The 111767-nt window shown below is 69.8% G+C and carries 114 protein-coding genes and 2 pseudogenes (1 of these 116 running past the window's edge); 55 read left to right on the top strand and 61 right to left on the bottom strand.

What is annotated here, in order from left to right; genetic code table 11:
* Window positions 1-151 precede the first annotated feature (151 nt).
* Window positions 152-532 (bottom strand): VOC family protein, encoded by a 381-nt coding sequence (locus VTA80_RS19830; protein ID WP_407342793.1) that lies wholly within the window; start codon window positions 530-532, stop codon window positions 152-154.
* A 310-nt stretch (window positions 533-842) separates the two neighbouring features.
* On the opposite strand from VTA80_RS19830, the gene VTA80_RS19825 reads away from it, so the two are divergent.
* From VTA80_RS19825 to VTA80_RS19805, 5 genes are all read left to right on the top strand, one after another.
* Window positions 843-2252: a TetR/AcrR family transcriptional regulator gene (locus VTA80_RS19825; RefSeq protein ID WP_407342792.1), complete on the top strand. Its 1410-nt coding sequence runs from the start codon at window positions 843-845 to the stop codon at window positions 2250-2252.
* A gap of 55 nt (window positions 2253-2307) precedes the next feature.
* Window positions 2308-3078 carry an ABC transporter ATP-binding protein gene (locus tag VTA80_RS19820; protein ID WP_407342791.1) on the top strand — a complete coding sequence of 257 codons (771 nt, stop codon included), beginning with the start codon at window positions 2308-2310 and terminating at the stop codon, window positions 3076-3078.
* Window positions 3078-3851 carry an ABC transporter permease gene (locus VTA80_RS19815; RefSeq protein WP_407342790.1) on the top strand — a complete coding sequence of 258 codons (774 nt, stop codon included), beginning with the start codon at window positions 3078-3080 and terminating at the stop codon, window positions 3849-3851. The genes VTA80_RS19820 and VTA80_RS19815 overlap by 1 nt, the downstream gene beginning before the upstream one ends.
* A 217-nt stretch (window positions 3852-4068) precedes the next feature.
* Window positions 4069-4443, top strand: coding sequence for a YciI family protein (locus VTA80_RS19810; RefSeq protein ID WP_407342789.1), 375 nt, complete (start codon window positions 4069-4071; stop codon window positions 4441-4443).
* Between the two features lie 10 nt (window positions 4444-4453).
* A complete protein-coding gene (locus tag VTA80_RS19805; RefSeq protein ID WP_407342788.1) occupies window positions 4454-5704 on the top strand; it encodes an RNA polymerase sigma factor in 1251 nt (416 codons plus the stop codon).
* A gap of 67 nt (window positions 5705-5771) precedes the next feature.
* On the opposite strand, the gene VTA80_RS19800 is transcribed toward VTA80_RS19805, so the two are convergent.
* Together VTA80_RS19800 and VTA80_RS19795 are read right to left on the bottom strand one after the other, a co-directional pair.
* Window positions 5772-6491: a haloacid dehalogenase type II gene (locus VTA80_RS19800; RefSeq protein WP_407342787.1), complete on the bottom strand. Its 720-nt coding sequence runs from the start codon at window positions 6489-6491 to the stop codon at window positions 5772-5774.
* A gap of 52 nt (window positions 6492-6543) precedes the next feature.
* On the bottom strand, window positions 6544-7065 hold the full coding sequence (locus VTA80_RS19795; protein WP_407342786.1) for a MarR family winged helix-turn-helix transcriptional regulator: 522 nt from the start codon (window positions 7063-7065) through the stop codon (window positions 6544-6546).
* Window positions 7066-7117: 52 nt separating this feature from the next.
* Here VTA80_RS19795 and VTA80_RS19790 point away from each other — a divergent pair, with 52 nt between their 5' ends.
* Window positions 7118-8947: a chloride channel protein gene (locus VTA80_RS19790; protein WP_407342785.1), complete on the top strand. Its 1830-nt coding sequence runs from the start codon at window positions 7118-7120 to the stop codon at window positions 8945-8947.
* Between the two features lie 25 nt (window positions 8948-8972).
* On the opposite strand, the gene VTA80_RS19785 is transcribed toward VTA80_RS19790, so the two are convergent.
* The 4 genes from VTA80_RS19785 to VTA80_RS19770 are packed head-to-tail and all read right to left on the bottom strand — an operon-like array spanning window position 8973 to window position 12371.
* The gene (locus tag VTA80_RS19785) at window positions 8973-10082 is read right to left on the bottom strand and encodes a sensor histidine kinase (protein WP_407342784.1); all 1110 of its coding nucleotides are present in this window, start codon (window positions 10080-10082) and stop codon (window positions 8973-8975) included.
* Entirely contained in the window at window positions 10079-10759 is a 681-nt protein-coding gene (locus VTA80_RS19780) for a response regulator transcription factor (RefSeq protein ID WP_407342783.1), read from the bottom strand. Before VTA80_RS19780 ends, VTA80_RS19785 begins: the two co-directional genes overlap by 4 nt.
* Window positions 10760-10761: 2 nt before the next feature.
* Window positions 10762-11202 (bottom strand): hypothetical protein, encoded by a 441-nt coding sequence (locus tag VTA80_RS19775; RefSeq protein WP_407342782.1) that lies wholly within the window; start codon window positions 11200-11202, stop codon window positions 10762-10764.
* Window positions 11199-12371 carry a molybdopterin-dependent oxidoreductase gene (locus VTA80_RS19770; RefSeq protein ID WP_407342781.1) on the bottom strand — a complete coding sequence of 391 codons (1173 nt, stop codon included), beginning with the start codon at window positions 12369-12371 and terminating at the stop codon, window positions 11199-11201. Before VTA80_RS19770 ends, VTA80_RS19775 begins: the two co-directional genes overlap by 4 nt.
* A 136-nt stretch (window positions 12372-12507) precedes the next feature.
* On the opposite strand from VTA80_RS19770, the gene VTA80_RS19765 reads away from it, so the two are divergent.
* On the top strand, window positions 12508-13083 hold the full coding sequence (locus VTA80_RS19765; RefSeq protein WP_407342780.1) for a hypothetical protein: 576 nt from the start codon (window positions 12508-12510) through the stop codon (window positions 13081-13083).
* Here the strand turns inward: VTA80_RS19765 and VTA80_RS19760 are convergent.
* Window positions 13014-13676: a DUF2064 domain-containing protein gene (locus VTA80_RS19760; protein ID WP_407342779.1), complete on the bottom strand. Its 663-nt coding sequence runs from the start codon at window positions 13674-13676 to the stop codon at window positions 13014-13016. The genes VTA80_RS19765 and VTA80_RS19760 overlap by 70 nt on opposite strands.
* Complete coding sequence (locus VTA80_RS19755; protein WP_407342778.1) at window positions 13673-14332, bottom strand: glycosyltransferase family 2 protein; 660 nt, start codon at window positions 14330-14332, stop codon at window positions 13673-13675. The genes VTA80_RS19760 and VTA80_RS19755 overlap by 4 nt, the downstream gene beginning before the upstream one ends.
* 113 nt (window positions 14333-14445) lie before the next feature.
* Here VTA80_RS19755 and VTA80_RS19750 point away from each other — a divergent pair, with 113 nt between their 5' ends.
* Window positions 14446-15765: a hypothetical protein gene (locus VTA80_RS19750; RefSeq protein WP_407342777.1), complete on the top strand. Its 1320-nt coding sequence runs from the start codon at window positions 14446-14448 to the stop codon at window positions 15763-15765.
* A gap of 33 nt (window positions 15766-15798) precedes the next feature.
* Here VTA80_RS19750 and VTA80_RS19745 read toward each other — a convergent pair whose 3' ends face one another.
* The 3 genes from VTA80_RS19745 to VTA80_RS19735 form a co-directional block, all read right to left on the bottom strand.
* Window positions 15799-16845 carry an NAD-dependent epimerase/dehydratase family protein gene (locus VTA80_RS19745; protein ID WP_407342776.1) on the bottom strand — a complete coding sequence of 349 codons (1047 nt, stop codon included), beginning with the start codon at window positions 16843-16845 and terminating at the stop codon, window positions 15799-15801.
* Window positions 16842-17639 carry an S-methyl-5'-thioadenosine phosphorylase gene (locus VTA80_RS19740; RefSeq protein ID WP_407342775.1) on the bottom strand — a complete coding sequence of 266 codons (798 nt, stop codon included), beginning with the start codon at window positions 17637-17639 and terminating at the stop codon, window positions 16842-16844. Before VTA80_RS19740 ends, VTA80_RS19745 begins: the two co-directional genes overlap by 4 nt.
* Before the next feature lie 186 nt (window positions 17640-17825).
* Entirely contained in the window at window positions 17826-18587 is a 762-nt protein-coding gene (locus tag VTA80_RS19735) for a DUF427 domain-containing protein (RefSeq protein WP_407342774.1), read from the bottom strand.
* A 211-nt stretch (window positions 18588-18798) separates the two neighbouring features.
* On the opposite strand from VTA80_RS19735, the gene VTA80_RS19730 reads away from it, so the two are divergent.
* The 3 genes and pseudogenes from VTA80_RS19730 to VTA80_RS19720 all read left to right on the top strand — a co-directional run.
* Window positions 18799-20736, top strand: a complete 1938-nt coding sequence (locus VTA80_RS19730) for a thiamine pyrophosphate-binding protein (RefSeq protein WP_407342773.1) — start codon at window positions 18799-18801, stop codon at window positions 20734-20736.
* Between the two features lie 229 nt (window positions 20737-20965).
* A complete protein-coding gene (locus VTA80_RS19725) occupies window positions 20966-22333 on the top strand; it encodes an ISL3 family transposase (RefSeq protein ID WP_407341623.1) in 1368 nt (455 codons plus the stop codon).
* Window positions 22334-22345: 12 nt separating this feature from the next.
* Window positions 22346-22972, top strand: a pseudogene (locus tag VTA80_RS19720) (flavodoxin family protein); the annotation flags it as partial.
* A 109-nt stretch (window positions 22973-23081) separates the two neighbouring features.
* On the opposite strand, the gene VTA80_RS19715 reads toward VTA80_RS19720, so the two are convergent.
* Complete coding sequence (locus VTA80_RS19715) at window positions 23082-23741, bottom strand: TetR/AcrR family transcriptional regulator (RefSeq protein ID WP_407342772.1); 660 nt, start codon at window positions 23739-23741, stop codon at window positions 23082-23084.
* Between the two features lie 295 nt (window positions 23742-24036).
* On the opposite strand from VTA80_RS19715, the gene VTA80_RS19710 reads away from it, so the two are divergent.
* On the top strand, window positions 24037-25125 hold the full coding sequence (locus VTA80_RS19710; protein ID WP_407342771.1) for a lactonase family protein: 1089 nt from the start codon (window positions 24037-24039) through the stop codon (window positions 25123-25125).
* An 88-nt stretch (window positions 25126-25213) separates the two neighbouring features.
* On the opposite strand, the gene VTA80_RS19705 is transcribed toward VTA80_RS19710, so the two are convergent.
* The 4 genes and pseudogenes from VTA80_RS19705 to VTA80_RS19690 form a co-directional block, all read right to left on the bottom strand.
* Window positions 25214-25552 (bottom strand): hypothetical protein, encoded by a 339-nt coding sequence (locus VTA80_RS19705; RefSeq protein ID WP_407342770.1) that lies wholly within the window; start codon window positions 25550-25552, stop codon window positions 25214-25216.
* The gene (locus tag VTA80_RS19700) at window positions 25549-25791 is read right to left on the bottom strand and encodes a hypothetical protein (RefSeq protein WP_407342769.1); all 243 of its coding nucleotides are present in this window, start codon (window positions 25789-25791) and stop codon (window positions 25549-25551) included. The genes VTA80_RS19705 and VTA80_RS19700 overlap by 4 nt, the downstream gene beginning before the upstream one ends.
* Window positions 25792-25997: 206 nt before the next feature.
* A pseudogene (locus VTA80_RS19695) lies at window positions 25998-26417 on the bottom strand (FAD-dependent oxidoreductase); the annotation flags it as partial.
* On the bottom strand, window positions 26417-26569 hold the full coding sequence (locus VTA80_RS19690; protein WP_407342768.1) for an FAD-dependent oxidoreductase: 153 nt from the start codon (window positions 26567-26569) through the stop codon (window positions 26417-26419). The pseudogene VTA80_RS19695 and the gene VTA80_RS19690, both read right to left, overlap by 1 nt.
* Window positions 26570-26677: 108 nt before the next feature.
* On the opposite strand from VTA80_RS19690, the gene VTA80_RS19685 reads away from it, so the two are divergent.
* On the top strand, window positions 26678-27319 hold the full coding sequence (locus VTA80_RS19685) for a DNA-3-methyladenine glycosylase family protein (RefSeq protein ID WP_407342767.1): 642 nt from the start codon (window positions 26678-26680) through the stop codon (window positions 27317-27319).
* Window positions 27320-27345: 26 nt separating this feature from the next.
* On the opposite strand, the gene VTA80_RS19680 is transcribed toward VTA80_RS19685, so the two are convergent.
* The 3 genes from VTA80_RS19680 to VTA80_RS19670 are packed head-to-tail and all read right to left on the bottom strand — an operon-like array spanning window position 27346 to window position 28953.
* Window positions 27346-27630 (bottom strand): DUF6510 family protein, encoded by a 285-nt coding sequence (locus VTA80_RS19680; protein WP_407342766.1) that lies wholly within the window; start codon window positions 27628-27630, stop codon window positions 27346-27348.
* Entirely contained in the window at window positions 27620-28342 is a 723-nt protein-coding gene (locus VTA80_RS19675) for a ferredoxin reductase (RefSeq protein WP_407342765.1), read from the bottom strand. Before VTA80_RS19675 ends, VTA80_RS19680 begins: the two co-directional genes overlap by 11 nt.
* Before the next feature lie 11 nt (window positions 28343-28353).
* Window positions 28354-28953: a sulfite oxidase-like oxidoreductase gene (locus VTA80_RS19670; protein WP_407342764.1), complete on the bottom strand. Its 600-nt coding sequence runs from the start codon at window positions 28951-28953 to the stop codon at window positions 28354-28356.
* Window positions 28954-29183: 230 nt separating this feature from the next.
* On the opposite strand from VTA80_RS19670, the gene VTA80_RS19665 reads away from it, so the two are divergent.
* The 7 genes from VTA80_RS19665 to VTA80_RS19635 all read left to right on the top strand — a co-directional run bounded on the left by VTA80_RS19665 (window position 29184) and on the right by VTA80_RS19635 (window position 34546).
* Window positions 29184-30071: an alpha/beta fold hydrolase gene (locus VTA80_RS19665; protein WP_407342763.1), complete on the top strand. Its 888-nt coding sequence runs from the start codon at window positions 29184-29186 to the stop codon at window positions 30069-30071.
* A complete protein-coding gene (locus tag VTA80_RS19660) occupies window positions 30068-30604 on the top strand; it encodes an NADPH-dependent FMN reductase (RefSeq protein ID WP_407342762.1) in 537 nt (178 codons plus the stop codon). The genes VTA80_RS19665 and VTA80_RS19660 overlap by 4 nt, the downstream gene beginning before the upstream one ends.
* Entirely contained in the window at window positions 30597-32381 is a 1785-nt protein-coding gene (locus tag VTA80_RS19655) for an MOSC domain-containing protein (protein WP_407342761.1), read from the top strand. Before VTA80_RS19660 ends, VTA80_RS19655 begins: the two co-directional genes overlap by 8 nt.
* A gap of 127 nt (window positions 32382-32508) precedes the next feature.
* The gene (locus VTA80_RS19650; protein ID WP_407342760.1) at window positions 32509-33132 is read left to right on the top strand and encodes an RNA polymerase sigma factor; all 624 of its coding nucleotides are present in this window, start codon (window positions 32509-32511) and stop codon (window positions 33130-33132) included.
* On the top strand, window positions 33129-33368 hold the full coding sequence (locus tag VTA80_RS19645) for a hypothetical protein (protein WP_407342759.1): 240 nt from the start codon (window positions 33129-33131) through the stop codon (window positions 33366-33368). The genes VTA80_RS19650 and VTA80_RS19645 overlap by 4 nt, the downstream gene beginning before the upstream one ends.
* Window positions 33369-33396: 28 nt before the next feature.
* A complete protein-coding gene (locus tag VTA80_RS19640; protein ID WP_407342758.1) occupies window positions 33397-33678 on the top strand; it encodes a hypothetical protein in 282 nt (93 codons plus the stop codon).
* A gap of 127 nt (window positions 33679-33805) precedes the next feature.
* On the top strand, window positions 33806-34546 hold the full coding sequence (locus VTA80_RS19635; RefSeq protein ID WP_407342757.1) for an MOSC domain-containing protein: 741 nt from the start codon (window positions 33806-33808) through the stop codon (window positions 34544-34546).
* A gap of 133 nt (window positions 34547-34679) precedes the next feature.
* Here VTA80_RS19635 and VTA80_RS19630 read toward each other — a convergent pair whose 3' ends face one another.
* Window positions 34680-35699, bottom strand: coding sequence for a helix-turn-helix transcriptional regulator (locus VTA80_RS19630; RefSeq protein ID WP_407342756.1), 1020 nt, complete (start codon window positions 35697-35699; stop codon window positions 34680-34682).
* 62 nt (window positions 35700-35761) lie between these two features.
* On the opposite strand from VTA80_RS19630, the gene VTA80_RS19625 reads away from it, so the two are divergent.
* A complete protein-coding gene (locus tag VTA80_RS19625; protein ID WP_407342755.1) occupies window positions 35762-37285 on the top strand; it encodes an MFS transporter in 1524 nt (507 codons plus the stop codon).
* Window positions 37282-39543 (top strand): ATP-binding cassette domain-containing protein, encoded by a 2262-nt coding sequence (locus tag VTA80_RS19620; protein ID WP_407342754.1) that lies wholly within the window; start codon window positions 37282-37284, stop codon window positions 39541-39543. The genes VTA80_RS19625 and VTA80_RS19620 overlap by 4 nt, the downstream gene beginning before the upstream one ends.
* A 109-nt stretch (window positions 39544-39652) precedes the next feature.
* On the opposite strand, the gene VTA80_RS19615 is transcribed toward VTA80_RS19620, so the two are convergent.
* The 7 genes from VTA80_RS19615 to VTA80_RS19585 form a co-directional block, all read right to left on the bottom strand.
* A complete protein-coding gene (locus VTA80_RS19615) occupies window positions 39653-41017 on the bottom strand; it encodes an RNA polymerase sigma factor (RefSeq protein WP_407342753.1) in 1365 nt (454 codons plus the stop codon).
* Window positions 41007-41369 carry a YciI family protein gene (locus VTA80_RS19610; RefSeq protein WP_407342752.1) on the bottom strand — a complete coding sequence of 121 codons (363 nt, stop codon included), beginning with the start codon at window positions 41367-41369 and terminating at the stop codon, window positions 41007-41009. Before VTA80_RS19610 ends, VTA80_RS19615 begins: the two co-directional genes overlap by 11 nt.
* 29 nt (window positions 41370-41398) lie before the next feature.
* Window positions 41399-41911 carry an SRPBCC family protein gene (locus VTA80_RS19605; protein ID WP_407342751.1) on the bottom strand — a complete coding sequence of 171 codons (513 nt, stop codon included), beginning with the start codon at window positions 41909-41911 and terminating at the stop codon, window positions 41399-41401.
* Between the two features lie 942 nt (window positions 41912-42853).
* Entirely contained in the window at window positions 42854-43009 is a 156-nt protein-coding gene (locus VTA80_RS19600; RefSeq protein WP_407342750.1) for a hypothetical protein, read from the bottom strand.
* Window positions 43010-43520: 511 nt separating this feature from the next.
* Window positions 43521-43772 carry a DUF4242 domain-containing protein gene (locus VTA80_RS19595; protein WP_407342749.1) on the bottom strand — a complete coding sequence of 84 codons (252 nt, stop codon included), beginning with the start codon at window positions 43770-43772 and terminating at the stop codon, window positions 43521-43523.
* A gap of 192 nt (window positions 43773-43964) precedes the next feature.
* On the bottom strand, window positions 43965-46574 hold the full coding sequence (locus VTA80_RS19590; protein ID WP_407342748.1) for an ATP-binding protein: 2610 nt from the start codon (window positions 46572-46574) through the stop codon (window positions 43965-43967).
* A 305-nt stretch (window positions 46575-46879) separates the two neighbouring features.
* Window positions 46880-48079 carry a phosphotransferase family protein gene (locus VTA80_RS19585; RefSeq protein WP_407342747.1) on the bottom strand — a complete coding sequence of 400 codons (1200 nt, stop codon included), beginning with the start codon at window positions 48077-48079 and terminating at the stop codon, window positions 46880-46882.
* Between the two features lie 788 nt (window positions 48080-48867).
* On the opposite strand from VTA80_RS19585, the gene VTA80_RS19580 reads away from it, so the two are divergent.
* On the top strand, window positions 48868-50760 hold the full coding sequence (locus VTA80_RS19580; RefSeq protein ID WP_407342746.1) for an alkyl/aryl-sulfatase: 1893 nt from the start codon (window positions 48868-48870) through the stop codon (window positions 50758-50760).
* Between the two features lie 150 nt (window positions 50761-50910).
* Here VTA80_RS19580 and VTA80_RS19575 read toward each other — a convergent pair whose 3' ends face one another.
* The 4 genes from VTA80_RS19575 to VTA80_RS19560 form a co-directional block, all read right to left on the bottom strand.
* Window positions 50911-52737: a right-handed parallel beta-helix repeat-containing protein gene (locus tag VTA80_RS19575; RefSeq protein ID WP_407342745.1), complete on the bottom strand. Its 1827-nt coding sequence runs from the start codon at window positions 52735-52737 to the stop codon at window positions 50911-50913.
* 227 nt (window positions 52738-52964) lie between these two features.
* Window positions 52965-53876 carry a carbohydrate ABC transporter permease gene (locus tag VTA80_RS19570; protein ID WP_407342744.1) on the bottom strand — a complete coding sequence of 304 codons (912 nt, stop codon included), beginning with the start codon at window positions 53874-53876 and terminating at the stop codon, window positions 52965-52967.
* Window positions 53873-54772 carry a carbohydrate ABC transporter permease gene (locus VTA80_RS19565; RefSeq protein WP_407342743.1) on the bottom strand — a complete coding sequence of 300 codons (900 nt, stop codon included), beginning with the start codon at window positions 54770-54772 and terminating at the stop codon, window positions 53873-53875. Before VTA80_RS19565 ends, VTA80_RS19570 begins: the two co-directional genes overlap by 4 nt.
* Window positions 54769-56088 (bottom strand): extracellular solute-binding protein, encoded by a 1320-nt coding sequence (locus tag VTA80_RS19560; protein WP_407342742.1) that lies wholly within the window; start codon window positions 56086-56088, stop codon window positions 54769-54771. The genes VTA80_RS19565 and VTA80_RS19560 overlap by 4 nt, the downstream gene beginning before the upstream one ends.
* A gap of 136 nt (window positions 56089-56224) precedes the next feature.
* On the opposite strand from VTA80_RS19560, the gene VTA80_RS19555 reads away from it, so the two are divergent.
* Entirely contained in the window at window positions 56225-57241 is a 1017-nt protein-coding gene (locus VTA80_RS19555) for a LacI family DNA-binding transcriptional regulator (RefSeq protein ID WP_407342741.1), read from the top strand.
* 349 nt (window positions 57242-57590) lie between these two features.
* The gene (locus VTA80_RS19550; RefSeq protein WP_407342740.1) at window positions 57591-58988 is read left to right on the top strand and encodes an alanine--tRNA ligase-related protein; all 1398 of its coding nucleotides are present in this window, start codon (window positions 57591-57593) and stop codon (window positions 58986-58988) included.
* A 43-nt stretch (window positions 58989-59031) separates the two neighbouring features.
* Here the strand turns inward: VTA80_RS19550 and VTA80_RS19545 are convergent, their stop codons facing one another.
* The gene (locus VTA80_RS19545; protein WP_407342739.1) at window positions 59032-60633 is read right to left on the bottom strand and encodes a bifunctional aspartate transaminase/aspartate 4-decarboxylase; all 1602 of its coding nucleotides are present in this window, start codon (window positions 60631-60633) and stop codon (window positions 59032-59034) included.
* A gap of 161 nt (window positions 60634-60794) precedes the next feature.
* The gene (locus VTA80_RS19540) at window positions 60795-61508 is read right to left on the bottom strand and encodes a CPBP family intramembrane glutamic endopeptidase (RefSeq protein ID WP_407342738.1); all 714 of its coding nucleotides are present in this window, start codon (window positions 61506-61508) and stop codon (window positions 60795-60797) included.
* 732 nt (window positions 61509-62240) lie between these two features.
* Here VTA80_RS19540 and VTA80_RS19535 point away from each other — a divergent pair.
* Window positions 62241-62555, top strand: a complete 315-nt coding sequence (locus VTA80_RS19535) for a YbjQ family protein (RefSeq protein WP_407342737.1) — start codon at window positions 62241-62243, stop codon at window positions 62553-62555.
* Window positions 62556-62644: 89 nt separating this feature from the next.
* Here the strand turns inward: VTA80_RS19535 and VTA80_RS19530 are convergent, their stop codons facing one another.
* The gene (locus VTA80_RS19530; RefSeq protein ID WP_407345821.1) at window positions 62645-63754 is read right to left on the bottom strand and encodes a glycosyltransferase; all 1110 of its coding nucleotides are present in this window, start codon (window positions 63752-63754) and stop codon (window positions 62645-62647) included.
* Window positions 63755-63847: 93 nt separating this feature from the next.
* A complete protein-coding gene (locus VTA80_RS19525) occupies window positions 63848-64237 on the bottom strand; it encodes a winged helix-turn-helix transcriptional regulator (protein WP_407342736.1) in 390 nt (129 codons plus the stop codon).
* 95 nt (window positions 64238-64332) lie between these two features.
* Between VTA80_RS19525 and VTA80_RS19520 the strand changes: the two genes are divergently transcribed.
* A complete protein-coding gene (locus VTA80_RS19520) occupies window positions 64333-64971 on the top strand; it encodes an NAD(P)-dependent oxidoreductase (RefSeq protein ID WP_407342735.1) in 639 nt (212 codons plus the stop codon).
* Between the two features lie 14 nt (window positions 64972-64985).
* Here the strand turns inward: VTA80_RS19520 and VTA80_RS19515 are convergent, their stop codons facing one another.
* Complete coding sequence (locus VTA80_RS19515; RefSeq protein ID WP_407342734.1) at window positions 64986-65750, bottom strand: alpha/beta fold hydrolase; 765 nt, start codon at window positions 65748-65750, stop codon at window positions 64986-64988.
* Between the two features lie 209 nt (window positions 65751-65959).
* Here VTA80_RS19515 and VTA80_RS19510 point away from each other — a divergent pair, with 209 nt between their 5' ends.
* Window positions 65960-67594, top strand: a complete 1635-nt coding sequence (locus VTA80_RS19510; RefSeq protein ID WP_407342733.1) for a cyclic nucleotide-binding domain-containing protein — start codon at window positions 65960-65962, stop codon at window positions 67592-67594.
* 19 nt (window positions 67595-67613) lie between these two features.
* On the opposite strand, the gene VTA80_RS19505 is transcribed toward VTA80_RS19510, so the two are convergent.
* Complete coding sequence (locus VTA80_RS19505) at window positions 67614-67745, bottom strand: hypothetical protein (protein ID WP_407342732.1); 132 nt, start codon at window positions 67743-67745, stop codon at window positions 67614-67616.
* Between the two features lie 303 nt (window positions 67746-68048).
* On the opposite strand from VTA80_RS19505, the gene VTA80_RS19500 reads away from it, so the two are divergent.
* From VTA80_RS19500 to VTA80_RS19465, 8 genes are all read left to right on the top strand, one after another.
* A complete protein-coding gene (locus VTA80_RS19500) occupies window positions 68049-68231 on the top strand; it encodes a hypothetical protein (RefSeq protein ID WP_407342731.1) in 183 nt (60 codons plus the stop codon).
* On the top strand, window positions 68231-68788 hold the full coding sequence (locus tag VTA80_RS19495; protein WP_407342730.1) for a TlpA family protein disulfide reductase: 558 nt from the start codon (window positions 68231-68233) through the stop codon (window positions 68786-68788). The genes VTA80_RS19500 and VTA80_RS19495 overlap by 1 nt, the downstream gene beginning before the upstream one ends.
* Window positions 68781-69266, top strand: a complete 486-nt coding sequence (locus VTA80_RS19490) for a DUF4395 domain-containing protein (protein WP_407342729.1) — start codon at window positions 68781-68783, stop codon at window positions 69264-69266. Before VTA80_RS19495 ends, VTA80_RS19490 begins: the two co-directional genes overlap by 8 nt.
* Before the next feature lie 185 nt (window positions 69267-69451).
* Entirely contained in the window at window positions 69452-70102 is a 651-nt protein-coding gene (locus VTA80_RS19485) for a rhodanese-like domain-containing protein (protein WP_407342728.1), read from the top strand.
* A 393-nt stretch (window positions 70103-70495) separates the two neighbouring features.
* Window positions 70496-71089: a hypothetical protein gene (locus VTA80_RS19480; RefSeq protein ID WP_407342727.1), complete on the top strand. Its 594-nt coding sequence runs from the start codon at window positions 70496-70498 to the stop codon at window positions 71087-71089.
* A gap of 54 nt (window positions 71090-71143) precedes the next feature.
* Complete coding sequence (locus tag VTA80_RS19475; protein WP_407342726.1) at window positions 71144-72223, top strand: amidoligase family protein; 1080 nt, start codon at window positions 71144-71146, stop codon at window positions 72221-72223.
* On the top strand, window positions 72220-72861 hold the full coding sequence (locus tag VTA80_RS19470) for a SigE family RNA polymerase sigma factor (RefSeq protein WP_407342725.1): 642 nt from the start codon (window positions 72220-72222) through the stop codon (window positions 72859-72861). Before VTA80_RS19475 ends, VTA80_RS19470 begins: the two co-directional genes overlap by 4 nt.
* Window positions 72858-73682 carry a hypothetical protein gene (locus VTA80_RS19465; RefSeq protein ID WP_407342724.1) on the top strand — a complete coding sequence of 275 codons (825 nt, stop codon included), beginning with the start codon at window positions 72858-72860 and terminating at the stop codon, window positions 73680-73682. Before VTA80_RS19470 ends, VTA80_RS19465 begins: the two co-directional genes overlap by 4 nt.
* 38 nt (window positions 73683-73720) lie before the next feature.
* Here the strand turns inward: VTA80_RS19465 and VTA80_RS19460 are convergent, their stop codons facing one another.
* Complete coding sequence (locus VTA80_RS19460) at window positions 73721-74590, bottom strand: LLM class F420-dependent oxidoreductase (RefSeq protein WP_407342723.1); 870 nt, start codon at window positions 74588-74590, stop codon at window positions 73721-73723.
* 43 nt (window positions 74591-74633) lie between these two features.
* The gene (locus tag VTA80_RS19455) at window positions 74634-75269 is read right to left on the bottom strand and encodes a hypothetical protein (RefSeq protein ID WP_407342722.1); all 636 of its coding nucleotides are present in this window, start codon (window positions 75267-75269) and stop codon (window positions 74634-74636) included.
* A gap of 201 nt (window positions 75270-75470) precedes the next feature.
* Between VTA80_RS19455 and VTA80_RS19450 the strand changes: the two genes are divergently transcribed.
* Window positions 75471-76448, top strand: a complete 978-nt coding sequence (locus VTA80_RS19450; RefSeq protein WP_407342721.1) for an SPFH domain-containing protein — start codon at window positions 75471-75473, stop codon at window positions 76446-76448.
* An 8-nt stretch (window positions 76449-76456) separates the two neighbouring features.
* Here VTA80_RS19450 and VTA80_RS19445 read toward each other — a convergent pair whose 3' ends face one another.
* Window positions 76457-78604, bottom strand: coding sequence for a DEAD/DEAH box helicase (locus VTA80_RS19445; RefSeq protein WP_407342720.1), 2148 nt, complete (start codon window positions 78602-78604; stop codon window positions 76457-76459).
* Between the two features lie 445 nt (window positions 78605-79049).
* On the opposite strand from VTA80_RS19445, the gene VTA80_RS19440 reads away from it, so the two are divergent.
* Entirely contained in the window at window positions 79050-79502 is a 453-nt protein-coding gene (locus VTA80_RS19440) for a YkvA family protein (protein ID WP_407342719.1), read from the top strand.
* On the opposite strand, the gene VTA80_RS19435 is transcribed toward VTA80_RS19440, so the two are convergent.
* Genes VTA80_RS19435 through VTA80_RS19425 form a run of 3 tightly spaced genes read right to left on the bottom strand, consistent with a single transcriptional unit; the run spans window position 79481 to window position 81344 of the window.
* Window positions 79481-80464: a hypothetical protein gene (locus VTA80_RS19435; RefSeq protein ID WP_407342718.1), complete on the bottom strand. Its 984-nt coding sequence runs from the start codon at window positions 80462-80464 to the stop codon at window positions 79481-79483. The genes VTA80_RS19440 and VTA80_RS19435 overlap by 22 nt on opposite strands.
* Window positions 80464-81177, bottom strand: coding sequence for a cytochrome b N-terminal domain-containing protein (locus tag VTA80_RS19430; protein WP_407342717.1), 714 nt, complete (start codon window positions 81175-81177; stop codon window positions 80464-80466). Before VTA80_RS19430 ends, VTA80_RS19435 begins: the two co-directional genes overlap by 1 nt.
* Window positions 81174-81344: a hypothetical protein gene (locus VTA80_RS19425; RefSeq protein WP_407342716.1), complete on the bottom strand. Its 171-nt coding sequence runs from the start codon at window positions 81342-81344 to the stop codon at window positions 81174-81176. The genes VTA80_RS19430 and VTA80_RS19425 overlap by 4 nt, the downstream gene beginning before the upstream one ends.
* Here VTA80_RS19425 and VTA80_RS19420 point away from each other — a divergent pair.
* Window positions 81343-81684 carry a hypothetical protein gene (locus tag VTA80_RS19420; protein ID WP_407342715.1) on the top strand — a complete coding sequence of 114 codons (342 nt, stop codon included), beginning with the start codon at window positions 81343-81345 and terminating at the stop codon, window positions 81682-81684. The genes VTA80_RS19425 and VTA80_RS19420 overlap by 2 nt on opposite strands.
* Here the strand turns inward: VTA80_RS19420 and VTA80_RS19415 are convergent.
* The gene (locus VTA80_RS19415) at window positions 81655-82962 is read right to left on the bottom strand and encodes a hypothetical protein (protein ID WP_407342714.1); all 1308 of its coding nucleotides are present in this window, start codon (window positions 82960-82962) and stop codon (window positions 81655-81657) included. The two genes, VTA80_RS19420 and VTA80_RS19415, sit on opposite strands and share 30 nt — an antisense overlap.
* 167 nt (window positions 82963-83129) lie before the next feature.
* The gene (locus tag VTA80_RS19410; protein ID WP_407342713.1) at window positions 83130-84614 is read right to left on the bottom strand and encodes a hypothetical protein; all 1485 of its coding nucleotides are present in this window, start codon (window positions 84612-84614) and stop codon (window positions 83130-83132) included.
* Between the two features lie 356 nt (window positions 84615-84970).
* Here VTA80_RS19410 and VTA80_RS19405 point away from each other — a divergent pair, with 356 nt between their 5' ends.
* From VTA80_RS19405 to VTA80_RS19370, 8 genes are all read left to right on the top strand, one after another.
* Entirely contained in the window at window positions 84971-85666 is a 696-nt protein-coding gene (locus tag VTA80_RS19405) for a phosphotransferase (protein WP_407342712.1), read from the top strand.
* Window positions 85603-85857 (top strand): hypothetical protein, encoded by a 255-nt coding sequence (locus tag VTA80_RS19400; RefSeq protein ID WP_407342711.1) that lies wholly within the window; start codon window positions 85603-85605, stop codon window positions 85855-85857. The genes VTA80_RS19405 and VTA80_RS19400 overlap by 64 nt, the downstream gene beginning before the upstream one ends.
* Window positions 85858-86016: 159 nt before the next feature.
* Complete coding sequence (locus VTA80_RS19395) at window positions 86017-86676, top strand: GAP family protein (protein WP_407342710.1); 660 nt, start codon at window positions 86017-86019, stop codon at window positions 86674-86676.
* A gap of 87 nt (window positions 86677-86763) precedes the next feature.
* Entirely contained in the window at window positions 86764-87837 is a 1074-nt protein-coding gene (locus VTA80_RS19390) for a LacI family DNA-binding transcriptional regulator (protein ID WP_407342709.1), read from the top strand.
* Window positions 87838-87937: 100 nt separating this feature from the next.
* Window positions 87938-88750, top strand: coding sequence for an aldo/keto reductase (locus VTA80_RS19385; protein WP_407342708.1), 813 nt, complete (start codon window positions 87938-87940; stop codon window positions 88748-88750).
* Between the two features lie 53 nt (window positions 88751-88803).
* Window positions 88804-89472, top strand: a complete 669-nt coding sequence (locus VTA80_RS19380; protein WP_407342707.1) for a GPP34 family phosphoprotein — start codon at window positions 88804-88806, stop codon at window positions 89470-89472.
* 73 nt (window positions 89473-89545) lie between these two features.
* Window positions 89546-91591 carry a potassium transporter Kup gene (locus VTA80_RS19375; protein ID WP_407342706.1) on the top strand — a complete coding sequence of 682 codons (2046 nt, stop codon included), beginning with the start codon at window positions 89546-89548 and terminating at the stop codon, window positions 91589-91591.
* Window positions 91584-92015, top strand: a complete 432-nt coding sequence (locus tag VTA80_RS19370; RefSeq protein ID WP_407342705.1) for an MmcQ/YjbR family DNA-binding protein — start codon at window positions 91584-91586, stop codon at window positions 92013-92015. The genes VTA80_RS19375 and VTA80_RS19370 overlap by 8 nt, the downstream gene beginning before the upstream one ends.
* A 21-nt stretch (window positions 92016-92036) precedes the next feature.
* Here VTA80_RS19370 and VTA80_RS19365 read toward each other — a convergent pair whose 3' ends face one another.
* Complete coding sequence (locus VTA80_RS19365; RefSeq protein WP_407342704.1) at window positions 92037-92579, bottom strand: hypothetical protein; 543 nt, start codon at window positions 92577-92579, stop codon at window positions 92037-92039.
* A 160-nt stretch (window positions 92580-92739) separates the two neighbouring features.
* Here VTA80_RS19365 and VTA80_RS19360 point away from each other — a divergent pair, with 160 nt between their 5' ends.
* Both VTA80_RS19360 and VTA80_RS19355 read left to right on the top strand, forming a co-directional pair.
* On the top strand, window positions 92740-93105 hold the full coding sequence (locus VTA80_RS19360; RefSeq protein ID WP_407345820.1) for a VOC family protein: 366 nt from the start codon (window positions 92740-92742) through the stop codon (window positions 93103-93105).
* A gap of 130 nt (window positions 93106-93235) precedes the next feature.
* The gene (locus tag VTA80_RS19355; RefSeq protein WP_407342703.1) at window positions 93236-93883 is read left to right on the top strand and encodes a DUF4389 domain-containing protein; all 648 of its coding nucleotides are present in this window, start codon (window positions 93236-93238) and stop codon (window positions 93881-93883) included.
* Between the two features lie 37 nt (window positions 93884-93920).
* Here the strand turns inward: VTA80_RS19355 and VTA80_RS19350 are convergent, their stop codons facing one another.
* The 5 genes from VTA80_RS19350 to VTA80_RS19330 form a co-directional block, all read right to left on the bottom strand.
* Window positions 93921-95528 (bottom strand): aspartate:alanine exchanger family transporter, encoded by a 1608-nt coding sequence (locus VTA80_RS19350; protein ID WP_407342702.1) that lies wholly within the window; start codon window positions 95526-95528, stop codon window positions 93921-93923.
* Window positions 95529-95588: 60 nt separating this feature from the next.
* Window positions 95589-95750, bottom strand: coding sequence for a hypothetical protein (locus VTA80_RS19345; RefSeq protein ID WP_407342701.1), 162 nt, complete (start codon window positions 95748-95750; stop codon window positions 95589-95591).
* 187 nt (window positions 95751-95937) lie between these two features.
* Window positions 95938-96393 (bottom strand): hypothetical protein, encoded by a 456-nt coding sequence (locus tag VTA80_RS19340; protein ID WP_407342700.1) that lies wholly within the window; start codon window positions 96391-96393, stop codon window positions 95938-95940.
* Window positions 96394-96518: 125 nt separating this feature from the next.
* On the bottom strand, window positions 96519-97238 hold the full coding sequence (locus VTA80_RS19335) for a class I SAM-dependent methyltransferase (protein WP_407342699.1): 720 nt from the start codon (window positions 97236-97238) through the stop codon (window positions 96519-96521).
* A 42-nt stretch (window positions 97239-97280) separates the two neighbouring features.
* On the bottom strand, window positions 97281-98960 hold the full coding sequence (locus VTA80_RS19330; protein WP_407342698.1) for a bifunctional 3'-5' exonuclease/DNA polymerase: 1680 nt from the start codon (window positions 98958-98960) through the stop codon (window positions 97281-97283).
* Between the two features lie 71 nt (window positions 98961-99031).
* Between VTA80_RS19330 and VTA80_RS19325 the strand changes: the two genes are divergently transcribed.
* A complete protein-coding gene (locus tag VTA80_RS19325; protein ID WP_407342697.1) occupies window positions 99032-99457 on the top strand; it encodes a DUF1801 domain-containing protein in 426 nt (141 codons plus the stop codon).
* A gap of 90 nt (window positions 99458-99547) precedes the next feature.
* On the opposite strand, the gene VTA80_RS19320 is transcribed toward VTA80_RS19325, so the two are convergent.
* Window positions 99548-100270: an MIP/aquaporin family protein gene (locus VTA80_RS19320; RefSeq protein ID WP_407345819.1), complete on the bottom strand. Its 723-nt coding sequence runs from the start codon at window positions 100268-100270 to the stop codon at window positions 99548-99550.
* A 231-nt stretch (window positions 100271-100501) separates the two neighbouring features.
* Complete coding sequence (locus VTA80_RS19315) at window positions 100502-100933, bottom strand: hypothetical protein (protein WP_407342696.1); 432 nt, start codon at window positions 100931-100933, stop codon at window positions 100502-100504.
* Between the two features lie 283 nt (window positions 100934-101216).
* Between VTA80_RS19315 and VTA80_RS19310 the strand changes: the two genes are divergently transcribed.
* Complete coding sequence (locus tag VTA80_RS19310) at window positions 101217-102206, top strand: potassium channel family protein (RefSeq protein ID WP_407342695.1); 990 nt, start codon at window positions 101217-101219, stop codon at window positions 102204-102206.
* A gap of 89 nt (window positions 102207-102295) precedes the next feature.
* On the opposite strand, the gene VTA80_RS19305 is transcribed toward VTA80_RS19310, so the two are convergent.
* Genes VTA80_RS19305 through VTA80_RS19295 form a run of 3 tightly spaced genes read right to left on the bottom strand, consistent with a single transcriptional unit; the run spans window position 102296 to window position 105064 of the window.
* Window positions 102296-102739, bottom strand: coding sequence for a hypothetical protein (locus tag VTA80_RS19305; protein ID WP_407342694.1), 444 nt, complete (start codon window positions 102737-102739; stop codon window positions 102296-102298).
* A gap of 11 nt (window positions 102740-102750) precedes the next feature.
* The gene (locus VTA80_RS19300; protein ID WP_407342693.1) at window positions 102751-104403 is read right to left on the bottom strand and encodes a sensor histidine kinase; all 1653 of its coding nucleotides are present in this window, start codon (window positions 104401-104403) and stop codon (window positions 102751-102753) included.
* Window positions 104393-105064 (bottom strand): response regulator, encoded by a 672-nt coding sequence (locus VTA80_RS19295; protein ID WP_407342692.1) that lies wholly within the window; start codon window positions 105062-105064, stop codon window positions 104393-104395. Before VTA80_RS19295 ends, VTA80_RS19300 begins: the two co-directional genes overlap by 11 nt.
* 360 nt (window positions 105065-105424) lie before the next feature.
* On the opposite strand from VTA80_RS19295, the gene VTA80_RS19290 reads away from it, so the two are divergent.
* Both VTA80_RS19290 and VTA80_RS19285 read left to right on the top strand, forming a co-directional pair.
* Entirely contained in the window at window positions 105425-105895 is a 471-nt protein-coding gene (locus tag VTA80_RS19290; protein WP_407342691.1) for a hypothetical protein, read from the top strand.
* Window positions 105896-105906: 11 nt separating this feature from the next.
* Window positions 105907-106281: a hypothetical protein gene (locus VTA80_RS19285; protein WP_407342690.1), complete on the top strand. Its 375-nt coding sequence runs from the start codon at window positions 105907-105909 to the stop codon at window positions 106279-106281.
* A gap of 22 nt (window positions 106282-106303) precedes the next feature.
* Here the strand turns inward: VTA80_RS19285 and VTA80_RS19280 are convergent, their stop codons facing one another.
* The 4 genes from VTA80_RS19280 to VTA80_RS19265 all read right to left on the bottom strand — a co-directional run bounded on the left by VTA80_RS19280 (window position 106304) and on the right by VTA80_RS19265 (window position 109541).
* Complete coding sequence (locus VTA80_RS19280; RefSeq protein ID WP_407342689.1) at window positions 106304-106654, bottom strand: hypothetical protein; 351 nt, start codon at window positions 106652-106654, stop codon at window positions 106304-106306.
* A gap of 31 nt (window positions 106655-106685) precedes the next feature.
* On the bottom strand, window positions 106686-107924 hold the full coding sequence (locus VTA80_RS19275; RefSeq protein ID WP_407342688.1) for an Acg family FMN-binding oxidoreductase: 1239 nt from the start codon (window positions 107922-107924) through the stop codon (window positions 106686-106688).
* Between the two features lie 140 nt (window positions 107925-108064).
* A complete protein-coding gene (locus tag VTA80_RS19270) occupies window positions 108065-108685 on the bottom strand; it encodes a TetR/AcrR family transcriptional regulator (protein ID WP_407342687.1) in 621 nt (206 codons plus the stop codon).
* Window positions 108686-108734: 49 nt separating this feature from the next.
* Window positions 108735-109541 (bottom strand): metallophosphoesterase family protein, encoded by an 807-nt coding sequence (locus VTA80_RS19265; RefSeq protein ID WP_407342686.1) that lies wholly within the window; start codon window positions 109539-109541, stop codon window positions 108735-108737.
* A gap of 174 nt (window positions 109542-109715) precedes the next feature.
* Here VTA80_RS19265 and ppk2 point away from each other — a divergent pair, with 174 nt between their 5' ends.
* Both ppk2 and VTA80_RS19255 read left to right on the top strand, forming a co-directional pair.
* Window positions 109716-110534 (top strand): polyphosphate kinase 2, encoded by an 819-nt coding sequence (ppk2, locus tag VTA80_RS19260; RefSeq protein WP_407342685.1) that lies wholly within the window; start codon window positions 109716-109718, stop codon window positions 110532-110534.
* A gap of 17 nt (window positions 110535-110551) precedes the next feature.
* Window positions 110552-111767, top strand: the 5' portion of a protein-coding gene (locus VTA80_RS19255) for a SulP family inorganic anion transporter (protein ID WP_407342684.1). The gene runs 491 nt beyond the window's last position; only the first 1216 of its 1707 coding nucleotides appear in the window; it begins with the start codon at window positions 110552-110554; the stop codon falls past the right edge of the window.

Genomic DNA, 111767 nt, shown 5'->3' with positions numbered 1-111767 from the left:
GGAACGGACTCTCTCAGCTCGTGCGCGTCGGCCGGACGCCCGGTCGCGGAACGCCCCTGAGGTGGCGCGAAGTGCTGGATCCGCCCGCCTGCACGTTCACTGTTGTGAAGCACTCGCGGGCATCGTGGTGCCGGCGCGCGCCGGAGACCGGTCAGGACGGTCCTGCGATGCCGACCAAGTTGCCTGCAGGGTCTCGAAAATGGGCGACGGTCACCTGCTCGCCCTCGTTCCGTTGCGGCGGCAGCACGACCTCGGCTCCAAGGGCTTCGGCCCGGGCGAGCGACTCGGCAACGTTGGGTACGCCGACATAGAAGATGGCGTGGCTCTCGTACCCTGGGCCTCCGCCGATGCCACCTGCGGCGGCCGGTGCGTTATCGCCGGGCATGACGAATGAATACTCAGTCGGCGCGGAGATACGTTCAGCCACAGGAGCTCCGGCTGGCCCATCCCAACCGAAAAGTTGTGAGTAGAAGTCGCGAAGGCGCGCAGGGTCGGGACCGATCAACTCGAAGTGGACGACCGGATTACCCATGCGGCCAGCGTCTCACAAACTGCACTTTCTGACCCTCTCGCGGCAAAGAGATGCATAAAAGATTCCCTTTACTCGCCGATTTGCCCATCGACAGCGATGACCGCAATCGCGCCTGGGGGCGGTGATGGGCCCGGAGTCTGGCCCTTCGCTCCGTAGGCGCCGCCGAGACCCACTTTGGGGCCGACCGATCAGAACGCTCGCCCGCACCCGCGGGTTGACTGTCGTTGTGCGCGGGTGACGACTCGCCGCCTGCACCCACCGGCTCGCGGCGGGAAGCGCGCTGGCCACGCGGGTTCGCCCTACTCGAGTCGTGAGCACTGAGGCACGGCGGTTCGAGTTCGTGATGGTCGACGACTCCGAAGACGCTCGCTTGTTCATCGAACTGTCCAGCCACGCGGCAGACCTGGTGGAGGCACGCGACGCGCTCGCACTTGCGCATCTGGGCACGTCAGCTGATTCGCCGCTCGAGCACGCCGAGCGGTCGCTCGTGGCCAACGCAGTCATGGCCTACTGCCGCACCTTCCTCCCCTCGAACGTGCCGCAGCCAGTGACCAGATTTGTCGAGATCCCTCAGGAGCTCGCCGCGACCCATGAACTCGTCGCGACGTTCCGCAACCGCACCATCGCACACTCCCAGTTGGACCTCTCGGTCACCTACGCGTTCGGCGTCCTCGACGCCGAAACACTGAAGGTTCTCTACGTCGCGGCTCCCAACATCTCCAGCACGATGCCCCCAGAGCAGGTAAGCAACTTCATTGACCTCGTCAATAAGGTGGAGGAGCGACTTGAAGAGGTCATCGAGCCGATACGGAAGCGCCTGATGGGCAGGCTCGCCGACGCCGACCGCGCTGCCCTCAAGGCGGGCTTGAAGTCGGCTTTACGTGAACTGCTGGCAGCGGATTTCGAATCAAAGACGACCCGTCCGCCGTACCCCGTGTCGCACCCGGTGTACCTGACCAGAGTGACGCACAGCTGGGCGCACGGTGATAGCGCCGAAGAGCTCGTAGAGCCGCCGACTCGATCCTCGCCAACGACGGCGTTCGCGCCACCGGCGGTGACGGAGGCCCGCCACCACCTGTCTGTCGTGGTCCCTGAAGGAGCGGCGACGGTCATCCTCTTGCGCCCGCAAGTGTTACTCACTAACATTAACGGAATGACGACTCGGTCTGAGCGCACGAGCGCACTGCTGCAGAGCACCGCCCTGCGGCTCTTCCTTGAGCGCGGCTACGACGCGACGACTGTCGCCGAGATCGCCGACGCCGCGGGCTTCTCGCACATGACGTTCTTCAGGCACTTCCCGACCAAGGAGTCGGTCGTCGTCGGCGACCCGTACGACCCGCTGATCGCCGAGGCCGTCCGACGGCAGCCGGCCGATCTGCCCGCCTTCGAACGGGTCCGGCGCGGCCTGCTCGCTGCCTGGAGCCAGATGCCCGAGATGGCGATGGGCGAGACGCGCGACCGGATCCGACTCTCGGTCAGCCACCCCGGGCTGAGGGCCGCGAGCCAGGAGAGCAACCGGGCCACCGAGGAGATCATCGTGGCAGCGCTCGAGGACACCGGCGTGGGGCACCTCGAGGCGATCGTCGCGACCGGCGCGTGCCTCGGTGCGATCATGGCGGCCCTCGTCGACTGGGGCATCGACCCCGACGCCGGACAGCTCGGCCCGCGCATCGTTGCTGCCCTCCAGGCCCTGCCGCACCCACCGGACGCAGCGCAATAGCAGGCGCGTGCGCGACCGACCCCTGACGACCCACCCATACCTTCTTGGAGCCACCGTGGTCGATGCGACCCAGCTCATCCCCGCGACCGCGGGGACCGCAACCCTCGTGGCGCGCGGCCTCAGCCGCGCCTTCGGGGACATCACCGCCGTCGACCACGTCGACATCCAGATCGTCCCCGGCGAGATCCACGCGCTGGTCGGACTCAACGGCGCCGGCAAGACGACCCTCATGCGCCTGCTGCTCGGCATGGTCCGCGCCGACGTCGGCACCGTCACCCTGCACGGACGCGACCTGGCCGGGTGCACCCCGGCCGACTGGGCGCGCGTCGGGCACCTGATCGAGACCCCGTTCGCCTACCCGGAGCTGACAGTCACCGAGAACATCGTCGCCGCCGCCCGCCTGCACCTGCTCCCCCGCGCCGACGCCGAGCGGGCCGCAGCGGAAACGGTCACCGCCCTCGCGCTCACGCAGTGGGCCGATCGCCGCGCCGGGGTGCTCTCGCTCGGCAACCGGCAGCGCCTCGGCCTCGCCTGCGCCCTCGCCCACCGACCCGACGTTGTGGTGCTCGACGAGCCGACCAATGCCCTCGACCCGCGCGGCGTTCTTGTCGTCCGTCAGGCGCTCCGCCACGCGGCCGAGCGCGGCGTCGCCGTCCTGGTCTCCAGCCACCACCTCGACGAGGTCGCGCGCATCGCGCACCGGATCACCGTGATGCATCGCGGCGTCGTCATCGGCCACCTCGACCCGGGTGGCGTCGACCTCGAGCGCCGCTTCTTCGACATGGTCTACGCCGCCGAACCCGACCTCCCCGAAGGAGTGCTGTGATGCGCATCGCCCTTGCCGTCGAGCTGCTCAAGATGCGGCGCTCGACGGTGGTGAAGGTGGCCACCGCGATCCTGTCATTGCTCATGCCCGTGCTGGCCGCGGGCTTCATGGCTGCATACATCGCCGGCGGCGACAGCCAGCTGACCGCGAAGGTGTCCACGATGGTCACCGGTTCGACCTGGACGGACTACCTGGAACTGATGGGCCAGCTGCTCTCGGTCGGCGCGCTGCTCGCCGTCGGCGTCGTGGTGTGCTGGGTGTTCGGCCGGGAGTTCTCCGACGCCACCATGGGGTCGTTGTATGCGCTGCCGATCAGCCGCGCCCGCATCGCCTGGGCGAAGGGCCTGCTCGTGCTTGGCTGGGGCCTGGCCGCCTCGGTGCTGGCCGTGATCGTTGCTGTGCCGATCGGCCTGGTGCTCGGGCTCGACGGCCCCGCCGGGTTCGGCGACATCGCGGGCGCGGTCATCATGCCCGTGACCGTCGCCGTGCTCAGCACGCTGCTCGCCTTACCCCTCGCCCTGGTCGCGAGCGCCGGCAGGGGCTACCTGCCAGGCGTCGGTGCGCTGCTCGGGATCGTCGCCGTGACCCAGATCGTGACGATCCTCGGTGCCGGCGCCTGGTTCCCGTGGGCTGCCCCGGGGCTGTGGTCCGGGATGGGCGGGGCCGAGCTCGCATTGACCGTCACACCGGTTCAGCTCTCGCTCCCGGTCCTGGTCGGGGTCATCGGACTCTGGGCGACCGCCACCTGGTGGGACCGGGCCGAGGTGGTCTGACCAGAAACGCCTCTGCCCGGCAGGCGATGATCGGCGGCCAGCGCGGCCGGTTGCGCTCTAATGGAACTGGTTCGTCAACCCACTCGTAGGCCAGGGGTCGGGTGTTCCGTCTCACACGTCGCCCGGGATCGGCATGCGTGATGCTGTCGATCTGAGACCGGCCCGTTCGTAGCAGGGTGAGGAGCGGGACCGGCCCGCCGAAGATGAGGAGCACCCGATGACCGAGTACCTGCTGTCCACGCACAGCGTCGAAGGCCACACTCGCCCGCCGATGACCCCCGCGCAGATGCAGGAGTCGTTTCAGGAGATCCTCGCGCTCGAGGCCGAGATGAAGTCCGCCGGTGCGTACGTCTTCGGGGGTGGGCTGCACGGACCAGACACGTCCACGGTGGTCCGGGTCACCGACGGCCAGGTGTTCACCACCGACGGCCCGTTCGCCGAGTCGAAGGAACAGCTCGCGGGGATCTACATCGTCGAGGCGGACGACCTGGACGCGGCACTGACCTGGGCCGCGCGGACCGCCGCCCTGATCCGGCAGCCGATCGAGGTGCGGCCGTTCAGGCAGATGCCGGCCCCAGGTTCAGCGGGCTGATCCCGGTCCAGTGGCGGGGCCGGACCCGACGGAGATCGGTCGGATCTTCCACGAGGAGTTCGGCCGATCCGTCGCTGCCCTGATACGCGCCTTCGGGGACGTGGACCTCGCCGAGGACGCCGTGCAGGACGCCTTCGCCGTCGCCCTGGGCTCGTGGCCGCGCGACGGGCTGCCGCCGAACCCGGGCGGGTGGATCACGACGACTGCTCGCCGCCGAGCCATCGATCGGCTGCGCCGCGAATCACGCGGGCGCGAACTGACCCGCGACGCGGCGCTGCTCACACCGCCTGGCACGGCGCCCGCTCAGGAGGAGGTGGGGCCGGTGGAGGACGACCGCCTCCGGCTGATCTTCACCTGCTGCCACCCGGCGCTGGCCGAGGAGGCGCAGGTCGCGCTCACCCTGCGCCTGCTGGGCGGCCTGACGACGCAGGAAGTCGCCCGGGCCTTCCTCGTCCCCGTCCCGGTTATGGCCCAGCGACTGGTGCGCGCCAAGCACAAGATCTCCGCGGCGCGGATCCCCTACCGCGTGCCGCCAGACCATGAGCTCCCGGGTCGACTGGGCCCGGTGCTCGCCGTCGTCTACCTCGTCTACAACGCGGGTACCGGCGAGCGGATGGACAGCGGCGAAATCGGCGGCTTGTGTGAGGAAGCGATCCGCCTCGCTCGACTGCTCGCCGCGCTCCTGCCGGACGAGCCCGAGGTCGCCGGGCTTCTCGCACTGCTGCTCCTGACCGAGTCGCGGCGTGAGGCCCGGACGGCGGCCGATGGGTCGTTCGTGCCGCTCAGCGAACAGGACCACGGCCGCTGGGACCGGTCGATGATCGACGAAGGCCAGACGATCGTGCGCGCCTGCATCCGCCAGAACAGACCCGGCCCGTACCAAGTGCAGGCGGCCATCGGCGCAGTGCACGCCGAGACCGCGGTGACGGGCGAGGCCACCGACTGGCCGCAGATCGTGGCCCTGTACGACCAACTCCTCGCCCTCACGCCGACTCCCGTTGTCGCACTCAACCGCGCCATCGCGATCAGCGAGGTCGACGGACCGGGAGCGGGCCTCGACCTGGTCGAGCCATTGCGGGGCACCCTCGGCAGTTACTACCCATTTCACGCGACGCACGCCCACCTGCTGCGCCGCGCCGGCAGGCGCGAGGAGGCCGCTGAGGCCTACACCACCGCGGCCGAGCTGGCCCCGGGCAGAGCCGAGCGCGACTACCTCGCCGGCCGTGCAAGATCGCTCGCTCCTACGCCCAGGATCCTGTGACGCGGTGAGAATGGGCGCCGCGTCGTGACTCGGCCAGCCCGTCAGTCCGGTGCACCGCTCAGCACCGCTACCGGGCAAGCAGGCGCGCGAGGTGCCCGAGCGAGGTGGCCTCGAGAGTCGGTGCCCGGAAGTAGTCGGGGTACCTCGCCCCGGTCCGGTTGATCCACGCGGTGCGCAGTCCGGCCCGCTCAGCGCCGTCGATGTCCCACGGGTGCACCGCCACGAGCATCATGTCGCCAGGCGGGACGTCGCACTGCGCGGCGGCGTAGGCGTACGCGGCCGGCGCCGGCTTCCACACACCTGCTTCCTCGACCGAGAGCAGGCGTTCGAAGTGGCTGCTCACCCCGGCCCGGGCGAACAGCTGCTCGGCCACGGCGCGCGCACCGTTGCTCAGGGTGACCAGGCGGGTGCCTAGCGCGGCCAGCGCGGGCAGACCTTCGCGGACGTCTGCGTGCACGTCGAGCTCTGCAAAGCCGCCCATGATGTGGGCGATCGCTTCGTCGATCGGGCGGTTCAACGGCCAGGCCGGCAGGCTGGCACGCAGCACCCCCGTGCCGAGCTGGGCGAAGGGCGCCATGGCGCCTGCTGCTGTCAGCGCGAACCCGTCCCGCAGGAGGGTCGCGAACCAGGTCGCCGCCAGGTGGGCGGGGGCGCCGACGTCGACGAACCTGTCGGCCATCACGGACATGTCCGACAGGGTCTCGTTCACGTCGAACACGATGACGGCTGGCAACGCGGGGACGTCCGTGCCGTTCGTGGCGCCGGAGGTGGCGGGCGGGTTGGTCATGGTGCTCCTTGGTCCGGCGGTGTCGGGGTGAGGTGCGGGAGTCGGGACGCCTCTACCAGCCAAGGGCGTCGGACGGCTGGGCACCGGCACCGGCACCGGCTTCGGGTTCGTGGGCGGCCTCAGCGAACGCGCGCAGCGCCATCACCAGCTCGGTGCGGCGCGAACCAGGCATTCGCGCGACGATCCGGGAGATCTCCACCCGTCGCCTGTCGGTGACCAGGCGCACGAGCCGCCGACCTTCGCCGCTGAGTCCCAGCAGCACCTCGCGCCGGTTGCCGGGGTTGTCGCGCCGGGTGACCACGCCGGCTGCGAGCAGCCGGTCGATCATGCGCATTGCCGTCGAGGACGTCACCGAGAGCAGGTCCGCGAGCGTGTTGAGGTTGATCTCGTCGTGGTTGTCGAGCACGACGAGGGTGCGGAACTGGGTCACGGTGACGGTGCCCTCTACCGCGGTCAGCGAACGCGCGGAGACGCCGACCAGGACGCGGGAGGCGGTCAAGAACGCCGTGACGAGCTCGTCGGTGTCCCCTCCAGGCGGGGTAGAACCGGCATCCGGGACTGTTGGCCTGCTCACGTTGAACCGCCTCCGGTAATGAAGCCTAATGCAATCGTTGCATACTACTAGTGTGAATCTGCGCCGCGCCACCACCATCACACCCGCACCGAGTCCGGTCGGCGCGGGCCTGATGCCCACCCAGTCGGGGCTGGCGTGGGCGCTCACGGTACTTCGTTCGTCGCGCATGGGTCTGCTGGTGCTCGCGCTGGTCATCGGTGCGGGAGCGGGCGTCGCGGCGATCGGGTTCCGGTGGCTGATCACGACGTTCACCCTCGCGCTGTCCGGGCACGCGGACTATGCCGGGCTCGGTCCTGTCGCCAACCCGCACGTGCCCGGTCTGGGCCGGTGGTTCGTGCTGTTCACCCCCGTGATCGCCGGACTGGTCTACGGACCCCTCGTGCACTTCTTCGCTCGCGAGGCCCGGGGGCACGGGGTGCCCGAGGTCATGTACGCCGTGTCGCGCCGCGGCGGGCGGATCGCGCCGCAGGTCGCCGCAGTCAAGGCCCTCGCGTCGGCCCTGTGCATCGGCGGCGGCGGCTCGGTCGGACGGGAAGGTCCGATCGTGCAGATCGGGGCAGCCCTGGGCTCCACGTTCGGCCGGGTCCTGAAGGTCACCGAGCCCCGGGTGAAGATCCTGGTGGCGTGCGGCTCGGCCGGCGGCATCGCCGCCACGTTCAACGCACCGCTCGCCGGGGTGTTCTTCGCGATGGAGCTCATCTTGGGTGACTTCAGCGCGCAGGCCTTCGGCATGGTGGTCCTGGCCTCCGTGACCGCGAGCGTGATCGGCCGATCCGTACTTGGCAACGATCCCTTCTTGACCCTTCCCACGTTCACCGTGGACAACCTCACCCAGTACGCGCTCTTCGCCGTGCTCGGCCTGCTCGCCGGGGTGGTCGGGGTGATGTTCACCCGGATCCTGTACGTCATCGAGGACGTCTGCGACCGCATCTGGCACGGGCCCGAGTGGCTCCGACCCGCCGTCGGCGGGTTCGCCCTCGGCGGGCTCCTGCTCCTGCTGCCCGAGATGTACGGGGTGGGCTACCCGGTCCTCGGCAAGTCCATCGCCGGTTCCTACGGAGTCGCCTTCCTCGTGCTGCTCCTGTTCGGGAAGATCTTCGCCACCTCGCTCACGATCGGCATCGGCGGCTCCGGCGGGGTGTTCGCCCCGAGCCTGTTCATCGGGGCGATGCTCGGCTCCGCCTACGGCGAGGTACTCCGCGTGATCGCGCCGGACATCGCCGGCTCCCCCGGCGTCTACGGACTGATCGGGATGGGCGCCGTGTTCGCCGGCGCAGCCAAGGCACCGATCACCGCGGTGGTGATCCTGTTCGAGCTCACCGGCGAGTACACGATCATCTTGCCGCTCATGGTCGCGATCGTGCTGGCCAGTGCCATCAGCCACGTCCTGGCCCGCGACAGCATCTACACCTTCAAGCTGCGCCGCCGCGGCGTCGACATCTCCGTCACCCCCGAGGAAGAGCGGCTGGCCACGATCACCGTCGAGCAGATCATGGAGCCCGTCGGGGCATCCCTGCGAGAGAGCGCCAGCCTCCACGCGGCCGCTGGGGTCCTGAGCCACGCCCCGCACGGCCAGCTCCCGGTCCTGGACGCCCACGGCCGCTATCGCGGGATAGCCACCGCACAGACGGTCGCCGCCACCCTCGCCGACGGGGACCACAACCGGGCCACCGTCGCGTCCGTCGTCGAACTGCCCGACGCCGTGAAGATCACCGACCATCTCACCGACGCCCTCAGCGCACTGGACTCCACCACGGGAGCGATTCCCGTCCTGGACGCCGACCACGCCAACGTCGTGGGCTGGCTCAGCCACCAACGAGTACTGGCGCTCCTGCACGGAGCCTCCAGCGACGCGCGGGAGCTGACGCCTGTTCCCGTGTGACCCGGCCCCGCGGTCACGGCGGGTACTACGCGGGAATCCGCACGACGAACCGGCAGCCCGGCGCGTGGTTGCTCACCGCCACGGTTCCCCGGTGGGCCTCCACGATCCCCTTGACGATCGCCAGGCCCAGTCCCGCTCCGATGTCGGCGCCGGGCGTGCGCGCGTGACTGCCCCGCCAGGCCACGTCGAAGACGCGGTCGAGGTCGCCGTCGGGGATCCCGCCACAGCCGTCCGTGACGCTCAGCTCGATGGTGCTGGCTTCGGCGTGCGCGTGGATCTCGACGGTGCCGTCGGACGGGGTGTGCCGGATCGCGTTCATCACGAGGTTGGACACCACCCGGGCGAGCGCGTTGGGGTCGGCCCGGACCAGGACACCGGCGTCGACCGAACCACCGACGCGTACCTGCTTGGCTCGGGCCACGGGATCGACGCCCGCGATCGCTTCACTCACCAGGTCACCCAGCTGGACGGTCTCGAGGCTCAGCTGGAGGGTGCCGGCGTGGATGCGGGACAGCTCGAACAGGTCGTCGACCATCCGCACCATCCGGTCGACCTCGATCCGCATCTGGGCGCGATAGCGCGCGGGGTCCTCGGCGATACCGTCCTCGAGGGCCTCCGACATCGCGCGGATGCCGGCCAGCGGGGTGCGCAGGTCGTGCGACACCCACGCGACGAGCTCGCGACGGGACTCCTCCAGGCGCCGCTCACGCTCGGTCGATTCCCGTAACAGGACGCTGCTCCGCGTGAGCTCGCGGGAGATCTCGGCGAACTCGCGCGGGCCGCCGGCCGGTGCGAGGAACTGGCCGCCCTCTCCGAATTGGGTGGCAGCGTCGCGAAGCCCTCGCGCCGAGCCGACCACCCGTTCCCCGAGCCAGAAGGCGAATCCGACCGACACGAGACCTGACACGACACACACGGTGATGACGACGGCGAAGTCGTGGTCGGACAGGAACATCGCGCGGGCGGTCCCCACCACGCCCGCGACGATCCCGCCGACAGCGACCAGCCCGAGGATCGCGGCCGACCAGCGCACCGAGCGCAGCCGCAGGGCCCACGCAAGCGCCGCGCCCGTGAGCCCGACGGCGATCGACCAGCCGGCGGCGATCCCGATGACGGCGAGGGTGGCGCTGCTCATGCGGCCTCCCACCGGTACCCGACGCCCCACACGGTCACGAGCCGGGTGGGATGGGTGGGGTCGTTCTCGACCTTCTCGCGGAGCCGGCGCACGTGCACGGTCACAGTCGATTGGTCCCCGAAGCTCCAGCCCCACACGTCGCGCAGGAGGTCGTCGCGCGACCACGCGACCCCCGCGTTCGCGACCAGGAACCGCAGCAGGTCGAATTCCCGGACGGTCAGGGCGAGGCGTTGGCCCGCGCGGGTGGCGACGTGCTGCGCGGAGTCGACGACCAGGTCGCCGTCGTGCAGGACGGCGACCTCCGGGTCGGCGTGCTGGCCTGCCCGGCGCAGCACGGAGTCGACCCGGAGCACCAGTTCGCGGGGGCTGAAAGGTTTGGTCACATAGTCGTCGGCACCCAACCCCAGGCCCATGATCCGGTCGGTCTCGGCGCCGAGGGCGGTGAGCATGATCACCGGGACGTCGGTCGCCTCCCGCAGCCGGCGGCACACCTCGAGGCCGCTGATCCCGGGGAGCATCAGGTCGAGCACCACCAGGTCGGCGGGCCGGGCGCGCATCGCGACCAGGGCGCTCTCCCCGTCCGCGACATCCACCACCCGGTGCCCGCCGGCGCGCAGGTACGACACGACGACCTCACGGACGGTGTGGTCGTCGTCCACGACCAGCACATCGGCCACGGTTATGCCCCTTCTACGTGAGTGACGTTCGAGCTGGAAGCGGCGTCGTTGCGGTGAGCGATGATCGTTCCGACGACGGCGCAGACCAAAACTAGCCCTGCAACGATCAGCCAGCCTCGACCGTAGTCACGGTCCAACAGGGTGGCGTTGTCCGCACGGGCCCCGAACCGCCCGAGCACCGGGACGGCCATGATCGTGACCGTGCCCAGGACGACGGCCGCCGCTGCCGTCGACGGGACCATCCACCGAGGCAGCACGCTCACCCCGAGCGCGGCGATCGCGATCGCGACGGGCGCGAGGACGCCGTCGTGCACCACCACCCCACCGAGCAGCCACACGGTTGCCGCGCCGAGGTTGGCCGCACCCTGCCGAATCAGCTCGACCGCACCCCACATCCCGACCAGCACCCCGACCGCACCGAGGATGGTCCGGGTCGCCCTCACAGCTCGACCTCGAGCATCGAGACCCACTTGGTCTGCAGGACCCCGGGCCGGTTCGGGGCGATGATCCGGCACGGGTAGCCGTGGTCGAGGCTCAGGGGCTCGCCGCCGAGGCGCAGGGCGAGCAGCGTCTGGTCGTCGGCGACGTAGTTGGCGGGCAGTCGTGACCCGCGGTAGGCACCACGCTCCTGGAGGGATCGCACGAGCACCGCCGACTGGGGTGGCGCGTCGAGCAGCGCGACGAGGTCCCGCACGCGCACCCCGGTCCATTCCCCAGTCGCGCTCCACCCCTCGACACACGCGATCGGGAGCACCGCGGTGTGCTGGGGCATCGCCGCGAGCTGGGCGGTGGTCAGCCGAATCTGCCGGTCGCCGTGCACCACGGTCAGAGCGAAGTCGGCTGCCAGCGCGGTGGTCTCGACGCGGGCCGCCGCGGCGGAGCGGTTGATCGGAATCCCCTGCGGTCCCTGGCCGGAGCGGACCCCGAACACCGAGATTCGGCGCAGTGCCGGCACGGTCGACCCGGCGGTGCTGACGACCGCAAGGGTCGCCGCGATCAGGGTGGTCTGGAGCAGTCCGCGGCGGGAGAGCCCCCGTGTGTCCGCCGCCAGGTTCGGCCGGTCGAGCTGTGTGTCCTCGAGGTCGCGACCCAGCGCCTGGGTGATGACCGGCAGCTTGACCGCGACGTGGACGAGCAGGGCGCCGATGGCGATCCAGCCGACCGCGTAGTGCGTGGCGACGAACGAGAACGCCCACGGGTACCAGTGGCTGACGTTCGCCAGGCCGCTGGCGAGCTGGAAGATCGCCGCCGCGACGAGCACCCCGATGGAGGCACGCTCGAGCCCGTGCAGCACCAGGGCCCCACGGCGGCGCCACGGGGGTCGGGCGAAGAACTTCGGGAAGACCGACCACAGCTTGACCAGGAGCAACGGAACGGCGGCGGTCCCGGCGGCGACGTGCACGCCCTGGGTGACGCGGTAGGTCCACGACGGCTGGGTCGGCACCGGGAACCACGGGTACGCGGCCTGCGCGAGGTGGCTGTACACGCCGGTGAGGAAGGCGACCAGGAAGCAGATGCCGAGCCACAGCCCGACCCGCGCGGCCACCGCGGGGCTCCGCAGCCGCGAGCCGAAGTCCGACTCGTGCGGAACGCGCAGCCTCAGCCCAGGCATGTCGGGTCTCCGCCCGCTCGACGCAGCACGGCGAACCACCGTCCGTGGTGCTCGCGCAGGCCATCGAGTTCCAGTCCGGCGGCCGTGGCGACGGCGCCGATCGCGTCGGCCCCCACGACCGCCCAGGGGAATGCTCGTGAGCGACGGGCTCCCGCGCGCAGGTGCACGGTGTGCACCCGCAGCCCGGCCCCGGCGGGGCGAGGTCGACGACGATCACACCGCCGACGGCGACCAGGCCGCGAGCGCGGCGCAGCAGCAGGACGGGGTCGCCGCCGATGCCGATGTTGCCGTCGGCGAGCAGCGCGCACCCCCAGCTGCCCTCGCCGGGCAGTGGGCCGAACAGGTCGCGCCGGATCGCCGGGACTCCCCGGGCGCGGGTCTGGGTGATCGCCTCGGTCATGAGGTCGACCCCGAGGACGGCCTGCCCTCCGGTGGCCAGGTGCTCGGCCATGCGGCCGGGCCCGCAGCCCAGGTCGATCGTCGGACCGACGCAGTGGGCCAGGACGGCGCGGTCGCCGGCGTCGGCGGTCCCCCGCCAGCGTGGGGTAGGGATGAGCTGGGGCTGGTCGTCCAGCCCCTCGATCGTGCACGGCTCGCCTTGCAGTGCCGCGGTGAACACCGCTGCGAAGTGCACGTCGGCGGTCATGCGTTCCGGCCTTCGCGCCAGGTGCGAGCAAATCGGGTGGTCGGCGCGAGAGCGGCGACGTGGTGAGCGTCGGCCGCGTCGTCGATGTCGCGCAGCACCGAGGCGGCCCCGACGTCGTTGGCGTTGGCCCGCAGCAGCGTCCACGTCGCTCGGCCGGTGGCCGGGGTCGACATCGGTACTCGTTCGAGTCCGTCCACGTGCGAGGGCACGCCGCTGGCGAGCACCCACCAACCGCCGTCGTCGGCCAGGCCGAGGACAGGCCGATCTGCGGCCACCATGGCCGCGACCAGGTGGAGGTCATCGCCGGTGGCGTGCGGGGTGTCCATGGCGATCTGGACGACCGGCACCCCGGCGACAGCGTGCACGTCCCGGTGCGCGTTCGCGATCCGCTCCCCCAGCCCGGATCCCTGCTGTCGGTGGACCGTCCACGTCCGCAGCCGCTCGGCGAGCTCCGGATCGTCGACCGTGTCGAGGTCGCCGGCGAGAGCAAGGTGGCAGCGACCGAGGCCGAAGGCGGCCTCGCAGACGTCGAGGGTGTCGAGCAGAGCGGCGGTCGCGAGCCGGGCGGCCCGGACCGGCCCCTCGGTCGCCGCAAGGCGCGTCTTGACGTGGCCCGGGATCGGGACCTTCGCCATCACCAGCACGACCGCGGTGCTCACGGGAGCACCCGGGCGAAGTCCCGGGCGGCGCGGGCCGACCCGCGGATGCTGCCGGAGACCTTCGACCGGGTCCCGGCCGCCCGCGGGAGGTAGCGGATGTCGGACTCGACCAGCACCCAGCCGGCCGCGCGGGCCTTGACGAGCAGCTCCACCGGGTAGCCGAATCGGCGATCGCGCACGTCGAGGGCGAGCAGGTCCGCGCGGCGGCACACCCGCATGGGGGCGATGTCGCGGACCTCCAGACCCGTGCGACGGCGCAACCACCACAGCACGACGGCGTTGCCCGCGCGGGCGTGCCACGGCCAGACCCCGCGGCGGACCGGACGGCGGCGGCCGAGCGCCATCGTCACGCCGCCCGCGAGCACCAGGTCGAGTAGCCCGACCAGCTCGGACGGGTCCATCGACCCGTCCCCGTCCATCACCGCGACGTACTCGGCGTCTGCGGCCTCGATCCCGGCGTGCACGGCGGCGCCGTACCCGGGCCGGGACTCGTGCACGACGCGGACACCGTGCCGCCGGGCGACCTCGGCCGTGGCGTCGGTCGATCCGTTGTCGACGACGACGACGCCGAAGCCCGCCGGCACGGACGCCAGCAGGGCGGGCAGGGCCGCGGCTTCGTCCTTGCAGGGAATGATCAGATCGCATTGGTAGGGCATGGGTTCGACGCTAGAGAACGCCAACGCGCTAGAGGCCGCTCAAGCCTTACGGAACTCTGACGTCACTGCAGGACCCTCGCCGCGGGCGATCACCTCCTGCCAGCATCGGGGCCATGCCCTCCCTGCGAAGTCGAGCCCGCGCGCCCTGGTGGGGGCTCGGCGCGGCGACCGTGCTGGTGGTGCTCGCGATGGCCGTTCCGGCCGTGACCTGCTGGGACGTCGACGTGACGCGCTCGTTCCCGCCACTGCGCGCCACCTGGTGGCCGCGCATCGGCCCGGGCACTGCGCCCGCGCTGCTCATCGGTGCCGCGGGGATCACCTGGTCGATCACCGCCGCGCACCGCCTGCCCTGGCGTGCCCTGCTCGCGGGCGCCTGGCTGGTGGGCGTTGCTTGGATGCTCGCCCTCGCCCTGGTCGACGGCGCTCCCGGCATCGCGGGGCCCCTCAACTCGGGGTACGAGTACCTCCCGGCTGCGCGCGGGATCACCGACGTCCCCGCCATGCTGCACGAGTTCATCGGTCGGATCCCGCTCGGTCCCGACGGCTGGCCGACGCACGTGGCAGGGCACCCGCCGGGTGCCCTGCTCTTCTTCGTGCTGCTCGTCCGGGTGGGGCTCGGTTCGCCGGTGGCAGCCGGTCTGGTCGTGACGGCGGTGGCGGCCACCACGCCGTTGGCCGTTCTGGTGACCGCCCGCGCCCTCGGGGCCCAGACCGCGGCACGGCGGGCGTTGCCGTTCTTGGTCCTGGGCCCGGTGGCGATCTGGCAGGCGGTCTCGGCCGATGCGGTGTTCGCCGCGGTCGCCGCGTGGGGAGCTGCAGCGCTGGCGCTCGGTGCCGTGCGGCGCTCGGCGGCCTGGTCCGTGGTCGCGGGGCTCGTGCTCGGGTACGCGGTGATGATGTCCTACGGGCTGGTCCTGCTGGGGATCCTCGCCGTCGCCATCCTCCTGGTGGCGCGGTCCTGGTACCCGCTGCCGTTCGCTCTCGGCGCGGCGCTCGGGCTGGTCATGGTCTTCGCCGCCCTGGGCTTCGCGTGGTGGGAGGCGTTTCCCGCGCTGCAGGACCGGTACTGGGCCGGGGCCGCGAGCAGGCGGCCGGCCGCGTACTGGCTGTGGGGCAACCTCGCCGCGCTGCTGGTCGCGAGCGGTCCCGTGCTGGGCGCCGCCGTGGCCTGCGCCGCCCGCGACATGGCCGACGCCGTCCGACGTCCCAGCGCGCACGCCCTCGGCGCGCTCGCCGCGGCGGGATTCGCGATGGTGATCGTGGCCGATCTGACCCTGCTGAGCAAGGCCGAGGTCGAACGGATCTGGCTCCCGTTCATCGGCTGGATGATGCTCTCCTGCGCGTACCTGCCCGAACGCTGGCGGCGCCCCGGGCTTGCCCTGCAAGTCGGGTTCGCGATCACCGTCCAGCACCTGCTGCGCACCGCCTGGTGACGGTTCACCCGGTGGGCTTTCACCAGGTGGCCATCACGCCCGTAGCGGCTCCGTGGCGAATCGGGGCAGGCCGACCAGGGGGTCGACCTCGGCGACGAAACCGAGCTCGCTGCGGGCGAGCGCGGGCGAGGCCACGATGTGGCGCACGTCGCCGACCCGGTATTGCCCGGTCACGACCGGGGCGAGCTCCGAACCGGTCCCGGCCGCAACCGCGCGCGCGACGTTGCCGATGCAGATCGGCCGCCCCGAGCAGACGTTGTACGCCACGGACCGCTGCCGCGGCGCCTGAGCCACGACCTCGATCGCGATCGCGTTGGCGCGTGCGACGTCGCCGACGTGCACGAAGTCGCGCATCTGGGCGCCGTCCTCGAACACCTCCGGGGCGAGGCCGGCCTCGATCGAGGACCGGAACATGGCCGCGACCCCGGAGTACGGGGTGTTGCGAGGCATGCCGGGGCCGTACACGTTGTGGTAACGCAGGGCGATCGCGCTGCCCTCGCCCTGGCGTGCCCACGCCGCGGCGTAGTGCTCCTGGGCGAGCTTGCTCGCTGCGTAGCTGCCGCGCGGGTCGAGCCGGGCGTGCTCCGGGACCGTCTCCCAGGCAAGACCCCCGCCGCACCGCGGGCAGTAGTTATCGAAGTCCCCGGCCTCAAGGGCCACCAGACTCCGCGGACCCGGCTCCTGGGCACCGTGGGCAGCGCACGCATAGCGACCCTCCCCATACACGACCATCGAGGAGGCGAGCACGATCCGACCCACCCTCGCGGCATGCATCGCCGCCAGCAGGGCTGCGGTCCCGAGGTCGTTGTGCCCCGCGTAGGCGGGCAGATCGGCGACAGTCACGCCCGCCCCCACCATCGCCGCCTGGTGGCAGACCACGTCGACGCCGCGCAGGAGCTCAGTCCACTCCCCCGCCCGACGCACGTCGAGCCGATGCACGTCCGGGTGGGCCACGACGTCGACCGGGTGGGCCTGGGGGATGTAGGCATCGACCGCGACCACGTCGTGCCCGCGTTCGACGAGCTCGGCCCAGATCGCCGTCCCGATGAACCCGGCGGCACCGGTGAGCAGGACCTTCACGGCAGCTCGAACGGCAGGGCGACGTCGGCCAGCCAGTCGGCGCACGTGCAGTCGGCGTGCTCGCCGAGGTCCGCGATCACTCCGGACAGCACCTGCTTCATCCGGTCGATGTGCTGCGCGAAGGTCGCGAAGACCGCGCCCTGGTGCACGGCCCCCGCGGCGTCGACCCCCGCGTCCAGGTCGGTCACCAGGGCGAGGGTCGCGTAGCACAGGCCCATCTCTCGGGCGAGGACCGCCTCGGGGTGCCCCGTCATGTTCACCAGCGACCACCCCGCCGCGGCGTAGCTCTTCGACTCAGCCCGGGTCGAGAACCTGGGGCCCTCGATGACCACCATCGTGGCTGCCTCTCGCCGGCCGCCCGCGCGGGCGAGCAACGCCTCGCGGAGCTCGGGGCAGTAGGGGTCCGCGAACGGGGCATGGACCGCACCGGAGTCGTAGAACGTCTGCGTCCGCGAGGTCGTCCGGTCCACCAGCTGGTCGGGAACCACGAGATCGCCCGGGGCGACGTCGGTGGAGAGCCCGCCGACCGCACACGGCGCCAGGATGCGCCGCACCCCCAGCGACCGCAGCGCCCAGATGTTCGCCCGATAGTTGATCGCGTGCGGCGGGAGCTCGTGGTGCAGTCCGTGGCGCGGCACGAAGGCCACGGACCGCCCGCCGACCGAGCCGACCGCGATCGCAGCGGACGGGGCGCCGTACGGCGTGCTGACCTCGTGGTGCTCGACGTCGTCGAGGAAGGAGTAGAAGCCGGAGCCGCCGATGACGGCGATTAACGGGATCTGGGTGCTGATCATTTCTGGAGTGTGCCATCGGGAACCTCGAAACTCGCTCCCGGCGAGGCCCAGCACACGACCCGAAAGACTTCCGTCACATCTACCGAAGAGCACGGTCATCCGGCCCCGAACCCGCGGAGCGTGCTCACCACGCTCGCCCGTCGGCCCGGCGACGTCTTCCCCGCCCGGATGCCGGACGGACAGGCCTCATGCCGCGCCGAGCCGCTGACCGTCGACGGTGACCTCCAGCGCCGGGCTCTTCTCCGGCCAGAACGCGACCAGTCCAGCGATCTTGGCGGACTCCGGCAGCGGCGTGCGGTACGCCCAGGCGACATCCGCCAGGCTTGCACCACCGGTGGACAGGGTCCAGTACGTCGCGGCGCCCTTGTACGGGCAGTGACTGGTCGTGGGGCTCGGGGCCAGCAGGTCCATGCGCACGTCGGCCTGGGGGAAGTAGTACCGCGCGGCGAGGCCGGTCTCGAACAGGACGACCGGGCGATGGGACTCGGCCACAGTGACCCCGTTGAAGGTGACGACGACGTGCCGGCTACTGGTCAGCGCGTCGATGCGCACATACGGACTGCGCGGGTGGGTGTAGACGATCTCGTCCTCCTCCATCCACGTGTCGAACGCTGCCCAGGTCAGCCCGAACGCCTCCCGGAGCCCCGCGACGCCAGCCTCGGGATACCGGCGGGCGGCGTTCGGCACGATCCGCTCGCCGATGATCACGTCGAAGACTTCGCTCACTCCCAGGACCTTCGAGCGGGGCCCGCGACCGCCCGCGCGCAGTTCGACTTCCAGGTCGCTCGCGGCGAAGAAGTACTGCGGGTAGTAGGGGTGCTCCCAGACCAGCAGCGGGGTCCGTGCATCTGCTACGAGCTCACCCGCACTGAAGGCGCGCACCCGTTTGCTGCCGCGTTGCACGGTGCCAGGGGTGATGGTGAACGGGTTCTCCACGATGCCAGTCATCCGGTCGGTCATGAAGCAAGAACCCTCTGGGCATCCTTGAACATTCCACCAGCGAGGGGTCCGATCTCAGCCGCCGAAGCCCTCGCCGTCGTCACGGGCGCCGTCGACCGCTAGAAACACGGTGGCGCAGGACCGAAATGCGCTTTCACGCTATCCATATTTCACTGTACAGAACTGAACACCGAGCCGTACGCCTGCAGTGGAGGCAACGATGAGCGGACCAGCTTCTCAGTGGCACCGGGTCGACGACGATGAGGTGCCCGACGAGGGCCGGGTGCGCAGCATCGAGGTCGACGGTCATTCGGTCGCGCTGACGCGTTGTGGGGCTCGCCTCGGTGCATTGGAGAACCACTGCCCGCACCAGGGTGGACCGCTGGGCGAGGGGTCGATCGAGAAGGGGCTGCTGCGCTGCCCATGGCACGGCTACGACTACGACCCGATCACCGGGCAGCCGCCGAGCGGGTTCAGCGATGCGGTGCCGAGCTTCCCTGTCGAGGAGCGTGCCGACGGCGTCTACATCAAGCTGCCCGACCCCGCGCCGCCGGTGCGCACCGTGGGCGACACCATCGTCGAGACACTCGTGGCCTTCGGCATCACGCACGTCTTCGGGATGGTCGGGCACTCGAACCTCGGCTTTGCCGATGCGCTCCGCCGAGCCGAGGAACGCGGCGAGATCACCTACGTCGGCATCCGCCACGAGGGCGCCGCGGCGTTTGCGGCGAGTGCCTTCGGCAAGCTCACCGGGCGACCGGCGATGTGTTTCGCGATCGCCGGGCCGGGCTCGACGAACCTACTCACTGGGCTCTACGACGCCAAGCTGGACGGCTCCCCGGTGGTCGCGGTGTCGGGCCAGGTGCCGTCGTCGGTGCGCGGGCGAGGCGCGTTCCAAGATCTCGACCTGTCGAGCGTGTTCGCCGACGTCGCGGTGTCGACCCAGGTCGTCCTGGCGGGCAGTGATCACGCCGAGCTCGCGGCGCTCGCCGTCAAGCATGCGGTTGACGGCCGCGGGGTTGCGCACCTGATCCTGCCCGACGAGGTCCAGGTGCTGACCAGCGCGCAACCTGCCGCCGATCCGGTCGGACGATTCACGGCCCGACGCATCCTGCCCGATTCGACGTCGCTCGACCGTTCGGCCGCGCTGGTGCGCGCCGCACGGCGTCCGGTGTTCGTCGTCGGTCACGGTGCCCGAGACGCCCGCGACGAGGTCCGGGCGATGGCTGAGCGGCTCGGTGCCCCGGTGCTGACCACGTTCAAGGCCAAGGGGCTGATCCCCGACACGCACCCCCTCGGTGCGGGCGTGCTCGGCCGCAGCGGCACGCCGGTCGCGAGCTGGCTGATGAACGAGTCCGACCTGCTCATTGTCGTGGGCGCCTCGTTCTCGCACCACACCGGCATCGCCGCGTACAAGCCGATCGTGCAGATCGACGACGCGCACACCGCGATCGGCCGCTTCGACGCCGTGACCGAGCACTTGCTCGGTGACGCTGCGCTGACCGTGGCCGCACTCGACGCGCGCGTGGGCACAGCGAACGCGGTAGACCAGCGCGGCGACGTCGCCGAGCGGTGGGCGATCTGGCGGGCCGAGAAGGCCCGCCGCGTGGCTGACGACCGAGGCGAGGGCGTGTCGGCCGCGGCCGTGTTCGACGCGCTGGCCCGGCACCTGCCGGCCGATGCCGTCGTCACCGTGGACGTCGGCAACCACGCCTACTCCCTCGGGCGCTACCTGGAGTCGGCCGGCCAGCCGGTACTGATGTCGGGCTATCTCGGTTCGATCGGGTTCGGCTACCCGGCCGCGCTCGGGGCGTGGGCCGCCGCGCCTGGCCGACCGGTCCTCGCAGTCACCGGCGACGGTGGCTTCGGCCAGTACAGCGCGGAACTGCTGACCGCGGGGAAGTACGGAATCCCGATCAAGCATCTACTGCTCGACAACCACTCGCTGGGCAAGATCAGCAAGGAACAGCTCGCGGCCGGCCTACCGGTCTGGCACACCTCCCTGCACAACCCCGATTGGGCCGCCTACGCCCGCCTGTGCGGCGCGACCGGCATCCGGGTCGACGCCCGCGAGCAGCTCGACGCGGCCCTGGCCGAGCTCTTCGCCGCTGACGGACCCGCCCTGCTCTGCGTGCAGCAAGACGCGCAACTCCTCTAAACACCCCAACCCAACCCGAAGGATCAAGATGACCGCCAGCCTGCCTGACTACAGCGACCTCAAGGCGCTGTTCATCAACTGCACGCTGAAAAGATCGCCGGAGCCGAGCAACACGGCTCTACGAAGTTAACCGGGCAACGGTGGGGTGGGTCGTGGACGTAGTGGGCCCGTGACCTCGGTGATCATGGCTGTATCGAGCAGGACATGGTCATAGAGCGAGGTCACGGGCTTGGTTCAGGGTACGCATGTGCAGGGGGTCCCTCCGGTCGTGGTTTCGGGGGTGTCGCGGTTGTTGGACCTGGAGGGGTTGGCGGTCCGGGAGATCACGGCGGACGGGTGCGGTGGTCGGGTCGTGCACGTGGTCACGGCGGACCTGGCGGCGTCGGCGTGCCCGTCGTGCGGGGAGTTCTCCACCGCACTCAAGGGCCATGTGACCACGAGGCCGCGGGACATCCCGTATGGGACCAGGCCGCTGCGCCTGGTGTGGCACAAGCAGCGGTGGCGGTGCGTGGACCAGCGGTGCGCGCGGGGCTCGTTCACCGAACAGGTCCCCGCCGCGCGGCCCGGGGCGCGCCTGACGCGGCGGTTGCGGGCCGAGCTCGCCGACGCGGTCGCAGTCCAGCACCGGTGCGTGGCCGAGGCCGCGGAGTTCTACAAGGTGGGGTGGTCCACGGTCCACGACGCGTTCGTCGCCCGCGTCGACCCGGTCCTGGCGAAGCCCCTGCCCCTCGTGCGGGTACTGGGCATCGACGAGACCCGACGTGGCAGACCGGTCTGGGCCCACGACCCCGACACCGGCCGGTGGGTGCTGGCCTGCGACCGGTGGCATACCGGGTTCGTGGACGCGGACGGCACCGGCGGGCTCCTCGCGCAGGTCGAGGGCCGCTCAGCAGCCTGCGTGTCGGGGTGGTTGCTCGCTCAGCCGGCGTCGTGGCGGGCCGCGATCACGCACGTGACCATCGACTTGTCCGCGTCGTTCGCCAAGGGTGCCCGCGACGGCCTGCCGGGCGCCATCCAGGTCGCCGACAGGTATCACCTGGTCCAGCTCGCCAACGACACCACGACCGCGGTCCGTCAACGCACCGTGCGGGAGGCCACCGGGCGTCGGGGCCGCAAGATCGACCCGGCCTGGCAGGTCCGGCGCCAGCTGCTCACCGCACACGAGCGGCTGCGTCCGGCGAAGTTCGCCACGATGTGGAACGCGCTGCTCGACACCGGCGAGGCGGGCGTGGAGATCCTGGGCGCCTACATCGTCAAGGAGGACCTTCGTGCGTTGCTCGCTCTGGCCGGGACCCATCCCGAGCGGGCCGTGATCTGTCGGCGGCTGACCACGTTCTACGAGCACGCCGCCGCGTCGAGCGCACCCGAGGTCCACCGACTCGCCGCGACCGTCGACCGGTGGTGGCCGGCCGTGCTGGCGGGCCTCGAGACGGGGTACTCGAATTCACGGTCGGAGGGCTACAACCGCCTGGCCAAACACGTGGGAAGAGACGCTTTCGGGTTCAGAAACCCGGTCAACCAACGCCGCCGCATACGCTGGGCATGCACCCGTCAGCACCGACGGGCGGCAGCCGTGAAAACCCCGCTGCCCGGCTAACTTCGAAGAGCCAGCAACACCCAGGGTCTGGTCGACGCGAGCGCCCACATCATGCGCGAGCACGGCATCGGCGTGGACATCGTCCGGGCGATCGACCACGACATCGCCACCGGCGTCTGGCCCGACATGCGTGAGCACGGTGCGGCCACTGACGACTGGCCGGAGATCTTCGCCAAGGTGCTGGCCGCCGACATCCTCGTGCTGGCCGGACCGATCTGGCTCGGGGACAACAGCTCGATCATGAAGAAGGTGCACGAGCGGCTCTACGGCGGCTCGCACCTGCTCAACGACTCCGGCCAGTACCTCTACTACGGCCGGGTCGGCGGCTGCTTCATCACCGGCAACGAGGACGGCATCAAGCACTGCGCGATGAACGTGCTCTACACGTTGCAGCACATCGGCTACACGATCCCGCCGCAGGCCGACGCCGGCTGGATCGGCGAGGCCGGCCCCGGTCCGTCCTATCTCGACCCAGGCTCCGGCGGCCCCGAGAACGACTTCACCAACCGCAACACCACGTTCATGACATGGAACCTCATCCACCTCGCCCGGATGCTGAAGGACGCGGGCGGGATCCCAGCGCACGGGAATCAGCGCTCTGAGTGGGATGCCGGGTGCCGCTTCGACTACGAGAACCCGAGTACCGCTGATCGGCCGAGACCGAGTCGCAGCGGAACGCGGCCAATCCTTCTCCCGTCATCTCCGGCGCCACGACGGCGCACGCCGAAGGTACAGGTCGGAGAGGCGTTCAGACGGGCGAAGGAATCTTGTCCGCGCCGCCCGGTCGGGCGTGCTGCCGGACGTGTTGTTCGGCCATCGCGATCGCCGCTTCGAGCGGCTTGGTCGACCGGGCGGTCTGTGCGAGGAGCAACCCCCCCTGGACGGCCGCGAGCACGGCTGTTGCAAGCGCATCTGGGTCCGCGCTGGAGCGTAGCTCGCCGCTGTCTCGCATCGCCGTCAAGCTCCGGGCAAGGTGACCATGCCAGTCGTGGAAACCCCGGGCGAGCACCTCACGGTCCGTTTCTGAGTGCTCGGCGAGCTCGCTGGCCAGCGAGCCCATCGGACACCCTCCGACGCAACCTCGCTCACGCATCCCCGCGACGATCCACTGGCCCCACTCGCGGAAGAGGTCGAGGGTGTCCATCAGGATCAGGTGCTCGCTCTGCGCCGAGACGACCCGCTCGACCTGCCGCCGCGCGACTGCCGTCACCAGCGCGTCCTTGTCGGTGAAGTAGTGGTACATCTGCGATTTGCTCGTCCGACTGGCATCAAGCACGTCGTCGAGGGTGGTCCCGGACGCGCCCCGGGTCCAGACAAGGTCGGCCGCGACCTCGACGATCCGCGCTCGCGTGGCCAGACCGCGCTTCGTCGTCGCGACGAGCTGCTCTGCGTCCGACTGTGCCCTCATGTCACAGAATCGTAATCCCGGTTGGACTTGACGGTCCAGTTCGTGATTGACCAAAGTGGACTCGGCGGTCCAGTCCGGTTGATCGGGCTCGACCTCCGTCGTTCGTCCTCGTGCACGCGTCGATCGAGACCAGCCCTCTCGTGTTGGCCGTTCGTCGTTGGTCGTGCATCTGTCCACCTGGAAGCTTCCTCTTCGAACGGAGTCCGACGTGATTCACGAACGCACTGTCCGAACCTTCCCCCGCCGCTTGCTCGCAGCGGCCGCTGGTCTCGCCGCAACCGTCATCCTGGTGCCCTTGAGCGCTTCGACCGCCTCGGCCGACTCGGGTCGCGACGGGGATCCTGGCGCCGTCTTCGTCCAGCTCAACTCCACGACCGGGAACGAGGTCGCCGCGTACACCCGCGGCCCCGACGGCATCCTGGCTCCCGCAAGCACGTATCCGACCGGGGGGCTGGGCGGCACCGAGGTGGGAGCGCCCCTTGACGCCCTCGCCTCCCAGAACTCCCTCGTGCTCGACCGAGACCACCGGCTGCTGCTTGCCGTGAACGCCGGCAGCGACACCATCACCTCCTTCGCCGTACGTGGGGCACGCTTGAGCCAAGGGTCGGTGGTGGCCTCTGGTGGCCAGTTCCCGTCGAGCATCGCCGTGCATGACGATCTGGTGTACGTGCTCAATGCGGGCGGTGACGGGAGCATCTCCGGCTTCCAGGTCAAGCGGGGCGGCCTCGTGCCGCTGGCCGGCTCGACGCGTTCCCTCGGTCTGAGCAACGCGAACCCGCCCGTGTTCATCTCCGCCCCCGCCCAGATCGGCTTCGCCAAGGACGGCCGCACGCTCATCGTGACCACCAAGAACCACAACCAGATCCTCACCTTCCCGCTCGACAAGCGCGGGCTCCCCTCCCCCGCCCCCGTGGTCACCGCCTCAGCCGGAGCAGTCCCGTTCTCCTTCGTCGTCGACCAGCGCGGCACCGTCCACGTCACCGAGGCAGGGACCGGAAAGACCAGCTCGTACGCGATCGCCCAGAGCGGTTCGCTGACCCTGCTCGGCTCGTCCGCCGCCACCGGCGGCGCGGCACTGTGCTGGAACATCCTGATCGGACGCAACATCTACGGCGCGAACGCCGGTTCGGCCACCTTGTCTGCCTGGCGCGTCGGAGCCACCGGTGCCGCGACACTCACCGCACCCGTAGCCGCCACCACCAACGCCGGGCCCATCGACCTCGCAGCCTCCAGCAATGGCCGGTACCTGTACGTCCAAGAAGCGGTCGCCGGCACTGTCGGGGCCTACGCCGTTTCCGGTGACGGATCCCTCCAGCGGATCCAGACCGTCACCGGCCTGCCCGCGTTCACCACCACCGGCATGGAAGGCATCGCCGCCAGCTGATCCCACCACCCGCGCCCGAACCGGGCCGCGCCGTCTGGACACCCAGACGGCGCGGCCCGACTGCGCGGATCGTGCGACAGAGGTCAGGTCAGGTCAGGTCCCGTAGGGCATCTTCGATACCGCGGTGGAAGGTCGGGTAGGCGTAGATCATCGACCGCAGAGTTCCCAGCGGGACCTGCCCGTGCACGGCGAGCGTGAGCGCGGCGAGGACCTCGCCGCCGGCCGGCCCCACGGAGGTGGCCCCGACAAGCACGCCACGGTCGGCGTCGGCCACCAGCTTGATCAGGCCCTCGTTCCCGACCTTGTGGATCCACCCTCGAGACGTGCTCGGAACGCTCGCGCTGCCGACGGCGACCGCGGCGAACCGCTCCCGGGCCTGCTTCTCGGTCAGCCCCACCGACCCGACCTCGGGATCGGTGAACGTCACCCGGGGTAGGGCGCGGTAGTCCGCGGCGGGGCCGCCCTCCCCAGGATGTCGCGGATGACGATGTCTGCCTGGTACATCGCGACGTGGGTGAAGGCGCCCTGACCCGTGAGGTCGCCGACGGCCCAGACGCCGTCGGCCACCCGGCAACGCTCGTCGACGGGCGCGGTCCGCGCGGACGGGTCCACCCCGACGGTCTCCAGCCCGGCGGCGACCGGGTCGGCCCGGCGGCCCGTGGCCACCAAGGAGCCGTTCGGCGCGCAGCACCGGACCGGTGCCCACGGCCACGGCGATCCCGTCCCCGTCGCGGTCGACGCGGCTCGCGCTGACCCCGATCCTGACCTGGACCCCTCCGCCTCGAGCACGCTGCGCAGCAGCTCACCCGCTTCCGGCTCCCCAGCGGCAGCAGGTGCTCCGCCGCCTCCACGACGGTGACCTGCACCCCGAATCGGGCGAAGACCTGAGCGAGCTCGCAGCCGATCGCCCCGCCACCCAGCACGATCAGAGACGCTGGAAGCTGCATGGCCTCAACGGCCTCGTGGTTGGTCCAGTACGGGACCTGATCGAGCCCGTCGATCGGCGGGATCGACGGGCGTGTGCCGGTGGCCACCACGATCGCCTTCGTGACGGCGTAGGTGACGCCGTCCACCTCGACCCGACCGGGACCGGCGACCTTGCCCGTGCCGCGGATCAACGTGCCGCCCTTGCCGGTGAAGCGGTCGACGGCGACCTGGTCGTTCCAGTCGTCGGTGGCCTCCTCGCGGATCCGGCGCGCCACCAGACCCCAGTCCGGGCGGACCTCGCCCACACTCCCGGCGAGCCGGGCGACCCGACGAGCCTCCGCCAAAGCGTTCCCTGCGCGGATCATCATCTTCGAGGGATGCACCCCCAGTACGGACACTCCCCACCCACCAGGCTGGACTCGATCCCGAGCACGCGCAGACCCCGCTCGGCCAACGTCCCGGCGACGTGCTCACCGCCAGGCCCCATCCCGATGACCGCGACGTCGTAGGACTCCATGAGTTCTCCTTCTTCTCGGTAGTGCGTCGAGTTTGTTGGTGGACCGGGGCCGGGGTCAACGTCGACGGGGGGAGGTAAGAAGCCTGCCGCGCTTGCCGCCAATCACCCATGACAATCACGCCGAGTATCCCGTTGGTCGACCACCGGAGCCTGGGTGCCGTCGAACCCGTCCTCGGGCGGCTCGCCGTCATCCACGGTTGGCCGGACCCGTTCGCGTGGGACGACGGCGGGCTGACAGAAGGCAACAACTTCGCTGCGCTGCTGCTGCACATCGCCGGGCAGCAGTTGTCGACCGCTGTGGCGTTCATCATCGTCGAACGCCTGCGTACGGCGGTTGGTGGGCGCCCGACGCCGTTGGGCATCCTCGCTCTCGGCCCCGAGCAGCTTCGCGGACTCGGGATGTCGCGCGCGAAGGCTGCCGCCATGATGAGCCTCGGCCAGATGCATGTCGACGGCGAGCTCGACGTGGACGACCTGGATCATCTGGACGACGAGCAGGCGGTCGCCACCCTGACGCGGGTGCGCGGCATCGGTCGATGGACGGCGGAGATGTTCCTCATCCACCAGCTCAGGCGCGCCGATGTCCTGCCCGCGGGTGACCTCGGCATCCGGCATGCGGTCGAGCGCGCGTGGAGTTTGCCCGCCCTGCCGGCCATCGAGGACGTCCGCGCGTTGGCTCAGGCATGGTCGCCGCACAGGTCGCATGCCGCCGCGCTGCTGTGGGCGTCGCTGCGACCGATCACGAACTGAAGGGCGGGGCCGGTTCGATTCGTCTGCTAGAGCGGGATCTTGAGGCGCGCCGTTCCGGTGAGGTCGAGCCAGGCGGCGTGTGCGCTCCGGACGAGGCGAAGCATGACCTCGCCGCAGCCGGGGCAGCGTGCGACCAGACCGGGCGCGCGGCCGTAGACGCGCAGGGTCGCGACGGGCCCGGTGAGACCGCAGTGCGCGCAGCGTCCGACCGCTGAGGTGAGATCGACGGCAAAGATCTCCTGCAGCGATCCCGCCAGGGCGTTCCCGTCCTGGTAGTCGTCCGTGTAATCGTCCGTCAGCTCAGCGTCCACTGGGACCGAACCTTTCCGTCTTGATCCGGCGTGGGTCGTGGCCGAGGGAGACCAGCAGTGCCGCGACCACCTCGACGAAGCCCGTCGGGCCGCACACGAAGCAGGTGGGTTCACGGTCGGGTGACCAGCCCGGTGCGGTGAGGTCGGGGGCGCCGATCCGCGCCGCGGGTCGGTTCGTGTCGTCAGGAGCCGTGCGTGTGTAGATGCAGGTCAGCTCCGGCCCGTCGACCTCGCGGGCGAGCTGGTCGAGCTCTGCGGCGTAGTACCGCTCCCGCGGGCTGCGCATCGAGTACACAAGCCGGAACGGCACACCACTGCCGACGGCTCGTCGGGCCCGCACCATGGACATCAGCGGCACGATGCCCGAGCCGCCTCCGACGAGCAGCACGGGACTCCGATCGCTCGGCCGCCAGACGAACCATCCGCCCGCCGGACCGCGCAGCTCGACGGCCTCCCCGGGGGCGAGGCCGTCGGTGAGGTAGGTCGACACCTCGCCGTCGGGCACGCGCTGGACGGTGATCTCGACCTGGTCGTGGTCGGCCGGCGCGGCCAGTGAGTAGCTGCGGGTCGCCTGGTAACCGTCGTCCGCGGTGAGTCGGACGTCGACGTGCTGACCGCCGAGGTGCCCTGGCCAGTCAGGGACGTCCAGGACCAGCGTTCGCGCCTCGGGCGTCTCGTCCCGGGTAGCGACCAGGGTCGCGGTCTGCCACATCGGCCCGGCGCCTAGTCGCCCTGGTACCGCTGCTCACGCCACGGGTCTCCGTAGTCGTGGTACCCGGCGCTCTCCCAGAATCCGGGCTCGTCGTCGAGTAGGAGCTCGATGCCGCGCACCCACTTCGCCGACTTCCACAGGTACAGGTGCGGCACGAGAAGGCGCGCCGGTCCGCCGTGCTCCGGGGCGAGGTCCTCGCCCTCGAACTCGTAGGCGATCCACGCCTGGCCCGAGAGCAGGTCCTCCAACGGCAGATTCGTCGTGTAGCCACCGTAGGAGTGGACCAGGGCGTAGTCCGCTGCGGTGTCGACCCCGTCGAGCAGGATGTCCAGGGACACACCCCGCCAGGTCGTGCCCACCTTCGACCACGACGTGACGCAGTGGAGGTCGACCGTGGGCGTCTGGCTGGGCAGCGCGAGCAGCTCGGGCCACGACCACCTGGCATTGTCACCGGTTTCACTGGTGATCGTGAACTCCCACTCGTCCCGATCGACGTGCGGTGTGGGGCCGGCCGACAGCACGGGAAAGTCCTCGGTCAGGTGCTGGCCGGGGGGCAGCAACGCGTCGCTCTCACGTGACCTGCCGCGGAACCCCGGGGAGAAAACACCCATGGTTTGGCCTCATTCCTGTCACGGGAAAGGCGTCGTCAGCATCGGCTCGCAGACCCAGCGGGTGGACTCACCCGGGGGGTCGTATCGAAAATAGCGGTCGCGCGGGCGCGACGGAAGGTGCAGTTGTCGTGGAGACGTAAGACGGCCGCGGCCCGTGATGCCAAGTAGGCATCACATCCACCCCATGCCCCTTCGTGATCGACGCCGGGGCGGTCTATCAGGAGGTCACCATGACCACGTTCCACACCGTCACGGTGCAGGGTCTCAACGTCTTCTATCGCGAGGCCGGAGACCCGGCCAATCCCAAGCTGCTCCTCCTCGGAGGCTTCCCTGCCTCATCCCACCAGTTCCGGGACCTCATCCCCGCGCTCGCCGACCGGTTCCACGTGCTGTCTCCGGACTACCCGGGATTCGGGAACACGGACATGCCGGACCCGTCGACGTGGGACTACACGTTCGACCACCTCGCGCAGATCGTGGACGAGCTCCTGACGCAGGTCGGCTTCACCGGCCCGATGGCGATCTACATGCAGGACTACGGCGGCCCTATCGGCAACCGGCTCATCGCGGACCACCCCGACTGGCTTGCCTGGCAGGTCATCCAGAACGCGAACACGTACGAGGAGGGGTTCACGGCGGCGTGGGACGGCATCCGCCACGCACTGTGGGTCGACCGGAGCGCCGAGAACGAGGCGGCACTCGAAGCGTTCCTGCTCCCTGGCACGGTCAAGGCGATCTACACCACAGGCCACCCCGACGCGAGCAAGATCAGCCCGGACAACTGGGCCATGGACCTGTACTTCCTCGCACGCCCCATGGCGCACCGTGTCCAGCTGGACCTGTTCTACGACTACCGCACGAACGCGGCGCTCTACGACACCTGGCAGGCCTCGCTCCGGGAGCGCCAGCCGATCACGCTGATCTTCTGGGGTCAGGGCGACATCTTCTTCACCCCGGCCGGTGGCGAGGCGTACCTGCGCGACCTGCCCGACGCCGAGCTGGTCCGGCTCGACTCGGGTCACTTCGCGGTCGAGGACAACCTGGACCTCATCGCCGAGAAGATCGTGAACTTCTACGACGAGTGCGTCGCGGTGACCCCGCTCGTGGCGGCGGGGTGAGCACGCGGCTCCCGATGGCCTCGGGGCTGCCGCTCGCGGTCGCGGTCGAGCGCGGCCGCGAGCGCGGACCGGCCAGCGGGTCGGTGCGGGTGCTGCTTGTCGACGCGCTCGGGCTGCTCCTGGCCTTCAACCCCGACGACGACCACGACCCGCTGCCCGCGGCCGTCGCCGATTTGCGCACGCGCCTGGCCGCGGCCGATGCGGTCCTGTTCTGCACCCCCGGGTACGCAGGCGGGCTTCCGGGGAGCTTCAAGAACCTGCTTGACTGGACCGTCGGAGGCGGCGAGCTCCACGGCAAGCCCGTCGCCTGGATCACGGTCGCGGCCGAGGGTAGAGGAGACGGGGCGCGGATGTCACTGGCCACGGTCCTCGGGTACGTCGGGGCGCGGGTCGTTGTCGGGGCGTGTGCCCGTGTGCCGGTCTCCAGCAGCGCGATCGGTCCAGATGGCCTGGTCGAGGACCCCGGTGTCCGCGCCTCGATCAGCGACAGCCTTCGGATGATCGCCGATGCCGTGAGGACCCCGGGTGGTTGACTCGGCCGACCCGAGCGCGGCGGGTCACCTCGTGGCCGTGAACGTCGGCCTACCCCGTGACGTCCAGTGGCGCGGACGCACGGTGCGCACCGCCGTCTGGAAGGAGTCGGTGGACGGCCCGCACATGGTTCGCACGCTGAACGTCGACGGTGACGGACAGGGAGACCTTGCCGGCCACGGAGGGCCCCATCGCGCCGTCCTCGTCTACCAGCTCGCGTCCTACCAGCACTGGAGCCGCTACTTCGGCCGCGACGACTTCGTGCACGGGCAGTTCGGCGAGAACTTCACCGTCGACGGACTCGCGGATGACGACGTGTGCATCGGAGACCGGTTCGAGGTCGGCGGAGCGCTCGTCGAGGTCAGTCAACCCCGCGTCACGTGCTACCGCGTCGGACTCCGCTTGGGAGAGCCCCAGCTACCCGCGCTCCTCGTCTCCCACCGACGCCCTGGGTTCTACCTCCGGGTGCTGCGCGAGGGTGTCGTGCAGGCAGGGGATCCCTTCGTCCAGGTCCATCGCGACCCAGCCCGGATGACCGTGGCAGATGTCGACGGACTGCTGTACCTGCCAGGGCACGACTCAGCGCTGGTGGCGAAGGCCTTGGGGATCCCGGCGCTGAGCCCGGGTTGGCGTGCATCTTTCGAGGCACTGTCAACGGTCGACAGCAACGCCGCGGGGAACGTCGGGCTGAACGACGCGGCCGGCGGGCCGCCCGTCGCATGGGCAGGCTTCCGTACGCACGAGGTCGTCGGTGTCGTGCACGAGACGTCGAACGTCGTCTCCCTCCGCCTGGCCGCGACCGACGGGCGCGCGCTCCCTGCCGCCCTTCCGGGGCAATTCGTCACCGTTGCATTCCCGCTCGGCGACGGCGGCACACCCCCGTCGCGCAACTACTCGCTCTCGGGGGCACCCGGCTCGCCCGAGTACCGCGTCAGCATCAAGCGCGAAGCCTTCGGTGCGGTGAGCACCTTCGTCCACTCGCAGGTGCGCGCGGGGACCGTCGTCTCGATGTCGGCACCGCGTGGCCGGTTCACGCTCGAGCCCGGGGACTCGCCGGTGGTACTCGTGTCCGCCGGCATCGGCGCGACTCCGGTGCTCGCGATGCTGCACGCACTCGCCGAGCGGCGGTCCACGCGTGAGGTGTGGTGGGTCCACGGCTCGCGCAACGGCAGTGAGCATCCCTTCGCGGCCGAGGTGCGCAGCCTGCTCGCGGAGCTCCCCCACGCCCACACATTGATCTGTTACAGCGCCCCGAGGGAGGCCGACGCACGAGGCCGGGACTATACCCACCGCGGCCGCCTGACAGCCGCCCTTCTCGGCGGGCTCGACCTCCCTCGCGATGCGCACGCCTATCTCTGCGGGCCGCAGGTGTTCATGTCCGATGCCCGGTCCGCCCTCACCGACCTCGGACTCGAACCCGCCCGCATCCATGCCGAGGCCTTCGGGGCCGGCCCCGCCCTCACACCGGGAATCGAGACCGGTCCGCTGCCCGCGCCCCACCCGCCGCCCGGCGCGGTCGGACGGGGCCCGGCACTGACGTTCGCACGCAGCGGTCTCACCGTGCCGTGGCGCGAGGACTTCGCCAGCGTCCTGGACCTCGCCGAGGCGTGCGACGTCCCGGTCCGGTGGTCGTGCAGGTCAGGGGTCTGCCACAACTGTGAGGTAGCGCTGCTCGATGGCTCGGTGGCCTACGCACCGGTCCCTGTCGATCTGCCCGCCGAGGGGAACGTCCTGGTGTGCTGCGCGATCCCTCGCGGCGACGTCGTCGTCGACCTGTGATGGCGCGTGGCCGGATGTCGACGCTGACTCCCGGGCCCGTGGCCCGACGGACGGTCTGGGATATCCTCGCGAGGTGTCGGTCGATCCTCTGGGGGCTCCCAATGCCTGGGCGGCGTCTGCTGCTGGGTTGGACGAAACCTCCAAGGACTGGGTCGACGGACTGCTCGCGACAGGCAGCCAGCACGAGGCCTGCGTCGTCGCCCTGCACGCGCTTCTGCTCCGTGTCGCGCGGCACGAGGTCGCCCGTCGCGCCGGCTCGCTCCAGCTCCGCGGCCCCGAGCTCGAGGACATCGCCCAGCAAGCCACCGATGACGCCCTGATGGCGATCCGGGCGAAGGTTCCCGACTTCCGGGGCGAGAGCCGGTTCACGACGTGGGCCTACCGGTTCGTGATGTTCGAGGTCTCGACCAAGATGGGCCGTCACTTCTGGCGCGCCCGACGCACCACGATGGACGACGACGCCTGGGAACGACTCCCGGACACCAGCGCACAGTCGCCCCACCAGCAGAGCGAGCAGCGCGAGGTGAGGGCGGCGCTTCGTCGGGCCATCGACGAGGACCTCACGCCCCGCCAGCGCCGCGTCTTCGTCGCGATCGCCTTGAACGAGGTCCCGATGGACGCCTTCGCGCGGGAGCTCGGGGCCTCGCGGAACACCGTCTACAAGTCGCTGTTCGACGCTCGTCGAAAATTGAAGGCAAGCCTGAGCGCAGCCGGGTACGAGCGACCCGCGCACCATCGAGGGACGCCATGAACGACGACCGACAGCTCGACGACCTGCTCAGAGCAGACGACCTCGATGCCGGCTGCGCCGCCGGGTTCGAAGTGCTGCACGAGTACGTCGAGTCCGAGCTGGCCGGTGGTGACCCCGCGCGTGAGCTCCCCGGGCTCGCCGCTCATCTCCTGGCGTGCCCGGCGTGCCGTGAGGACTATCGCGGGTTGCGGGACGCCGCCGAGCGGTTCGGCAACGCCGGACCATCGGCCCCATGAGCTGAGTCATCGACGCACGGGAGGCGCCATGTGGGTCAGGATCGATGAGGTCGCCTTCGACCTCGAGCGCGCTGGTGCGGTCATCGACCGCACGCGAAACACCGCCGTAGGTCTCCACCAGGGCGAGGACTTTCGCGGCTTCCGGTTGCTGGTGGACCGTGCCAACGGTCGTGGCCTGGACGTGTCCTACTGGGACACCGAAGCGGGCGCCCGTGCTGACAGGGCGCAGCAGGACATCGCGCCGGACGCTCCAGGAGCGACGGTCGTCGTGCGGACGAATGTCTACGAGCTGGCCATCGATGCGTGCTGACCCGGCGTCGGGGGTAAGAAGCCCCGGTGAACGGATGCCAACTCCAGGAGGTCCCCCGGCCGTCGAGTGACTGCGCACAGGGAAGCGTCCGCGCTTCCTTCAGCGGGGTGTCCAGGGAGGAGTCCTGATGCCTGAGATGCGCGTGTCCCAGTTGTGGCGGTACCCGGTCAAGTCGCTCAAGGGCGAGACGCTCACGTCGGCGACCCTGACGAGCGACGGGGTCGAGGGTGATCGTGTCGTCCACGTCGCGGGGCTGAAGGGCCCGCTCACGGGACGCACCCGGCACGGTCTGCTCACCGTCGCCGCGACCACAGGCCCGGATCGTGTGCCGCAGGTGGACGGGTATCGATGGGACAGCGAGCACGCCGCTGAGCTCGTGCACCAACATGCTGGCCCGGGGGCACGTCTGGTGGCCGACCGCAGCCCGGAGCGGTTCGACATCCTCAACCTGCTGGTCGCCACGGATGGCGCAGTCGAGCGATTCGGCCACGACGTCCGGCGACTGCGGCCCAATGTGGTCATCTCCGGGATCGCTGCCGATCTTGAGCCTGAACTGCCCGGCACGGCGCTGGCTATCGGCGACGCACTGATCGGCGTGCACTCCGTGCGCCAGCGGTGCATCGTCACCACCGTGGATCCGGACACCGGCCATCAAGACCTCGACGTGCTCCGCCGGATCCGCGACGTCTTCGGCAACGAGCTCGCGCTCAACGCCTGGGTCATTCGCGGTGGCGTCGTGACGATCGGCGACTCGGTGGAGGTCGTTCCCCTCCGCGAGCTGCCGGACAGGATCGGGGGATGGATCGTCGGTGCTCCGTACCCGCATGTCCAAACCGACGAATGCGGCACCCGAGGACTGACCCGCTGAAGTTGCGTCCGGCCCTCGGCCTACCGCGGAGCCGACGGCGCGCACCCGTCGATGACGCGGCACCCCGCGCCGCCTCGGCGCTGACCGGCTCACGCCGACATCTGCCGCGCGAGTGCCTGACCCGGCCGGCTACTCATGGGATGCCTTGAGCCGCTGCGGGCCTGAGGGCCGCTTGTTGGTAGCGACGTGCGAGGGTGCGGCAGGCGTCCCTGAGCTCGTCGGGTTCGATGACCGTGATGTCGGCGTCGAAGGTTGCCAGTAGGCCGGCGATGCCGGCCCAGGACCATGCGCCGAGGGTGACGCGGGATTGTGTGGGGCTGACGTATTCGACGACGGAACCGCCGGGTGCCCATTGGGCGACGACGTTGGCGGGTAGTTCCATCAGGACGGTGCCGAGGCATTGCCAGCGGGCCGGGGTGTCGCCTCGGTCGTAGCTGGTCATGACGTAGCGGGTCACGTTGGATTCGGGGAGTTCACGTCGTTGGAACGGGGTCCCTGTCGGATGGTGAGGGTGGATGCGTTCGACGCGAAAGATCTGCCAGGTCTCGCTGACAGGCAGGTACGCGACGAGGTACCAGCGACCGGCCCACACGACGAGGTGGTGGGGTTCGGCCAGCAGCGGGGGCGTGAAGTCCGGGTCGCTCGGGTCGGGACGCGTGCCGTCCGGAGCGAGGTAGTCGAAACGCAGCACGTGCCCGCTGCGGACCGCGAACCCGACAGACCTCAGCGTGTCCGAGGCGATGGGCGGGGCCGGAAACTCCCACGAGTTTCGGATGGCGGTCAGGTGCATCGCGTCGGCCTCGGCGCGCAGCTGCGCGGGCATGACTTGTTTGATGCTGGTCAGGGCCCGGGCGACCGCGTCGTCGATGCCCGAGACCGTGGCGGGGGCGGTCTGCAACGCGACGGCGACGGCGATCGCCTGTTCATCGTCAAGCAGCAACGGGGGCAACTTGCTGCCGGCCCCGAACTGATATCCGCCATCGGGGCCCTTGAGGGTCCCAATGGGGTAGCCGAGCCCGCGCAGGCTTTCTACGTCACGGCGCAGTGTTCTGGTGCTGACGCCGAGGCGGTCGGCAAGGTCTTGTCCTGGCCAGTGTGCCCGAGAGCCGAGCAGTGACAGCAGGCTGAGCAGACGCGTCGACGTGGTGGCCACCCACCCATCATCACGGAGGTAGCGGTCACTCGGTGTCCGCTACCACTGGCACGGTGAGTTTCATGACTTTCAATTCTGCTCCCCGAGCTCTCCCGCGCGAGCGTCCCGAGCCAGGGACGCTGAGCGGCAAGGCTGCCCGGACCGCCCTGATCGTGGTGCTGTTCGCCTCGTTCATGGATCTGCTGGACGCCACGATCGTCACCGTCGCAGCCCCAACCATCACGGCCGGTCTTCATGCCAGCCAGGCGCAGCTTCAATGGATCCTGGCCGGGTATGTTCTCGCGCTCGGTTCGGGCCTGATCACCGGAGGACGGATCGGGGACGACTACGGCCGGCGCCGGGTCTTCTTGTCCAGTTTGGCGGTCTTCGCGGTGGCGTCGGCCGCGTGCGCCTTGGCGCCGAGTCCGGCGTGGCTGATCGGCGCGCGTGTTCTGCAGGGCCTGGCCGCTGGATTGATGGTCCCGCAGGTGTTCGGGATCATCCGGTCCTGTTTCGACGCTGCGGGGATGGTCAAGGCGTTCGGCGCCTACGGCGCGGTCCAGGGCCTGGCGGCGGTAGCCGGTCCTTTGCTGGGCGGGTTCCTCGTCGACGCGGACCCGTTCGGGCTGGGCTGGCGGGCCATCTTCTGGGTCAATGTGCCGATCGCAGCTGTTGCGATCGTGCTCGGGGCACGGGTGATCCCGGAGTCCACCAGCCAGTCGCGCACTCGCCTGGATGTGCGGGGAGCAACGATGGCGTCGATGGGTGTGCTGCTGGTGCTCCTGCCCTTGGTCCAGGGCCGCGACTGGGGCTGGCCGGGGTGGGGGTTCGCCGTCATGGTCGCGGGGGTCCTGCTGCTGGCCGGGTTCGTTGTCTACGAGCGCACGGTGGCGCGCGGCGGTGGTCAGCCCGTGCTCGACCCGGCGCTGATGAAAGTCCGCAGCGTCAGTGCCGGGCTGGGGGCCTCGACGTTCTTCTTCGGTGCCATCGGCGCCTACTTCCTCACCTTGTCCATCTACTTGCAGGCCGGAACTGGCCGCAGCGCCTGGCAGACCGGCCTGGTGATCCTGCCGTACGCGCTCGGATCCATCCTCACCTCCGGCGTCGGCGTCGCGTTGGCAGCCAAAGCCGGTCGTACCTTGCTGATCACCGGGTCGCTGACCCTGGCGGCCTCGCAAGCACTGCTGTGGGCCATCGTCCGCGATGGGCAAGACCCCGGGTACTGGATGCTCGCTCTGGCTTTGTTCATCGGTGGGCTCGGGCTAGGCCTGGCCGCACCCATCCTCGTCAACGTCGTCCTGGCCGGTGTTCCCGGCCGCCACGCCGGCGCGGCCGGTGGCCTGCTGTCCACCGTGAATCAGATCGGCGCGGCAGCCGGCATCGCCGTACTGGGGACCATCTTCTTCACCGCCCTAGACAACCCCACCGCCGGGGTATCCCCACTGCACCTGTTCAGCAGCGCCTTCGCCGCCGTTCTGCCGGTCGAGGTCGCGCTCTATGTGGTTGCCGCGGCCCTGATGCTGCTGCTTCCTCGGGCCGCCGCCGCACCCGCCGCAGAACCCGAACACGCCGTGACCCCCACCCCGAGAGCGGAAGCATCCCGATGAGCAGCCCCGAGAGGTCCGACTACGCCCGCGCGATCATCGTCCGCGGTGCGCGGGTGAACAACCTGCGCGGCGTCGACGTCGACATCCCCAAGCGACAGCTGGTCGTGTTCACCGGCGTGTCCGGATCCGGCAAGTCCTCGCTGGCGTTCGACACGATCGCAGCGGAGTCCCAACGCATGCTCAACGAGACCTACCCTGCCTTCGTCCAAAACCTCATGCCGCACCTGCCGCGCCCAGACGTGGACCGGCTCGAACACCTCAGCGCCGCCATCGTGGTCACCCAAGCCGCGATGAGCGGGAACCCCCGCTCGACCGTCGGGACAGCCACCGGCACCGTCAGCCGGCTGCGGACGCTCTACGCCCAGCACGGCACGCCGCACGTGCCCGGACCGGCAGCACTGTCATTCAACGACCCCGCTGGCGCCTGCCCCGACTGCGCGGGGACCGGGCAGCGAGCCGCCCTTGACGTCAGCAAGGTCCTGGACGAGACCAAGTCCCTCAACGACGGCGCGATCACGTTCCCCAACTTCGCCGTCGACTCGCTCTTCTGGAAGGTGTACGCCCGCTGCGGCGTGTTCGACAACGACCAGCCGATCGCCCGCTACACCACCGAGCGGCGCGAGCACCTCTTGACCGGGACCGGGCCGAGCGTGGACACCGGCACCCACCCGATGGCCTACGAGGGCGTGCTGAACAAGATTCAGCGCCTCTACCTCGGCAAGAGCCCGGAAGCACTCAAACCCCGCCTTCGTGCCGCTGTCCTGGACGCGGCCACCGTCGAGCCCTGCGGCGCTTGCGGCGGCAGTCGACTTAGTTCCGCGGCCAGAGCGTGCCGCATCGAGGGAACCAGCATCGCCGACGCGTCCCGGATGCAGGCCGTGGACCTGGCAGGGTGGCTCGACGAGATCGAGCTACCCGGCCACCTGCAGGCGCTGCGCGCACGCGTGGTGTCCGCGCTGCGCAACATGGACCAGGTCGGGTTGGGCTACCTCGCGCTGGATCGGCCCACCAGCACCCTGTCCGGCGGGGAAGCCCAACGCATCCGGACCGTGCTGCACCTGGACTCAGCGCTGACGGAACTGACCTACGTCTTCGACGAGCCGGCCGCCGGCCTGCACCCCCACGACATCAAGCGCGTCATCGAGCTGCTCCATCGGCTGCGGGACAAGGGCAACAACGTCCTGGTCGTCGAGCACCAACCTGACGTCATCCGCGCAGCTGACCACATCATCGACATGGGACCCCAAGCCGGTACCCACGGCGGACTCGTCGTCTTCCAAGGGACACCGGCACAACTCGCCCAGGCCGACACCTTGACTGCGACACACCTCAACCGGCGGCAACCGGTCAAGACCACCGTGCGCCAATTCACCGGAGCGCTCCGTGTCGAAAACGCCTCCCGCAACAACCTCCGAAGCGTCACCGTTGATGTGCCGCTCGGATGCCTGGTCACCATCACCGGGGTGGCCGGTGCCGGCAAGACCTCGCTCCTGGCGTCCCTACCCCGCACCGACGGACTCGCGGTCCTGGACCAGACGCCCATTCGTGGCTCGAGACGCTCCAGCGCGGCCACCTACTCGCGTGTCTTGGACGACATCCGCGCCGAGTTCGCGACCGCGAACAAGACCACAGCAAACCTGTTCAGCCCGAACTCGACCGGGGGGTGCTCCGAGTGCACCGGACTGGGCGTGATCTACACCGCCACCTTCGTCGGCGACGACATCACCACCACCTGCCCCACGTGCCACGGTCGCCGATTCCACGACCACGTTCTGCGCTACACCCTGCGAGGAAAGAGCATCGCAGAGGTCCTGGACATGCCCATCGAGACAGCGGCCGACTTCTTTGCCGACTCGCCTGCCGCTGACACCCTGCGCAGGCTCGACAGCGTGGGCCTCGGCTACGTCCATCTCGGCCAACCCCTGGTCGACCTGTCCGGAGGCGAACGCCAGCGCTTGCGCCTGGCCATCGAGATGGGACGGCGTCCCTTGATCTACGTGCTCGACGAGCCCACGAATGGCCTTCACCTCGCAGACGTCGAGACCCTCATCAAGCTCTTCGACACCCTCGTCACCAACGGCGCCAGCATCATCATCGCCGAACACCACCAGGACCTGATCGCACGCTCAGACTGGGTCATCGATCTAGGCCCCGATGCCGGCCACGACGGCGGAACCGTGGTCTTTCAAGGAACCCCCGCCGAGTTGATCCGCGCAGACACCCACACCGGACGCGCCCTCCGAGCCAGCTACAGCTGAGGATTTCCGCGAGCACGTGTGATGTGAGCGGACGACGGATAGCGGGCACTCTGCGCCGGCGGCCACGGGTGCCGACCAGGGACCGGGGTATGCGCCGTCCTGCCCCCTTTCAGAGGTGAGGCGATGAGCGCACCTCATCGGCCGTGGCGACGGCGACGCGGCGCTCGAGGTGGCGGACCTCGGCCGGGTTCGTCGCCAACATCAGTGCGCGACCGAAGGCGACCTCGGCCTCCGATCCCCGGTCCGCGCGAAGCAGGAGCTCCCCGCGCGTCGCGTGGAGCAGGTGGTAGCCGTCAAGGCCGTCGAGTGGATCGAGCAGGGCGAGCCCGGCGTGAGGACCGTCAGCCATGGCCACCGCGACGGCTCGGTTGAGCCTGACGACCGGCGACCCGGTCATGGCCTCCAGCTGGGCGTAAAGGCCGACGATTGCTGGCCAGTCCGTGTCCGCCGCGGTTCGCGCATTGGCGTGCTGCGCCGCGATGAGTGCCTCGACCTGGAAGACGCCCGGATGCCCGCGTGCCATCGCCGTGGCGAGGACGCGGTTCGCCTCCAAGATCCGGGGAAGGTCCCAGCGGGTCCGGTCCTGACGCTCGAGGAGCACGAGGTCGCCGGCGTCGTCGACCCGGGTCGCGACGCGGGCGTGCTGGAAGAGCTCGAGCGCGAGCAGTCCCTCGGCCTCCGGGGTGGGTTTGACGAGCTCGACGAGGAGGCGGGTCAGGCGAATCGCCTCCTGGGCGAGGTCGACCCGCACGACTGCGTCGGCAGCACCCCTCGAGAGGTAGCCCTCGTTGAAGATCAGGTAGAGCACGGTGAGGACAGTGCCCACGCGACCGTCGAGGTCGGCCGGGATGGACAGCGGGATCCGCGCGTCTTGGATCTTGCGCTTGGCCCGCACGATGCGCTGCGCGAGCGTCGCGGTCGGCAGCAGAAACGCCGACGCGATCTCGGGCGTGCTCAGCCCGCCGACGAGCCGCAACGTGAGCGCGACCTGGGCGTCGACGTCCAACGCCGGATGGCAGCAGAGCAGCATGAGTCGCAGCTGCTCGTCGCGCACCGCGACTTCGTCGACGATCAAGTCGTCGCGCTCGCCGTCAAGCTCCTCGAGGTCGGGTTCCTCGACGTCGCCAGCTAGCAGCTCGGGAGCGGCCTCGAGCAAGCGCCGTCGGGCGCTGGTCGCGCGGCGGATCCGGTCGATCGCGCGGTTGCGGGCGGCGGTGCGGAGCCAGCCTGCTGGGTTGTCGGGTATGCCACGCTCGGGCCAGGTCTCGACGGCGGCGATGAGGGCCTCGTGCACCGCCTCGTCGGCGAGGTCCACATCGCCGAAACGATGCGCGAGCAACGCGATGATCCGACCGCTCTCCTCGCGCGCGAGGAGGCTGATCGCGGCGTCGACGGCGGGGCGCGGCGTGACCGGCGGCGTGGAGGCGTCCACGCCGCCGGCCGCGATGGCCGCGGGTTGCGGGTCAGCCGGCATCCGGACGCAGCGCCACCGGGCGCACCTCGATCGATCCGTACGGGACCGGGAGCGCCGCCGCGAGTCCGAGTGCCTCGTCGAGGTCCGCGGCGCTGATCAGGTAGAAGCCACCGAGCTGTTCCTTCGTCTCGGCGAACGGCCCGTCGACGACGGTCGGTGCCGCGCCGGCGGCCAGTCGCAGGGTCGTCGCGGTGGCGGTGGGCTGCAGGTTCGCGGCCGCGATCCAGTGGCCGCCGTCGATCAGCTTCTGGTTGTACGCCATCCAGCCCTCCATCATCTTGTCGAAATCGGGGGTACCGGGGGCGGGCATGACGGCGTTCTCGTCGCTGGCGATGAAGATCATGTAGTCCATGTCGAGCTCCTTCGGGGGTTGGTTGGTGTTCAGCGGATCGGGTCCGAAGCCTGGGCGACGGCGACGGCGACGGCGGCGGCGACGGCGGCAGCGCCCAGGTTGTCGAGGGTCGTGCACATTGCCTGCCGCAGGTGCTCGCCTCGATCGGTGACTCCGGCCCTGGCACGCATCCAACGGATGACGGCGGGCGACGGCTTGGTCTGGGTCATCGACTCGGTCACCCGGGTGCCGCCGTCGGCCCTGTCGAAGTCGTAGCTCCACAGCGGGCCGGAGGCTCCGGGCACCTGGAACGCGAACCGGACGCCGCGCTCGGCAGTGACCACGGTCGGCTTGGTCGACCATGTGAGCCCGCCAAGCACGTTGGTGCCCACGAACCGCGCGCCCGGGCGGGCGGTCGTCGCCCCGCCCATCCAGCGGGCTTCGACCGTTTCGGGGCTCCACTCCCCCATCCGGGTCACGTCGGTGATGAGGTCGTAGATCGTCTCGGGGCTGGCCGCGACCATGGTTGAGACCGAGACGGACAGTGGCGGCGATGCGGTCATGAGTACCTCCCAGTTCCGAGGTGAACCCGGTGTCCACCTTCTTGCATGGGTGACGCAGCGCGCGACCGGAATCGACACGATCGACCGCATGAGTTTTCGGAGGGCTCCGACCGTCGCCATCTCGGCTCCTCGCGCATGGTCGACACCCGGTCGGGCCCCGCAGCGTCAGTCACTCGGTGCGTACCGCGTGCCCTCCTTCGCGTCACGCGACAGCGCCATATGCGGATGACCGGGACCAGCGAAATCTCGGATCGCGGCTTCAGCATTCGTGCATGAGCGGTACATGACGATCCATTCGGATCAGATTCTGAACGTGAGCGGTCGGGTACGGCCGCCGCGTGCGCAGCCATCTCCGCCTCTGTTGCGGGGCGACCCCCGATGGGCTCATGCACTCTCTCGTCGTTCAGCGTTTGGGCGCCACGGCTTGTTCAAACTCCAGCGGCGCCCATCGAGGGCAACCGATGGCTGCCGCTGGCGACAACTGATATGAGTTCGCAACCGAACTGCAGATGTGCAGCCACGCCTACGGGCCACCGCACGAGCCAAAATCGCGCCCGGCGCCGTCGTGCGTGGGTGAACAGGAGACCGTCGCCAAATGTTCAACTGCGGCCCGCGGCGGCGGCTGGTGCTGCACGGCTTGCGAGGGTGACAGTCTCGCGCCGGCGCCGGGCCGCTGGGTATGCGGCGGTCGGGCGGATTCGACCCGTCCCCGGTCGGTTGATCTGTGGTCGGACTCCCGGCGCTGTCGTGCGCGTTCGAGGGCGAGAGTGCGTTCGGATTGGTCGAACTTGAAGATTGCGTAGTGATCGAGTGAGTGCATGGGTGTCTTTCGCGATATCGAACGGGACCGAGATTTCGGGCGGGCTGCGTCTCAATTGGCAGCTGAACCAGAGATCGGCCGAACTTGACGTGGCCCGGGTGATTTGGCACCGGCCCCCAGGTTCAGGAATTCCTGTGATCCCGCGGGGTCTGGGCGTGTTCTTCGTCGTCGTATGACCTGGGTGGTGGGGTCGAGCCGTAGCCGTCCGCGTGGATCGTGACGGCGAGGCGGACGACGAGCAAAACGATGGCCGCGGCGGCCAGCAGGATCAACAGCATGGCGAGACTCCCTCGCACGATCGGGGAAGGGCACGGTTGGTTCGTGACACGAGAACCTCGGCGCAACGCGCGGCTTCGTCGAGCGAGGTCAACGACGAGCCTGTGTGCTTCCTGGTGGACAGCGGGCGCGGCTTCGCGGTTGGGTGCCTTCACGAGGCAGAAGATCTTCTCGTTGGCCTTGTCGAACCAGTGGTTGCGGTAGTCGACACCGGGGCAAGGCACTCCGGCTCGCGCCACGGCTCGGTGGTACCCGATTCGCCTTGACGTCACCGTCGATCTGGACGGCCAGCACCGCGGCGCCCGTGAGAAGGACCTGCTGGCCAGAACCCTCGGCGGTTGAGCGTCGGTGTACTCGCCCAGTCCGGAGTTCCGGCCCCGGACTCCAACTATCTGACGGTCGTCGCCTGAGGCCGGCAGCCCGAACTGGTGACGACCTCTCCGTTGCCGCCAACGGCGCTGACCAGCACGGCCGCCCAGGCGGCACCTCCCGCGAGGCGGGTGGTGCCGTGTGTCACGAGCCCTCCTGGACCTGGTAGATCGCGTCGGCGACGAGCCCGTGCGCCTCGCGGTGCACGGTGTTGGCGGCCTCGGCAGACGGGGCCTCCACGAGGCAGAAGATCTTGCCCTTGCCCTCGTCGACCCAATAGCGCACGTAGTTCACGTCGTGCTTGCCCTGTGTCTGCAGGTCGGCCATGTGGGCGTTGCCGACGTCGGTGACGGAGACTCCGCCGTCGAGGTTGTGGACGTCCATGAACAGTGGCATGTCGTGCTCCTTGATGTGGTGGTTGTCCTGACACCGACGACGCTAGGAGCATGCGAGCCACCGGAGATGGGGCGTCGTTCCCTATCTGGCGCGGGTGGCTACCCGTCTTGCGCCGGCACCGGTCACGGCACCGCTAGGGGTGCCGGCAGATCCGTCGGCGGGTCGGCACCGTTGGCGCGGGGTTCGGGTTCCCTAGCCAGATGCCGGGAGCAGGCCCCGCCGTCGCGCCTCGGCAACCGCCTCTCGACGTCCCGACACGCCGAGCTTGCCGAGCACGGCCGACACGTGGTGCCCGGCGGTCTTGGTAGAGATGAACAGGCGCACCGCGATCTCCTCGTTGCTCAGGCCGTGCCCGAGCTGCTGCAGGACCTCCTGCTCCCGGCTGGTCAGGCCGGCCGGGTGGTCCAGGGTCGTGGATCGTGGCGCACCCGGAAGCGAGCGAATTCCCGCCCTGCGCAGCTGTCGACGCACGACGGCGGCGACGGCCGTGGCGCCGAGGGCGTCCAGCCGCCGCAGTGCCTCGATCTGGTCGTCCGAGGACGGCGAGAACGCAAGAGCGAGGGCGGCCTCGTAGGGGTCGCTCGCGGCATCCCACCCGGCGACCGCCTCGGCGACGTCGCCGCGCAGCTCGGCGGCCCACCGGGCGGACACCGCGGACGGGTCCGGGTGCGACAGGCCCAGCCGTCGGGCCCACACTTCGGAGCTCCCGGCGAAGCGTGTGTCCACGGGTGCCAGGGCTGCGACGGAGGCTGCTCGCGACATGGCGTTGCGGGCCTGGTCGGGGTGGCCGTGCACCCAGTGCCGCTCGACGACGAGCAGTCGGAAGGGCAGGATCCATTGCGGCTCACGGGTGCCTTCGGCGATCGCGACGCCCTCGTCCAGGAGCCGCCCGGCGTCCGGGTCCCCGCGTCGCACGCCGATGCGTGCAAGGCTCAGCAGGGCAGCCAGCCGCCGGACCGGCGAAACGGTCGTGTCTTCGAGGTGCGCCCGGCCCACCGACACGGCCTCCTGCCACTGCCCGGTGGACTCCAGCGCCCCGATGCGCGTCGAGACGAGGAACTTGGCGGCCGACACCACCTCGCGCTCCTCGCAGAACGCCAGGCCGTTGACGAAGACGGCCTCCGCCTCGTCAACCCGGCCCTCGTCGACGAGGCCAGCGTAGTAGTTCATGTAGGCGCGGCCCGCCTGCTCGTCGCAACCGGCGTCCAGACCCACGGAGAGGGCGCGCTGCATCGTCGGCACCCAGTCCTGGCCGAGCGACATCATCGAGCAGGCCCGGGTGTTGAGCACGTCACTGAGCACATCGTGCAATTCGAGCTCCTCGGCGAGGACCGCAGCGCGGTCGCTCGCCGCGATGGCGTCGACGTTCGCCCCCTCGTGCCACAGGACTGCAGCCAGGTACTCCACCGACCGGGCGAACGGGGGCGTCGGGCCGAGGGGACGGAGTACGGCCAGGGCTTCGTCAATGGCCTGGTGGGCCTCGGCCCCGCGGGCGAGCCGGGACAGAGCCCGCGAGTGCATCCGCAGGGCGGAGCCCTCGTGGAGGGCGTCCCCCAGCCTTCGCCACAGCTCGATCGCCTCGGCGCGTCTCGGCTCCGCCTCAGCCCAGCGGTCAACGAGCCCGAGCTCGGTCGCGAGGTCGTCGAGGATCTCGGCCCGGCTCCGGGTATCGAGTCCCATCCGGTCGCCGGCGGCCAGTGCACGGCGCAGGTGCTCGACCGCCTCACCGTGTGAGGCGTGGGCGGCGGCGCGGCGCGCAGCGCCACGGGAGTGCTGCAGCACGGCCGCGGTGTCCCCGGCGCCGGCAGCGTGGAAAGCCAGCCGGGAGTCGTCGTCGACGCCGCGCTCCACGAGTGCGGCGAGGATCCGCCGGTGGACGGCGCTGCGCCGCGGTTCGGGCACGGCATCGGCCACCGCAAGGCGCGCGATCTCGTGCCTAAACCGCAGCGAGCGGCCGTCGGTGACGAGCAGCCCGGCGCGCACGAGCGTGTCGTACGCCGTCTCGGGCTCGCCGGCGACAACCTCCATGAGGGCGGGGTCGACCCGGGCACCGGCCAGGGCGGCGGCGTCGAGGAGCCCCCGGGTGGCGGGGTCGAGCCCCTCGGCGCGGGCCAGCACGGCGTCACGGGCCGATGCCGGGAGCCCGCCGCCCGCGCTGCCGACCACCACGGCAACGAAGAAGGGGTTGCCGCCGGTGAGGTGGTGGACCGCGGCGGCGTCGAGGCCGGTGTCGCCGACGAGCTGCTCGATGGCGTTGTGCGACAGGGGCGGCAGCGCGACCCTGCGGGTGCCTCGCTGGCGGGCCAGCTCGCCGAGCGCTTGGCGAAGCGGGCCGGAGGGAGCCGACTCCTCCTCGCGGAAGGTGACGAGCAGCAGGGCGCGCTCCTTCTGCACGCGCCGACCGACGAAGCGGAGCAGGTCGAGGGTCGCCTCGTCGGCCCAGTGGATGTCCTCGACGACCAGAACCGTGAGCCCGGGGTCAGCGCGAACCGCCTGGATGAGGGCGGCGAACAGCGTCTCGCGTGAGGCGTCGGCGTCGGACGCGGCGCGCAGGGGGCCGCCGATGCTGTCGGCGATGTCGCGCAGCGGCGCGAGGGGGACAGGGGTGAACAGACCGTCGCAGGCGCCCCAGTGCCAGGCGGCGTCCGGCAGCAGGGCCTCGACCTGCTCGAGCAGCGTTGACTTCCCGCCGCCCGCCTCGCCGTGCACCAGCACGAGGCGACCGGTGCCCGCCTTGGCCTCGGCGGCGTACCCGAGCACAGCGTCAACCTGAGAGTCGCGCTCCAGGAACGTCGCGTGCATGCCGACCTCCAGCCCTTGGGTGCAGCGTAAACCGGGTCGACTCCGACGAACCGCGCATTTCGGGGCCCTTCGCACTGTCGCCCATGTGGGAGGGGCGCCACGTGTGATCGACGTGCTCGGGCTTGAGGAGCTGCCGGCGAGATAGCCGGCGGCGATGACGACGCTCAGATCAGGCCACCGAAGAAGCGCGCAAGGGTCGCCGGGTCGCGCGGCACCAGGTCCGAAGTGGCGCGTGAGCGCTGGCGGTGTGCGGGCAGGCGGGACTTGGCCGGGGCGCGCAGCACGACGGTGACGAACCCAGGGAGTCAGTCCCGGGACACCTCGGCGCTCGCGCGCTCGAGCATAGACACGACGTCCCGCCGGTGGTAGACCCGCTCGTCAGGTTCGATACTGGCGCAGAAGCGGGCGTACATCACGGCCGCGAGCAGGGGCAGCACCGGCCGCAAGAGCTCAGCGGCCCGCTCGGGCTCCGCCGCGGGCACGAGGCGGCGCCACGCCGAGGCGAACCACCGGCGTGCAGCTGCTGCGTCCTCCCCCTCGAGGCGCTCAGTGAACGCGAGCTCGTCGACGAGCGGGTTCCCCACGAAGGAGTCGCCCCAGTCGAGCAACACGTAGCGGTCCACCGTCCCCGCGACGTTCCCGGGGTGGAAGTCTCCGTGCACCAGGGCGTCCGGCACACCGCACGCCTCGATGGCGGCTATGCGCGCAGGAAGGGTGTCGACGAGCCGATCCAGGGTGGCACGCTCCCCCGCCTCCAGGGCGACCGCATGCTCGAGAACGACTGCCTCGATGGGTGGCTGCATGACACCCAGGCGCCGGTCCGGCACGCCCAGCCGCATCAGCTCGTCCGTCCGCCCCAAGCTGCGTCCCTGCACGTCGGTCAGGAGCCGCACCATCGGCTCGAGCCGAGCACCCCTCGCCTGGTGGTTCGCACCACCGGGCACCTCCGCCATGAGCACGCGTCCCCGCTCGAATCCGTAGAGCCCGGGAGCGGCCGGTGGACCGATCCAGTCCATGACCGCGCCCTCGTGAGCGAAGAAGCTCGGGACCGCCTTGAGCCATACCGGCCCGACACTCGTCGCTATCCTCCAGATCCCCGACAGGTTCCACGACCTCATCTGCTCCGCCGCCGCGGTCTCACGGATGCCGCGCTCGGTCAGCTGCTCACGCGCCCAGTCGAGCAACATGGCCGGGCCACCGGGCCTGGCCCACTCCTGCCGCAGCGATTCCTCGACCAGGGCGTCAACCGGCCACGGGGTCAGGGGAACTGGCGGCGGGTCCTCTGTCTCGGCAAGGTAGGCCACGGCGCCGCCCCACTGACGGTCCGGGGGTGCGGCCTGCAGTCTCAGGATGGCGACGTCGATGCCGTGCCGTTGCCTGACGGCGGCCACGACATCGGCCGACTCCGCCCACCACGGCATGGCCAACGACACCGGCGGCAGCGCACCAAGGACCGTGCCGCCCGAGACCAGCACGACCGTGGCCGTGCGACCGGACTCATTCACCCGTCGACACTATCCGCCGACGGGGGGCAGACGCGTCGGCGAGTGCACGCGCGACTTGGTCGGTGGCTGCTCGGGTCAGGTCGGTGTACCTGGCTGTTCGCTCGGGGTTTTGGCGATGTACGCGCAGGTCTCGCCCAGTTGCGTCGGCGGCTCACGGATCGTCGCGAGGACGACTTCCCGGTCGCGCCGGTAGTAGTGGTCACGGGCGCGCCCTCGGATCGTTTTCGGTGGCGAGAGAACGCGCCGGCGGACATGCTCGTCGTGAAGCGGACTTCGACGGAACGTACTGACCCGGCCGAAGGGCGTACCCCGACGCATACCCCAACGGCGTCGAGTTCACCCCCTTCCGCCCCCATCCATCCGGGACCGTCCACCCCGCTGACCTGCACCAACGCACTGGATCGAACTGCAGTGAACACCGTTCTCAAGACTGACACGGAGGAGGTCACTGGTTCGATCCCAGTATCGCCCACCATGTTGTCGCATGTCAGAGGCTATTTCGGAGAGATCCGGGGTGGCCTCTCTTGTGTCCGTACCCTCCCCCAACATCACATTGGTGGCAGAAAGTGGTGTTCGTTCATCACGCTCGCAGTGTCTTGGCGCACCGGACCGCGGCCCGTCGTGCCCGTCTCCGCTGCGACGCAATCGCGAGCAGGACGATTGCTGTCCGGATCGGGGGGTCGTTCACCCGCGCTGTCGTCTGGCGGTCCATATAGTGCGTTTTGAGCGGGTTGGACCGTCGCGTCGCACTCCGAGTTGCGGCGGAGATCTCGGAAAGGACTGTCCCCATGAACGCACCGTCGCGAGCCACCGATGCCACCCGGCGAAGCCTGGAGTCGGCCGCCGAGCACCTGCCGATGAGCGACACGCAGGACTTCACCGACGCGGACCGGGGATTCATCGCCCGCAGCACCGACCGGCAGATCAGGGCGCAGGACGGCCGGGTGGTGTGGGACCTGGACGCGTACGGATTTTTGGCCGGCCCTGCCCCGGACACCGCGAACCCGAGCCTGTGGCGACAGGGCCAGCTGGTCATGAAGGACGGGCTGTTCGAGGTGGTCCCGGGCCTGTACCAGGTGCGGGGCTTTGACCTGTCGAACATCTCCTTCGTGGAGACCGACACGGGGGTCGTCGTCGTCGACCCCCTGATCTCGAAGGAGACAGCCGCGGCCGCGTTCGCGCTCTACAGCGCGCACCGCGGGGCCCGCCCGGTGGTCGCGATGATCTACAGCCACTCCCACATCGACCACTTCGGCGGGGTCAAAGGCATCATCGACCAGGCCGACGTCGATTCGGGTCGGGTGCCCGTGATCGCCCCGGCCGGGTTCATGGACGAGGCGGTCGCGGAGAACGTGTTCGCCGGCACCGCGATGGCCCGCCGCGCCGGGTACATGTACGGCGCCGCGGTCGCCAAGGGCCCCGCGGGGCAGATCGGTGCCGGCCTGGGGCAGACCACCTCGACCGGCGAGGCGACCCTGATCGCACCGACCGTCGACATCACGACCACCGGCCAGGAGCTCACGATCGACGGGGTCCGGATCGTGTTCCAGGTGACCCCGGGCACCGAGGCCCCCGCGGAGATGAACTTCTACTTCCCGCACCTGCGCGCGGTGTGCGCGGCGGAGAACGCCTCCCACACGCTGCACAACATCCTCACCATCCGCGGCGCCGTCGTGCGCGACGCCCACGCGTGGGCGCACTACCTCACCGAGACCATCACGCTGTGGGGCGACGAACTCGAGGTCGTGTTCGCCTCGCACCACTGGCCGACCTGGGGCCGCGAGCGCGCGGTGGAGTACGTCGCGATGCAGCGCGACACGTACTTGTACCTGCACGACCAGACCCTGCGCCTGATCAACCAGGGCTACGTCGGCGCGGAGATCGCCGAGGTCCTGCAGATGCCCCCGGCCCTCGAGGCGACGTGGAGCACCCACGGGTACTACGGCTCGGTCAGCCACAACGTCAAGGCCATCTACCAGCGCTACCTCGGCTGGTACGACGCCAACCCCGCCCACCTCTGGCCGCACCCGCCGGTCGCCGCCGCCCAGCGGTACATGGATGCGATGGGCGGGATCGACGCAGCCATCGCCGTCGCGCAGAAGGCATACGACGACGGCGACTACCGGTGGGCCGCCGAGGTGCTCAACCATGTCTTGTTTGCCGATGGGACTCAGCCCGCCGCACGAACCCTGCAGGCCGACACGTTCGAGCAGCTGGGCTTCGGTGCCGAGAACGGCACCTGGCGCAGCGCCTACCTGGCCGGCGCCACCGAACTTCGCGAGGGCCAGTTCGGCACCCCCGCCACCGCGGCGTCCGCCGACCTGATCGGGACCCTGACCGCCTCGCAGGTCTTCGATTCCCTGGCTATCCGCATCGACGGCCCGCGCGCCTGGGACACCCATGTCACCTTGTGCTGGGTCATCACCGACGACGGCGCCACCTACGTCACCGAGCTGCGCAACGGCACCCTCCACAACCGCATTGCCACCACACCGCTCCCCGACACCACGACGTTCACCCTGACCCGACCCGCGCTCATCGGGCTCGTCACCGGCACCCTCGACCTCGCCGAAGCCCTCACCGGCGGCACGGTGACCGTCACCGGCGATCCGGGTGAACTCGCGACCCTGGTCGGCCTGCTCGCGCCGGTTGACCCCGACTTCGCCATCGTCACACCCTGACCGGCAGCTCGCCGTCGTAGTCCTGCTTCTCGCGCGGAGCTCTGAAGAGCGATCGCTCCAGGTGTGACGTCAACCCGTGTCGTGGGGTGGCCGACTGACGCACCATCGCCACGGCAACGGTGCGTCAGTCAGGCTAGTCAGGCCGTGGATTCACCAGATTTGGATGCGTGCGCGCCCGGCGGTGAGTGACCCAAGCGGTCCGGCCGGGTAGGCCTCCCCCACCACCTTGGGAGTCCCCGCGAGATCGACGTCGAGAACGATCGAAGTTCCATCGAGCTCCTCGAACTCGGCGTCGACGAAGCGCACCCGCTTGAGGTCGCGTCCCGTGACGACCCCCACGGTCGCCTTCTCGAACTCGGCGGGAAGGTCGAAGTCGAGGTACACCTCGTCGCCCTCGTCGATGACCTTCGCCGACACCCGGCCTTCCAGCAGGGTCGAGTCCACCTCGCCCTCATAGGCCGCGGCGTTGCCGGCGTAGGCGTTGGACCAGATGTAGACCGGCTGCTTCACCGTCTTGAATCGCTCATGATCGCCCCGTGAGGGGTCGTCCACGAGGGCGATGTAGTCGGCGAACGATCCGGGGTGCCCGTCGTAGCCGCTCGTGCCGTACCCGGCCTTGTCTCTGAGCGGTCGGTCGGTCCCATAGGCGAGCGAAAGATCTCCGCCGAGGAAGATGTTCCCGATGTAGCGGTCGTCCCCACCGAGGATCGCGGCATACCCGGCGACCTGCGTGCTGTGCGGCAGGTGATACGGAGTTGGACGCTCGATGACGGGTTCGAGCAGCACCGTCCCGCAGACGAGGTTGTTGACGTAGGCACCACCCTGGCTGAAGATCTCGATCGACGAACGTGACGCCAGCACGTTGTGCTCCACCACATACGGTCCGTGGCTCACCTCGACGAACAGGTCGCGGTTGTTGTTGTAGTACACGTTGCGAGACACCCGGGTGCCCTGCGCCTGCCAGTCGAGCCACGTGCCAAGCGAGCAGTCGTGGATGCGGTTGTGTCGGATGACAACGTCGATCGCGGCGTGCAGCTTGATGCCGCCGATCTCATAGCCGTAGAACTCGCGCTTCAGGGCGATGTTGTAGATGTGGTTGTCCTCGATCGTCGAGAACACGCATCCCAGATGGCCGACGATGCCATTCTGGCCACAATCGAAGATGGCGTTGCGGCGGATCGTGTGCGAGCCGACGTGCTCGCGGTCCCATCCGATGTGCAGCGCCGAGAACACCGACTCAAGCTGATACTGGTAGCCGGGCTTGTCCAGTCGTTCAGTGGCGTAGTTCTGCCCCGTGGAGGCCTCTTTGCCGATCGAGATCGCCGAGCACTTGGCGTCGTGGATCACGTTGTCCTCGATCACCCAGCCCTTCGCCCAGTTCGGTCCGATCAGCCCAGGCTGGTCGGCCGTCGGCGGCGCCCACGGGCAGGCCGCCTGTGCCAGCTCGAAGCCACGCACGGTGATGAAGTCGATGTGGTGCTCAGTGGGGTAGAAGACGGACCGCCGAACGTTGATCTCGACGAGTTCCGCGTTGGGGTCGGCCCCCTGAAAGTTGGCCCAGATCGTGGTGACGTCCTCGCCGACCTCGGCGTACCAGACGAGCTGAGTCTGGTCGGGATCACGAATCGGGTCGACGGTCCCGGTCCAGTGATCAACGACCTCAGTACGGCGCGAGGGGTTCACCAGGCCCGACCGATCCGTGGCCTCGTAGAAGCTCCGTCCGTTCAGGTAGACGTCGCCAAGGTGCTTCTTGGGTGTGTCCTTGGTGGCGTAGACCACCCAGTCGCCGTTGAGCTCCTCGCCGAAGGGATTGAAACCACCGAACAGCGCGGCCGGCACCTCGACCATCCAGACCGATCCTTCTACCAGCTCCCAACCGCTGACCGGCTCGGAACCTTTGATCTCGACGTGCTCCCCGGGCGCGGCTTGGTAGGTGATGCGGCGCTGATCGCTCAGGCCGCCACGCTGGGGCTTCACCCATTCTCGATAGACCCCGCCGTGGACAAGAACGGTGTCACCCGCGCGTGCGAGCTCCGCGGCCCGACCGATCGTGCGCAAAGGATTCTCTTGCGACCCCTCCGCGACATCGGAGCCAAGAGTGGCGACGTGAAGAACTACTGGCATGAGATTTCCCTTCGTTACACGCAGAGAGTCGCACGGTGAGTGCGTCGTCCGGTCCCCCATCTCCTGCAACGCGGCGGCTCCTACTTCCCGCTGCCGGCAGTCAGGCCGGCAAGCAGGTAACGCCGGCCGAGCAGGTACACCACGAGCAGGGGGAGCAACGACAGCGCGACGGCCGCCATGATCACGGGGACGTTGAGACCGAACTGACCCTGGAAGTCCCAGAGGCCCAAGGTCAGCACCCGCACGGACGGGTCCTGGGTGAGGATCAGCGGGAACAGGAAGTTGTTCCACGCCTGCATCGCGGTGTAGATGCCGATCGTCGCCAGCGACGACCGGGAGAGCGGCAGGACCAGAGAGAACAGGGTGCGCACGCTGCCGCAACCGTCGAGGTTCATGGCCTCGTAGAGCTCCTTCGGGACGTCGCGCAGGCTCGAGGTGAGCACCATGATCGACAGGGGTAGCGCGAAAGCCGCGGTCGGCAGGATGATCGCCAGCAGGGTGTCGTACAGGCGCAGCTGCGTGATCAGGAGATACAGCGGCACGATGACCGCCTGCGCGGGCACCGCCAGGCCCAGCAGCATGACGGAGAACATCCTCGCCACGGACGCCTTCGGGCTGCGGACGATCGCGTAGGACGCCGGCAGCGCAAGGGCGAGCACGATCACGACGCATGCGACCGTGACGGTCAGGGTGTTGAGGAAGTAGCGCGGGAACTCGGAGTGCGCAATCGTCACGTAGTTCTCGCCGGTGAGGTTCGTCGGCGGGGCAAGGGGCCCCTTCGCGAGGTACTCCCCGGACCTCCGCACCCCGGTGACGAACAGGAAGTACAGCGGCACGCCGACCACGACGAGCCACACCGCGGCGCCGAGCCCGCCGAGAACATTGATCCGCCTCCACCAGGGCCCGCGGGCGTGATGGGAGCGGGTGGGTCGCGCGGCCTCACCCTGTGTCTGCGTCTCCGGGCGCGGGGGCGAGCTCACAGTGGTGGTCATAGCCCCTCCCTCTGGCTGGCCATCTTTCGGTAGCCGGTGGCCTTGGTGACGACGAGCGACAGGCACGTCCCGATCGCGAGCAGCAGGACTGCGAGGACGCTGGCGTACCCCATATCGAAGCTGCGGAACCCGGTGAGGTACATGTGCAACGGGAGGATCCTCGTGGCGGTCCCGGGCCCACCGCCCGTGAGGATGAGGACGATCTCGAAGTACGTGAGCGAGCCGACGAGCATCAGGACGCTCGAGGTGATGATCGTGTCCCTCAGCTGCGGGATGGTGATCGCCGTGAACTGTCGGAACCGGCCGGCCCCGTCGATGGTTGCCGCCTCGTACAGCGCCGCCGGGATCGCCCGCGTGGCGCCCTGGTACAGCAGGGTGTGGAACGGCATGAACTGCCAGGCGATCACCACGACGACCGCGTAGAACGCGAGCTGCGGGTCGCCGATGATGTTGCCGTCCTCGAGCCCGATCAGCGGGCCGACGATGCTCGCGAGCCCGAAGTTCGGGTCGAAGAGCGTGCTCCAGAGCAGCGCGATGGCCGCGCCGGACATCAGCAGCGGGACGAAGCAGATCGCGGCGAGCACGCTCCGGGTACGCCCCTTGCCTGCTACGAAGACCCCGAGCGGCAGGGCGATCGACGTCTGCACGAGCCACGACGCGATGGTCAGCATGACCGAGAGCCTGAGAGCGTCACCGACCAGCGGGTCCGCGGCGAGCTTCTGCCAGTTCTCGAGCCCGATCCACACCGGGGTGGAGATCCCGCTGTACTCGGTGAAGCTGAGATAGACCACCGCGACCATCGGCAGCAGGGCGAACATGCCGAAGAACACCAGGGCCGGTGCGGCCCAGACAAATCCGGGCCGTCCCGCCTCCGAGCTCGGCTGAGCCTTGGTCACGCCGCAGCGTCCATCGCGTCAGCGAACTCCTGGGGGCTCATCTGCTTGTTGAACACCTGCTGGATGTTCGTCAGCATCGTCTGGGACAGCGCCGCGGGAAGCGCCTGGTCCCAGGACTGCGTGAAGACCGGAGCAGTCAGCACGCGGTCGTAGGCGAAGGCGTTGAACTCGGCGAACTTGCCGACGTTCACCTTCTCCTCCAGACCCATGATCGCGGGAACCTGGCCGACGCCGATCATGCCGTCGACATACTCATCGCTCGCCATCTGGGAGAGCAGGAAGTCCGTGGCGGCCTTGGGATCGGCAGCGCGCGCGCTCACCGAGTAGAAGTTGCTGGGGTTGCCCACGATGTTCGCGGGGTCGCCTGCGCCATCCTCGATCGCCGGGAAATCGGCCCAGCCGAGCGAACCGGCCTCTAAGAAGGCCGGGAATGCGTCGTTGAGTGACGTCACCTCCCACGAGCCCATGAGTTCCATCGCTGCCTTACCGCTCGTGAGCAGCGCCTGCGAACCGTTGTTGTCGTAACTCACCGCGGCGTAGTTGGAACCGAAGGCGCCGGCATCGACGAGCTCTTGGACCATCTCCATCGATCGGACGACCGCGGGATCGGTCCATGCGCCGTCCTCACCGGCCGCGATGGCCTGAAACTTCTCCGGGCCGCCGATACGGTCGAGGAAGTATTCGACGTACATGAGTTCGGTCCAGCCCTGGGAACCCGCGAGCGCGATCGGCTGCACCCCCGCCCCCTTGAGCTGCTCGATCATCGCCAGGAACTCCGTCCAGGTGACCGGGAACTCGGTGATACCCGCCGCCTTGAGGACATCCTTGTTGGTGTAGAACGACACGGGCTGGACGCCCTGCATCGGGATGCCGTACACCTTGCCGTCGATCGTCGCGACGTCGACGACGCTGGAGATGAACCGCTCCTTGACGTCGGACGCCTCGAACGCTGCGGTGAGATCGGTGACCTGGCCGGCGTCGACATAGCCCTTGAGGTTGCCCCCGCCCCAGTTGTAGAAGACCGACGGCGCGTTGGGCGAACCGATCGCGGTCTGCAGCTTCGCCTTGTAGGGGTCGTTGACGTACGTGGACAGGACCATCTTGTCGTCGCTGCCCTCGTTGTAGCGATCGACCGCCTCCTGCTGGACGCCGTTGATCCCCTCGTTCTGGAGGGTCCACAGCTGCAGCTCGGCGCCATCCCCGCCCTGGGCACTGGCGGTGCCGGGGCCGCTGCTCCCGCAGCCACTCAAGCCGACGAGGGCAAGCGCTGCCAGTCCGGCGACCGCGACGCGGTGCGCTCTGATGATGCTCGACATGGACTCTCCTTTGAGTCGTGCGCGATAGCCGGCCTACGCCGACGCCATGACATTAGATCTCACCAGTGCGAAACTTCAAATCCTTTCGGCTGCAATTTCGGTTTCCAAACCCACGAAATTTCGCTACGGTGGTGTCATGCCGACAGCCTCGACCCGCGCCACCCTTGCTGACGTCGCCGCAGACGCGGGTGTCTCGATCCCGACCGTCTCCAAGGTTCTCAACAACCGCCCCGACGTCGGCGAACCGACCCGGCGGCTGGTCGAAGCCTCGATCAGCCGAACGGGATACCTTCGGCGAGCAGCGGCGAAGAAGCGGCCGCGGGCCGGCCTGATCGACGTCGTCGTCCACGGGATGAACTCGCCCTGGGCGATCGAGGTCCTTGCGGGAGCGGAAGAGGCAGCCCATCAGGCGGGCGTCGGCATGGTGGTGACGGCGGCGCGCGACGACCTCAGCGAGGACTGGGTCCGGGCCCTTGCCCGCCGCCGGTCCGACGGCGTCGTGCTGGTCATCTCCGACATCTCGGCCGAGACGCTGTCCCAGCTGCGCAGCCGGCAGGTGCCCGTCGTCGTCGTCGACCGCACCGGAAACTCGGATCCGGGCCTCGCCACCGTGGGGGCGGCGAACTGGTCCGGCGCGCTCAGCGCCACGGAGCACCTCATCTCCCTCGGGCACCGCCGCATCGGCATCATCAGCGGACACCCGCGGCTGGCCTGCAGTGGCGAACGGATCGACGGCTACCACGCGGCCCTGCGACGCGCGGGACTGCCGATCGACCCCGACCTCGTGCTCCACGGTGACTTCTATCCCGAGGGCGGACGCGCAGGGGCCCAGCACCTGCTGAGCCTCGCCGAGCCGCCGACGGCGATCTTTGCCGGGTCGGACCTGCAGGCGCTCGGCGTGTATGAGGCTGCCAGGCAGCGCGGCCTGCGCGTGCCGGACGACCTGAGCGTGGTCGGTTTCGACGACCTCACGATCGCCCAGTACGTGACCCCGCCCCTGACCACGGTCCGGCAGCCGCACCGCGAGATGGCCGCCGAGGCAGTCCGGATGGTGCTGGCGCTGTCCCACGGTGACCAGACGGTCCCGCCCCAGCGGATCGAGCTCGCGACGAGCCTCGTCGTGCGGGCGAGCACCCGCGCCTACCGAGGCTGAGTGCCCGCCGAACCGGCAAGCCATGCAAGGGGCTGTGGAGAGCCGAAGAGAGGCGCGTCGTGAGCAGTTTCGCGACATGTTCTCCGGTCGACGCGTCGACTAGCTCGAGGCCGGCACCTTTGACGACCTACGCAAAAGCACCGCTGGCTGCCTGACGGACAGCCAACGGTGCGTCGTGGAGGACCCAGGAATTGAACCTGGCGAGGCGCCCCAAGTGCACGTCCCCCGAGGGCTCCGACGCTAGTTCAGCCCCCGCGGGCCCGCAAGCGGTACGGCCAAATTCATGGCGGTGTGGATCAGCCGACGACTCGTGTGGCGGGGGGTGCGAATCTGGTGTGCACTGCTGGCCATGGATGCCGACCAGATTCGCAGTGCCTTTGTCGAGTACATGGCGGAACGAGGACACACCGTCATCCCGAGGGCTCCGTTGATCCCGCGCAACGACCCCACAACGCTGTTCACCGGCAGCGGCATGCAACCGTTGCTGCCCTACCTGCTCGGCCAGGACCATCCCGAGGGGACAAGGCTCGCGGACAGCCAGACGTGCCTACGGGTTCAGGACATCGAGGAGGTCGGTGACAGCCGGCACACGACATTCTTCGAGATGCTCGGCAGCTGGAGCCTGGGCGACTACTTCAAGGACGTCCAGATCAAGCAGTTTTGGGCTTTCCTGACCGAGATCGTCGGGCTGAGTCCGGAGCGGATCTATGTCTCTTGCTTCATCGGCGACCCTGTTCATGGCATTCCCAAGGACACCGAATCGGCAGGTATCTGGACGGGGCTGTTCACCGCGGCAGGAGTGTCCTCGGACCAGGTCGAGGTCGGGAGCGAGGAGAACGGCGCCCAGAACGGCACCGGTGGCGCTCGCATCGCCTTCTACGGCAAGAAGAACTGGTGGTGCCGCGGCGGAACGGCGGAGGAGATGCCGGTGGGTGAGCCGGGCGGCCCGGACACCGAGGTGTTCTACCTGTTCCCCGACATCGAGCATGACCTGGCCTACGGTCCGCACTGTCATCAGAACTGCGACTGCGGGCGGTTCATCGAGCTCGGAAACTCGGTCTTCATGGAATACCGACGTACCGAGACCGGGTTCGAGCCGCTGCCTCGCCGCAACGTCGACTACGGAGGCGGCCTGGCTCGTATAGCCGCCGCGGCGATGGACAGCAGCGACGTGTTCCGGATCGGGCTGCTGTGGCCGATCGTCGAAAAGCTCGAGGAGCTTTCGGGGAAGAGTTACGACGACGAGACGCGAGCGATGCGCGTCATCGCCGACCACCTTCGAGGCGCCACGTTCCTCGCTGTCGACGGCGTGCGCCCGAGCAATAAGGCGCAGGGCTACGTCATGCGGCGCCTCATCCGCCGGGCCGCCCGGTTCGCGTTCGATCTCGGTCTCGAGGAGAACTTCTTTCCGCAGATCGTGCCGACGATCGCCGGGATCTACACGCATGACTTCCCGGAGGTTGCTCAGAACGCCGACGCTGTCATCGCCATCCTGTCCAAGGAGGAGCAGGCCTTCCGTAGGTCGCTACGTAAGGGCATCAAGCAGCTGAACGGCTACCGGCACACCGGGGTCACCGGCGCTGAGCTTTTCGTCCTGTACGACACGTTCGGTTTCCCGGTCGAGCTCAGCACTGAGGAGGCCCACCGCAAGGGCATCGCTCTGAGCGAGTCGTGGCGCACCGAGTTCGACGAGCAGATGGCAGCGCAACGTGCTCGTTCGCAGTACGCAGGCGCCACGCGGTCGTGATTCCGGGCCTCATGGCCCATGACTGCGGCGACGACCGCGAGGTTCAGGCGTCCTCCAACTGCGCGCGACCATGCCCCGAGTCGGCCCCCACGTTCGATGTCTGGCCCTGGCCGGCCAGGTCGATCAGGACGGCTGCCAGCGCCGCGCCCACCTGACCGAGCTCGTCGGCAGTCAGCGAAGCGAGCGAGACCCGCGCGTCCCACGAGTGGGCGCTGTAGAGCTGGCCGGGAAGCATGATCACGCCGTGCTCCCGCGCCAGGCGGAGCGGGACGTCCGCGGGCTTCGCTGTCGCCATGAGGTGCTTGACCCCGGTGGCACCGCAGAGCACCTCGGTGACCTGCAGGAGGTCAACGAGCGCGTAGTACATGCTGTCCTGGCCGCCGGGTGGCGGGACCCTCAGCGGAACCCGCAGCGCGCGGTCGCGAGCGGCGAGCTCGGCGCGCGTGGCGGCGACATACGCCTGTCCGGTCGGCATCAGGTACGCGAGGGCGAACAGGGCCATCTGTGCCTGATCGGGCGTGGCCAGGCCGGTGATGTTGTGCAGCGCGACCTCCCGGCTGTCGGCCACCATGCGCGCCATGAACGGCAGCGAGGACGCATCCGACGTCAGCGACGAGTAGCGCTCCGCCTGCGCTCGGCGCCGTGCGTCGTCCTGCCCGGCCAAGATCCGGTCCAAGGCGTTGTCACGGTGCAGCGCGATGAAGCCGAGCCGGGAGCCGGTGGCGCCGAAGTTCTTCGAGAACGAGTGCACGCACAGGACGTTGTGGGGCAGGTCTGCGAGGATCCCCCGGAAGCCCTCGACGAACGTCGCGTACACGGTGTCAGCCACGATGACGAGATCGGGCCGGTGCTCGGTCACCAGGTCACGTAGTTCGCGCAGTCGCTCCGGGCGAACCGCGCGAGTGTCGGGGTTTCCCGGGTTGACGAGGAAGAACACCTTGATCGCGGGATCGAGGAGCCCGTCCAGGACGCCGTCGGTAAAGCGTGCGGAGACGTTGTGCGCCGCGTGGATCGCCACGACGTCAAGTCCGAAGCCCTCGAGCACCGGGACCTGGAGGTACGGGGTGAAGACCGGCGTGGCGATCGCGACCTTGTCACCGGGCCGGATGACTCCGTTCTCCCGCAAGGAGCGGAACACGTAGGCCATCGCCGCGGCGCCACCCTCGGTGCCGAAGACCTGGTAGGTGCCGGGGGGCGCGTCCTCGGCGCCCGTGACCTCCACCAGGTAGCGCTCCAGTACTCGCTCGATATGAGCCAGTATCCGATTGGGTGACGGGTACCCGTCGCCCAGGGTCGCGCGGACGAGCTCGTGGACCCAGGCGTCGGGTTCGAAACCGAACGTGACCACGCCGTGGTCGAGGGCCCCGGCGAGGAACGAAGCACCCGGCGACTCCTCCGCGCGCAGGTACTCGGTCAGGCGCGCTGCGATCCCCGAGACGCTCGGCGTCATCCCCCAATCGGGGTGAGTGCTTGCGGAGATGGACTCGGCGACCGCGAACCGGCCCAACAAGAAGGCGGCGTCGCGGGGCGCGGTCGCCAGCCAGTTCGGCTGTCCGCGACCGGCGTCCAGGACCGGGCGCCCGGAGGCGGCCGCGGCCGCGGCGATGGCGGCCTGGAGTTCATATCCCTCGAGCTCGACAGTCACGGTTGGTCTCCTGACGTTGCGCCGTTGCGTTTCCCGAGGACCATCTCCGCACCCATCGAGCGCCCTGGGGCCTGGCCCAGTGGCTCGGTGGTCACGACGGCCATGGCTTGCCTCCAGGGTCCGACGGCTGAGTCGTGCCGAGCCCCACCTCGCCGCTCGCGTCAGTTCGCGACAGCGGTACGGGACCCGGCGGTGACACGACCTTTCCGCAGGACCATCACCAGCCCGACCACAGCGATCAGGACCGCGAGGTACTGGAAGAACGCCAGGAGCGCGAGCGGGTTCGCATCTCCGGTCGAGGCACCAGCCATGAACGTGGAGAAGTCCCAGAACGCGTGCAGGAGCATGCAGACGACGAGCGCACCAGTGACCCGTCGGATGAGGTACAGGACACTCCCCATGACGAAGGCGAACCCGATCTGCCCCACGGTGGCGGTCACGGACTGTCCGAAGAGCACGTTCATCGAGTGCAAGAGGCCGAAGAGCAACGAACTCACGAACCAGACCCCGACCTCCCCCATGCCGCCCCGCAGGGCCACGACGCCGACGCCGCGGGTGGTCATCTCCTCGCCGAAGCCGACGAACAGAGTGCCGAGCGCGAGCGTCAGGGCAAGCTTCGCCTCGATACCCGTGAACCCCTTGCTCAACAACGTGCCGAGCGCACTGACAAAGATGAGGATCGGCAGGATGAGCAGCCACCGAGGGCCGCTCGGGGCCTCGCGGAGTGCCGGACTCCACCAGCCAAGGTAGGAAGTCGTCAGGGCGATGAAGAGCGCGGCCGCCCCGACCGCGAGGAAGATTCCCGCGAACGCATTATCAGCGGTCAATCCGACCGTCTCGTAGTCGGTTCCCGCGAGTTTCCAGACAATGCCCATGATGGCCGCGTACACGACTATCACGGCGACTGCTATCCAAGCTCGTGGCTGCACCCGCATGACAACCCCTACCTGCAGACCTGCCCGACGAATCCGCGTTCGCGAGTTCTGGGACAGAGTTTGATGCACGCCTGTTCGTTGCGCATCCGGAGGCCCTGTCGAGATCTTGAGTACGCGGACCCTCGGGGTCGTCGTCAGCAGCCACCGCGGCATCGCGGTATCAGCGCGCGCCGGACAGCGACGAGTTGGAAGAAGACGTTCGAGACCTCGGGTTCGTTCCTACCAACTTTCGGATGCCGTTCTTACGATCGTTTTGTCGACCGTCGTTCTGTGGATGCTGTGGAACGCTTCGGCACGAAGGTACTTCTCGGGTTGACGGCATGCCTGGGCAATCTCCGCTCGAATTCGTTGCGTCGAGAGCTTCTGTGACAGAAGCATTCGATGCGAGCAAGAACTAGGCAACCGCACTGCCGGTTGATCACTCGGGTAGACCTCACGGATGGCGACGACGGCGCTGCCGATGAGTGCGTCTTTGAACGCGGGGAACAGGATGCGGGATCGGCCGCTCGACGGAGATCTGACCCGGGCCATGCTCTCCAGTTGCGCCGCTGGTTGCTGACTTGCAGACTCCAACCCACTCGGACAAGGGCAGCCACACCTGCTACGGATGGCGCCGATGGGCGGGTCCAGGTGCCACGGGACTGACCGTGGTCGCGAACGGGGGGGCTGGGCATGATCATCGCCACAACGGAGTCGGTACCAGGCAGGACTGTCGCTGCACACCTGGGCATCGTGATGGGCAACACCGTGCGTTCCAAGAACATCGGCAAGGACATCGGCGCAGGCTTCAAGAGCATGGTCGGTGGTGAACTGAAGAGCTACACCTCCATGCTCACCGAGGCCCGCGAAGAGTCCATGAATCGGATGTCTGCCTCTGCCGAGGCCCTCGGTGCCGACGCGGTCGTCATGGTCCGATTCACCACCTCCGCGATCACTGAGGGTGCGGCGGAGCTGCTGTGCTACGGCACGGCGGTGAAGCTCTCCTGAGGAAGCAGACCCGAACCCGCCCAGCACCGGGGCATGGATTTCGTATGACCGCCAGCCTCGGGACCTGAGCTTCATCTGGCACGACGCTCTCACGCATCGCCCACGAGGGAGGCGACCTGCTCGACGTCGGGCATGGCGTCGATCTCGTCGGCGACGGCTTGGGCGGCGGTGCGGGGGGCCGACTCGGTGAGCAGTGCGCGGATGGCTTCGCCGACGGCTTTCACGGTGACTTCGTCAGGTTCCAAGGACTTCCCCGTCCCGCTGCGGGTCACCGCGTCAGCGTTGCGGAACTGGTCGGCCGCCTGGGGTAGGCACAGTTGCGGGAGGCCCGCCGCCAACGCCCCGAGGAAGGTGCCCGATCCTGCGTGCGAGACGACCAGATCGGCGTGAGGTAGTGCCACGGACTGGGGTACCCATCGCTCGATCCGAGTTTCAGGGCCGCGGGGGTCCAGCGATGAGGGATCACCCTGCGGAGCGACGGTGACCAGAACCCGCGCACCGCACGCGACGGCGCCGTCGATGGCGGCTTGGTGCGCCGTGATGTTCGCGTTGATCGTGCCCAAGGTCACGTAGACCAATGGGCCGTCGCCATCGCCGTCGCTGGGCCAGGTCGGCAGCTGTTCCCCCGAGAGCTCCCCGCTGTAGAGCCCCGGGCGCATAGCCTGTCGCCGGGTGATGTGGTCGGTCGGCACGAACTGCACCGACGGCGGGCAGATATCCAGGTATCCGCCACTGAAGAGCCCCGCATGTAGCGGGACGACCCGACCATGTGCCGCCCACACGGGTGCGAGCCGCGCCGCGGCGCCGGACAGGATGGCGGCGGGGATGGCCGGCCCCCAGGCGTGGGTGATGCACGGGGTGTTCCGCAGCGCCGCCACCAGGGGCGAGGCGAGCTCGGCCGGCTCGTGGATCATCACGTCGGGGTCGAAGGCCGCAGCCTCGCGCATCAGATCGATCACCATCGCAGGAGTGGAGCATTCGCCGAACATCGTCGCGAACGCCAACCCTGCCCACTCGCGCCTGGGGATTGACGCGGTGTGCGCGGCGAACCGGGCGCGCGCCTCGCGAACTCCTGCTCGATCGAGGCCTCCGGCGCGCACCTCGATTCCGGCAGCCGCCACCAGGTCGCATGCCGACTCGTTCGCGACCCACCGAACGTCGTGGCCCGCCCGGATCAGCGCCTGGGCAAGGGGGACCATCGGAAAGACATGGCCGACTCCCCACGTCGAGCTGAACAGGATGCGCATCGCGTCGCCTGCCGTTCGGTCGATCCCGCGTCGCGTGCTCGGGTCTCAGCTCGGCTGGTCGTAGGACTGCTGGGCGGTGGCGATCGCGCCGAGATGTTCGATCGACCACTCCTCGAGCGCTTTCAGCGGGCCGCGAAGGCTCATCCCGGCATCGGTGAGGCGGTACTCGACCCGCACCGGCACCTGCGCGTACATCGTGCGGGTGACGAGGCCGTCGCGTTCCATCTCGCGCAGGGTCTGGGTGAGCATCTTCTGCGAGATCCCCTCGATCCGGCGCTTGAGCTCGGAGAAGCGCGCCGTGTCGTCACCGAGCGCTCCGACGACCAGCACCGTCCAACGGTCTCCGATCCGATCCAAGATCCGCCGGGTCGGGCAGCCCTGCTGGTACGGGTCGCCGCCCGGAGCGGCAGCGACACCCGCGAGATTGGTTACCAAGAAGTGCCTTTTTCCCAAGAGAGATCTAGTCACTTATGGTAACCGATGACGCTCTGATCCGCCAGAGCGCAGTACCTCATGAAGGAGACAGACAGATGAGCACCATCGCCGTCATCGGGGGGACCGGGTACGCCGGATCGTCGATCGTGAAGGAGGCCATCACTCGCGGGCACCAGGTGATCTCGCTGAGCCGCTCGCTGCCGGCCGAGCCTGTCGACGGCGTCCGCTATGTGCAGGGCAGCGCCGCCGACGCGGTGGAGATCGTCACCGGCGCCGACGTCGTCGTCGGAGCTCTCTCCCCGCGTGCCGGAACCGAGGGCACCCTGGTGGACACCTACACGAAGCTGGCCGACCTCGCCGCGGCTGCCGGTGCCCGGCTCATCGTCGTCGGCGGCTTCAGCTCACTGCGCCCCGCCCCCGGTGCCCCGCGCTTCGCCGAGGGCGACCTGCCCCCGGAGTTCGCCGCCGAGGCCAGGGAAGGCAACTCGGTGCTCAGTGCCCTGAGCGCCGGCGCACCCCAGAACCTCGACTGGCTCTTCGTCAGCCCCGCCGCCGCGTTCGGCGCCTACACCCCGCAGGGCGAGCCCCGCGGCACCTACCGGACGAGCACCGACGTCGCCCTCTTCGACGCCGAGGGCAACTCCGCGATCGAAGGCCCCGACTTCGCCCTCGCGATCATCGACGAGATCGAGAGCCCGACCCACCACCGCAGCCAGATCCACTTCGCCAACTGACCGAGCCGCGCCGGTCACGCCCTGCGCGCCGCAAGCTCGTTGAGCGTCTCGGCGATCGCGGCAGCGAAACCGGTCGGGTTGTCCAGCATCATGCAGTGCTCGGCTCGGGCGATGGTACGGACCGGGACAGGCGAGGTGAAGATCGCCGGGTCGTAGTCCAGGTCCGCGGTGAGCGCGCCAAGCACCAGCGCGCACGGCATGGCGAGGTTGAGCAGGAGGTCCGCCGTCACGACGGCGGCCTCCCGCCCGAGCGCGGTCTCGGTGCGGTAGAACGCGACGGGGTCGGCGAGCCGCATGGTTGCCGCCCAAGCCGGACCGGCGTCGAGCAGGGCCTGGCGAAATCCGTGGTCGACGAACTCGGCCTCCGTGAAGGGCGTGACTCTGGGGCGGACGCACGTGCCCGACGTCGGCTCGGCGAGCACCAGGCGACCCACGAGGTCGGGGCGGCGGCGAGCGAGCACGAGCGCGATCGCGCCGCCCATGCTGTGCGCGACGACGTCGACCCCGCTCAGGCCGAGCACGTCGAACGCGCGCGCGATCGAGTCGGCATGATCCTCGAGGGTGTAGCCGAGCCCGGTCGGGCGGTCGCTGATGCCGAACCCGAGAAAGTCGAACATGAAGACATGACGCCCGGCCAGGCCTGGCTCCTGGGCTGTCCTGGCGAAATAGATCGGGGCGCTGGCGCCTAACCCGTGCAGGAAGACCAGCGCAGGACCGCTGCCCTCGAACTCGACGTACCCCACGCGCGCATCCTCGGGCCCGACCAGAACCTGCTTCATGCTCTTCCCCTGCTCATTGCCCCACCCGCTGCCGCGCAACGCGCCGGAGCCTAGCCCTTCCAGCGCGAGCCGATCAGCCGGGCACGGACCCGCCCCAGGGTCTGCGCTGCGCCGGTTCTGCTCAAAACCTTGACCCGCTCACCTGGCGAGCGGGAAGGTCGGACGACCACCACTACGAGCCAGGGCGGCGCGATGCGGTCCACACGCTGATGCCGAACGGGCGCGATCGGCGTGCCTCGACGCGAGACCGGCGGCTCGCGCGGGCGATGGGCGGGTTCGTGCTGTTCTCCACCGTGGAGTACGCGGTGTGGGTGGCGGTGCTGCTCTACGCCTACTCCCGCGGCGGTGCCGGGCTCGCTGGCATCGCCGGCGTCGCTCAGCTGCTTCCGGCCGCGGTCCTGGCTCCGATGCTCGGGTCGGTCGGCGACCGGCTGCCCCGGGGGGCCGCGCTCAGCGGCGCGTATGCCGCGGAGGCCCTCGCGCTCGCCCTCCTCGGCGCCATCCTTCTCGCGGACGCGCCGGCGGCCGCCGTGGTCACCGCGGCGGCAATCGTCACCGTCATCATCTCGGTGGCGAGGCCGATCCACTACGCGGCGCTCCCCCAGCTGGCCGGCACGCCACGCGCCCTCGTGTCGGCGAACTCGGCGAGCGCGGTCGCCGAAGGGCTCGGAGCGATCTGCGGGCCGGTGATCGCGGGCCTGCTCACCCAGGTGGCGGGGCCGTGGCTCGTGGCCGACCTCAGCACCGTGGCCCTGGTGGCGGCGGCCCTGAGCACCGCAAGGTTGCGGTTGCCGGTGTCGAGCGAGGACGTCGACGGCGACAGCCCGCTGCGAAAGGCCTTGGCGGGTCTGCGCAGCGTGGCGAAAGACTCGGGAGTGCTGGCGTTGCTGCTCGTCCTCGGGGTCGCGTTCGTCGTGAGCGGGACCCTCGAGATCTTGGGGGTGTCGTTCGCCGCCACGGCGCTCGGTGGGGGCGACTGGGCGGCGGGCGTCGTCGTCGGCGCTCCCGGCGTCGGCTTGCTGGCCGGCGCAGCGAGCGCGGCGGGACTGGCGTCTCGGGTCGGCCTGTCCACCTCCATCGTGCTCGGACTGGTCGTCGCCGGACTTCCGCTGGTCCTGATGACCGCCGTCGGCAGTCTCGCGGCGGCGGTCGCCCTCCTGGCGATCTGCGGGTTCGGGCAGGCCTTCGCTTCGGTCGCTGGCCACTCGCTGATTCAACGCTCGACGGACGACGGCGTGCTGGCGCGCGTCTTCGCGGTCCAGGAGGGCGTGATGCTGGCGGGGTTCGCCGCCGGGGCTGCCCTCGCGCCGGTGCTGATCGCGCGGCTCGGCTCCGCGCGCGGCTACGTCCCGCTCGGGCTCGGCATCGTCGTGATCGCCCTGGCGGCCTGGCCGGTGCTGCACCGGCTGGACCTCCGGGTCCCCCGACGACCTGATGTGCTCGCGATGCTGCGTCGAGCACAGTTCTTGAAGGCGGTCTCTCCCTCCGCGCTCGAACGGCTGGCCCAAGCCGCACGGTGGGTGGAGCTCACGATCGGGGATGTGGCGGTACGCCAGGGTGACGCGGCTGATTCCTACTTCATGGTCGCCGCCGGACGGATGTCGGTGACGGTCGACGGCGTGCTTCGTGCTCATGAGCTCGAGGCGGGGGACGCCTTCGGTGAGATCGCACTGCTCCAGAATGGTCCGCGCTCCGCGACAGTCGCGGCCGTCGAGCCGTGCCGACTGCTCCGTCTCGAGCGCTCGACGTTCCTTGCGGCTGTCACGGCCGGCGCCAACGGGCTCCTGATCGCGGCGCGGGCGGCAGATGCGCACCTAGCGCGTGGCGCGAGCCTCGACGACTGACCGTCGAGCATGACCAGCCTCAATCCGTCGTAGCCACCCCTGCGAGCGCCCGGGCGAGGTCGCGCTGGAGGTCGCCGGCGTCCTCGAGGCGCCGACAGCGCGGCCGATCGCCTGAGGGGGCCGGGTCGGCGACCGGCGCGGCGGCGTTCATCATGCGAGACTGTCCCGCTCGTTCCTTGACACCGGGCGATCGCGCAGGTGTCCTTAGACCACAGATCCGACGGAGAGCGAGGCGACGATGAACATCACGACGATCGTCGCCTCCCCGACCGCGAACCCGAGCGCCTGCGCGCGCGCCTGGTTCACGGGTCTGATGTGCACCTGCACTGCCTGTTGTCAGCTTCGCTGACAAGCTCGTCGCCGGCGTCCGTCGGCACCAGGCCCACCCGTCCGCGCCGGTCATCGAAACCGGGAACCCCGCGCTGACGGCCCGCAGTCGCACCGAAGGACCCTCATGAGGCTGACCCAGACCGTCGTGCCCGGCGCGATTCACGATGTCACCAATGCGCACGACAGCCCAGCGGGGAGCATCCACGTGTATTCCCCGGGGCTGACAGAGATGACCTACTACTCCCAGGTCTCCGGACAGCTCTCGCCCGCACGAACCGTCCTGACCCGCGGACCGGAAGCAGTCTGATGAGCCTCCCCGGGTTCGGGCTGCTCGGCGCAGCGATCGGCGCGCTGCCGGCCAACCTCCCCGACCCCGGATCAGGTCTGGTTGGTCGAGCCACGCTCGTCGTCGTCCTGCTCGCGGTCTCCAGCGCCGGCTGGTGGGTCGCCCGCCGGCGAGCGCAGCAGTTTCGACCTGTGCGGGCAACCTCCGCCGGGGAAGTGTCCTCTGCGCCCGGCCGTCCCGGCGCCGCGTTGAACGTGCTGACCGCCACCGACCTGGGCACCGCGCTGGGGACGCGGGCGACCTTCGTGCAGTTCTCCGCCCAGACGTGCGCATCGTGCCCGCAGGTCCGGCGGGTGCTGTCGTCGCTCGCCGAAGCCGGCGTCGTGCATGTGGATCTCGCATCCGAGGACCACATGGACCTCGTGCGCCGATTCTCTGTGTTCCGCACCCCGACCGTGCTGCTGCTGGACCCCAGCGGCGCGGTCCACTCCCGCACCTCCGGGCCGCTCCACGCGGACCGCGCCGTGGCCGCCTTGGCCGACCTCACGCACCCCGCCACCTGGAGCACCCATGCCTGACTCCCCCTCGCCCTACGCCGCCACCCGCACGGCGGCGGGTCCGGCCGCGCCGGCCGGCATCGACCCCCGCGGACCTCGGTTCGGCGCCGCCGTCACGTCGGTCCTGCTCGTGATCACCCTGCTTCTCGGAACCGGGCCGACCGCCACCGGCCTGCTCGCCGTGATCGCCCTGCTGTTCCTCCTCGGCGTAGCCCGCGGCGTCGGCAGCACGCTGCAGGGTCTGGCCTACAAGGCGTGGATCCAGCCGAGGCTCGCGCCGCCTGCCGAGCTCGAGGACCCGCGTCCACCGCGGTTCGCGCAACTGATCGGGTTGATCGTGGTCGGCACCGGGCTCGTGCTGGCCGCCGTCGGCATCCCGTCCGCCGTGCCGATCTCCGCTGCCCTCGCGCTCGTGGCCGCGTTCCTCAACGCGGCGTTCGGGCTGTGCCTGGGCTGCGAGCTCTACCTGCTGCTACGTCGGTGGGCACCGCAACACTGAGCGCTACTGGAGAGATGAGAGGGCGGGGAACGATGACGACCACCACCAGCAGGACCTCGCCCTCGCGCGCACCCCGACTCTGCTCGGTCCACGTCCTTTGTGTCTGTCGGGCCCGCTGTCAGCTCAGCTGAACAGCTCGTCGCCGGCTGCCGCCGGCACCCGCCCAGACGCCCCGAAGGACCCTCATGACCGCCACACTCGTGACCCCCGACCTCACCCAACCGAGCTCGCCACCCCTGGCGGTACCCCCGAGCCACAGGCGACCGCGCACCATCGACGACGTGCTCGACGACGCCCGCGCCCGCCTGGTCCGACTCGATCCGCGCCAGGCGCACGAGGCCCTCGCCCAGGGCGCGATCCTGATCGACATCCGGCCCGCGGCCCAGCGCGAGGCCGAAGGTAGCGTGCCCGGCGCGCTCGTGATCGAGCGCGATGTCCTGGAGTGGCGGTTCGACCCGACCAGCGCCCATCGGGTGCCCGAGGCAACGGGACCCGACCTGCAGATCATGATCCTGTGCTCGGAGGGATACACCTCCAGCCTGGCGGCCGCGGCCCTTGTCGACCTCGGGCTCCGCCGGGCCACCGACGTCGTCGGCGGCTTCCGGGCATGGCGCGCCGCGGGGCTGCCCACCACGCGCGGCCTGACCTGGCCGCGATCGCCGGCCCCGGCCCCGCACCTGGCGTCGCCTGCGCCACGCGCCGCTCGCGCTGCCGAATCAAGCCCGAGCACGTCGACTCTCGGCGGTCAGGACAACCGCCGCTGGTGGGCACAGCTGGACGCCATGGCGGGCATCATTGCCGATCCTGACCCGCGAACTGACCGTCGGCCGGACTAGCCAGACTCGATGACCCCCGACCCGACTGGCCCCGTCGCCTCGAACCGTGGATGTACCGGACCTGCACATTGGCCATCACCTAGCACCGGCCGACGTTCCCGCGGGAACGTCCTGCTCGAGCAGGCGTCCGCCAGCGGTCGTGAGCCTTCGACGTCAGTCGGAGCCAGTTCTGGGGTGGATTTCGGGCCTAGCGTTGACGTCTGGAGTCAGCTGGCACAGCGTCCCTTCGACCAGCGCGACCCATGCTCGACGTGTGACGCCCGGAGGTGCACCGCCCCGCGCGATACGCCCAGTCGCTCGCTCGCCCGAATCCAGTGCAGTTCCGACTGCACAGATGGGCGTCGGGCCGCGTCTTAAGAGGGCAAGCACATCCGCAACGCCCAGGAGGACCTGATGACCACGAACACCACCCCCGCCGCCGCTCGCCCTCGGCGCCGTCGTCTGATGGCTGTCGGCGTGGTCGCGGCTGGCCTGTCCGTCGTGGGCGCCGGTGCGGCGGCCGCCGCGAATCCGTACTCGGGCGGCGCTCGCGCGATCGAGAACGTGGCACAGGCCGTAGGCATCGACTGGTCGGCGATGCCCGACGGGTACACGCGCGCGCAGTACGAGGCGTTCTGGGGAGCCGGCTACACCGCCGGCGACGTCGACACGCTCAGCGCACTGTGGAGCAGCGACGCCACCGAGACCAAGGCACACGCAGGCCAGCTGATATTGGACGGCGGGGCCCTTCCCATCAACCCGGGCGTCAGCGTTGACACCGCGCTGCCGACGGGCGCCGACGGCTCGACGACGACGGTCGACTACACGCAGGCTCAGTACGACGCGTTCTGGGGTGCCGGCTACACGGTCGAGGACGTCCAGTCGCTGAACGCACTGTGGAACAGTGACGCCACCGAGACCAAGGCTCGGGCTGGCCAACTGATCCTCGACGGGCAGACCCCGCCGGTGGCTCCCAGCGGCACTCCCGTGACGAGCACCGCGCCCTGATCCACACGGCCCGGCATTTCTGACGAACCGCTTCGCGAGGAGACGAGCATCGACGTGCACGAGCTATCCCTGCGCACCGGCTTCGAGATCGAACTGTTGGCGCCCACCGGATCGGACCGGTCGGTGCTCGCGGAGGAGATCGCCGTCGGCTGCGACGGGCGGGTGCAGCGATCGTTCCACACCGACAGCGAACCCACAGTGGTGCCTGGCGTCGGCGTCTTCCGCCACCTGACTCCGGCGTTCGACGTGGTCGACGGACGGGGGCGCCCGGTGGCGAGGCTGGTGGACGACATCACGATCGAGGCGGACCTGGCCAGGGTGACCGGGCGTGCCGGGCACCCGGGCTGGTACCGCATCCTCTGCGACGATGCCCGCCTGCTTCGCCTGATCGAGCGGCATGCCGACCCGGACGCGCCGATGTCGAGCGTCCTGCAGCCGGTTGCCGACCTGTTTGGCGTCGGCGTCGACGTCTTCCCCGGCGCGGCGCGGGTCAACGACGCCAGCGACGCGACCGTTGCTGTCGCCATGCCCTTGCCGCCCGGACGCGAGCGCCCTTGCGAGGTCATCACTCCGCCGCTGCTCTCCGGGCACGGGATCGCGCTGGAGCGGCTCCTCGCTCCGGCGCGCGAGCTGGGCTTCACCGTCCCGCAGGAGGCCGCGGTCCACCTGCATGTGGACGGTGCACCATTTCGCCGGCCGGATGCCTTCGCCAACCTCGTGCGCCTCTTCGGGCACTGGCGCGATGTGCTGTGGGCGACGCTCGAGACCAACCCCGCGTGCCGACGGCTGGCTCCGCTGCCCGCTGACCTGCTGGAGCTCGTGGAGCGACCTTGGCTGGACGCCGACAACCGCACGGGTTGGGCTCGCCTGCAGGAGGCGGCTCGAGCGGTCGGCGTGACCAAGTATTCGGATGTCAACCTGACCCAGCTGCTGGGCCAGCGCCCCGTGCGCGACACCGTGGAGGTACGGATCCTGCCGGGTGACATCGACGGCGTCGCCGTCGTGCGCCGCGCCGCCGTCGTGGAGGCCCTGCTGACCCGCTGCCTCGACCCGCGCCCGCTGCCCCGACCCGGCGCCGGAGCCGCGCGCGACCCGAGCACCGCGCTGGACGACCTGATCGCGGTGCACCGATGAGCACGGTCGTCGGCGCGGCCAGCCAGGACAGCGCCGCCATCCCCTGCGTCCGGCCGGCGCAGGATGCCGCAGCGGCCGAGACGGCACGCCGCCACGACGACGTCGCGGACCGAGGCGCGCCACCCGGTCCTGCCGGTCTGGGGCTCGACGACGTCGTGAGGGCGCACCTGCCCGGGCTGCTGCGGTACGCCACGATCCTGACCGGTGACGGGAACACCGCCGCGGACCTCGTCCAGGAGGTGCTCCTGCGTGCCCACATACGCTGGACGCGCATCGGGATGATGGCACGGCCCGACCTGTACCTGCGGCGGATGGTCACCAACGAGCACCTGTCCTGGCGCAGGCGCTGGCACGTGCGCAATGTCCGCCCGGAGGCCGACGCGACCCTCGCCCTCCGCATCGACCCCCAGCGCGACCACGCCCAGCACGTCGTCGAGGATGACGCGATGTGGCGCCAGCTGGCCACGCTGCCCGCACGCCAACGCGCCGTCCTGGTGCTGCGCTACTACGAAGGCTTGAGCGACCCCGAGATCGCCAGCGTCTTGGGGACCTCCGGGGCGACCGTCCGCTCCCATGCCAGCCGCGCCCTAGCCACGCTGCGCCACACCGACCCGTCGACCCCCATGGAGCAGCCATGAACGAGTACCTCGCAGCCGGCAGCGCATCCCACGCGGACGACGCCGCCCGGGATGCGGCCCACGAGCAGGAGTCACGCGCGGTGACGGACGACGAGCTGGTCCGCCGCATCACGCGCGCGTTGCGCTCGCGCGACGCGGCGGAGCCCGACGTGGCGACCCACGTCGACCGCATCGAGGCCCGGCTCGCCGAGGTGTCCGGCGGCCCGCGGCCCGCAGCCCCCACCCAGGACGAGCAGCTCGCCTCGGTGACCAGCCTGGCCCGCCGGGGCGGCAAGGTGGTTGCGGCGGGCGTCGTCATCTCCGCGCTGGCCGTGTATGGCGCCGGCGCGGCGGCCGCCGCGAATCCGTACTCGGGCGGGGCTCGCGCGGTCGAGAACCTGGCACAGGCCGTGGGGATCAGCTGGTCGGCGATGCCTGACGGGTACACGCGCGCGCAGTACGAGGCGTTCTGGGGTGCCGGCTACACCGCTGGCGACGTCGACACGCTCAGCGCACTGTGGAGCACCGGCACGACGGAGACCAAGGCACGAGCGGGCCAGCTCATCCTCGACGGCGCCGACCTGCCCATCACCCCCGGGATCGGCGCAGTCACCGCACAGGAGCCGGGTCCCGACGGCGCGCCGACGACGCTCGACTACACCCAGGCCGAGTACGACGCGTTCTGGGGTGCCGGGTACACCAGCGACGACGTCACCACGCTCAGCGAGCTGTGGAAGAGCGACGCCACCGAGACCAAGGCGCACGCGGGCCGGCTCATCCTCGACGGCGAGGCCCTCCCCATCTCCCCAGGCTCGGCGGCCAGCGACAGCGCGCGCAACTGAGTCGCGGAGACCGGATCCTTACACAACGGTGCCCGTCGTCACAGCGCGTTCAGCTGGGCGACCAGTTCGGGGACCTTCTCGAAGGCGCCCTCTTCGTGGACCCCGGCCAGGCCGACGATGACGTGATCCGTGCCGATCGCGCCCAGCCGACCGAACCGGTCCACGACCTGCTGAACGCTCTCCTGCGTGAGGTTCACCTGGCTGAGCACCGTCTTCTCGATGTCGGCATAGTCCCGGCCCACCGTCTCGCAGTGCCCGCGGAGCACGTCGTACTTCGCCTTCACCCCCTCCGGACCCATGTCGAAGATGTTGCAGGCGTCGGCGTACTGCGCCACCAACCGCAGCGTCTTCTTCTCCCCGCCGCCCCCGATGAGGATCGGCGGGTGGGGCTTGGAAAGAGCCGCCGGGGAGTTGAGCGGCCGCTCCAGCCGGTAGTGCTCGCCGTCGAATGGGCTGTCGTCGCCGGACCACATCTGGTGGGCGAGCCGGAGCGTCTCCTCGAGACGCTCGAAGCGTTCTGACGTGCCCGGGTAGGGCACGCCGAGCCCTCGGTGCTCCTGCTCGTTCCACGCCGCGCCGATCCCGAGCCAGGCACGGCCACCCGACAAGACGTCGAGGGTCGTCACGGTCTTGATGAGCAGCCCCGGATGGCGGTAGGTCACGCCGGTCACCATGGTGCCGAGCGTGATGTTCTTCGTCACACCCGCGGCATACGCGAGCGCCGCATAGCCCTCGAGCATCTCGCGTTCCGGCGGGCCGATCATCGAGATCTGGAAGAAGTGGTCCATGACCCACAGACTCGCCATCCCGGCCTCGTCGGCGGCGCGGGCGATCCGGGCGAAGGTGGGGCCGATGCTTCCGGGAGCACCGGGCCAGGTGAAGTCCGCGACCTGCAGTCCAATCTTCATGGGCCAACCGTAGGCGGCATGGATCAACCCTGCCCAGGTGCAGTCAGGCGGCCGGTCCGAGGGCGCGCCCGCCGTAGGCACGGACTAGAACCCGCACGACGGCGCGGGCATTGGCATCTCGGACGTCGCACGGGATGGCAGGCAGGTAGTCGTCCCAGACCGCCATCATCGTGCCCCGAAGCTGCGGCATCCGGGTCGGTCGGGCGTAGAAGAAGACGTGTGCATGTTCTCCGCCGTCACCCCACTTGCTGACGTGGACGCGAGCGACACTGGGCAAGGCCTCGATGGCAGCTCCGAGAGCGACCATGATCTGCCCCATCTCGGCGGCGAGATTCATGGGAAGCATCGTGAAGTCATGGTGGGCGTGCGGCGAGAGGATGAGGATCAACGGGGCGCCGGTGGGCTCGCTTGCTGCGATGCGCCAGTGATCGTCGCGCCAGACGTCGACCGCACCCGAGTGGGGTTCGTCGCCCTGGTAGCAGGCGCTGCACGCAATCCCGCCTTCCCCGTGACGGAGCGCTTCGGCGTGGGCAAGAGGTTCAAGGGGTTTCAGCCGCAGGCCTTCTGACTCGAAGGGGAAGACCTCCCAGGACTGAATCTCGGCATTGGCCGCCAGGCGGCCTTCAGCGTCGGCCGCTTCCGCGACCCGCTCGTAGTAGTCCTCGATCGTCTCCGGCATGCAGGTCAACCTATCCGCCTGGGTCGATCGCCCCGCCGAGTTGCGCGCGTTGTCGACCAGGTGCTGCCCCGCCCTTTTCGGAGCCCGACCGCCCTGGTGTGCGGACGAGCAGCGATTCGTCGGTGGCGAGGGCTGAGTTCTGGCACGATTCGCTGCGCCCGGCAGTTGCGCCGGGCAGCCCGCTGACAGAGAGCGACCTCCGTGCCCGGCCTCTTCGTGATGTCTCTGCTCCTGCTCCTCGTCGCCGCCGTCTCCCTTGTCGTCTGGCTGACCGCCCGCCGTCGCGCTCCTGCTCCGCCGACGGACGACGACGAAGGCCACTCCAAGCCCGCGAAGCCACGCTCCGGCACGAAGGTGGCCGGCTGGACCTCCGTCGGCGCGCTCGTCCTGGCGCTGACCTTTCTGTTCTTCAGCTCCGCGACGATCGTCTCGACCAAGAACGTGGGCATCGAAACCTCGTTCGGGCGCCCGGTCGGCAGCTTCTCCAATGGTTTCCACCTGATCCAGCCGTGGAACAAGGTCACCGAGATGGACGCCGCAATCCAGACCGACAATCACGTCAAGGACACTGGCGCCTTCAGCTGCATCACCGTCCGCATCGCCCACCAGGCGACTGCCTGCGTCGACACCTCGATCCGCTGGCGCATCGAGGAGCGGGCCGCCGACGGGCTCTTCCGCGACTACCGCGACTTCGACAACGTCCGCGACAGCTTGGTCACACGCGACCTCAACGCCGCCCTCAACGCGGTGTTCGAGAAGTACGACCCCCTGGCGATCGACAAGGACGGCAACTCGACCTCCCCCGGCCTCGCGACGCTGTCCAGCGACGTGGTCGACCAGATCCGCGCCCAGATCGGCTCTGAGATCAACGTGCTGTCGGTGATCATCCCGGTGGTCCACTATGACGAGAACACTCAGAGCAAGGTCAACGCGCTACTCGCCCAGGTGGCCCAGACCCGCATCGCGGAGCAATCCGTCATCACCGCAGAGCAGCAGGCACTGGCCAACCAGACGCTGTCCAAGTCCGTCTCCCAAGACCCGAACGTGCTGGTGTCCAAATGCATGGACCTGCTGGGTGAGATGGTGTCCAAGGGTCAGGCAATCCCCATCGGCTTCAGCTGCTGGCCGGGCGGAGGCTCCGCCGTCGTCGTCCCCGGGGCGTCAGCGCCGAACCCCTAGCCGACGGATCAGCCCACACCCTCGGCGGCGAGCGCGTCGGTGAGCAGCTCGACCAAGGCTTCGAGCTGCACCGTCGTGGACGAGGTGATCTCCTCGTTCGACGCGCCGTCCAGCGCCCGGGCAGCCAGTCCCGACTTGCTGTCGATCAGCTTGGCGATCTTCGAGTCGATGGTTTGCGCGGCGATGATCCGCCAGGCGGTGACCGGCTCGGTCTGACCGATCCGATGGATCCGGTCGATCGCTTGAGTCTGCTCGGCGTCGGTCCAGGACAGCTCGGCCAGCACCAGGTTGGAGGCGACCTGAAGGTTGAGCCCCACCCCCGCGGCCATCAGGGAGCACACCACGATCGACACGTCGGGGTCGTTCACGAACGCGGCGATGTTCTTCTCACGGGCCTTGGGCGTCTGGTCGCCCCGGATCGAGGCGTAGCGAATCCCGCGCTGCGCAAACGTCTGCTCGGCCTGATCCATCACGTCGACGTGCTTGGCGAAGAACACGACCTTGCCGACGTTGCGGGCGAGCTGCGCGGTGTAGTCGGCCGCCAGCCCGGCCTTGGCCTGGCCGATCCGGCGGACCATCGTGAACACGTTCTCGCCGCCGGTCTGCGAGCTCGAGTCCTTGAGCTCCGCCGCCGCCACCCGGCGAGCGAGCTCGTAGTCGATCCCGTCGACGACGGCGCCGCCGGTTCGCATCTCCAGGGCAGACCGGTAGCGCCTGAGCAGCCCGCGGGCGAGCGCGTCCTCGGCGGCGCGGATCGAGCGGCCGGCCGCGCCGTCGAGCTCGACGGGCAGGTCCGCCACCCGACGGGCGGGGATGTCGGCGACCACGTCGACCTTGCGGCGACGCACGATACCCATGTTGATCACGCTGGCTCGCGCCGCAGCGTAGAACCCGAGGTCTGCAGGGGTGAGCCCGGAATTCTCGAGGGCGGTCTGCAACGCGCCGAGCGGCTTGGTGTCGTCGATCCAGCCGAGGAACTGCCAGATCGCCCGGAAGTCCTCGATGTCGTTGATCAGCGGGGTACCGGTGAGCGCCATCAGCAGCGGTCGGGAGGTCCGGGCGCGGATCCGCTCGGAGAGCGCCAAGACGTGCTGGGAGCGCTGAGAGCTCTTGTTCTTGATGAAGTGCGCCTCGTCGACGACCATGCCGCGGAAGCCGAAGTCGCCGAGCCAGCCGATGTGGCGGTCCAGGAGCTCGTAGTTCACGATCACGATGTCCGCGAACCCGTCGACCCGGTCACCGTCGCCGTGGATCACCGTGGACCGGCGCGACGGTGTCCACAGCCGGACCTCGTTCGCCCAGTTCGTCTTCACCACGTTCGGCACCACGACCAGCAGCGGGTAGGCATCGGCCATCTGGGCGGCGAGCAGCGCCTGCGCGGTCTTGCCGAGCCCGGGCTCGTCGGCGAGGAGGAACGTGCGATGGCCGGCGGCCGTAGCCGCGACGACCTGGGCCTGGTGCGGCATCAGCTCCCGACCCGGAGGAGTGAACACCGGACGGGCCCCCGGCAGCGACATGCAGGCGGGTGCGCCGGTCGCGGCCTCCTCAAACGACCTGAAGAGCGGCTCGAGGAGCTCCCAGCCGGCAAGTCGGCGGGCACGCGGAGCGATCCGCTCGGCAGCGGCCGCGAAGTCCGGAGCCAGGAACGGGTTCGCGAGCTGGCGCGAGATCACCGACCGGGGCACCACCTGACTCTCGGCCCCGGGCGTCGGCGCAACAGGCGCGGCAGGCGCGGGCTCCTCGGGTGGCTCCAACCCCCCAGCGCGCATCACGGACGCCTTGAACGCGCGTGCCGCGTGGGAGACCCGAGCATCCTCGGCGAGCAGCTCGAGCAGCGAGGTGTCCCTGGCAGCGGTCCTGGCCAGCAGCGTCGCCACCCCGTCCAGCCGTTTGAGCTGTTTGGCGCGCACCGACTCGGTCGAGCCGCCATCGGACATCACCCGGGCCCGTTCCTCCCGCACGAGCAGGGCCACGACCTGGAACTTCGTGCGCACGGCCGGCCGCGTCGGGGGGCGCTGCACCGCACGGTCGACGTCGCGGGCGACCTCGGCGAGCACCGGGATGATCCCCTGCTCGGCGAGCCTCGGCGCATGGTGCCGCTGAGCGCCGGGATCAGTGCGCGCGCCACCGGACCGGCGTTGGCGTGGTCGTGCCACAGCTCCTCCTTCTCGCACATCCGCACCGCAACTGCGGTGCAGGTTCGGTCCACGTCTGCCCGGGCCCGGGTGGGCGTCGAGCCACGCGTTCCGTGCTGCAGGCAACCCGAGATCGGGCGGCAAGCCACCGCGCAGCGTCCCCGTCTGCGCCGGCCGCCGACACGTGATCGCGGCGATGGCGACACCCGCTAGACGTCTCGCTGAACCACGGCGGGCGCACGGTCGTGGCACTGCTCGATCGCCGGTGAACCAGGCGTCCCGCCGGGCACCGCGGCCGAGTCGGGCCGGATACCGATCGCGCGTCACGTCCCGAGTCCTGCCGTGGGCAGACCCCAGCGGCGTACCGCTCACACGGTCGCACCGCGTCTAAAGTGTAGAACGGGACAAGCGGATGCTCGACCAGCCGGAGGAACAATAGAGGCAATTCTTCTGGAGGTGGTCGGCGATGAGTGACTGGCTGGGTGGGCTCGCCATCGCCGTTGCGGTGATGGCCGGGACCTGGGCGACGTTGATCATGGCCGCTCGGCACCTACCCGAAGGGACGGCCAAGGAGCTGGCGAGATTCCTCCCGGCCTGCGTGACCACGGTGCGGCGGCTGCGTCACGATCCGGCTGTGCCCCGCCGGGCGAAGATCGCGGTCGCCTTTGCGGGCCTGTGGGTCATGTCGCCGATCGACCTGATCCCGGAGTTCCTGCCCGTGATCGGTCCCCTGGACGACGTCGTGGTCGTCGCTCTCGCGTTGCGGTATGCCGCGCGGTGCGTTCCGCGGCAGGTGCTCATCGATGCCTGGCCCGGTGACCCGCACCTGATGGAACGCCTGCTCGGGCCACCCCGGCTCGCTGGGACGCAGCCGCATCGCCGTGACGGCGAGACCGATCAGCGAGGCTTGTTCCGGTAGTAGTCCCGCCAGACGGCTTTGTGCACGGGAATGACCCGTGGGATGGACCTCAGGCCCGGGATGAAGGGCAGCAGGATCACCACCAGGACGAGAAGTCCGATGATGGCCAGGATGTAGATGTCACCGTTGGCCGTCAACGTCGCGGCGAAGCCTGTCTCCGCCTCGCTGTTGAACAGGGGCAGCTGGTACCAGAACGAGAACGGCGCGAGCCACTGCTGGCCCGGGAAGTTGCCCGTCTCGTTCATCATTCCCCCGGTGTTGCCCTGGAGGTGGTTCGCGGTCCCGGCGTCGTCGAGGTAGGAGCCGTCCCCGAGGAACAGGATCTGCTTGGTCGTGTCGGTGTTGAAGAACTGACCCGGAGCGGCCAGAACCCCGTCAAGGGTGCCGGACGCGGCCATCGCGACGAGACCGTCGGCCAGCGCTGGCACCGGCCCGTAGTCGCCGTCGGGCACCGCGGTCGGGTCCCCGTCCGCACCCGCTGGGTCGTTCAGAGCGGTGTCGTAGGCGGTGGCCCAGGCCGCCTGCTGGGTGGCGTCGGCGGTGGTCCACTTCGTCAGGGCCGCGGCGGTGGCCGACGGCTGGTCCTGGGTGCCGAGCGGGATGATGACGAAGTCGTTCGCCGGGTCGACCGGCTGATGAACGCCCATCCACTTCTGCGGCGTGATCGGCCCCAGGGCCTGGCCGTCTCCGCCGTTGTTGTAGGGCGGCCCGTAGGTGGCCGAGTCGGACGTGCCGGCGAGCTCCGCGACCGCAGTCGCGTACAGGTTGTCCGGCGCGCTCTTGGCCCAACCCTGCAAGGTCAGGGCCGGGTCGTCGGGTGAGGAGAAGATCGCCGCGAGCACGACCGTCAGCAGCATCACGACAACGGTCGCGATCGCGCCTTCCTTGAGGATGTCGTAGCGCCGCTTGGGCCCCGTCCAGGGCTCACGCTCCAACGTCTCTTGGTACGACCTGGTCGCCATCACAGCACGTCCTTCGTCTCGGCAGCCTCGTGGGCGTGTCGAGCGGGGGGTCGTCTGGTGTCCTCGACCAGGGCCGCGTCGATCGGCGGCACGACCCCGTGCACCCGCACCAGGAGCAGGTGAACCACGACGATCACCGCGATCACGGCGGGGATCAGGAAGACGTGGATCATCATCACCTGACCGAGGTTGGCCACGTTGAACCAGGCCCCGATCCCGGACGCGTTGAGCCCGTCCTTCGCTTCGAAGGCGATCCACTGCGAGTCGAAGTTCGTCTGGAGCAGGTAACCGGTCAGGCCGGCACCGATCGAGATGACGAACGCGAGCACGCCGGTGATCCAGGTCTTGGCACGGTTGCCTCGCCAGGCCGCCATGAAGAACTTGCCCACCAGGTGGATGACCATGAAGAAGAAGAAAAGCTGCACCGACCAGAAGTGCAGGCTGTTGAAGAACAGCCCGGTGCTCGACAGGTGGTACCAGGAAGGCCCCTGGAAGGCGAGGACCGCCCCGGAGGCGATGATCATCGCCAGTGCGGCGAGGGTCAGCACCCCGAACACGTAGATCCACGACGCCACGTAGGCGGGCTGCGTCTCGGGCAGCAGCTTCTCGTAGGGAAGTTCACGCTCGAGGTACTCGCGGGCCCGACCGATCCAGGTCGTGGCCGGGACCGGAGCGGGCGCGGCCGGCGCCTGGGGCTCGGTGTCGGCGCTCACGAGTCGTCCCGACCTTCGCTGCGGTCCTTCGGGAAGGGCAGCACCAGGGCGAGCACGAACACCGTGGCCAACGCAACGATGACGATGAGGTTGGGCAGCGAGACCGACACCCAGCCCCAACTGAAGTACCGCGGTACCTCCGACGACACCTGCATCATCACCGACATGAACGACCCCTATCCCCGCTGGTCAGGACTGCGCGATCCTCCGAAACTAGCGCCCACGGCTCGCCGCGAGGCCGTTTCGGTGATCCAATCCACAAACATTCTGGCGCGGAATTATTCGCAGCGCCACGACGGTCGCACGACGAGCCGGCTGTGCCTCGGATACCACTGGTTCACGGACGTCACCGCTTCGGTGGCGCTGGCGGCGGCGATCCTCGGGATCGTGATGGTCATCGACCCGCTGCGGTCCGAGCGAGGCCGACGGCCACTGTTCGGCTCACCTGCACCGATGCCGCCTGCGGGACCGGCATCGTCACACGCGAACGGCCGGGTCGTCGTGTAGCGGGATGTCGTCCAGGGGGCTCGCGAGGACGCCTTCCCCTATCCGGGCCCCCCGCGCGAGCACGACGATCGCGCCTGCGAGCAGCGCCACGAGAGCGACGTTGCGGGCAGCGAGAACACCGGTGATCAGCACGTCGCTGCGCAGCAGCCGGCCGTAGGCGAAGGGGAACACCACCTGCGTGAGGGCGGCGATCCCCCACACCGCGCCCGCCAGGCGCGGCAGCGCGCGGGGCGGGACGTCTGCGTCGGTGCGGGTGCCAGTCCGGCCCGTTCCCAGCGCGACCGCGATGGGCGGGGCGAGCCAGCCGATGTACTGCGGTGAGCCGACCTTGTTCACCACGATGAGCAACGTGAGCATGGCGAGAGACCCCCAGATCAGCCGGTCGGGGACAGACAGGTGACGCGCCCGCCAGATCAGTAGTGCAAGGCCCGCAACCGCCAGGGGGAGCACGATGTCAAGCGCACGAGCGGCGGTCGCAGTGCCAGGGCCGACGATCTCCCACGTCGACAGCTCGGCGTTCAGGACTATCCACACGTCCCGCCGCACGAGTGCCGCGAGCGCCCACGGAGTGGCCACCACCGCCTCGACCTGCAGCCCGCGGGTGTCCTGAGCGGTGAGGAAGCTCGTCACGAACCGCAGCCCGCCACCGGCGGCCACGGCGCCGATGACTCCGGCGCAGACCAGGGCGGCGGGCACGACGACGTCGCGCACGGGTCGGCGCACGATCAGGACCAACGGAATCAGGAGCACCCCCGGGGCGACCTTGACCCACGCGGCTGCCGTCAGCGCGGCGGCCGCCACCCGCGGTCGGGTGGCCGCTGCGAGGAGCGCGACGACGACGACCGGTGCGACGACGGCGTCGAGGCGCCCCATCGCGATCGGGCCCAGCAGGACGAGGAAGCCCAGCCACCACCACGCGCCGCGCGCGCCGCCCCGGCGGGCGAGCGCGCGCACCGCGATCGCGTCCAGCCCCGTGACCAGGAGGCACCAGCCGAGCGCGTAGGCGACCGTTGACGTCGTGCTGACGACCGCCGGGACGAGCATCGGGACAAGCGCACCCACCGGGTACACGAACGGGGCGTCGAGCACAGGCCACGAACCTCCGTGCAAGCCCGCCCCGACCCAGGTGCGATACAGCTCGAGGTCGAAGAACGCCTTGCGGGGCATCAGCACGACCCCGACCAGCGCGAGCCACCCGTGAGTCACCACGAACGCGACCCACAAGGCTCGGCGCGAGTCGACCCACCCGGACACGACGCGCCGGACAGTCGCGGCCACCGCGAGAACCACGGCGGAGAGCCCCGGCGTCGGAGCACCGGTCTCGGAAGCTCCAGATGGGCGCACAGAGCGCTCCCGGACAGCCATGAGTTTCCCCCCGCGTAGACGACGACGCGTACGGACCCTAACGGAGCAGTCGCCGGCCATGGGTGCCCCCTCCGCGCCGGTCACCGTGTCCTCGCCCACATCTCGATCTGGCCGGTGTGTCCAGCTCGTGCGAAGTGCGCCGAGAGATAGGCCTGAGACTTCGGACCCAGACCCTGGGTCGGGTGCCCCGCTGCGAGCAGCGCGCCATCACTCGCTGCGAGCTGCTCCAGGGCCAGGTCGTCCAGGCTCGACGCCCGCGAACCGGGCACGGCGCCACCGGCGGTGAACACGAGCCAGGCCCCGACCAGGTCCATGGTGGCGGGGCAGCGACGCTCGATCTGGCGGGCGGTGGCATCCGCCAGCTGGAGGTACGACGGATTGCGCACCCACAGGCAGTCGTGGCGCGCGGCGAACTCGGCAAGTGCGTCCTGGTCGACCCGGCCGCTCATCGGCAGGGGTGCGGTCGCGGAGACCAGCGCGAGGCCGACGGCGACCGCCACCCCGGCGATCAGGCCCCTCCCGGCTCGGGCGGTGCGTCCTCCCCGCCGGCGCACCGCTGCGGCCACGAGCCCCGTCCCCGCCCCGAGCATGAGGCACAACCCGGGAGCCACAAAGGCGAGGTAGTGGGAGTAGAAGCTCGGAGCAGCCGCGATCGCCGCCATCTGGAGACCCACCAGCAGGCCCCACCAGACCGGATCCGGCCACCGCACCGCAGGGATCCGGCGCCAGAGCATCACCACCAGCGGAGCGAGGGTGCCGACGAGTAGCGGGACAGCGATGAGTGCGGCCACGAGCCCGATCGAGGAGACGTGCAGATCCCCCGCGAGCCCGACCGCACCGAGCCGCTCGAGCAGCCCCTTGGCCTGCAACGGTCGACCGCTCTGAGCGGAGAGCACGTCGAACACCATCTTTCCCGGCGACGCGACGAAGAAGGGAAGCAGCAGGGGCGCCGCCCCGGCCGCGCACCACGCGAGCCAGCGGCCGAGCGCGGGCAGGCCCCAGCGGGACAGGACCAGGGCGCCGAGCACGACGACGTCGAGCACCACCCAGATCTTGAACGTGACCGCGAGCCCGAGCGCCAACCCCGAGACCGCCAAGGCCCGAGTGACCGACGGTGACCGCGCAGGCAACCCGGTGCCGGCCCGGGCGAGCACGGCCAGCGCCACCAGCAGACCCAGATTGATCGGAGTCTCCAGGAAGACCGTGTGCTCGGCCGCGACCGTGATGCCGCCCAGCGCGTAGGCGCCCCCGCCGACCATGGCAGCGAGCAGCCCGCGCGGCACCAAGATCCGCACGATGAGCATCGCGTTCACCGCGCCCAGCCCCATGAACAGCAACCGGGCCAGCACGAGGGACCACGAGTCCCCCAGCGGCCCCGCCAGGGCAGCGAACGGAGCGAGCAGCACGGCTATCCCCGGCGGGTGCAGAAAGACCTCATCGCGGTACGGGAGCACCCCGGCGATCAGGCGCTGGGCGACGGCGAGGTGCACGCCGTCGTCATACCCCTGGACACCGCGCAACGTCCCGGCGACCATGACGGGCCACAGCCGGGCCGCGAATGCCATGAGCCCGACCAGCAGAATCAGCCAGCCCGATTGTGACGGCCGACGAGCCCCCGCCCGATCCAACGCGCGGTCCATCGTGCCCGGTGCGGCTGAATCCAGCGGTCGAAAGGCCGTGCGGCTTGCCCCGACGCGCACCACTTCACCCCCAGCACCTTGGTCTGACCCGCGCGGCCGGCCCGTCGCGATCCCTCGCTGACCAGCCCGCCGGAACGACGCTAACCACTCATTGAAGTCCCCGGGCGGAAACCGCGCACCAGGAACGCACCGACCCGACCGCGCCCGCTGAGGGCCCCCGCGCGCCCGATAGGCTCAGTCGCCCGCCTGGCCGTGAGGTCCGAGACGACACGAGAGGGAGCATGGGGAACAGACCCGCTGCCGAGATCGACGTGACCACCACCCTCGTGCGGCTGCTCCTGACCGAGCAGCACCCGGACCTGGCCGACCTGCCGCTGAGTGCCGGCCCGCACGGCTGGGACAACACGATCGTGCGGCTGGGCGACGATCTCGCCGTCCGCCTGCCCCGGCGTGAGGTCGCGGCGGTCCTCGTCGACCACGAGCAGCGCTGGTTGCCGGTGCTCGGGCCGCACCTCGGCGTCGGCGTTCCCGCTCCCGTCCGGGTCGGTGTGCCGTCCGCGGCGTTCCCGTGGGCGTGGAGCGTGGTGCCGTGGTTCGCCGGCCGGCCGGCCACGGCGCGCGCGCCGGCCGCTCGCGCGACACTGGCGCACCCCCTCGCCGAGTTCGTCGCCCGGCTGCACGTCCGGGCGCCGTCGGACGCCCCGGCGAACCCGTTCCGAGGGGGACCGCTCGCGACCCGGGACGCCGCCGTCCACGAGCGGATCGCGAGCGGATCGGTCCCGGAGCCCGAGGTGGTCCGTCGGCTCTGGGAGCAGCTGCTCGACGTCCCGACCTGGCCCGGCCCGCCGCTCTGGCTGCACGGGGATCTCCATCCGGCCAACCTGCTCGTGACCCCGAGGGCACGCTGGAGGCCGTGCTGGACTTCGGCGACATCACGGCCGGCGACCCTGCAACCGACCTCGCGACCGCGTGGATGACGTTCGACGCGTCCGGACGGCGCCGATTCCAGGACCAGGTCACCCGCCTGTGCGGCACGGATCACGACACGTGGCAGCGGGCGCGCGGGTGGGCGCTGGTTCTCGCGGTCGCGCTCCTTGCGCACTCCGACGACGATCCACCGTTCGCCGTCCTGGGCGCCCACGCCCTCGCGCAGGTCCTCGCCGACTGACCGGGTGGCGGCGTCACATGAGGTCGCGCCCGCGGCCCTCAACCGCCAGACTCCCCGCAGGTGCTCCACCGCCCCGAGCCGCACACCGGGCCACCCCGGCATGAGCTCGCTCAGCGGCCCACGCTGGGATCTCGGTGGTCGCGACAAGGAAGGGGCCCCATGGACGTTGCCTCGATGCTGACACTGCTGCTGCTCGCACTGGCGCTGGCGGTGCAGCCCTGGTCGGTGCTGGCCGCAGTTCTGCTCGTCGCGTCCGAGGGTGGTGCCGCGAGAGCGACGGCCTTCGTCGCCGGCTGGGTGCTGGCTCTGGCCGTCGTGGCGATCGCCACGCTCGCTCTCTATCCGGCCTCGCCGAAGGTTGCGGCAGGCGCGTCGTGGGTGAGCGGGGTGCAGATTGCCGCAGGGGTGGCGCTCGCAGGCTGGCTGCTCGTGCGATCGCGACGTCCGGTCACCACGAAGCCGGATGCCCAGCCGAGGTGGATGGGGCGACTGGACTCGATGTCGCCGGTGTCGGCGTTCGCCCTCGGCGCGTTCCTGCCCAACTACGCGATCGTCGTCGCGGCTGTCGGCAACGTCATCCAAGCCGGACTACCGTCCGGCCGAGCCGCACTCGACCTGTTCCTGTTCGTCCTCGTCGCCTCCGCTGGAGTCGCGGCTCCGTTGCTGCTCATGGCGATACGCCCCCAGGACGCCCCTGCCATCCACCAGCGCTGGCGCGCCTGGCTGGTGGCGCACGGCCAGGAGCTCCTGACTGTTGTCCTCACCGTGGTCGCTGTCGTCTTGATCACGAAGGGCGTCGTGGGCCTGGTCACCCGCTAACCCCACGCCGAGCCTGCAGCCGGGGCGCCACAGCCCATGCCGTAGGTTGCCCCAGTGGCAACGCAGCGATCACAACGCCTGGCCAGAGTGACGCTCCAGACGATCGCCGACCAGGTCGGCGTGAGCCGCATGACCGTGTCGAACGCGTTCTCCCGCCCCGACCAGCTCTCCCCGGATCTGCGCCGTCAGATCCTCGCGGCGGCCGACGCCCTGGGCTACGCCGGCCCCGACCCGGCCGCACGGGCCCTGGCCCGCGGCGCCACCGGCGCCATCGGGGTGCTGCTGACGGACTCGTTGACCCCCGCTTTCACCGACGAGGTGGCCGCGGAGTTCCTCGGGGCGATCGCCGCGCAGCTCGCGCCCACCGGGCTGGCGCTGACCCTGCTGACCTCCTCGAGCCGCGACGACGTCATCCCCGCCCGGGACGTCGCGATGGACGGCGCGCTGGTGTACTCGTGCGAGACCGACTCACCGGCCGTCGACTGGCTGGTGCGACGGCGGATCCCACTGGTCTTCGTCGATCAGGAACCGGTCGCGGGCTTCACCTGCATCAACATCGACGACCGTGGCGCCGCCCGCGACCTGGCCCAGCACGTCGTCGACCTGGGCCACCGCCGGGTCGCGATCGTGACGGCGAGCCTCGCCGGCCCGCACGGCCTCCTCACGGACCTGCTCCCCACCGCGAGCTCCTTCATCGCCCGGCAGCGGATGCTTGGTTGGCTCGACGCGCTCGAACCCGCAGGGGTCCAGACGATCCTGGTCCAGCAGCCCTACTCGGAGTTCTCGGCGGGCTTCGACAGCGCCCGCCGCATCCTGGACACGCCAGAGCCCGTCACCGCGATCGTGTGCCTCAGCGATGCCCTCGCCCGCGGGGTCATCGAGGGAGCTCAGTCCCTCGGCCTCCGGGTACCCGACGACGTCTCGGTCGCGGGCTTCGATGACAGCCCGGTGGCCCGCCGCATGCACCCCACGTTGACCACCGTGCGTCAGGACGTGGCAGCCAAGGGCCACGCCGCCGCTGCCGCGCTGATCACGGCGATCGCTCGCATCCGGGACGGCTCGGCCCCCGCCGGCGAGCACGTCGTCCTGCCGACCGAGACGGTGATCCGCGAGAGCACCGGGCCGGTCCGTCAGCTCCCCGTACGTCGGCGTCGGACCTGATCTCAGGCCCCGCGTCGGCGACCAGCCCCTCGAATCGACCACGTAACCTGCACGGTGTGGTGTGCGACCGCCCGAGGTCGCCGGACTGAAGGAGAACCCCATGGCTGCGCACTTCACCCTCGCCACCGGCGACCAGATCCCCTCGGTCGGCTTCGGCACCTGGCAGATCCCCGACGGGTCGGCCGCCTACGACGCGGTCGCCGCAGCGCTCGCGGCGGGGTACCGCCACATCGACACCGCTCGCGCGTACGGCAACGAGGCGAGCGTCGGCCGCGCGATCGCCGACAGCGGCATCCCCCGCGCCGAGATCTTCCTCACCACCAAGCTGCCGGCCGAGGTGAAGTCCTACGACGGGGCCGCCGCCAGCTTCGAGGAGTCCCTCGCCGCACTGGGCACGGAGTATGTCGACCTCTACCTGATCCACGCACCCTGGCCCTGGTCCGCGATCGGCACCGACCATCGCGCCGGCAACGCGCAGGCGTGGCGCGCCATGGAGGAGATCCACGACGCCGGGCGCGCCCGGGCGATCGGCGTCTCCAACTTCACGGTCGCCGACCTCACCGCGCTGCTCGACGGCGCACGCGTGACGCCCCAGGTGAACCAGATCAGGTTCTTCATCGGTCACACGCAGCCGGAGGTCACCGCGTACTGCCAGGCGAACGGCATCGTCGTCGAGGGCTACTCCCCCCTGGCGACCGGAGCCATCCTGGGAAATGCCGAGGTCCTCGCAGTGGCGCAAAGGTACGGACGGACGGTCGCGCAGCTGTGCATCCGCTACGTGCTCCAGAAGGGCGCGCTGCCCTTGCCGAAGACGACCACGCCCGCGCGGATGAGCGAGAACGCCGCCATCGACTTCGAGATCTCGGCCGCGGACATGGAGTTCCTCGACAGCCTGACCGACACCACGGCCTGAACAACCGCACGGAGTCCCGGGTACGGGCGACCGAGCCGTGCCAAGGTCGGCACATGACTGCAATGACGCTCTCTGAGGAGCTCTTCCTGCTCACGCACGACGACGAGCCCGACAGGCCCGGCGCCACCCTCGCGCTGGACAACGGGCTCGCGGGTGCCCTCCTGCTCGACCTGGCCGCCGAGGGGCTGGTCGTCACCAAGGGGAAGACGGTCGTCGGCGTCGCGGGCACCGCCTCCCACCCGCCCCTGAGCGCAGCCCTGACCGAGCTGCTCGCGAGCGGCGAGCCCCGGTCCGCGCAGTACTGGCTGACCCAGCTGCCCCCCGCCCTCGCGCCTCTGCGCACCCAGGTCGGCACATCGCTGGCCGAGCGTGGAGCGCTCACCGAGGAGCGCCGCACCGCGCTCGGCCTCGTTGCCGCCTCGCAGTGGCCGGAGGTCGATCCCGCACCCGAGCACGAGCTGCGGGCGCGGCTGCAGCGCGTCCTGGTCTACAGCGGCGAGCCCGACGCCCACACGGCCCTGCTCATCTCGTTGCTGCGACCCCTCGCGATGGTGCGCAACGTCGTCGACAAGCATCACCGCAAGCAGGCCGACGCCCGCGCCAAGGCCATCACCCAGGCGACTGCCGACGCGAACACGACACCGGCCACGGTCTCGCGTCCGGTGCACACGACCCAGGCCGCCGTGCTCGCCGCCATGATGAGTGCCGCCACTGCGACCTGACGATCGAGGACGCGCGGATCGAGGGCCGACGGCGACCGTCGCCGGGGGCGGGGTTCGCGTGGCACTATGCCGGGTGAGTACCGACGAAACCTCGCGCCCGACCACCCCGCCCGACCCGCCCGCCGGGGCCGACTCCGCACCCGACCTACCGGCACAGCCAGGTCGGCAGGAGACGTCGGTCGCCCGCCACGGCTCCGGTTTCGCCCTCGCACTGGGCGCGGTCGGCGTCGTCTTCGGGGACATCGGCACGAGCCCGCTGTACGCCCTGCAGACCGTGTTCAGCATCGATCACAACACCGTCAAGCCGACGCCCGTGGACGTGTTCGGCATCATCTCGATGGTGATCTGGTCGATCACGATCGTGGTGTCGATCAAGTACGTCGTGCTGATCATGCGCGCGGACAACGACGGCGAAGGCGGGATCCTGGCGCTGGTAGCGCTGCTGCGCGCGAAGCTGGCCGATCGCCGGCGGCTGGCGATCGTCATGATGCTGGGGATGTTCGGCGCCGCGCTCTTCTATGGCGACAGCGTCATCACCCCGGCAATCTCGGTGATGTCGGCGATCGAGGGACTCGCGGTGGTCAACCCGTCCCTCGATCAGGTCGTGCTGCCGATCTCGGTCGTGATCCTGACCGTCTTGTTCGTCGTGCAGAGGTGGGGCACCGAGGCGATCGGCCGGGCCTTCGGGCCCGTCATGATCGTGTGGTTCGTCGTGCTGGCGGTCCTGGGGGTTCCCCACATCGCCCGGAACCCGGCGATCCTCGGCGCGCTCTCGCCGACCTACGCGCTGGCCTTCGTCGTCGAGCACCCCTTCACCGCCTTCATCGCCATGGGCGCCGTCGTGCTGACGATCACCGGTGCCGAGGCTCTCTACGCCGACATGGGCCATTTCGGCGCACCGGCGATCCAGAAGGCCTGGTACGCGATCGTGTTCCCGGCGCTCGCGCTGAACTACTTCGGCCAGGGCGCGATGATCCTGGACGACCCCACGACCATCGACAATCCCTTCTTCAACCTGGCCCCCTCCTGGGCCACCCTGCCGCTGGTGATCCTCGCCACGCTGGCGACGGTCATCGCCTCCCAGGCGGTGATCTCCGGGGCCTACTCCGTCACCCGGCAGGCGGTCCGGCTCGGCCTGTTCCCCCGACTGTCGGTCAAGCAGACCTCAAAGGAGGAGGGCGGCCAGATCTACCTCCCGGTCGTCAACTGGATCCTCTTCTTCGGCGTCATCCTCCTGATCGGCGTGTTCAAGAGCTCGAGCCGACTTGCCACTGCCTATGGGCTTGCCGTGACGGGGACCCTGATCCTGACGAGCCTGCTGTACCTGCTCCTCGCGCGGATGGTGTGGCACTGGGCGATGTGGAAGATCGTCGCGTACGGCGTCGTGATCGGGACCCTCGAGGTCACGTTCTTCGCCGCGAATGTCACGAAGATCATCAGCGGCGGCTGGTTGCCGCTGCTCATCGCGGCCGTCGTCGTGACCCTCATGACGACCTGGCGGACGGGCGCCGAGATCGTCGCCCGACGTCGGGCCGAGCTCGAGGGCCCCCTGGACGACTTCGTCGAGATGATCCGCGCCGAGCACGTGCCACGGGTCCCGGGCCTGGCCGTGTTCCCGCACCCCAACCGAACCACGACTCCACTGGCCCTGCGTTCCCACGTCGACTTCAACCGTGTGCTGCACGAGCACGTGGTCATCCTGCAGATCGTCAATGAGAACGTGCCGCACATCCATCACGTCGACCGCGTCAGCGTCGATGACCTCGGTCACGGCGACGACGGCATCGTGCACGTCTGCGTGCACGTCGGGTTCAACGACAGTCAGGACATCCCCCGAGGCCTCGCGCTGGCGATCGACAGCTCGCCGGAGCTCGAGCTCGACGTCGAGGACGCGCACTACTTCCTGTCGGTGCTGACCCTGCACGCAACCGGCACGCCGCACATGAAGTCGTGGCGGGAGCGGCTCTTCGTCTGGATGGCGCACAACGCCGCCAACCGCACCGAGGTCTTCCACCTGCCCCCGAGCGAACCGTCGTCATGGGCGCCAATCTGGGGATCTAGCGCCGACCTCGACGCCAGCGGACCTCGCGGGCCCCGTTACGGTGGGCGATATGGCTGACCAACTCCTGACACCGGACGGCTTCGCCCGCTGGTGCCGCCAGGCGTGCCTCGCCCTGCCCGCGGTGACCGTCGACTGGCCCTGGGGTCCGGACAGCGACGTCTTCCGGATCCACCGCAAGATGTTCGCCCTGCTCTGGCGCAACCCGCGGGTGAGCGACCACATGATCGTCAACCTCAAGGCCGAGCCCGACGAGGTGCCCCGACTCATCGCGAACCATGCGTTCGTCCAGCCCGGGTTCCACATGAACAAGGTGCACTGGATCACCGTCGAGCTCGGTCCGGACGCCGACCTGTCCCTGGCCGGCGAGCTGATCGAGGACTCCTACGACAACGTGGTGGCCGGCCTGCCGAGGCGACTGCGGTCCACGCTGCTGTCCCTGGGCCCGGGCACGCCCCGCTTGGACGTGATCGAGCCGACCTGAGCCGGGGGTCCGGCGGGGCCGTCACGGGTCGGGCGCGCGCCGACCAGAACCACCCAGGTACACCCACGACGACACGACCAGCACGACCCCCGAGGCGACCACGGCGGTCGCGACGGGTCCGACCCACGGCACGGGGATGAGGAAGAACACGTCGAGGTCCAGCAGGCTCGTCGGCCACCCGTCAAGCACCCGCAGAAAGACGTAGTAGGTCAGGTCCCACACCGTGAAAGCGACGAAGAACGCCGCCAGCCGACGCCGCACCGTCTCCCCCGCCAGCACGGCGACCGCCGCGAGCATGACGATCGTGGCTGCCTCCCGCGCAACCTCGACCTGGGTGAGAGCGGGGTCGGAGAGCACCGAACGGACCGGCTGGACGAACGCAATGAACCCCAGGTCGACGTAGACCTTCCGGTCGCCCACCTGGTAGCCCGACTGGTAGTCGAGGATCCGGCGCAGGTAGGACACCACCGCCGCTTCGACGAAGCCGAAGCTCGCGCCGAAGGCGAGCAGCGCCATCCAGCGCAGCCCGGCACCATCCGTCCTGCGCCCGACCCGGTCGTCCAAGGGATCACCTCCGCCCTCACTCAGGGTATGCGGCTGGCCCGGTCACGTCCCGCATCGCTGGACGCTGCCGCTGCGCAGGCTGGATACTCACGAGGCGATGCACCGTGCCGCCATCGGTCACGCCACCACCTACGAGCAGCTTGAGAAGAAGGAGTGCGCTGTGGACATGCGACTTGAGCTCGTCCCGTTGCCATCGACAGACGTGGACCGAAGCAAGGCCTTCTACGTCGACCAGGTGGGTTTCCACCTCGACCACGACGTGCAGCCGGGCAACGGCATGCGCGTGGTGCAGCTGACTCCACCCGGGTCGGCCTGCTCCGTCGTCGTCGGTGTGGGCATCAGCGATCCCAGCGCCGCCCCCGTCCAGAATCTCCATCTCGTGGTGGACGACGTCGAGCTCGCTCGCCGCACGCTGCTCGCCCAGGGGGTCGTCGTCTCGGACGTGCAGGACATGGGTGGCGTTCGGTACGCGTACTTCAGCGATCCCGACGGCAACTCCTGGGCGCTGCAGCAGATCTCGCGCTGATTCGCCGCCGGGCGTCTCGCCCGTGCCGAAGCATCGCGGATCGGGACGACGCTAGGGACGAACGACCCTAGTCCCGTGCTTCGCCGGTCCGACACGGTCGGAGGTGGAACGACTCACCCCTGGAGGGACCGTGACCACGCAACCAGCGGCGTTGACCTACCCGGCACGCCTCGACATCGACTACACGGAGCGACACGACCGAGCGACGACGTTCCTGCGGGTGTTCCTGGTCATTCCGATCGGGATCGTGTACTCGGTGCTCACCTCCGGTGTCACCCGAACCGCCTACGAGTCGACCGGTGAGGTGGTGCGCACCACGAGCGGCGGCATCGTGACCGGGCTGTTCGTCGCGACCCTGCTCATGATCGTCTTCCGGCAGCGATACCCGCGGTGGTGGTTCGACTTCGCCCTGGAGCTGGCCCGGTTCTCGACCCGCATCTGGGCCTTCCTCGTCCTGCTCACCGACGAGTACCCCTCCACGGTCGAGGAGCAGCTCGTCCACCTGCAGCTCGACTACCCCGATGTCGAGCACGACCTGAGCCGGTGGATGCCGCTGGTGAAGTGGCTGCTCGTGATCCCGCACGTGATCGTGGTCGGGCTGCTGACCGTCGGGGCCTTCTTCGGCGTGATCTTCGCGTGGTTCGCGATCCTGTTCACGGGGCGCTATCCCCGCGCTCTGTTCGACTACGTCGTCGGCGTCGGCCGATGGTGGCTGCGCGTGCAGGCCTACGCGACCCTGCTGGTGACGGATCGCTACCCGCCGTTCTCGCTGACCTGACGAGCGGCCTCGGCACGGGCACGAATACCGAGAAGCGTCACAGGACGACGATGACCTGCGCCAGCAGGATCTTGACGATGATCGCCAAGGCGAAGACCGCCGCGTAGCCGGCGTCGACCCGCGCGTCGAGGATCCTGGTGTTCGCGAAGGCAAGGATCGCCGGCTGGCCGACGAAACCCGCCAGACCACCGGCAGCGCGCGCGGAGCTCAGGCCGACCAGTCGGGCGAGCGCCACGAACAGGATCGCCCCCACGGCGACGACGACCGCGGCTGTGAGGCCGACCCGCAGGCCGAGCGGGGTGAAGGCCTGCGCGGCGAACGCCTGTCCGGACGCCAGTCCTGTCGCGGCGAGGAAGAGCAGGAGGCCGAGCTGCCGGATGGTGAGGTTCGCAGGCTGGGGCAGCACCCAGACGAGCGGCCCGGTCCGCTCCAGCCGGCCGAGGACCATCCCGACGACGAGCGGCCCCGCCGCCGCGCCGAGCGCGAACCGGATCCCTCCCGGCAGCGGCACCGCGATGAGCCCGAGCAGCAGGCCCAGCACCATCCCGACGCCGAGCGAGAGCGCGTCGACCTCGCTGACCTTGCGCTCGGAGTCACCGAACAGAGCCGAGACCTCCGGCATCTCGCCGCGCGGGACGATCACGCGGACCCGGTCGCCCAGCTCGAGCACGAAGTCGTCGGACGCCAGCCGGTCCACGTCGCCGCGGCGGACCCGAGTGACGATGCCACCGAAGCGCCCGGGGATGTCGAGCTCACCGACGGTCCGACCCGCGATGTGGGGGTCGGAGACGATGAAGCGTCGGTAGTCGACGTCGCTGCGGTCGTCCGCGATGTGCCGATCCACCTGGTGCCCGAGGTGCTCGGTGGCCAGCTGCACCGGGTCTCGCGGCCCGACGACGACGACCCGGTCACCGATCCTCAGCTCCTCGCCAGCGAGCGCGACCCGTGTTCGCCCGTCGCGGGCCAGGTACGAGAACCGCACCGACGCGTCGCGGAACTGAGGCACGTCCCGGAGCAGGCCGGGGTGCTCGACCTCGACGCTGATGTTCACTAGCGCCTGGTCCCCACCATCCGGGTCGCGCCGTGCGCGCCAGGTCCGACCGGCTGTCCAGGCGACGACGAGGATCGTCACGGTCACGCCGACCGGATACGCCAACGCGTAGCCGACAGCTGGCTCCTGGCTCCCCCCAGCTCCGGCAGTCGCAGCCGCGAGCGCCGGAGTGCTGGTCAGCGCGCCGGAGAAGATGCCTGCCCCCATGGCCGAGGAGATCCCGAGCAGCCGGCCGACGGCCACGGTCGCGAGGGCCGCCACGACAAGGATCACGACGGCGCCCCCCATCAGCGACAGCTGCCGGCGCAGGTCGCGGAAGAACTCCCGACCGGCGGCCAGGCCCACGGTGTAGACGAACAGGGCGAGGCCGAGGCTCTGGACCAGACCGAGACCCTCGCCCAGACGAGGGTCGAGCGCTCCGACGGCGAGCCCGACGAACAAGGCCCCCGCGGCACCGAAGCGAATCGGGCCGAAGGGCACCGCGCCGAGCAGGGTGCCGAGAGCGAGGACGACCAGGATGGCGAGCAACGGCGAGGAGATCAAGGCGGTCAGCACCACGAGCCCACCGGCTTCGGGGGAACCCGTACCGGGCAAGTCATGATGCTCTCCTTCGGTCGCGTGGCGCGTGGAAGGAGACTTCGGCGCCCGAGGCCATCAGACGACGCCGAACATGAAAGCGCCCCCGAACCCGAGTGCGATCGCCAGGGCGACGATCGAGGCCGCCTGCACGGGGCGCGAGCGCTTGGAGTGGCCCAACCCTAGGAGCAGGCCCGCTGCGACCAGCAATGCGACAGCAAGGACACTGAAGGTCCACATCGGCAGTTCCTCCTCAGGAAGCACTGCACGGTAGTGCACCGCGAAGCCGTGTTCGCCGACGGCCGGGCCGACTCGACTGGTCGATCTCGATCCCTCCGCTTGTGGGAAGGCACGATGAGGACGACGACCCGGGTGCTGCAGGTCGGCCGCTCGCCCACGGTCGGGCTGGGGCTCGGCATCCGGCGCGTCAGCTCTCGACGGGCTTCATCTCCCGGCCGTGCACCATCACGGCCCAGATCACCAGGACGTCGACGGCGATCATGATCGTCGACCACGCCGGGTAGGCCGCCAGGAACGTGATGTTCACGATGGCGCTGACGAACATGAGCAGGACACCCACGACGCGGGCCCACATCTGTCCGACCATGAGGCCGATCGCGGTCGCCACGATCAGCGCGCCGAGGATCACGTGAGCCCAGCCCCAGGTCGTGTAGTCCACGTGCACGACCAGGCCGTTCTGGCCGACGACGAAGTACTTGTCGTCGAAGAGGGCGATGAGGCCCTGGATCACATGGAACGACCCGAGCAGCAACATCATCGTCGCCGCGAACGCGATCCAACCCACCCACCCCGTCGGACCGGGATCCGTCTGCCATGACGTGTTCTGAACGGTCCCGCTGGCGTGCCTGCCTGTATCAGCCATCGCGAATCCTCCCCGCGCACCCACTGGCGCCGATCGCCAGGACGACACCAGTGCATCGCAGCGCGAATCGGCCCCACCTCCCCCAGGACGGGTGAGATCACCAGCGCGGCAATCGGGTGGGCTGATCAGGCCGGACGGCGACCCCCGTAGATCACGTCGTCCAGACGCTTCCAGTAGACGTCGACCCCCTCGAAGCCCGCGACGTGCAGGTAGTCCAGCTGTCGCGGGAGCGGGCTCAGGTAGCGCACGTGATTCGCGCGCCGGGCCCGCTCCTGGGTGGTGCCGTGGAGTCGCCGCCGTGCCGACTCGGGATCGAGATCACTCACCCGGTCCCACGCATCCCGGACGACGGGACCCGCGGGACTCACCGAGTCGTAGTTGAGGTACCAGCCACCGGGGACCAGGTGGTCGAAGATCTCCGCGAACAGGGCCCGCTTGCGGAGATCGGGCAGGTGATGAACGCACATCGAGGTCACGACCACGTCGACCGAGGCCGGGATCGCGGCGGGCCAGCTGTTCGTGGACATGTCGAACTCGAGGTACTCGAAGCGACCGGCGAACGGCGCGAGCACCGTCTCGCCGATGGCCATCATCGGCGCGGAGAAGTCGGTGAGGATCGCGTGGCTTCGCGGATACAGGTCCAGGAGCTCCCGGGTCGCGGGGCCGGTCCCGGCTCCGAGATCCAAGAAGGTGAAGGCCTCGTTCGCGTCGAACGGCAGGAGCTCACCCATCAGCCGCCACTGCGGCGCATTCTTGCGCGTGCGCTCCGCCGATTTCTGCTCGCGGTCCCGGATGGTTTCTGCCGATTTCCATATAGCCGCGTTCGTGTCTGTGCCCTGGTCCATGCAGGAAGGCTATCGGGGGGCTGAGCGAGAGAGCGAGATCGGTCAGGAAGCCTGGTCGTAGGAATCGACGACGGACACGTCGAGCGCGAAATCAACGAGGGTCTCGCCGAAGAGAAGCCGCCCCGCCTCGACGGCGGCGTCACGGACCGCCACCGCCACCTCGGCGGCGACCGGTGCGGGCGCGTGCACCATCACCTCGTCGTGCAGGAAGAACACCAGGTGGGGCCGGCCGTCGATGGCCAGCAAGCGGCGACGCAGCGCGGCCATCCAGCACAGCGCCCACTCGGCGGCGGTGCCCTGAACGACGAAGTTGCGGGTGAACCGGCCCCAGTCCCGGCGGCGTCCTCGTGCTGCGCGCACGTCGTCCGGGCGGGCCTCCTCCCCTGCGGCCCGCTCCACGGCCTCCTGCCAGTCGGCACCCGGAAGAGGCGAGGACCGGCCCAACCAGGTGGACACGACCTCGCCACGCTCTCCCGCCCGGGCAGCGTTCTCCACCAGCTCGACCGCGCGCGGATAGGCCCGGCTCAGCCGCGGCATCAGGACGGCGCTCGGGCCGGTGGTGGCGCCATAGATCGCGCCGAGCATCGCGTACTTCGCCTCGACCCGGGTTGCCACGATCCCGGCGTCGACGACGCCCTGGTACAGGTCGGCCTGGCGACCGGCGGCAGCCATGGCCCCGTCCCCGGACATCGCCGCGAGGATCCGGGGCTCGAGCTGCGCGGCGTCGGCCACGACGAGGCGCCAGCCGGGATCGGCCCGGACGGCTGCGCGCACGCTCGCAGGCAGCTGCAGCGCACCTCCCCCGCTCGTGGCCCACCGACCGGTCACGACGCCGCCCGGGACGTACTGAGGGCGAAACCGGCCCTCGCTCACCCAGGACTGCATCCAGGACCAGCCGTTGGCACTCAGCAGGCGCGCGAGCTTCTTGTACTCCAGCAGCGGAGCCACCACGGGGTGGTCGAGGGCGCGCAGCTCCCCCTTGCGCGTGGACGCTACGTCGAGACCGGCGGACCGCAGCGCGCGCAGCAGCTCGGGCGGCGAGTCCACGTTGACCGACGGGTGCCCGAGCGCGGTGCGGATCTCGCCCGCAAGCGCCTCGAGGCGCGGTGGCCGACCGCCTCCGTGCGGTCGAGCACCGAGGACGCGCGTGAGGTAGGCGTCATGGACCGACACGGTCCACGGCATCCCGTCGTGCTCCATCTCCGCGGCGATCAGCGCACCGGTCGACTCGGCTGCCAGCAAGAGGCGCAGTCGGCCAGGGGAACGTGAACCCCGGACCGCGGCGAGCTGTCGTCCGAGCTCGGCCGCGACGTCGAGCGGTGTCTCCCCGGTTGGCGACTCCTCCGGTCGATCGTCGAAAAGGGTCAGCGCCACCAGGGCCGGCACGCCCGGGCGCGGCTCGTCCCACGGCCCGCCGGGCACAAGCGCAAGGTCGGAACCGTCGCACGAGGCGCTGTGGCGCAGGATCGTGTGGCACAGACGCAGGTCGTGGCACCGATCGACGCGCACCCCGGCGGCCAGCAGCGGCCGGTACCAGCGGGCGGTGTCGTCCCACACCCATCGCGGGTGCGCCAGTTCCCGCGCGGCCACCACAGCGGCAAGACCGCCCGTCGTCACAGCGGTCGTCGACCCCACCTCGCCGGCGTCGTCCACCTCCTGCACGAGGACGCCGTCCACCCGCGTGGGGTCGTCGGCGAGCATCAGGAGGGACACGCGCACCATTGTCGCGGACCCTGCCGGCCGCCCCGGGTACGTCATCATGGTCGCCAGGACCCGAATGAGGGAGACCGACGATGGCCGAGCTCAAGACCCAGCCGACGGGGCAAGACCCGGAGGAGTTCCTCGCGTCGATCGCCGACGACACCCGACGAGCCGACGCCCGTGCGGTCGTCGACCTGATGACGCGGGCCACCGGGGAGCCGGGCGTGATGTGGGGAACCTCGATCATCGGCTTCGGACAGCAGCACCTGCGCTATGACAGCGGCCGGGAGCTCGACTGGATGCTCATCGGCTTCTCGCCGCGCAAGGCCAGCACCACGATCTACCTGTCCGACGGGTGCGACGACCATGCCGAGGTGCTCGCACGACTCGGCCCGCACACCACGAGGGGCTCGTGCCTCTACCTCAAGCGCCTGGCCGACGTCGACCCGGCCGTGCTGGCAGAGCTCGTCACCCGGTCCGTGGAACACGTGCGAGCGACCGGTGCCCCGGGTCGGTGACGCAGCCGCCGTGCGGCGGAACGACGCGGGCGGGACCCCTGCGCACGATGGCGCAGATGGATCCCGCCCGAGGTGGGGCTGTCGAACTGTTCAGACCACGTACCAGGCGCCGAGCAGGCCCGCGAGCACGCCGCCGACGAGCGGACCGGCGATCGGGACCCAGCTGTAGGCCCAGTCGCTCGAGCCCTTGTCCTTGATCGGCAGCACGAAGTGCGCGAGGCGGGGACCGAGGTCACGCGTGGGGTTGATCGCGTACCCGGTGGGGCCACCGAGGCTCGCACCGATGCCGACGATGATCAGCGCGACGGCTAGCGGGCCGAGCTGCGTCGGCGTCTTGCCGCTGGCGATCACCCAGAAGACCAGCACGAAGGTGCCGAGAAGCTCAGTGACGAAGTTCCAACCGTAGGAGCGGATCGCCGGGCCGGTCGCGAACACACCGAGCTTGGTGGCCGGATCGGACTTCTCGTCGAAGTGCTTCTTGAAGGCGCAGTAGGCCAGCACGGCACCGATGAAGGCACCGATGAGCTGCGCGGCGAAGTAGATGAACATGTTCGAGACCGTCGGGTCGATCCCCGGTGCGAAGTCGAGACCGGCGACGTAGAGCCCGAGAGTCACGGCAGGGTTCAGGTGACCACCGGACTTGTACGCCGTATACACACCGGCGAAGACCGCGAACCCCCACCCGAAGTTGATCATCAGCCAGCCACCGTTGAAGCCCTTGCTCTTCGGCAAGATTGCTGTCGCAACGACTCCAGCACCGAGCAAGATCAAGATGGCGCTGCCGAGAAGTTCCGACACAAATGCATCGCCAATAGTCACGGTCTACCTCATTTCTATGACGTGGTCGTGCTCATCTCGCGCATCGGCGCCCGAAATGTCCCGTCCGCTCCCTGGCCCCCACATCATCGTCGGGACATCAATCGAGTGGCGGTTTGATGATTTCGCTCCGTGCACCAAAGAGCAAATTGCCCGCACACTTGTGCAGTCGGGACTCAATTCACCCTGATTCACGGCCAAAAGGTCGTCAACCGGTGCACCAACGCATCACGCGGGATCTTGGTCCTGGGTGTGATCCTGGGCACACAGGGCCCGGGCGGTCGCGATGCGCACGCCGAAGTGTCCGCGGTGCGCCGGTGATGCCGCCCGGTCGAAACGAGCGAGCAGAGCGACCTCGGCCGCGTAGTCCTCGCGCTGGCGGTACATCATCGCCGCGGCTTCCGTGTACCACGGCGCCGGGAAGCCGCCCCAGAACGGCTCGTCGCGCTCCGCGGCGGCCACACACTCCAGGGTGAGCGTGAGCGCCTCGTCGCGGGCCCCGTCGTGCATGAGCGCCCGGATGGTGTCGGGCCAGAATGCGTACGGATAGCCCCGCACCTCACACGTGCACTCAGCTTTGGGACCGGGACAATCAAGGCGAATCCGGCGCGCCTGCGCCGCCAGGTTCATGCGCTGGAGTTCCGTGATCTCGTAACCCATGACGAGCAAGACTCGGCCCACCTTCTGATCAACGCGCAACCACTTCTCCCGAAAGCCCCCGCGAGTTCCTAGGGTGCAGCTGTTTCGATGAGGAGACGGCGACCAGTACTGCCATCCTGGCACGCACGGCCCGCGCAGACGTCCCTTTTGCGGGGCGCATTGCAGGGGCGAATAGATCGGGACAGCTCCGAGCCGGACGCACGAACCGATGCCGCGATCCGCGAACGGGTCAGATCCGCGCCAATGCAAGCGCGAACTGCGCGCGAAGTGGATAATTGCGGCCGTGGGTCCACTGCGACGAATCGGACGAGCGCTCCTGGCGTTCGCGCTGGTCCTGATCGTGGGCACCGTGGGGTATGTCGTCCTCGGGTTCGGCCCGCTGAACGCGTTCTATCAGACAGTCACCACGGTCACGACGGTCGGCTTCCGTGAGGTCGAGCCCCTGTCGGCGACCGGGCAGATCTTCACCATCGTGCTCATCCTGCTGGGTGCCGGGACCGCGCTGTACACCTTTGGCGTCGTCCTCGAAGCACTCATCGAAGGACACCTGCGCCAACAGCTCGGGAGGTGGCGGATGGACCGCCAGATCAGCCAGATGTCCGGCCACATCATCGTGTGCGGCTGGGGGCGCGTCGGTAGCTCGAGCGCGGAGTACCTCAGCTCGATCGGCAAGTCGATCGTCGTCGTCGACCGCGACCCGGGTCGCCTCCGGGACGTCAAGCACCCGACCGTCCTCGGCGACGTCACGGACGACCACGTCCTCGAGACCGCCGGAATCGCGCGCGCCCACGCGCTGATCACGGCGCTCGACACCGACGCCGACAACGTCTACGTGACGCTCTCCTGCCGCGCGCTGCGGCCGGACCTGGTGATCATTGCGCGTGCCCGCACCGAAGGGTCGAAGTCGAAGCTGCTCCGGGCGGGGGCCGACCGCGTGGTCAACCCGCAACGCATCGGTGGCCGACGGATGGCGGTCTTCGCCCTGCAGCCGCACGTCAGCGAGTTCCTGGACGTCGTCATGCACGACGAGACCCTCGACTCACGAATCGAGGAGATCGAGGTCACCTCGATGTCGCTTCTCGCCGGCAAGACGCTGGAGCACGCCGAGCTCAGCACGGTCACCGGAGTGCTGCTCCTGGGCGTCAGGTCCGCCACCGGCCAGTTCATCGCCAACCCGCCGCCGGACACGTGCCTGGACCTGCACACGATCCTCATCGCCCTCGGGACGTCGACCCAGCTCGACGCGGCCCGCCGCTACGTCGCAGCGAGCTGAGCACCAGGTCGTCCGCCGTGCCCCTGGACATCCGCCGTGCCCGTGGACATCCGCCGTGCCCGTGGACGACCGGCACACCCCGCGGGGATCTACACCGTGCGCAGCGTGAGCAGGAACTGACCGCCACCCGGCTCGACCTGCGTCTCGACCGCGAGGTCCGGTGCGAACCGCGACAGCCGGTCCAGCAGCCAGGCGGCGGCGGCATCGGCGTCTGCCCGGCTGGGGCAGCGGGCCACCATCTCCCGACCACCCTTGCGGGACAGCCGTTCGACGGTCGACACGATCGGGGCGGGCTCAAAGACGAACAGCGTCGGTGACCAGGCCACGACGGGTTTCACCGCACCCTTGCGGGTGTTGCAGGACCGGTGCGCCAACCGCTCGGCGCCGGCGACCGGCTTCTTGCCCTTCGGTGTCGCGCCGCCGTCGAGGCTCGGGCCGCGGTCTGAGTTGACCGACGCGTCGGGGTCGACCGGTTCGTCGCACAGCCAGCATCGCCAGGAGTCTCGTGCGCCAACGTCGGTGAGAGTGCTCATGGCCCAGAAGGCTACGGCGCGCGCACGACCGGTCCGACCGCGTCGGCGCCATTCGTGGAGCGGTCAGGCACGTGGCTCAGGGAGTCCGCGCCGCGAGAGACGGCAGAACCCGCCGGGATGCGGATCCGCACGGTGGTACCCCGCCCGGGCCGGCTCTCGACGACGAGCTTCCCCCGGAGCAGCTTGGCCCGCTCGTGCATGCCCCGCAGCCCGAGCCCGCGGTCCTGCAGCTTCGGTTCGGGCCGACCGATCGAGGCCGAGCCCCGACCGTCGTCGACCACCTCGACGACGAGCAGGCCGGAATCGAACTGGAACGTCACCTGGGCATGAGTCGCATCGGCGTGGCGCTCCACGTTGTGCAAGGCCTCCTGCACGATGCGGAAGACCAGGAGCTCGTCGCGACTGCTCAGACGACGGCGGGGACCGCGCACGTCGAGATCGACCGTCAGTCCCACTCGCGACCGGAGATCGGTCACGAGCCAGTCGACGGCATCGACCAGGCCGAGGTCGTCGATCAGGGAAGGTCGCAGGTCGCGGCAGAACCGTCGCACGTTGTCGAGGGTCTGGGTGAGAGTCCCCTGCGCCGATGCGAGCCGAGCCCGCGCGACGTCGGGCAGGTCCGCCGAGGTGGCCATGTCGATCTGCGCGAGAGTGAGGACGAGCGACTGCATCGTGTCGTCGTGCAGCTCGCGCGAGAGTCGCTTGCGCTCCTCCTCCTGCGCCTCGGTCGCGAGCTCGATGTAGATCTCCAGGTCCTCGTTGGCGATCGAGAGGGCGGTGAGCCCCTCGCGGGTGCTCGCATGGTGACGGATGTTGCTCAGCGCCGTCCCGAGCTGGGTGCCGATCGCCTCGAGCACCCGGTACTCGTCGGACGGGATCGCCTCGTTCAGGTACGTCACTCCCAGCGCGCCGACGACGACCCCTTCGGACGTGAGCGGGACGGCAGCGCTGCGCGCAGAGCGCCCCCGACCAGCCTCGCGCTGCAGCTGACCGCGCAGGCAGGCCGCCTGGGTGAGCTCACGCTGCACCGGGTTCAGCTCGCGGGGCACCACGACCTGGCTGGCGGCGATGACCGTCACCCCGGGTGAGTACGGTCCGGGCAACAGCTCGATCCACGCCACCTGCCGGGTCGTCCGGTCGAGCTTCGCCCGCAGCGTCTCGTCCAGCACCCGGCCCAGGTCCAGGGAGTGCGCCACCGCCGACGCGGTCGCGTTGATCCGGGACAACCGCGCGTTGGCCCGTTCGGTCGCCTCGGCGGCCGCCCGCTCGCGGTCCGCGCGCAGTCCCACGATGAACGCGATCATGAACACGATCGCGAACTGCACGAGGATCCCCATGCGGGTCTCGAACTCGTGCCCGTAGATCTCCGGCGCCGAGAGCAACAACGCCCAGATCGTCGTCGGGACGGCGCCACGCACGCCGAACCTCATCCCGGCGTACACCACGGGTGCCAGGAGGATCGAGACCGAGAGCAGGTAGAACTGGGACTCAGCAGCCAGGACCGGGTCCTGCTCCAAGAGCAGATGCGTCGTGACGATGCCCAGCACGAGGGCCTGGATCACCCAGAACCTGCCGTCGCGCACCGGGATCTGCAGCCGGCCCAGCACCGCGACCGGCGCGAGCGCGCGCCAGTCCCCCCACGAGGTTCCTGCGCTAGGAGGCATCGGGCAACCGGATCGAGTGCATCCGTAGCGCCGAGGTCACGGCCTCGGTCCGCGACGTGACCCCGAGCTTGTCGAAGATGTTGCGCATGTGCGCCTCGACCGTGCGCGTGCTGAGCCCGAGCTCCTTGGCGATGGCCTTGTTGGCCGCACCCTGCGCCACGAGCTCCAGCACCTGCCGTTCGCGTTCGCTCAGCCCCGCCGGCTGCGGCGAGGACCCGGACAGGTGCCCCAGCACCGACCGCATGACCGCCGGCGACAGCACCGAACCACCCCGCGCCACCTGGCGGATCGACTCCCGCAGCTCGGCGGCGTCCACGGTCTTGAGCAGATACCCGGAGGCTCCGGCGGTCAGGGCCGCCTGCACGTACTGGTCGTCGTCGTAGACCGACAAGATGATCACGGCGACCTCGGGCCAGGACCGGGCGATGACCCGGGTCGCCTCGATCCCGTTCATCCCCGGCATGGCGATGTCCATCAGCACGACAGCAGGCCGCAGCACAGCGATCTGCTCACAGGCCTGGTGCCCGCTGCCCGCCTCACCCACCACGACGATCGAGTCGTCGACGGACTGGATGCGGTCACAGATCCCCGCCCTGAACAGGGGATGGTCGTCCACGACGAGCACCGCTATCTGGTCTTCGCGCACCACGACCGTGTCCACCTGTCCCGTCTCGCGCGTATTCCTCAGCCTGCGCCGAGACCGCCGTTTGTCCAAGATACGCCCGCACCAGGTACGTCTCGAGGGTCCGCCTGGCCACCACGTGTAGGTGATTCCACCGACGGGGCCGGCGGTAGAACTACCGACCAGATCCGGGGAAAGTGCCGATGTGCATTCTCCTGCCGTGAAAGAAAATGGGTGCAGGTCGAATGCGCCGCCAATGATCGCACCGTCGATGTGGGCCGCGCACGCGTAAAACACGATCTTTCAACGGGTGAAACTCGCCCGCCGTAGTCGCATCTAATGGAAGGTGGTGGCAAGGTGACGCTCACGAATCGTGAGACCTGGACATTGGTCCACGGCATGATCTTCGGAGTTATCTTCTTGCTCGGATTTGCTGGCGGGCTCGAGGGCTTGTACAGCCTGCGACCGCAGCTGCTCACGGCAGCGGGTGTGCGCGATCGCGTGCTGCGACTCAAGGTGGGCGTCGTGGCCATGGCCGTGGCCGCCTGGGGCACCGTCATCACGGGCACCTGGGTCATCTACCCCTGGTACCGCGCCAAGGACCCGGAGAGCGCCAAGTCGATCCTCACCGCTGACCCGGCTACGTCGCAGTGGCACTCCTTCGGTATGGAGTGGAAAGAGCACATCGCCTGGATCAGCCCCGTTCTTGCCACGGTCGTCGCTTTCATCGTCGTCTACTACGGCGTTCGGCTCATCAAGCACGAGCGTGCCCGCAAAGCCGCCCTGGTGCTCTTTGTCCTGGCTTTTGGGTTCGCGGCTGTGGCCGGCGGGCTCGGGGCTTTGATCACCAAGACCTCACCGGTCCTGTAAGGGAGATTGACATGACAACGAACTTGGCGACCACATCCGTCAGCCTTGACGAGCTCGCGGTCCAGGACAAGCCCGACGGCCCCGTTGCTGCGGCGATCATCGCCGGCGGTATCGGCGCGTTCATGCTGGGGTTCTTCACGATCCTCGCCGAGGCGAGCGCGAGCTTCAAAACTCTCGCCACCCTCAACGAGGGAGTCGGGGGCCTGTCGGGCAAGGCGGTCTTCACGGTGATCGTGTGGCTCGCGTCCTGGGCTGGGCTGCACGTCGCGCTGCGCACGAAGAGCTTCGACGTCACCAAGGCGCTGGTGATCGCCCTCGTCCTGGTCGCGATCGGCGTCGTGACGACCATCCCGCCCATCTTCGTGATGTTCGCGGCTGCGGAGTAGCTCCGCAGCCGCCCGGCGTTCCTCACCCCACCGGCTCGCCCAGGACCCCTCGGGGCCGGGGCGAGCCGATGGTGTTGTCGGCCGGCCCACCACCCGCACGCGGCCACCCGACGACGAGGCAGCAGATCGCCAAGACCGGCGTGGCGATGCTCCACCAGGTCAGCACGGCCAGCGGGACCACGCCGAGCAGGAGCACGGCGACGGCCGCAGGGCGCGATCGGCCGGCCAGTGCGAGGGAAGCGAGGATCGCCGCACCGCCCAGGACCCCAACGGGTCGGACGGCCCCCTGACCCGCCAGGCCGACGACGGCGTAGGACGCGGCGACGATCGCCGTCAGACCGGCGAGCCAGCGCCGCTTCAGGGTGAGATTCATGATGGAGCTCCTTCGGTCGGGTCCGGTCGGGTCACACGAGGACGACGTCGCGCGCCGGGCGCCGGGGGCTGCGCAGCGCGGTGCGGGTCGGGTACCCGATGCGGAACGTCATGAGCGGGTGGGTGCCACTGGGCAGCAGTGCCGCCATCGCGGTACTGAAGTCGGCAGGCAGCCCGGCGGACTGTTCGCGGTCGATGCGCTCGGGGATCTGGCACAGCGGTTGCACCGCCAGGCCGGCGACGGTCGCGGACAGGTGCAGTCGCTGCCAGCTGCGTCCGACGGCGATCCGACCGCGACGCTCGGCCGGGTCACGGACCACGATCGCCCCGAACGCGGCCGCCGTCGGGATCTGGATCGTGCGCATCCCCTTGAGCCAGCCGTCGTTGTTCTGCTCCTGGGTGACCGGGACAAGCTTGGACAGGGCGCGGATCAGGGGGGTCTGCCCGGACGGGTCGATGGTGATGCCGTCCTTCTTCGACTGGATCTCGTCCCAACCGCTGCGGTACCAGACGTAGTCGTCGGCGGACTGCTGACGGTCGGCGATGATCGCCTGCGTCGCGCGGAGGGTGAGGTCGCCGAACGCCGCCTTGGCGCCGTCGGAGGTGAACCACACGAGCTCGGCGCCGGGAACGTCGACGAGCGCGCCCAGCTCATCGAGCCGCGACTGGGCGACCGTTCGGGTGTCGTACGCGCCGCGATCGGTGTGCCGGCGCGCGATGGCTGCGTAGAGCGGGGACGCGGGAGCGTCCGTCGCGGTCAGGTCGATGCGGGCGATGTGGGTGGGGTCGCTCGCATCCGGCAGCAGCGACACGGTGGGCGCCAGAGCGTGGGCGCCGCCGGCCAGGACCAGATTCTCCAGGGCGCACCCCAGGGTGAGGTCAAGCTCACGGCTCAGCGGATCCATCGCACCGATGGTGCGGGTGAGGTCGGCGAACAGGTCGATCCGGTCGTCCGCCACCCGGAACCGCCACGGCTGGGTGTTGTGGGCATTGGCGGCCAGGATCGCGGCGTTCACCAGCCCCAGGGGCCGCCCGGTCGACGCGCCGAGCGCGTCCCAGGCGGCGTAGGCCGGTCCTGTTCCGGTCGCGAACACCCCGCCGTCGACGGCCTTCCAGGTCAGGCCCGCCGCACCGGCCACGGCGAGCGTTCCGACCCCGATGCCGACCATCCCGAGGAACCCCCGTCGGCCTATCCCCCGGCCCGCCGCGTCGGTGCGAGCCGACCCATCGGCCCCGGGCTCGTCGGCCTGCCGCTGCGCCTGCGAGTTCATCTCCACCACGGTTCCCCTTTGCCTGACCTCGGGTCGGGGTGCTCTCGCCTGTTGACGGGCTCGACCGACCTCCCGCTAGGTAATCTACTCTAATTAGAGTGATAACTCTAGTCAGGGCAGAGGGAGCACGCGCCCAGGCGCTAGGCCTGGCAATCCCCGTGCACCAGGTACGGATCGAGCACGACCCGCAGGAGCCGCTCACCGTCCTCGGCCTCCCGGTACGTGCCGTCCAGCTCGCCCACCGCCAACCAGGTCTCGGCGATCACCCACAGTGCCTGGATCAGGTCCGCGAGGCCTTGATCATCGAGGGGGCGGAGCACCCCCGCGTCGCGCCAACGATGCGCCAGGGCCATGAAGGCGGCGGTGCGGCGCGCCCGGACGGCGCCGTACTCCCCCGCGAGCGCCGCGTCGCCGTGGAGCAGCCCGAGCAGCTCGCGACCCAGGAAGGCGTAGCGGCGCGAGAGCACGGCGCCGGCGGCCAGCCGGCTCAGGAGATCCTCGGGGCCCAGGTCCACCAGACCTCGCGCGTCGGCGCTCCACATCTCCTCGTACGCGCCGACCAGCCGCGCGTAGAGCTCTCGGACGATCTCGTCCTTGTCGCTGAACCAGTAGTAGAGGTTGCCTGGACTGATGCCGGCGTGAGCGGCCACGTGGTTCGTGGTGACGGCAGCGGTCCCGCGCTCGTTGAACAGCTCGAGCGCCGCGTCGAGGATCTTGTCGCGGGTGCGTCGAGCCCCGCTGGTGGTCGGTGTGCGCAACATGGTTAGAGCATAAACACTATTTCGGGATCCGCCCCGGGAGCGGGTCAGATCAGGCGACGACGACGCCGTCGGCCGCGTACCGGAACCGCGCGACCCGCGCCGTGGCCCACCCCGGTCCGGCCGGTTCGCGCACCTCGACGGCCAGGGTGGCGCCCACCTCCATCCGGGCGTCCAGGTGCAGCACGGCGTAGGCGTTCGGCGTCCCTCGCGTGCGCGTGCTCGTCACCGTCCCTGCCACGACCGACAGTGCCCGACGTCGGACGCCCGTCGCCTCGAGCGTCACGAGACCGGTCGAGGGCACGTGGGTGTGGCCCGACAGCAGGATCGCCACCCCGGCGCCGGCGCACGCTCCGACGAGCCGCCGGCGGCCAAGAACGCCGGCCAGGCCCGCGGGGAGCACGGGGTGATGGCTCACCAGCAGCCGCCATGCCCCGGGCGCGCAGTCGTCCCAGGCGTCCCGGACCAGGTCCGCCTGCCGCTGCGACACGCGTCCGGACTTCCAACGCCACCGGGGCATCGTGGCCAGGCCGACGCCGACCACACCGGGAACGACGGCGACCGGGGTCAGCTCGGGCGTGATGTACCGCTCGTACCGGCGGGTCGGTGCCACAAGTCGCCGCGCCAGATCGAACAGCGGAAGGTCGTGGTTGCCCACGACGGTGAGCACCGGGCCCCGCACCTCGGCGAGGAACTCCTGCGCCCTGCGGAACTGCGCCCGGCGCGCCCGCTGGGTCCAGTCCCCCGAGATGACCACGAGGTCCGGCCGCTGCTCGGCGACGTCGACGAGGACGGACTCGACGAGCTCGTCGCGGTGCGCGCCGAAGTGCAGATCGGAGAGGTGGACCACGACTGGCACCCGAGCATCATCACAGAGCCGGGTGGATTCGGTCGGTCGGCACGACCGGAACCGGCCCGGTCGCCGTCGGTGTCGCGCGGTGATAGGAGTGGGCGTGGGGGTGCTCGACGCCCTCGTCGGGCAACCCACCGCCCGATGCGCATCCGGACGCTGGGACCTACCGAGGTGAACACCATGGCGAAGGCGAAGAGCGCGGCGGCACAACCCGACGTGGGTCCGGAGAAGATGAAGCGCAAGGCCTACGAGGCCGAGCTCGCAACCCTCCAGGCTGGGCTCGTCGAGATGCAGGAATGGGTCAAGACGACGGGCGCGAAGGTGTGCATCGTGTTCGAGGGCCGGGACACGGCCGGCAAGGGCGGCACGATCAAACGCATCACCGAGCGCGTGAGCCCCCGGGTCTTCCACGTGGTGGCCCTACCGGCCCCGACCGAACGCGAGAAGTCGCAGATGTACTTCCAGCGCTACATGCCGCACCTGCCCGCGGCCGGCGAGGTCATGATCTTCGACCGCAGCTGGTACAACCGGGCCGGCGTCGAGCGCGTCATGGGTTTCTGCACCGAGCGCCAGGCCACCAACTTCCTCGACGCCGTCCCGGGTGTCGAGAAGGCGATGGTCGACTCCGGGATCCTCCTGATCAAGTACTGGCTCGAGGTCAGCGCCGACGAGCAGTCGCGCCGGCTCAAGGACCGGGTCCACGATCCCCGCAAGATCTGGAAGCTGTCCGACATGGACCTGCTCTCCTACAGCCGGTGGTACGACTACTCGCGAGCGAGGGACGCGATGCTGCTTGCCAGCGACACTGCCTGGGCGCCCTGGTACATCGCGCACGCCGACGACAAGAAGCGCGCGCGGCTGAACGTCATCAGCCACCTCCTGAGCCAGGTGCCCTACGAGCGGCTCCCGGAACGAGACATCACCTTCCCCAAGCGCCAGCGGCCGGGGGGCTACCGCGAGCCCGACCTTCCCCTGCGTCACATCCCGACCCCGTTCTGAGATCCGGGCCCGCGCTGATGGCCGCCGTCGTGCCCGGGATCGACGTCCTGCGCACCTACGAGCGAGCCTGGCTGCCCAAGGACGTGGTCGCGGGACTCGTCCTGACCGCCCTGCTCGTGCCGCAGGGCATGGCCTACGCGGAGCTCGCCGGGCTTCCCCCGGTCACCGGGCTGTACACCTCGATCTTGTGCCTGATCGGCTACGCCATCTTCGGCCCGTCGCGGGTGCTGGTCCTCGGCCCCGACTCGGCACTGGGCCCGATGATCGCCGCCACGATCCTCCCGCTGGCCGGCGCGAACGGGGACCCGGCGACGGCGGTCGCGCTCGCCTCGGTGCTCGCGCTGTTCGTGGGCGCGTTCATGGTCCTGGCCGGGGCCGCGCGGCTCGGGCTGATCGCCGACCTGCTGTCCAAGCCCACGCGAATCGGCTACATGAACGGGCTGTCGCTGACGATTCTCGTCGGCCAGCTCCCGAAGCTCTTCGGGTTCTCGGTGGATGCCGACAGCCTCATCTCGGAGGTGACCGGATTCATCGACGGGGTCGCGAACGGCGAGACCGTCCCGGCCGCGCTGGCGATCGGCGCGGCCGGCCTCGTGCTCATCGTCGTCCTGCAGCGATGGCTGCCGAAGATCCCGGCCGTGCTGGTCGCGGTCGTGCTCTCGATCGTCGCCGCGACCGTGCTCAATCTCGCCGACCGGGGGGTTGCCCTCGTCGGCCCGCTCCCCCAAGGCTTCCCCTCCTTCACCATCCCGAGCGTGTCGGCATCCGATCTGGCCCTGCTCGCCGTCGGGGCGTTCGGGATCGCCCTGGTGTCGTTGACGGACACGATCTCGACCGCGACGGCGTTCGCGGCCCGCAGCGGCCAGCAGGTCAGGGCCAACCAGGAGATGATCGGCATCGGCGCCGCGAACCTGGCCGCCGGGCTCTTCCAGGGATTCCCCGTGAGCACGAGCGGCTCGCGCACGGCGGTCGCCGAGCAGTCGGGAGCGAAGACCCAGCTGACCGGCGTGGTCGGCGCCGCCGCGATCGCCGTGATCCTGCTGCTCGTCCCCGGGTTGCTCCAGAACCTCCCGCAGCCCACCCTGGCCGCGGTGGTCATGGCCGCGGCGCTCTCGCTCGCGGACATCGCCGGCACCGTCCGGCTGTGGCACCAGCGGCGGATCGAGTTCTCCATCTCGCTGGCTGCGTTTCTCGGCGTCGCGCTGCTCGGGGTGCTCCCCGGCATCGCCGTCG

The sequence above is a fragment of the Pengzhenrongella phosphoraccumulans genome (genome assembly GCF_045689905.1).
Taxonomy (GTDB): domain Bacteria; phylum Actinomycetota; class Actinomycetes; order Actinomycetales; family Cellulomonadaceae; genus Pengzhenrongella; species Pengzhenrongella phosphoraccumulans.
Note: the sequence above shows the minus strand (reverse complement) of the source record. Positions and strands in the feature narration are given on the sequence as shown.

Excerpts from the sequence above, each read along its gene's own strand:
- VTA80_RS19410 (WP_407342713.1), bottom strand. The coding sequence starts at position 84,614 with ATGGCATTCGCGGCCCGGCTGTGGCCCGTCATGGTCGCCGGGACGTTG.
- VTA80_RS19380 (WP_407342707.1), top strand. The coding sequence starts at position 88,804 with ATGACTGCAATGACGCTCTCTGAGGAGCTCTTCCTGCTCACGCACGAC.
- VTA80_RS19615 (WP_407342753.1), bottom strand. The coding sequence starts at position 41,017 with ATGCCGGCTGACCCGCAACCCGCGGCCATCGCGGCCGGCGGCGTGGAC.
- VTA80_RS19750 (WP_407342777.1), top strand. The coding sequence starts at position 14,446 with ATGCCCTCCCTGCGAAGTCGAGCCCGCGCGCCCTGGTGGGGGCTCGGC.
- VTA80_RS19335 (WP_407342699.1), bottom strand. The coding sequence starts at position 97,238 with ATGGACCAGGGCACAGACACGAACGCGGCTATATGGAAATCGGCAGAA.
- VTA80_RS19470 (WP_407342725.1), top strand. The coding sequence starts at position 72,220 with ATGAGCACGGTCGTCGGCGCGGCCAGCCAGGACAGCGCCGCCATCCCC.
- VTA80_RS19555 (WP_407342741.1), top strand. The coding sequence starts at position 56,225 with ATGCCGACAGCCTCGACCCGCGCCACCCTTGCTGACGTCGCCGCAGAC.
- VTA80_RS19645 (WP_407342759.1), top strand. The coding sequence starts at position 33,129 with ATGAACGACGACCGACAGCTCGACGACCTGCTCAGAGCAGACGACCTC.
- VTA80_RS19810 (WP_407342789.1), top strand. The coding sequence starts at position 4,069 with ATGACCGAGTACCTGCTGTCCACGCACAGCGTCGAAGGCCACACTCGC.
- VTA80_RS19740 (WP_407342775.1), bottom strand. The coding sequence starts at position 17,639 with ATGATCAGCACCCAGATCCCGTTAATCGCCGTCATCGGCGGCTCCGGC.
- VTA80_RS19520 (WP_407342735.1), top strand. The coding sequence starts at position 64,333 with ATGAGCACCATCGCCGTCATCGGGGGGACCGGGTACGCCGGATCGTCG.
- VTA80_RS19540 (WP_407342738.1), bottom strand. The coding sequence starts at position 61,508 with ATGGGCATTGTCTGGAAACTCGCGGGAACCGACTACGAGACGGTCGGA.
- VTA80_RS19300 (WP_407342693.1), bottom strand. The coding sequence starts at position 104,403 with ATGCCTCCTAGCGCAGGAACCTCGTGGGGGGACTGGCGCGCGCTCGCG.
- VTA80_RS19560 (WP_407342742.1), bottom strand. The coding sequence starts at position 56,088 with ATGTCGAGCATCATCAGAGCGCACCGCGTCGCGGTCGCCGGACTGGCA.
- VTA80_RS19550 (WP_407342740.1), top strand. The coding sequence starts at position 57,591 with ATGGATGCCGACCAGATTCGCAGTGCCTTTGTCGAGTACATGGCGGAA.
- VTA80_RS19685 (WP_407342767.1), top strand. The coding sequence starts at position 26,678 with ATGACAATCACGCCGAGTATCCCGTTGGTCGACCACCGGAGCCTGGGT.
- VTA80_RS19635 (WP_407342757.1), top strand. The coding sequence starts at position 33,806 with ATGCCTGAGATGCGCGTGTCCCAGTTGTGGCGGTACCCGGTCAAGTCG.
- VTA80_RS19485 (WP_407342728.1), top strand. The coding sequence starts at position 69,452 with ATGACCGCCACACTCGTGACCCCCGACCTCACCCAACCGAGCTCGCCA.
- ppk2 (WP_407342685.1), top strand. The coding sequence starts at position 109,716 with ATGGCGAAGGCGAAGAGCGCGGCGGCACAACCCGACGTGGGTCCGGAG.
- VTA80_RS19735 (WP_407342774.1), bottom strand. The coding sequence starts at position 18,587 with ATGACTGGCATCGTGGAGAACCCGTTCACCATCACCCCTGGCACCGTG.
- VTA80_RS19535 (WP_407342737.1), top strand. The coding sequence starts at position 62,241 with ATGATCATCGCCACAACGGAGTCGGTACCAGGCAGGACTGTCGCTGCA.
- VTA80_RS19665 (WP_407342763.1), top strand. The coding sequence starts at position 29,184 with ATGACCACGTTCCACACCGTCACGGTGCAGGGTCTCAACGTCTTCTAT.
- VTA80_RS19610 (WP_407342752.1), bottom strand. The coding sequence starts at position 41,369 with ATGGACTACATGATCTTCATCGCCAGCGACGAGAACGCCGTCATGCCC.
- VTA80_RS19730 (WP_407342773.1), top strand. The coding sequence starts at position 18,799 with ATGAGCGGACCAGCTTCTCAGTGGCACCGGGTCGACGACGATGAGGTG.
- VTA80_RS19620 (WP_407342754.1), top strand. The coding sequence starts at position 37,282 with ATGAGCAGCCCCGAGAGGTCCGACTACGCCCGCGCGATCATCGTCCGC.
- VTA80_RS19480 (WP_407342727.1), top strand. The coding sequence starts at position 70,496 with ATGACCACGAACACCACCCCCGCCGCCGCTCGCCCTCGGCGCCGTCGT.
- VTA80_RS19515 (WP_407342734.1), bottom strand. The coding sequence starts at position 65,750 with ATGAAGCAGGTTCTGGTCGGGCCCGAGGATGCGCGCGTGGGGTACGTC.
- VTA80_RS19270 (WP_407342687.1), bottom strand. The coding sequence starts at position 108,685 with ATGTTGCGCACACCGACCACCAGCGGGGCTCGACGCACCCGCGACAAG.
- VTA80_RS19420 (WP_407342715.1), top strand. The coding sequence starts at position 81,343 with ATGAACGACCCCTATCCCCGCTGGTCAGGACTGCGCGATCCTCCGAAA.
- VTA80_RS19490 (WP_407342729.1), top strand. The coding sequence starts at position 68,781 with ATGCCTGACTCCCCCTCGCCCTACGCCGCCACCCGCACGGCGGCGGGT.
- VTA80_RS19505 (WP_407342732.1), bottom strand. The coding sequence starts at position 67,745 with ATGAACGCCGCCGCGCCGGTCGCCGACCCGGCCCCCTCAGGCGATCGG.
- VTA80_RS19500 (WP_407342731.1), top strand. The coding sequence starts at position 68,049 with ATGAGGCTGACCCAGACCGTCGTGCCCGGCGCGATTCACGATGTCACC.
- VTA80_RS19435 (WP_407342718.1), bottom strand. The coding sequence starts at position 80,464 with ATGGCGACCAGGTCGTACCAAGAGACGTTGGAGCGTGAGCCCTGGACG.
- VTA80_RS19815 (WP_407342790.1), top strand. The coding sequence starts at position 3,078 with ATGCGCATCGCCCTTGCCGTCGAGCTGCTCAAGATGCGGCGCTCGACG.
- VTA80_RS19675 (WP_407342765.1), bottom strand. The coding sequence starts at position 28,342 with ATGTGGCAGACCGCGACCCTGGTCGCTACCCGGGACGAGACGCCCGAG.
- VTA80_RS19345 (WP_407342701.1), bottom strand. The coding sequence starts at position 95,750 with ATGTGGACCTTCAGTGTCCTTGCTGTCGCATTGCTGGTCGCAGCGGGC.
- VTA80_RS19340 (WP_407342700.1), bottom strand. The coding sequence starts at position 96,393 with ATGGCTGATACAGGCAGGCACGCCAGCGGGACCGTTCAGAACACGTCA.
- VTA80_RS19570 (WP_407342744.1), bottom strand. The coding sequence starts at position 53,876 with ATGACCACCACTGTGAGCTCGCCCCCGCGCCCGGAGACGCAGACACAG.
- VTA80_RS19580 (WP_407342746.1), top strand. The coding sequence starts at position 48,868 with ATGAACGCACCGTCGCGAGCCACCGATGCCACCCGGCGAAGCCTGGAG.
- VTA80_RS19280 (WP_407342689.1), bottom strand. The coding sequence starts at position 106,654 with ATGAATCTCACCCTGAAGCGGCGCTGGCTCGCCGGTCTGACGGCGATC.
- VTA80_RS19715 (WP_407342772.1), bottom strand. The coding sequence starts at position 23,741 with ATGAGGGCACAGTCGGACGCAGAGCAGCTCGTCGCGACGACGAAGCGC.
- VTA80_RS19605 (WP_407342751.1), bottom strand. The coding sequence starts at position 41,911 with ATGACCGCATCGCCGCCACTGTCCGTCTCGGTCTCAACCATGGTCGCG.
- VTA80_RS19425 (WP_407342716.1), bottom strand. The coding sequence starts at position 81,344 with ATGTCGGTGATGATGCAGGTGTCGTCGGAGGTACCGCGGTACTTCAGT.
- VTA80_RS19465 (WP_407342724.1), top strand. The coding sequence starts at position 72,858 with ATGAACGAGTACCTCGCAGCCGGCAGCGCATCCCACGCGGACGACGCC.
- VTA80_RS19785 (WP_407342784.1), bottom strand. The coding sequence starts at position 10,082 with ATGAGCAGCGCCACCCTCGCCGTCATCGGGATCGCCGCCGGCTGGTCG.
- VTA80_RS19455 (WP_407342722.1), bottom strand. The coding sequence starts at position 75,269 with ATGCCGGAGACGATCGAGGACTACTACGAGCGGGTCGCGGAAGCGGCC.
- VTA80_RS19305 (WP_407342694.1), bottom strand. The coding sequence starts at position 102,739 with ATGAGCACTCTCACCGACGTTGGCGCACGAGACTCCTGGCGATGCTGG.
- VTA80_RS19495 (WP_407342730.1), top strand. The coding sequence starts at position 68,231 with ATGAGCCTCCCCGGGTTCGGGCTGCTCGGCGCAGCGATCGGCGCGCTG.
- VTA80_RS19800 (WP_407342787.1), bottom strand. The coding sequence starts at position 6,491 with ATGACCAACCCGCCCGCCACCTCCGGCGCCACGAACGGCACGGACGTC.
- VTA80_RS19395 (WP_407342710.1), top strand. The coding sequence starts at position 86,017 with ATGGACGTTGCCTCGATGCTGACACTGCTGCTGCTCGCACTGGCGCTG.
- VTA80_RS19440 (WP_407342719.1), top strand. The coding sequence starts at position 79,050 with ATGAGTGACTGGCTGGGTGGGCTCGCCATCGCCGTTGCGGTGATGGCC.
- VTA80_RS19385 (WP_407342708.1), top strand. The coding sequence starts at position 87,938 with ATGGCTGCGCACTTCACCCTCGCCACCGGCGACCAGATCCCCTCGGTC.
- VTA80_RS19405 (WP_407342712.1), top strand. The coding sequence starts at position 84,971 with ATGGGGAACAGACCCGCTGCCGAGATCGACGTGACCACCACCCTCGTG.
- VTA80_RS19595 (WP_407342749.1), bottom strand. The coding sequence starts at position 43,772 with ATGCCACTGTTCATGGACGTCCACAACCTCGACGGCGGAGTCTCCGTC.
- VTA80_RS19330 (WP_407342698.1), bottom strand. The coding sequence starts at position 98,960 with ATGGTGCGCGTGTCCCTCCTGATGCTCGCCGACGACCCCACGCGGGTG.
- VTA80_RS19755 (WP_407342778.1), bottom strand. The coding sequence starts at position 14,332 with ATGCCCTACCAATGCGATCTGATCATTCCCTGCAAGGACGAAGCCGCG.
- VTA80_RS19640 (WP_407342758.1), top strand. The coding sequence starts at position 33,397 with ATGTGGGTCAGGATCGATGAGGTCGCCTTCGACCTCGAGCGCGCTGGT.
- VTA80_RS19600 (WP_407342750.1), bottom strand. The coding sequence starts at position 43,009 with ATGCTGTTGATCCTGCTGGCCGCCGCGGCCATCGTTTTGCTCGTCGTC.
- VTA80_RS19460 (WP_407342723.1), bottom strand. The coding sequence starts at position 74,590 with ATGAAGATTGGACTGCAGGTCGCGGACTTCACCTGGCCCGGTGCTCCC.
- VTA80_RS19770 (WP_407342781.1), bottom strand. The coding sequence starts at position 12,371 with ATGCCTGGGCTGAGGCTGCGCGTTCCGCACGAGTCGGACTTCGGCTCG.
- VTA80_RS19315 (WP_407342696.1), bottom strand. The coding sequence starts at position 100,933 with ATGGGTTACGAGATCACGGAACTCCAGCGCATGAACCTGGCGGCGCAG.
- VTA80_RS19625 (WP_407342755.1), top strand. The coding sequence starts at position 35,762 with ATGACTTTCAATTCTGCTCCCCGAGCTCTCCCGCGCGAGCGTCCCGAG.
- VTA80_RS19510 (WP_407342733.1), top strand. The coding sequence starts at position 65,960 with ATGCCGAACGGGCGCGATCGGCGTGCCTCGACGCGAGACCGGCGGCTC.
- VTA80_RS19370 (WP_407342705.1), top strand. The coding sequence starts at position 91,584 with ATGGCTGACCAACTCCTGACACCGGACGGCTTCGCCCGCTGGTGCCGC.
- VTA80_RS19530 (WP_407345821.1), bottom strand. The coding sequence starts at position 63,754 with ATGGTCCCCCTTGCCCAGGCGCTGATCCGGGCGGGCCACGACGTTCGG.
- VTA80_RS19275 (WP_407342688.1), bottom strand. The coding sequence starts at position 107,924 with ATGAACTCGCAGGCGCAGCGGCAGGCCGACGAGCCCGGGGCCGATGGG.
- VTA80_RS19285 (WP_407342690.1), top strand. The coding sequence starts at position 105,907 with ATGACAACGAACTTGGCGACCACATCCGTCAGCCTTGACGAGCTCGCG.
- VTA80_RS19830 (WP_407342793.1), bottom strand. The coding sequence starts at position 532 with ATGGGTAATCCGGTCGTCCACTTCGAGTTGATCGGTCCCGACCCTGCG.
- VTA80_RS19670 (WP_407342764.1), bottom strand. The coding sequence starts at position 28,953 with ATGGGTGTTTTCTCCCCGGGGTTCCGCGGCAGGTCACGTGAGAGCGAC.
- VTA80_RS19690 (WP_407342768.1), bottom strand. The coding sequence starts at position 26,569 with ATGGAGTCCTACGACGTCGCGGTCATCGGGATGGGGCCTGGCGGTGAG.
- VTA80_RS19290 (WP_407342691.1), top strand. The coding sequence starts at position 105,425 with ATGATCTTCGGAGTTATCTTCTTGCTCGGATTTGCTGGCGGGCTCGAG.
- VTA80_RS19590 (WP_407342748.1), bottom strand. The coding sequence starts at position 46,574 with ATGCACGCGACGTTCCTGGAGCGCGACTCTCAGGTTGACGCTGTGCTC.
- VTA80_RS19325 (WP_407342697.1), top strand. The coding sequence starts at position 99,032 with ATGGCCGAGCTCAAGACCCAGCCGACGGGGCAAGACCCGGAGGAGTTC.